Annotated in this window: 120 protein-coding genes and 1 riboswitch (2 of these 121 running past the window's edge); of the genes, 30 read left to right on the top strand and 90 right to left on the bottom strand. The window is 35.4% G+C overall.

Annotation, left to right across the window (positions count from 1 at the left end):
* Positions 1-742, top strand: the 3' portion of a protein-coding gene (gene gltS, locus MHH88_RS09905; protein WP_339262733.1) for a sodium/glutamate symporter. It extends 443 nt beyond the left edge of the window; 742 of the gene's 1,185 nt are visible here — the last part of the coding sequence; its start codon lies off the left edge, out of view; it ends in the stop codon at positions 740-742.
* A gap of 77 nt (positions 743-819) precedes the next feature.
* Here gltS and MHH88_RS09900 read toward each other — a convergent pair whose 3' ends face one another.
* The 6 genes from MHH88_RS09900 to MHH88_RS09875 all read right to left on the bottom strand — a co-directional run bounded on the left by MHH88_RS09900 (position 820) and on the right by MHH88_RS09875 (position 7,463).
* A complete protein-coding gene (locus tag MHH88_RS09900) occupies positions 820-2,079 on the bottom strand; it encodes a polysaccharide deacetylase family protein (RefSeq protein WP_339262732.1) in 1,260 nt (419 codons plus the stop codon).
* Between the two features lie 412 nt (positions 2,080-2,491).
* On the bottom strand, positions 2,492-3,328 hold the full coding sequence (locus MHH88_RS09895) for a serine hydrolase (protein ID WP_103976727.1): 837 nt from the start codon (positions 3,326-3,328) through the stop codon (positions 2,492-2,494).
* Between the two features lie 121 nt (positions 3,329-3,449).
* A complete protein-coding gene (locus MHH88_RS09890; protein WP_339262730.1) occupies positions 3,450-4,061 on the bottom strand; it encodes a histidine phosphatase family protein in 612 nt (203 codons plus the stop codon).
* A 57-nt stretch (positions 4,062-4,118) separates the two neighbouring features.
* Complete coding sequence (locus MHH88_RS09885; RefSeq protein WP_339262728.1) at positions 4,119-4,538, bottom strand: DUF3995 domain-containing protein; 420 nt, start codon at positions 4,536-4,538, stop codon at positions 4,119-4,121.
* Positions 4,539-4,649: 111 nt separating this feature from the next.
* Positions 4,650-5,162, bottom strand: coding sequence for a TetR/AcrR family transcriptional regulator (locus MHH88_RS09880; protein ID WP_339263037.1), 513 nt, complete (start codon positions 5,160-5,162; stop codon positions 4,650-4,652).
* Positions 5,163-5,774: 612 nt separating this feature from the next.
* Entirely contained in the window at positions 5,775-7,463 is a 1,689-nt protein-coding gene (locus tag MHH88_RS09875; RefSeq protein ID WP_339262726.1) for an AAA family ATPase, read from the bottom strand.
* Between the two features lie 93 nt (positions 7,464-7,556).
* Here MHH88_RS09875 and MHH88_RS09870 point away from each other — a divergent pair, with 93 nt between their 5' ends.
* Complete coding sequence (locus MHH88_RS09870; protein ID WP_339262725.1) at positions 7,557-7,985, top strand: hypothetical protein; 429 nt, start codon at positions 7,557-7,559, stop codon at positions 7,983-7,985.
* Between the two features lie 331 nt (positions 7,986-8,316).
* Here MHH88_RS09870 and MHH88_RS09865 read toward each other — a convergent pair whose 3' ends face one another.
* Both MHH88_RS09865 and MHH88_RS09860 read right to left on the bottom strand, forming a co-directional pair.
* Positions 8,317-8,502, bottom strand: coding sequence for a transmembrane Fragile-X-F protein (locus MHH88_RS09865; RefSeq protein WP_339262724.1), 186 nt, complete (start codon positions 8,500-8,502; stop codon positions 8,317-8,319).
* Between the two features lie 239 nt (positions 8,503-8,741).
* Positions 8,742-8,900 (bottom strand): hypothetical protein, encoded by a 159-nt coding sequence (locus MHH88_RS09860; RefSeq protein ID WP_339262722.1) that lies wholly within the window; start codon positions 8,898-8,900, stop codon positions 8,742-8,744.
* Positions 8,901-9,007: 107 nt separating this feature from the next.
* Here MHH88_RS09860 and MHH88_RS09855 point away from each other — a divergent pair, with 107 nt between their 5' ends.
* Positions 9,008-9,385: a VOC family protein gene (locus MHH88_RS09855; RefSeq protein WP_339262720.1), complete on the top strand. Its 378-nt coding sequence runs from the start codon at positions 9,008-9,010 to the stop codon at positions 9,383-9,385.
* Between the two features lie 236 nt (positions 9,386-9,621).
* On the opposite strand, the gene MHH88_RS09850 is transcribed toward MHH88_RS09855, so the two are convergent.
* Entirely contained in the window at positions 9,622-10,308 is a 687-nt protein-coding gene (locus tag MHH88_RS09850; RefSeq protein WP_339262719.1) for a DUF1963 domain-containing protein, read from the bottom strand.
* 310 nt (positions 10,309-10,618) lie between these two features.
* Here MHH88_RS09850 and MHH88_RS09845 point away from each other — a divergent pair, with 310 nt between their 5' ends.
* The 4 genes from MHH88_RS09845 to MHH88_RS09830 all read left to right on the top strand — a co-directional run bounded on the left by MHH88_RS09845 (position 10,619) and on the right by MHH88_RS09830 (position 14,666).
* Positions 10,619-11,401 carry a hypothetical protein gene (locus MHH88_RS09845; RefSeq protein WP_024361905.1) on the top strand — a complete coding sequence of 261 codons (783 nt, stop codon included), beginning with the start codon at positions 10,619-10,621 and terminating at the stop codon, positions 11,399-11,401.
* Positions 11,402-11,543: 142 nt separating this feature from the next.
* Complete coding sequence (locus tag MHH88_RS09840) at positions 11,544-11,774, top strand: hypothetical protein (protein ID WP_069512763.1); 231 nt, start codon at positions 11,544-11,546, stop codon at positions 11,772-11,774.
* 654 nt (positions 11,775-12,428) lie between these two features.
* Positions 12,429-13,301 carry a DMT family transporter gene (locus MHH88_RS09835; protein WP_339262717.1) on the top strand — a complete coding sequence of 291 codons (873 nt, stop codon included), beginning with the start codon at positions 12,429-12,431 and terminating at the stop codon, positions 13,299-13,301.
* 36 nt (positions 13,302-13,337) lie between these two features.
* Positions 13,338-14,666 (top strand): ATP phosphoribosyltransferase regulatory subunit, encoded by a 1,329-nt coding sequence (locus MHH88_RS09830; protein WP_103976729.1) that lies wholly within the window; start codon positions 13,338-13,340, stop codon positions 14,664-14,666.
* A 238-nt stretch (positions 14,667-14,904) separates the two neighbouring features.
* Here MHH88_RS09830 and MHH88_RS09825 read toward each other — a convergent pair whose 3' ends face one another.
* Positions 14,905-15,840 (bottom strand): PD-(D/E)XK nuclease family protein, encoded by a 936-nt coding sequence (locus MHH88_RS09825; protein WP_339262714.1) that lies wholly within the window; start codon positions 15,838-15,840, stop codon positions 14,905-14,907.
* Positions 15,841-15,851: 11 nt separating this feature from the next.
* Complete coding sequence (locus MHH88_RS09820) at positions 15,852-16,592, bottom strand: TSUP family transporter (protein ID WP_024361912.1); 741 nt, start codon at positions 16,590-16,592, stop codon at positions 15,852-15,854.
* A 92-nt stretch (positions 16,593-16,684) separates the two neighbouring features.
* Here MHH88_RS09820 and MHH88_RS09815 point away from each other — a divergent pair, with 92 nt between their 5' ends.
* The 3 genes from MHH88_RS09815 (at position 16,685) to MHH88_RS09805 (ending at position 18,316) form a co-directional block, all read left to right on the top strand.
* Positions 16,685-17,188, top strand: coding sequence for a DUF1648 domain-containing protein (locus MHH88_RS09815; RefSeq protein ID WP_339262712.1), 504 nt, complete (start codon positions 16,685-16,687; stop codon positions 17,186-17,188).
* A 187-nt stretch (positions 17,189-17,375) separates the two neighbouring features.
* Positions 17,376-17,684, top strand: a complete 309-nt coding sequence (locus MHH88_RS09810; protein ID WP_339262710.1) for a hypothetical protein — start codon at positions 17,376-17,378, stop codon at positions 17,682-17,684.
* The gene (locus MHH88_RS09805; protein WP_339262709.1) at positions 17,672-18,316 is read left to right on the top strand and encodes a hypothetical protein; all 645 of its coding nucleotides are present in this window, start codon (positions 17,672-17,674) and stop codon (positions 18,314-18,316) included. The genes MHH88_RS09810 and MHH88_RS09805 overlap by 13 nt, the downstream gene beginning before the upstream one ends.
* 902 nt (positions 18,317-19,218) lie before the next feature.
* Here the strand turns inward: MHH88_RS09805 and MHH88_RS09800 are convergent.
* Complete coding sequence (locus MHH88_RS09800) at positions 19,219-19,467, bottom strand: hypothetical protein (protein WP_339262708.1); 249 nt, start codon at positions 19,465-19,467, stop codon at positions 19,219-19,221.
* 247 nt (positions 19,468-19,714) lie between these two features.
* On the opposite strand from MHH88_RS09800, the gene MHH88_RS09795 reads away from it, so the two are divergent.
* Positions 19,715-19,909 (top strand): hypothetical protein, encoded by a 195-nt coding sequence (locus tag MHH88_RS09795; RefSeq protein WP_024361916.1) that lies wholly within the window; start codon positions 19,715-19,717, stop codon positions 19,907-19,909.
* A gap of 103 nt (positions 19,910-20,012) precedes the next feature.
* Here the strand turns inward: MHH88_RS09795 and MHH88_RS09790 are convergent, their stop codons facing one another.
* The 3 genes from MHH88_RS09790 to MHH88_RS09780 form a co-directional block, all read right to left on the bottom strand.
* Positions 20,013-20,954: an Rpn family recombination-promoting nuclease/putative transposase gene (locus MHH88_RS09790; protein ID WP_339262706.1), complete on the bottom strand. Its 942-nt coding sequence runs from the start codon at positions 20,952-20,954 to the stop codon at positions 20,013-20,015.
* A gap of 74 nt (positions 20,955-21,028) precedes the next feature.
* Entirely contained in the window at positions 21,029-21,196 is a 168-nt protein-coding gene (locus MHH88_RS09785) for a hypothetical protein (RefSeq protein ID WP_339262705.1), read from the bottom strand.
* Between the two features lie 88 nt (positions 21,197-21,284).
* The gene (locus MHH88_RS09780; RefSeq protein WP_339262704.1) at positions 21,285-21,902 is read right to left on the bottom strand and encodes a hypothetical protein; all 618 of its coding nucleotides are present in this window, start codon (positions 21,900-21,902) and stop codon (positions 21,285-21,287) included.
* A gap of 205 nt (positions 21,903-22,107) precedes the next feature.
* On the opposite strand from MHH88_RS09780, the gene MHH88_RS09775 reads away from it, so the two are divergent.
* Positions 22,108-22,596 carry a hypothetical protein gene (locus MHH88_RS09775; RefSeq protein WP_337983701.1) on the top strand — a complete coding sequence of 163 codons (489 nt, stop codon included), beginning with the start codon at positions 22,108-22,110 and terminating at the stop codon, positions 22,594-22,596.
* 376 nt (positions 22,597-22,972) lie between these two features.
* Here the strand turns inward: MHH88_RS09775 and MHH88_RS09770 are convergent, their stop codons facing one another.
* The 28 genes from MHH88_RS09770 to MHH88_RS09635 form a co-directional block, all read right to left on the bottom strand.
* Positions 22,973-23,830, bottom strand: a complete 858-nt coding sequence (locus tag MHH88_RS09770; RefSeq protein WP_339262702.1) for a hypothetical protein — start codon at positions 23,828-23,830, stop codon at positions 22,973-22,975.
* A gap of 487 nt (positions 23,831-24,317) precedes the next feature.
* Positions 24,318-24,953 carry a response regulator transcription factor gene (locus MHH88_RS09765; RefSeq protein ID WP_339262701.1) on the bottom strand — a complete coding sequence of 212 codons (636 nt, stop codon included), beginning with the start codon at positions 24,951-24,953 and terminating at the stop codon, positions 24,318-24,320.
* A 550-nt stretch (positions 24,954-25,503) separates the two neighbouring features.
* Complete coding sequence (locus MHH88_RS09760; RefSeq protein ID WP_167331266.1) at positions 25,504-25,671, bottom strand: hypothetical protein; 168 nt, start codon at positions 25,669-25,671, stop codon at positions 25,504-25,506.
* Positions 25,672-25,675: 4 nt separating this feature from the next.
* The gene (locus tag MHH88_RS09755) at positions 25,676-25,849 is read right to left on the bottom strand and encodes a hypothetical protein (protein ID WP_176723170.1); all 174 of its coding nucleotides are present in this window, start codon (positions 25,847-25,849) and stop codon (positions 25,676-25,678) included.
* A 149-nt stretch (positions 25,850-25,998) separates the two neighbouring features.
* Complete coding sequence (locus MHH88_RS09750; protein WP_339262698.1) at positions 25,999-26,847, bottom strand: helix-turn-helix transcriptional regulator; 849 nt, start codon at positions 26,845-26,847, stop codon at positions 25,999-26,001.
* Positions 26,848-27,197: 350 nt separating this feature from the next.
* Positions 27,198-28,421, bottom strand: a complete 1,224-nt coding sequence (locus tag MHH88_RS09745) for an MFS transporter (RefSeq protein ID WP_339262696.1) — start codon at positions 28,419-28,421, stop codon at positions 27,198-27,200.
* 548 nt (positions 28,422-28,969) lie between these two features.
* Complete coding sequence (locus MHH88_RS09740; RefSeq protein WP_339262694.1) at positions 28,970-29,971, bottom strand: hypothetical protein; 1,002 nt, start codon at positions 29,969-29,971, stop codon at positions 28,970-28,972.
* A 97-nt stretch (positions 29,972-30,068) separates the two neighbouring features.
* Entirely contained in the window at positions 30,069-30,437 is a 369-nt protein-coding gene (locus tag MHH88_RS09735; protein ID WP_339262692.1) for a hypothetical protein, read from the bottom strand.
* A gap of 696 nt (positions 30,438-31,133) precedes the next feature.
* Complete coding sequence (locus MHH88_RS09730; protein ID WP_339262691.1) at positions 31,134-31,526, bottom strand: hypothetical protein; 393 nt, start codon at positions 31,524-31,526, stop codon at positions 31,134-31,136.
* A gap of 501 nt (positions 31,527-32,027) precedes the next feature.
* A complete protein-coding gene (locus MHH88_RS09725) occupies positions 32,028-32,447 on the bottom strand; it encodes a hypothetical protein (protein ID WP_339262690.1) in 420 nt (139 codons plus the stop codon).
* 489 nt (positions 32,448-32,936) lie between these two features.
* Complete coding sequence (locus MHH88_RS09720) at positions 32,937-34,133, bottom strand: serine hydrolase domain-containing protein (protein ID WP_339262689.1); 1,197 nt, start codon at positions 34,131-34,133, stop codon at positions 32,937-32,939.
* A gap of 54 nt (positions 34,134-34,187) precedes the next feature.
* A complete protein-coding gene (locus MHH88_RS09715) occupies positions 34,188-34,625 on the bottom strand; it encodes a MarR family transcriptional regulator (RefSeq protein ID WP_069512173.1) in 438 nt (145 codons plus the stop codon).
* 315 nt (positions 34,626-34,940) lie between these two features.
* Positions 34,941-35,480, bottom strand: a complete 540-nt coding sequence (locus MHH88_RS09710; protein ID WP_339262688.1) for a hypothetical protein — start codon at positions 35,478-35,480, stop codon at positions 34,941-34,943.
* A gap of 220 nt (positions 35,481-35,700) precedes the next feature.
* Positions 35,701-36,048, bottom strand: a complete 348-nt coding sequence (locus MHH88_RS09705; protein WP_339262687.1) for a hypothetical protein — start codon at positions 36,046-36,048, stop codon at positions 35,701-35,703.
* Positions 36,049-36,161: 113 nt separating this feature from the next.
* Positions 36,162-36,524, bottom strand: coding sequence for a hypothetical protein (locus MHH88_RS09700; RefSeq protein WP_339262685.1), 363 nt, complete (start codon positions 36,522-36,524; stop codon positions 36,162-36,164).
* A 46-nt stretch (positions 36,525-36,570) separates the two neighbouring features.
* Positions 36,571-37,185, bottom strand: a complete 615-nt coding sequence (locus tag MHH88_RS09695; RefSeq protein ID WP_339262683.1) for a DUF1629 domain-containing protein — start codon at positions 37,183-37,185, stop codon at positions 36,571-36,573.
* Between the two features lie 422 nt (positions 37,186-37,607).
* Positions 37,608-38,075 carry a hypothetical protein gene (locus MHH88_RS09690; RefSeq protein WP_339262681.1) on the bottom strand — a complete coding sequence of 156 codons (468 nt, stop codon included), beginning with the start codon at positions 38,073-38,075 and terminating at the stop codon, positions 37,608-37,610.
* Between the two features lie 193 nt (positions 38,076-38,268).
* Complete coding sequence (locus MHH88_RS09685) at positions 38,269-38,661, bottom strand: immunity 22 family protein (protein ID WP_339262679.1); 393 nt, start codon at positions 38,659-38,661, stop codon at positions 38,269-38,271.
* 190 nt (positions 38,662-38,851) lie between these two features.
* Positions 38,852-39,397 (bottom strand): DUF1629 domain-containing protein, encoded by a 546-nt coding sequence (locus MHH88_RS09680; protein ID WP_339262677.1) that lies wholly within the window; start codon positions 39,395-39,397, stop codon positions 38,852-38,854.
* Positions 39,398-39,571: 174 nt separating this feature from the next.
* Positions 39,572-40,108 (bottom strand): hypothetical protein, encoded by a 537-nt coding sequence (locus MHH88_RS09675; protein WP_339262675.1) that lies wholly within the window; start codon positions 40,106-40,108, stop codon positions 39,572-39,574.
* 95 nt (positions 40,109-40,203) lie between these two features.
* The gene (locus MHH88_RS09670) at positions 40,204-40,719 is read right to left on the bottom strand and encodes an imm68 putative immunity domain-containing protein (RefSeq protein ID WP_339262674.1); all 516 of its coding nucleotides are present in this window, start codon (positions 40,717-40,719) and stop codon (positions 40,204-40,206) included.
* A gap of 150 nt (positions 40,720-40,869) precedes the next feature.
* Entirely contained in the window at positions 40,870-41,517 is a 648-nt protein-coding gene (locus tag MHH88_RS09665) for a hypothetical protein (RefSeq protein WP_339262673.1), read from the bottom strand.
* A 7-nt stretch (positions 41,518-41,524) separates the two neighbouring features.
* A complete protein-coding gene (locus tag MHH88_RS09660; protein ID WP_339262671.1) occupies positions 41,525-41,710 on the bottom strand; it encodes a hypothetical protein in 186 nt (61 codons plus the stop codon).
* 160 nt (positions 41,711-41,870) lie between these two features.
* Positions 41,871-42,542, bottom strand: coding sequence for a hypothetical protein (locus tag MHH88_RS09655; RefSeq protein ID WP_339262670.1), 672 nt, complete (start codon positions 42,540-42,542; stop codon positions 41,871-41,873).
* A 70-nt stretch (positions 42,543-42,612) separates the two neighbouring features.
* Positions 42,613-43,227, bottom strand: coding sequence for an Imm43 family immunity protein (locus MHH88_RS09650; protein WP_339262669.1), 615 nt, complete (start codon positions 43,225-43,227; stop codon positions 42,613-42,615).
* Between the two features lie 975 nt (positions 43,228-44,202).
* Positions 44,203-44,538 carry an SMI1/KNR4 family protein gene (locus tag MHH88_RS09645; protein ID WP_339262668.1) on the bottom strand — a complete coding sequence of 112 codons (336 nt, stop codon included), beginning with the start codon at positions 44,536-44,538 and terminating at the stop codon, positions 44,203-44,205.
* 43 nt (positions 44,539-44,581) lie between these two features.
* The gene (locus MHH88_RS09640) at positions 44,582-45,049 is read right to left on the bottom strand and encodes a hypothetical protein (protein WP_339262667.1); all 468 of its coding nucleotides are present in this window, start codon (positions 45,047-45,049) and stop codon (positions 44,582-44,584) included.
* 63 nt (positions 45,050-45,112) lie between these two features.
* Positions 45,113-45,646, bottom strand: a complete 534-nt coding sequence (locus tag MHH88_RS09635) for a hypothetical protein (protein WP_339262666.1) — start codon at positions 45,644-45,646, stop codon at positions 45,113-45,115.
* A gap of 307 nt (positions 45,647-45,953) precedes the next feature.
* On the opposite strand from MHH88_RS09635, the gene MHH88_RS09630 reads away from it, so the two are divergent.
* Positions 45,954-47,357 (top strand): PLP-dependent aminotransferase family protein, encoded by a 1,404-nt coding sequence (locus tag MHH88_RS09630; RefSeq protein WP_339262665.1) that lies wholly within the window; start codon positions 45,954-45,956, stop codon positions 47,355-47,357.
* A gap of 37 nt (positions 47,358-47,394) precedes the next feature.
* On the opposite strand, the gene MHH88_RS09625 is transcribed toward MHH88_RS09630, so the two are convergent.
* The 5 genes from MHH88_RS09625 to MHH88_RS09605 all read right to left on the bottom strand — a co-directional run bounded on the left by MHH88_RS09625 (position 47,395) and on the right by MHH88_RS09605 (position 51,855).
* Positions 47,395-47,709 carry a TIGR04104 family putative zinc finger protein gene (locus tag MHH88_RS09625; protein WP_181020921.1) on the bottom strand — a complete coding sequence of 105 codons (315 nt, stop codon included), beginning with the start codon at positions 47,707-47,709 and terminating at the stop codon, positions 47,395-47,397.
* Positions 47,710-47,813: 104 nt separating this feature from the next.
* Complete coding sequence (locus tag MHH88_RS09620; RefSeq protein ID WP_069508467.1) at positions 47,814-49,037, bottom strand: GNAT family N-acetyltransferase; 1,224 nt, start codon at positions 49,035-49,037, stop codon at positions 47,814-47,816.
* A complete protein-coding gene (locus MHH88_RS09615) occupies positions 49,034-49,762 on the bottom strand; it encodes an AAA family ATPase (RefSeq protein ID WP_339262663.1) in 729 nt (242 codons plus the stop codon). Before MHH88_RS09615 ends, MHH88_RS09620 begins: the two co-directional genes overlap by 4 nt.
* A gap of 722 nt (positions 49,763-50,484) precedes the next feature.
* The gene (locus tag MHH88_RS09610; protein WP_339262662.1) at positions 50,485-51,033 is read right to left on the bottom strand and encodes a pyridoxamine 5'-phosphate oxidase family protein; all 549 of its coding nucleotides are present in this window, start codon (positions 51,031-51,033) and stop codon (positions 50,485-50,487) included.
* A 135-nt stretch (positions 51,034-51,168) separates the two neighbouring features.
* On the bottom strand, positions 51,169-51,855 hold the full coding sequence (locus MHH88_RS09605) for a DUF421 domain-containing protein (protein ID WP_069508457.1): 687 nt from the start codon (positions 51,853-51,855) through the stop codon (positions 51,169-51,171).
* Positions 51,856-52,148: 293 nt separating this feature from the next.
* Between MHH88_RS09605 and MHH88_RS09600 the strand changes: the two genes are divergently transcribed.
* The 3 genes from MHH88_RS09600 to fumC all read left to right on the top strand — a co-directional run bounded on the left by MHH88_RS09600 (position 52,149) and on the right by fumC (position 55,841).
* Entirely contained in the window at positions 52,149-53,768 is a 1,620-nt protein-coding gene (locus MHH88_RS09600; protein WP_339262660.1) for an AarF/UbiB family protein, read from the top strand.
* A gap of 156 nt (positions 53,769-53,924) precedes the next feature.
* Complete coding sequence (locus MHH88_RS09595; RefSeq protein WP_339262659.1) at positions 53,925-54,143, top strand: hypothetical protein; 219 nt, start codon at positions 53,925-53,927, stop codon at positions 54,141-54,143.
* Positions 54,144-54,452: 309 nt separating this feature from the next.
* The gene (gene fumC / locus MHH88_RS09590; RefSeq protein ID WP_069508453.1) at positions 54,453-55,841 is read left to right on the top strand and encodes a class II fumarate hydratase; all 1,389 of its coding nucleotides are present in this window, start codon (positions 54,453-54,455) and stop codon (positions 55,839-55,841) included.
* A gap of 284 nt (positions 55,842-56,125) precedes the next feature.
* Here the strand turns inward: fumC and MHH88_RS09585 are convergent, their stop codons facing one another.
* Both MHH88_RS09585 and MHH88_RS09580 read right to left on the bottom strand, forming a co-directional pair.
* Positions 56,126-57,064, bottom strand: a complete 939-nt coding sequence (locus tag MHH88_RS09585; protein WP_339262656.1) for a stalk domain-containing protein — start codon at positions 57,062-57,064, stop codon at positions 56,126-56,128.
* Between the two features lie 124 nt (positions 57,065-57,188).
* Entirely contained in the window at positions 57,189-58,958 is a 1,770-nt protein-coding gene (locus MHH88_RS09580; RefSeq protein WP_339262655.1) for a glycerophosphodiester phosphodiesterase, read from the bottom strand.
* A 308-nt stretch (positions 58,959-59,266) separates the two neighbouring features.
* Between MHH88_RS09580 and MHH88_RS09575 the strand changes: the two genes are divergently transcribed.
* Positions 59,267-59,452 carry a hypothetical protein gene (locus tag MHH88_RS09575; protein ID WP_069508450.1) on the top strand — a complete coding sequence of 62 codons (186 nt, stop codon included), beginning with the start codon at positions 59,267-59,269 and terminating at the stop codon, positions 59,450-59,452.
* A 16-nt stretch (positions 59,453-59,468) separates the two neighbouring features.
* On the opposite strand, the gene MHH88_RS09570 is transcribed toward MHH88_RS09575, so the two are convergent.
* The 11 genes from MHH88_RS09570 to MHH88_RS09520 all read right to left on the bottom strand — a co-directional run bounded on the left by MHH88_RS09570 (position 59,469) and on the right by MHH88_RS09520 (position 70,266).
* A complete protein-coding gene (locus MHH88_RS09570) occupies positions 59,469-61,052 on the bottom strand; it encodes an amidohydrolase (protein WP_339262653.1) in 1,584 nt (527 codons plus the stop codon).
* An 11-nt stretch (positions 61,053-61,063) separates the two neighbouring features.
* The gene (locus tag MHH88_RS09565) at positions 61,064-61,615 is read right to left on the bottom strand and encodes a biotin transporter BioY (protein WP_069508446.1); all 552 of its coding nucleotides are present in this window, start codon (positions 61,613-61,615) and stop codon (positions 61,064-61,066) included.
* Positions 61,616-61,754: 139 nt separating this feature from the next.
* Positions 61,755-62,423, bottom strand: a complete 669-nt coding sequence (locus tag MHH88_RS09560; protein WP_339262651.1) for a TIGR04104 family putative zinc finger protein — start codon at positions 62,421-62,423, stop codon at positions 61,755-61,757.
* Entirely contained in the window at positions 62,410-62,925 is a 516-nt protein-coding gene (locus MHH88_RS09555) for a sigma-70 family RNA polymerase sigma factor (RefSeq protein WP_339262649.1), read from the bottom strand. Before MHH88_RS09555 ends, MHH88_RS09560 begins: the two co-directional genes overlap by 14 nt.
* Positions 62,926-63,263: 338 nt before the next feature.
* The gene (locus MHH88_RS09550; RefSeq protein ID WP_339262648.1) at positions 63,264-64,712 is read right to left on the bottom strand and encodes a tetratricopeptide repeat-containing diguanylate cyclase; all 1,449 of its coding nucleotides are present in this window, start codon (positions 64,710-64,712) and stop codon (positions 63,264-63,266) included.
* 306 nt (positions 64,713-65,018) lie between these two features.
* A complete protein-coding gene (locus tag MHH88_RS09545) occupies positions 65,019-65,261 on the bottom strand; it encodes a hypothetical protein (RefSeq protein WP_227665434.1) in 243 nt (80 codons plus the stop codon).
* A complete protein-coding gene (locus MHH88_RS09540; RefSeq protein ID WP_103976789.1) occupies positions 65,251-66,315 on the bottom strand; it encodes a DUF2092 domain-containing protein in 1,065 nt (354 codons plus the stop codon). Before MHH88_RS09540 ends, MHH88_RS09545 begins: the two co-directional genes overlap by 11 nt.
* A complete protein-coding gene (locus MHH88_RS09535; protein ID WP_339262646.1) occupies positions 66,312-67,760 on the bottom strand; it encodes a HAMP domain-containing sensor histidine kinase in 1,449 nt (482 codons plus the stop codon). Before MHH88_RS09535 ends, MHH88_RS09540 begins: the two co-directional genes overlap by 4 nt.
* Positions 67,757-68,455: a response regulator transcription factor gene (locus MHH88_RS09530; RefSeq protein ID WP_069508432.1), complete on the bottom strand. Its 699-nt coding sequence runs from the start codon at positions 68,453-68,455 to the stop codon at positions 67,757-67,759. Before MHH88_RS09530 ends, MHH88_RS09535 begins: the two co-directional genes overlap by 4 nt.
* Positions 68,456-68,613: 158 nt before the next feature.
* Positions 68,614-69,630: an inorganic phosphate transporter gene (locus tag MHH88_RS09525; RefSeq protein ID WP_107894274.1), complete on the bottom strand. Its 1,017-nt coding sequence runs from the start codon at positions 69,628-69,630 to the stop codon at positions 68,614-68,616.
* Positions 69,631-69,645: 15 nt separating this feature from the next.
* The gene (locus MHH88_RS09520) at positions 69,646-70,266 is read right to left on the bottom strand and encodes a DUF47 domain-containing protein (RefSeq protein ID WP_025219331.1); all 621 of its coding nucleotides are present in this window, start codon (positions 70,264-70,266) and stop codon (positions 69,646-69,648) included.
* A gap of 384 nt (positions 70,267-70,650) precedes the next feature.
* Here MHH88_RS09520 and MHH88_RS09515 point away from each other — a divergent pair, with 384 nt between their 5' ends.
* From MHH88_RS09515 to MHH88_RS09505, 3 genes are all read left to right on the top strand, one after another.
* A complete protein-coding gene (locus MHH88_RS09515; RefSeq protein WP_339262641.1) occupies positions 70,651-71,418 on the top strand; it encodes a TSUP family transporter in 768 nt (255 codons plus the stop codon).
* Between the two features lie 148 nt (positions 71,419-71,566).
* Positions 71,567-72,943: a Na+/H+ antiporter NhaC gene (gene nhaC / locus MHH88_RS09510; protein WP_339262639.1), complete on the top strand. Its 1,377-nt coding sequence runs from the start codon at positions 71,567-71,569 to the stop codon at positions 72,941-72,943.
* Positions 72,944-73,106: 163 nt separating this feature from the next.
* On the top strand, positions 73,107-73,865 hold the full coding sequence (locus MHH88_RS09505; protein WP_339262637.1) for a methyltransferase domain-containing protein: 759 nt from the start codon (positions 73,107-73,109) through the stop codon (positions 73,863-73,865).
* A 439-nt stretch (positions 73,866-74,304) separates the two neighbouring features.
* Here MHH88_RS09505 and MHH88_RS09500 read toward each other — a convergent pair whose 3' ends face one another.
* The 4 genes from MHH88_RS09500 to MHH88_RS09485 all read right to left on the bottom strand — a co-directional run bounded on the left by MHH88_RS09500 (position 74,305) and on the right by MHH88_RS09485 (position 77,372).
* Positions 74,305-74,628, bottom strand: coding sequence for a YnfA family protein (locus MHH88_RS09500; protein ID WP_024363619.1), 324 nt, complete (start codon positions 74,626-74,628; stop codon positions 74,305-74,307).
* Between the two features lie 100 nt (positions 74,629-74,728).
* Positions 74,729-75,469: a sulfite exporter TauE/SafE family protein gene (locus MHH88_RS09495; protein ID WP_339262634.1), complete on the bottom strand. Its 741-nt coding sequence runs from the start codon at positions 75,467-75,469 to the stop codon at positions 74,729-74,731.
* 19 nt (positions 75,470-75,488) lie between these two features.
* Positions 75,489-76,361: a LysR family transcriptional regulator gene (locus MHH88_RS09490; RefSeq protein WP_339262633.1), complete on the bottom strand. Its 873-nt coding sequence runs from the start codon at positions 76,359-76,361 to the stop codon at positions 75,489-75,491.
* Positions 76,362-76,514: 153 nt separating this feature from the next.
* A complete protein-coding gene (locus tag MHH88_RS09485) occupies positions 76,515-77,372 on the bottom strand; it encodes a patatin family protein (RefSeq protein ID WP_339262631.1) in 858 nt (285 codons plus the stop codon).
* A 157-nt stretch (positions 77,373-77,529) separates the two neighbouring features.
* On the opposite strand from MHH88_RS09485, the gene MHH88_RS09480 reads away from it, so the two are divergent.
* A complete protein-coding gene (locus MHH88_RS09480) occupies positions 77,530-78,399 on the top strand; it encodes a pentapeptide repeat-containing protein (protein WP_339262629.1) in 870 nt (289 codons plus the stop codon).
* Between the two features lie 50 nt (positions 78,400-78,449).
* On the opposite strand, the gene MHH88_RS09475 is transcribed toward MHH88_RS09480, so the two are convergent.
* The 5 genes from MHH88_RS09475 to MHH88_RS09455 form a co-directional block, all read right to left on the bottom strand.
* Positions 78,450-80,168 (bottom strand): FTR1 family protein, encoded by a 1,719-nt coding sequence (locus MHH88_RS09475; RefSeq protein WP_339262627.1) that lies wholly within the window; start codon positions 80,166-80,168, stop codon positions 78,450-78,452.
* Entirely contained in the window at positions 80,143-81,402 is a 1,260-nt protein-coding gene (efeB, locus tag MHH88_RS09470; RefSeq protein WP_339262625.1) for an iron uptake transporter deferrochelatase/peroxidase subunit, read from the bottom strand. The genes MHH88_RS09475 and efeB overlap by 26 nt, the downstream gene beginning before the upstream one ends.
* A 6-nt stretch (positions 81,403-81,408) precedes the next feature.
* Positions 81,409-82,275 (bottom strand): iron uptake system protein EfeO, encoded by an 867-nt coding sequence (gene efeO, locus MHH88_RS09465; RefSeq protein ID WP_339262623.1) that lies wholly within the window; start codon positions 82,273-82,275, stop codon positions 81,409-81,411.
* A gap of 166 nt (positions 82,276-82,441) precedes the next feature.
* A complete protein-coding gene (locus MHH88_RS09460; RefSeq protein WP_339262621.1) occupies positions 82,442-83,638 on the bottom strand; it encodes an MFS transporter in 1,197 nt (398 codons plus the stop codon).
* A gap of 16 nt (positions 83,639-83,654) precedes the next feature.
* Positions 83,655-84,074, bottom strand: a complete 420-nt coding sequence (locus tag MHH88_RS09455; protein WP_069508405.1) for a MarR family transcriptional regulator — start codon at positions 84,072-84,074, stop codon at positions 83,655-83,657.
* Positions 84,075-84,339: 265 nt separating this feature from the next.
* Between MHH88_RS09455 and MHH88_RS09450 the strand changes: the two genes are divergently transcribed.
* Positions 84,340-85,383, top strand: a complete 1,044-nt coding sequence (locus MHH88_RS09450; RefSeq protein ID WP_339262619.1) for an NAD(P)/FAD-dependent oxidoreductase — start codon at positions 84,340-84,342, stop codon at positions 85,381-85,383.
* 288 nt (positions 85,384-85,671) lie between these two features.
* Here MHH88_RS09450 and pyrF read toward each other — a convergent pair whose 3' ends face one another.
* Both pyrF and MHH88_RS09440 read right to left on the bottom strand, forming a co-directional pair.
* Positions 85,672-86,619: an orotidine-5'-phosphate decarboxylase gene (pyrF, locus tag MHH88_RS09445; RefSeq protein ID WP_339262617.1), complete on the bottom strand. Its 948-nt coding sequence runs from the start codon at positions 86,617-86,619 to the stop codon at positions 85,672-85,674.
* A gap of 274 nt (positions 86,620-86,893) precedes the next feature.
* Positions 86,894-87,160 (bottom strand): hypothetical protein, encoded by a 267-nt coding sequence (locus MHH88_RS09440; protein WP_069508403.1) that lies wholly within the window; start codon positions 87,158-87,160, stop codon positions 86,894-86,896.
* A gap of 236 nt (positions 87,161-87,396) precedes the next feature.
* Between MHH88_RS09440 and MHH88_RS09435 the strand changes: the two genes are divergently transcribed.
* Positions 87,397-88,104, top strand: a complete 708-nt coding sequence (locus tag MHH88_RS09435; protein WP_339262615.1) for a methyltransferase domain-containing protein — start codon at positions 87,397-87,399, stop codon at positions 88,102-88,104.
* Positions 88,105-88,243: 139 nt separating this feature from the next.
* Here MHH88_RS09435 and MHH88_RS09430 read toward each other — a convergent pair whose 3' ends face one another.
* The 6 genes from MHH88_RS09430 to MHH88_RS09405 all read right to left on the bottom strand — a co-directional run bounded on the left by MHH88_RS09430 (position 88,244) and on the right by MHH88_RS09405 (position 94,378).
* Entirely contained in the window at positions 88,244-88,861 is a 618-nt protein-coding gene (locus MHH88_RS09430; protein ID WP_339262613.1) for a CoA pyrophosphatase, read from the bottom strand.
* A gap of 147 nt (positions 88,862-89,008) precedes the next feature.
* The gene (locus MHH88_RS09425; protein ID WP_339262612.1) at positions 89,009-89,974 is read right to left on the bottom strand and encodes a quinone oxidoreductase; all 966 of its coding nucleotides are present in this window, start codon (positions 89,972-89,974) and stop codon (positions 89,009-89,011) included.
* 121 nt (positions 89,975-90,095) lie between these two features.
* Positions 90,096-91,184 (bottom strand): hypothetical protein, encoded by a 1,089-nt coding sequence (locus MHH88_RS09420; RefSeq protein ID WP_339262611.1) that lies wholly within the window; start codon positions 91,182-91,184, stop codon positions 90,096-90,098.
* A 191-nt stretch (positions 91,185-91,375) separates the two neighbouring features.
* Positions 91,376-92,731 (bottom strand): PepSY domain-containing protein, encoded by a 1,356-nt coding sequence (locus MHH88_RS09415; RefSeq protein WP_339262609.1) that lies wholly within the window; start codon positions 92,729-92,731, stop codon positions 91,376-91,378.
* A gap of 151 nt (positions 92,732-92,882) precedes the next feature.
* Complete coding sequence (locus MHH88_RS09410; protein ID WP_024363603.1) at positions 92,883-93,065, bottom strand: hypothetical protein; 183 nt, start codon at positions 93,063-93,065, stop codon at positions 92,883-92,885.
* Positions 93,066-93,278: 213 nt separating this feature from the next.
* Positions 93,279-93,470, bottom strand: a riboswitch (cobalamin riboswitch).
* Positions 93,471-93,667: 197 nt separating this feature from the next.
* Positions 93,668-94,378 (bottom strand): hypothetical protein, encoded by a 711-nt coding sequence (locus MHH88_RS09405; protein WP_339262607.1) that lies wholly within the window; start codon positions 94,376-94,378, stop codon positions 93,668-93,670.
* Positions 94,379-94,783: 405 nt separating this feature from the next.
* On the opposite strand from MHH88_RS09405, the gene MHH88_RS09400 reads away from it, so the two are divergent.
* From MHH88_RS09400 to MHH88_RS09390, 3 genes are read left to right on the top strand one after another with little or no spacing between them, the layout of a single operon-like run.
* Positions 94,784-95,224 (top strand): LytTR family DNA-binding domain-containing protein, encoded by a 441-nt coding sequence (locus MHH88_RS09400; protein ID WP_231786095.1) that lies wholly within the window; start codon positions 94,784-94,786, stop codon positions 95,222-95,224.
* Positions 95,221-95,652 carry a hypothetical protein gene (locus tag MHH88_RS09395; RefSeq protein ID WP_103976834.1) on the top strand — a complete coding sequence of 144 codons (432 nt, stop codon included), beginning with the start codon at positions 95,221-95,223 and terminating at the stop codon, positions 95,650-95,652. Before MHH88_RS09400 ends, MHH88_RS09395 begins: the two co-directional genes overlap by 4 nt.
* Positions 95,649-96,209 (top strand): hypothetical protein, encoded by a 561-nt coding sequence (locus tag MHH88_RS09390; RefSeq protein WP_339262603.1) that lies wholly within the window; start codon positions 95,649-95,651, stop codon positions 96,207-96,209. Before MHH88_RS09395 ends, MHH88_RS09390 begins: the two co-directional genes overlap by 4 nt.
* A 477-nt stretch (positions 96,210-96,686) precedes the next feature.
* Here the strand turns inward: MHH88_RS09390 and MHH88_RS09385 are convergent, their stop codons facing one another.
* Positions 96,687-96,836 (bottom strand): hypothetical protein, encoded by a 150-nt coding sequence (locus MHH88_RS09385; protein WP_103976839.1) that lies wholly within the window; start codon positions 96,834-96,836, stop codon positions 96,687-96,689.
* Between the two features lie 385 nt (positions 96,837-97,221).
* Between MHH88_RS09385 and MHH88_RS09380 the strand changes: the two genes are divergently transcribed.
* Positions 97,222-97,584 carry a VOC family protein gene (locus MHH88_RS09380; RefSeq protein WP_339263035.1) on the top strand — a complete coding sequence of 121 codons (363 nt, stop codon included), beginning with the start codon at positions 97,222-97,224 and terminating at the stop codon, positions 97,582-97,584.
* 43 nt (positions 97,585-97,627) lie between these two features.
* Here MHH88_RS09380 and MHH88_RS09375 read toward each other — a convergent pair whose 3' ends face one another.
* Positions 97,628-99,322, bottom strand: coding sequence for a methyl-accepting chemotaxis protein (locus MHH88_RS09375; RefSeq protein WP_069508383.1), 1,695 nt, complete (start codon positions 99,320-99,322; stop codon positions 97,628-97,630).
* A 587-nt stretch (positions 99,323-99,909) separates the two neighbouring features.
* On the opposite strand from MHH88_RS09375, the gene MHH88_RS09370 reads away from it, so the two are divergent.
* Positions 99,910-100,842, top strand: a complete 933-nt coding sequence (locus MHH88_RS09370; RefSeq protein ID WP_081327838.1) for an NlpC/P60 family protein — start codon at positions 99,910-99,912, stop codon at positions 100,840-100,842.
* Between the two features lie 192 nt (positions 100,843-101,034).
* Here MHH88_RS09370 and murF (MHH88_RS09365) read toward each other — a convergent pair whose 3' ends face one another.
* Both murF (MHH88_RS09365) and murF (MHH88_RS09360) read right to left on the bottom strand, forming a co-directional pair.
* On the bottom strand, positions 101,035-102,420 hold the full coding sequence (gene murF / locus MHH88_RS09365; protein ID WP_339262600.1) for a UDP-N-acetylmuramoyl-tripeptide--D-alanyl-D-alanine ligase: 1,386 nt from the start codon (positions 102,418-102,420) through the stop codon (positions 101,035-101,037).
* Positions 102,421-102,626: 206 nt separating this feature from the next.
* The gene (gene murF, locus MHH88_RS09360) at positions 102,627-104,036 is read right to left on the bottom strand and encodes a UDP-N-acetylmuramoyl-tripeptide--D-alanyl-D-alanine ligase (RefSeq protein WP_339262598.1); all 1,410 of its coding nucleotides are present in this window, start codon (positions 104,034-104,036) and stop codon (positions 102,627-102,629) included.
* A 151-nt stretch (positions 104,037-104,187) separates the two neighbouring features.
* On the opposite strand from murF (MHH88_RS09360), the gene MHH88_RS09355 reads away from it, so the two are divergent.
* Positions 104,188-105,393, top strand: coding sequence for an ATP-grasp domain-containing protein (locus tag MHH88_RS09355; RefSeq protein WP_339263033.1), 1,206 nt, complete (start codon positions 104,188-104,190; stop codon positions 105,391-105,393).
* Between the two features lie 189 nt (positions 105,394-105,582).
* On the opposite strand, the gene MHH88_RS09350 is transcribed toward MHH88_RS09355, so the two are convergent.
* The 4 genes from MHH88_RS09350 to MHH88_RS09335 form a co-directional block, all read right to left on the bottom strand.
* Positions 105,583-107,817: a YheC/YheD family protein gene (locus tag MHH88_RS09350; protein WP_339262596.1), complete on the bottom strand. Its 2,235-nt coding sequence runs from the start codon at positions 107,815-107,817 to the stop codon at positions 105,583-105,585.
* Between the two features lie 117 nt (positions 107,818-107,934).
* Positions 107,935-108,366: a hypothetical protein gene (locus tag MHH88_RS09345; protein WP_339262595.1), complete on the bottom strand. Its 432-nt coding sequence runs from the start codon at positions 108,364-108,366 to the stop codon at positions 107,935-107,937.
* Positions 108,367-108,639: 273 nt separating this feature from the next.
* A complete protein-coding gene (gene opuFB / locus MHH88_RS09340) occupies positions 108,640-110,154 on the bottom strand; it encodes an osmoprotectant update ABC transporter permease/substrate-binding subunit OpuFB (RefSeq protein WP_339262593.1) in 1,515 nt (504 codons plus the stop codon).
* The gene (locus MHH88_RS09335) at positions 110,147-111,115 is read right to left on the bottom strand and encodes an ABC transporter ATP-binding protein (RefSeq protein WP_103976849.1); all 969 of its coding nucleotides are present in this window, start codon (positions 111,113-111,115) and stop codon (positions 110,147-110,149) included. The genes opuFB and MHH88_RS09335 overlap by 8 nt, the downstream gene beginning before the upstream one ends.
* Positions 111,116-111,398: 283 nt before the next feature.
* On the opposite strand from MHH88_RS09335, the gene MHH88_RS09330 reads away from it, so the two are divergent.
* Positions 111,399-112,157, top strand: a complete 759-nt coding sequence (locus MHH88_RS09330) for a glucosaminidase domain-containing protein (protein WP_069508372.1) — start codon at positions 111,399-111,401, stop codon at positions 112,155-112,157.
* A gap of 86 nt (positions 112,158-112,243) precedes the next feature.
* On the opposite strand, the gene MHH88_RS09325 is transcribed toward MHH88_RS09330, so the two are convergent.
* The 4 genes in view from MHH88_RS09325 to MHH88_RS09310 are tightly spaced (at most 4 nt apart) and all read right to left on the bottom strand, a layout consistent with a single transcriptional unit that may run on beyond the window.
* Entirely contained in the window at positions 112,244-113,059 is an 816-nt protein-coding gene (locus MHH88_RS09325) for an SH3 domain-containing C40 family peptidase (RefSeq protein WP_339262592.1), read from the bottom strand.
* Positions 113,056-113,844 (bottom strand): serine hydrolase, encoded by a 789-nt coding sequence (locus MHH88_RS09320; protein WP_339262591.1) that lies wholly within the window; start codon positions 113,842-113,844, stop codon positions 113,056-113,058. The genes MHH88_RS09325 and MHH88_RS09320 overlap by 4 nt, the downstream gene beginning before the upstream one ends.
* 4 nt (positions 113,845-113,848) lie before the next feature.
* Positions 113,849-114,781, bottom strand: a complete 933-nt coding sequence (locus MHH88_RS09315; RefSeq protein WP_339262589.1) for an LD-carboxypeptidase — start codon at positions 114,779-114,781, stop codon at positions 113,849-113,851.
* Positions 114,778-115,343, bottom strand: partial view of an ATP-binding cassette domain-containing protein gene (locus tag MHH88_RS09310; protein ID WP_339262587.1) — the 3' portion only. The gene runs 382 nt beyond the window's last position; only the last 566 of its 948 coding nucleotides appear in the window; its start codon lies off the right edge, out of view; it ends in the stop codon at positions 114,778-114,780. Before MHH88_RS09310 ends, MHH88_RS09315 begins: the two co-directional genes overlap by 4 nt.

Raw genomic sequence — 115,343 nt, 5'->3', positions numbered from 1 at the left:
AGAAGATTTAGGAATTTCATCAGCTATGACAATCGGTGCGGCGGCGGCTACATGTGGCTTAGTGGCTGGAGGTCTAATTGGTGGGCCGATTGTCAAATATTTAGTTGGGAAATACAATTTAACACCAGATGAACAAGAAGCAGAAGCCGTTGAGTATGAAAATAAACATGAACAAATTACATCGGATTCATTCTTTACACAAGTGGTAATCATCACATTTTGTATGGCTGTCGGAACGTATGTTGGAACTCTATTCTCTGAAGCTACAGGTTTCGTATTACCAGGTTACGTAGGTGCCATGTTTGTCGCTGTATTCGTCCGTAATATTTTAGATAAAGTGAAACCAAATGCCATTAACATGAAAAGTATTTCTTTAATCGGTGACGTCACATTAGGTGTTTTCCTATCTATGGCGTTAATGAGCATTAAACTATGGGAAATTGCCGATTTAGCTTTACCTCTATTTGTCATTGTTTTTGTACAAGTACTATTCATCGTTCTATTCTGTATTTTTGTATTATTTAAATTACTCGGCAAAAACTACGATGCAGCAGTTATGGTGGCGGGCTTTGCAGGACATGGCTTGGGTGCAACACCGAATGCAATGGCGAATATGTCAGCAGTTGTTCAGCGCTTCGGTCCTTCTACAAAGGCATTCCTCGTTGTGCCAATTGTAGGTGCATTTTTAATTGATGTCTTTGGTATACCTATTATTATTACAACTATTAACTTATTTAAATAACTTAAAAAAGCCGTGCATAGTCTTTATAAGACTGTTGCACGGCTTCTTCCATTATAGAAAGAACTTCATAGAATGCATTATTGTAATATGTCACTTACCGTTACACATTCATAACCTTGTTTCTGTAAATAAAGAATAACATTTTCTAGCCCGTTGGCTGTCGTTTGATGAATATCATGCATTAAAATAATACTGCCATCTTTGACAGATGCTTTGACATACGTTAATATTTTATCGGCATTGCGATGCTTCCAATCGAGTGTATCAATCGACCATAAAATAGAAGGCATTGTAATAACAGAGCGCACTTGGTCATTTGTCGCTCCATATGGTGGGCGAAAAACAGTTGGATATTGACCAATAGCTGCGTAAATGGCATTGCTTGTCCGATCCACTTCTTCTTTAACGCTTGTTTTCGCTAAATTAGTTAGCTTCGGATGATTCCACGTATGATTGCCAATTTCATGACCATCCATATACACTTGCTCTACAATTTTTGCATTGCTAGAGGCATTTTTCCCAACCATAAAAAATGTTGCCTTTACATTGTATTTCTTTAAAATGGCTAATATTTGTGGCGTAACTTTCGCATTCGGCCCATCGTCAAATGTTAAAGCTACCCGCTTTTTCGCTCCTTTTGCTACTGGTACTCCTTGATTGTAAACTTTATTATTTACGGTTAAGTCCGTTAGCTCTGAAGCCTTTATGTACCCTTTTTGATCGTCAGCTTCCACATACGCCCAGCCTGCTACTATTGTATATTGCTGCACAATCGTTTTATGCGCTAGCGTGCCTAGCACTTCACCGCTTGGGCTCGCAGTTAAATGAATAATAGCCCCTTTAGGTGCATTTACCTGCTTTTTTATCGCAGTTGGTTTTTTCAGCGCATTTGTCGCGACATAGCCAAATTCATGTCCATATTGCACATATGACCAACCACCAGGTGCTTTGCCATACACCATTAACATACTATTTTCATATAGCTGTCCAACTTTTTGTGCACTTGGACTTGGATAGGACATTAAGTTTAGGCCGCCTTTTTTCGCCACTACAGCTTTTTCCGGCGTTAGCTCTGCTAATGTTGAGGCTTCCACATACCCCTCTAACTGTGCCATTTGGATATGTATCCATTCCTCATTGAAAGCTGAGGCTTGCACAAAATTGCCTTGTTTAATATAGCCATTCACTTTGCTTTCTGTGGAAGCCTCTTCATACACCGTCGCATCCTTTAGAACTTGTTGGATGGCAGGCATACTAGCTTGAGCCGAAACATGATGCCCAATAGCCATACTACATAAAAATGCCCATAATAACGCAAAAGGTAATAATTTTTTCATTATTCTACACCGCCTTTTTACAATCACTGATGTCGTCTCCTGTGTAAAATATATTAAAAACATAGGATTGAAATCTGATAATGTTATTATACCAGAAAATAGTAAGAATCAACTAGATTTGCTAATTTACAACTTCTGTAAGAATGATTTTTGATAATCCATATCGGCGGCATACTGCTGAATTGTTTCTTCATGCTTTTATTTTTCTTTATCAAAAAAGACATTTCCTTAAGATAATGTATTCTTATCTATTCAGACATCTAAATTTCACTGTATCTCTATGCATAAAGACGTTAATCGCTATTTTGCTAACCTTTATCACATCCCCAACATTATGTGCCAATCAACGGCTGCCAAGTGGTTTGCTCTACTTCTGGTGCATAAGCCGTTCAGCTTGCTATGCCTTATCCTCCTATAGTGCTTGATATGCAGCCATTGCATCTTCAACATGTAGAGGCGGCGTCCAAACATGCCCTTCCGCATTTGTCGTAACAAAAATATACAATTCGCCATTTTTTTCAATTAGAGAAGCTAAGCAAAGCCCTGCTTCAGGTGTATAACCAGTTTTACCACCAAGAATGGCACCTTCCACCCCATCCATTTTTGAAAATAAAGTGCTAGCAATCGTTAACTCATTTGGCACTTGCGTTGTATAGCTTTTTGTCGTCATAATCTGATAAAAAGTAGGATTTTCAATCGCATATTGAAAGAGCTTGCTAATATCACGAACACTCGATATATGTGCTGGATCATGAAGCCCACTAACATTTTCGTAATGAGTATCATTTAACCCTAGTTCAAGTGCTTTATCGTTCATCAGTTCCACAAAGGCTTTCTCACTCCCTGCAATGGCCGTTGCTAGCGTGGCTGTTGCATCAGCACCTGATGCAAGTAAAGTACCGTATAGTAAATCCTCAATCGTTACAAAATCACCTGCCTGAAAGCCCGCCATCGAAGCATTTTGCGCAGTATATGTGGCAATTGTTTGTGGTGTAACCATCGTTTGCATTTGAAGATCTTTACTCGCCTCAATCGCTACAATGGCAGTCATAATTTTTGTTAATGATGCTGGATAGATAATAGCATCCGCATTTTTTTCATATAACACCTCTCCGCTATCATTTACCAATAAAGCATTTTTACTATGTAACGAAGGTAGCTCAATATCCACTACTTGTTCTTTGGACTTATTTGTATAGAGAAAAAATGCGATGACACCAATGCAACAAATTAATACAAACTTTTTCATAAAAAAACGCCTCCCACACATTATAATAGGAGGCAATTATGAATATTCCTGTAGGATATTTATGAAGAAATTCTTAAGGATTGCGGAATATTACGCGTTACATAATAAAAGCCACTGTATATCAGTAAAAATCATCGAACGCTAGAGAAATGTTATGGATTTTCTTATCGGATAATTTAAAAAATACATCCTGTGATACATCTAACTTGAGTGCATGGTCCTTGGCTAATCCAGCATAAATGCCCCGTAAAATCCGCCCAGTTAGACCATGGGATATGACAATCACGTTTTGTTCATCTTTGACACTATCGAACCAATCAGTCAACCTAGCAGCAACCGAGTCGTAACTTTCTCCATTCGGTGCATTGAAATACCAATTATAATGGTCTGTGTTTTCTAAAAAACTTGGCCAAGACTTTTCAATTTCTTTTATTGTAAGCCCAGCCCAATCTCCAACAGCCACTTCAGCTAGTCGATGGTCCTTTGCTACATCATTAAAATCATAGCCTATCGTTTCGCAAATAATTTCTGCGCTCTGTAATGCTCTTCCTAAAGAACTTGAAATAATTTTCCAATCTTGAGGATTGCCTAGTAAGCTTTTTAACATAACTGCATTTTGTTGAACTTGTTCGATGCCAATATCGGTTAAGGGTGAATCCAACTGGCCTTGGTATCGTCCTTGCGTATTAAAAACCGTTTCTCCATGACGAAGCAAATAAATAATTTGACTCAATCCCGTTCCTCCTCTATCTCTCTATTACCAATTGCTAGTCAGATTGTACAAGCAAAGTTAAAAAAGTACAAATAAATACACTAAAGAAATGAGGAGACAAAGTGGGCTATACAACCATGTATCATTTCTTGCAAACTGTGAATGTTTTATTTTTTTAAAAAATCCTACATATTTAAAGTCGCCTATTGCTCGTATCAAGAATACAACTGCACAAACCGTACAACCAAGTGTAAAAAAGTTAAATTCTTGCACATTCCGTAAGTAAATCCCTTTTATTAATAGTAGGAAAGCTGCTACCACAAGAAGGAATGCTACTAATAACGTTCCTATTTTACGAGGAACGAAAGCCGGTTCTTGGCTCCCTTTCTTTATAGGGAGTGCCACCATCGCACCCCAACGACCACCAAATGCCCAATAGACGTGTATTATGCTTATCAGAAACAGAACACATACAACGAGTAGTAATAAACTGATCATTACCTATTCCCCTCCCACTTTGTATACTACATACCAAAACATACGATAACGTATGTTTTGGTCATTTATTTGTCCCTTATAGTTACTCAACTGCAAGGGACATGTTTCTTTTTATATCTTTAGTAATAGTTCAAGCATTTTTCCTATTGTAAAATTAGGATTTTCTGTAAACCTAGTCATCCATCCTATATACGTTAAATAAGCCAGTCTTGCTCGTTCGATTGCTTCTAATTCGTCACTTCCTTTTTTTTGATATAAATGAGCAATACAACGAATTCGCTGTTCCTCGATGTCGACTAACCGCTTTGCAACAACTTGGTTATATTTAGCCCAAGTATAAATGCCTATTTCAATTTTTTTATCACTACTAAAACTGATTGTAAATAGCTCTTCTAATGAAGAATCTTCCTGCTCCATACTATGAATAATGCGCTTTGTAGCAACCATTTCCCAATAATTGAACATAGCATCTAACAGTTCTTGATGGTCACGAAAATGATGATAAAAACTACCTTTACTTATGTTCAGTATACGTGCAAGCGTTTCGATACGAACTTTATGTATACCTGCATCTGCTAATTGATGTAAACCAGCCTTTATCCAGTCTTCTCTTGTTAATTGCATCATTTCACCCTCCAACATACGCTATCGTATGTTTTCAATAGAATATAACATATTGTAAATTTTGTCAAACAACATTGGTACAAAATTTAAAATGAGGTTGGGACATAACTAAAAAAATTTAAGGAACAGAGGAAAGGTGGTTCGTAAATTTTTGCTATTATGGGAACCTGACTATTTGCAAAAAAATAGAAGTGTTCACTAGTTGTTGGTAGCGAAGGCGGTGACTCCTGCTCAGAACGCATACAACCGTAAGACGCTGGTATTCTGCGCGTTAGCGAGGGTTGCGGCTTACTGTGCTGAGCGGAAAACAACGGCGCAGCAAAAAAGTGTTAGATTGACTGCCATCAATCTAACACTTTTTCTCTTTTGTCCCAGCCTCATCGCATTCATATAAATAGCTAATCTTCCTTTATACTACCCTTGTTGACATTGATGTTGTTATGAAAGGTGATTGTAATGTGTAAAAATGTTGGTAAAACACACCCAAGTAACAATAGTAACGGCACTATTTTTTCATCAAATTCTCCCTGCTATATAAAAATCATCTATTCACTATATGAATCGTTCATAGTGAATATGATGAATGCTTATAGGTCGTCAACTTCCTAGTTATTAAAACGTACTATCAAAAAGATTTTCCGCAATCGCTTGTTCAATATCTGAAGCCGTAAATTCCATCAGTTCATTTCTTGTAATAGTAGGCTGTTGAATTAAACGATTCGACTGGATCGTCACCAGCTTTTCAAAGACATTTCGAATATAACGTCCATTTGAAAAGTTCGGGATGGATTCAACAGGAATTTGAGTTAATTGAGCTTTCATATGGTGGGTAAAGGTTTCACCATAACGATAATCGTTATTTTTACAGAGCATCGCAAAAATTTCATAAAGCTCATCCGTAGTAAAATTATCAAACTGCACAAAATGATTGAAACGCGATTTAAAACCTGGATTGGCTTGTAAAAACGCCTCCATCAGCTCGGTATAACCAGCTACAATAATGACTAAATCATCCCGTAAATCCTCCATCGCCTTTAATAAGCTGTCAATGGCCTCTTTACCAAATGCATCTTGTTTATCATGAATTAGTGAATAAGCCTCGTCGATAAATAATACACCACCGGTCGCTTTTTTCACTACTTCCTGTACCTTTAAGGCGGTTTGACCAACATAACCTGCTACTAATCCCGCTCGATCGGTTTCAACAAAATGCCCACTAGACAATACACCAAGATGTTTGTATATTTGCCCAATAATGCGGGCAACAGTCGTTTTGCCTGTTCCAGGGTTACCGGAGAAGACTAGATGATACGTAATTGGAAAACTCGTTAAGCCATGATCGACACGTAAACTTTGAATTTTAATGAAGTTAATTAAATTATGTAATTCCTTCTTGGCATTCGGCAGCCCGACAAGGCCATCTAATTGCGCCTGTAGCTTGTTAATCTCTCTCTCTACTTCAGGCGTAATACGTAAACGTTCTCCGTGGATAAACTCTCCGCTATAGATAATTTTACCAGCCTCATTATAATAATCCCCACGACCATGCTTTTCCCCATTTACAAGGTCGCCAATATAAGATGCTTGTCCATTGCCATAATAAAGAGTGCCTTTTCCTGTCATCGCATCCTCTTTAAATTGACCTTCTGCTTCTAGCACACCCTGTCTTGAATACACTTTTCCTTTACCATGCTTCATATCTTCAAAAAAATACCCTTCATAGTAAAGGGGTGTTAAAGCAGATTCAATTTCCGCTAGGCTTGGTGTTTCGGGGGCATAGTACAGCTTCCCTGCCCCTTGCATATGGTTCCACATAAAATCACCTTCATATTGTAAAAAACCACTTGGATAATATTGTCTACCTTTCCCTTTTTTCATGCCATGTACAAAATCACCTTCATAGTGTGGTCGATTTAAATATGGATATTGCGCCCGTATTTCTTTAAAAGGTGCAATGACAGTCTCTTCAAAATACAAAATACCATAGCCATCCATTAAATCATTACGAAAATGGCCCTCGTAATAAATCTTTCCATCTTTATATAAAATACCATTGCCTTGTTTTTTATTTTGAATAAATTCGCCTTGATAAATCATTTGTCCCTTTAAATACATGATGCCGTTACCTTGCTTCATATGGTTAACAAATTCACCTTCAAATAATCGTTCACCTTCTTGATCAAAAATCGTCCCCTTGCCATCGTATATATCATGACCAAAATCATTTTTTTTAACACCACCACGGTACATTAATGTTCCATCTGGGTAAAAAAGCTCTTTTTCTTGATGATTATCGTTCATTTTATTGCCATCCTTTATCATTTCAGTATATGCTCAATTATAGCGTGGAACAGAATACATATGTGCGAATTTTTAGAATTTAAGGAGAACAACATGAAAAAAAGATATAAAATACTTTTCACGATTCTATTACCCCTTATCATCCTATATGTGGCGACAACATTACTTACTCGAGATTCTACTTTTAATAAGGAAGTAATTGAACAACTCGATATTGAACAGATTAAGGAAATTGAAATTATCCGAGCATCTGATGAAAAAACAATTACAATAACAGATAGAGCGAAAATTGATGAAATGATGCATTTGTTCGAAGATAAAGCGATTCGCAAAGTGCTTTTTGCCAAGTCTGACGTAAAAGAGGCATACTGGTTAACATTCCAAATTAATGATAATCGTGAAATCGGCATACGGATTGATGATTCAACCCATCTTTTTGTATATTTATATGAAGAAAATTATATGAAAGACTATAAGCTGTTAGATAAATTGGACACGACATATATTGAAAAATTATTTTAATATGAAATAAAAATTAGCAAGATTAACAGGAACAGCATATGTAGTAAGACGCAAACTGCGCCATCCAAAATATTGCGTCTTACACTGTACCTTATCTTTTTCATGACGTTATTAAACTAACTGTTTAACCATCGTGAAATAGCTACTTCCAGGAAGATAATCTTTTATTTCCCCCACAACTAGATAGCCTCTTGCTTAAAACGTTCGAACTTAAAAATTATAGGTAGTTAACAATGCCTTTTGGGCGCCCATTTGGATTGCAGTGGCTTCTGCTTATAAAAGAAATTTCACCCCTACTTTAAAAAATAGTGGCGTATAGCGGTAACACCTATCATTCTTTACGTTTCTTCATTGCCACGACCGTGACCATAATGACGCCCAATTTTACTATTAAAATAAGTACGTAGATACTAAAAGAAATAATCGCTGGCAACAGCACCAACCACCACGACCATGTGATAACCTCTGTTAGCTTTAGCACAATAAAAATTACCGTTAATACTTCTGCTATCCCCATGTTGTCACCACCATTGCTACTTATTATAGTAAAAAGTATAACCGATTCCCTTTGTATTTTGGCATTGTATGGAACATAGCTTGCCAAAAAAATCGTTTGCATTCTATAGATAGGAGGTACTGTATGGAAGTAAATTCAAATCTAGCATCCATGGTGCTATTCATTTGCACACTCCTTTTATTTTTTATCATCAGTTCATCTGCCACATATTTTAATTTTTTTATCTCCTATTTTCGTTTTCACCCTTTAAGCGCTATATTGCTTATGACAATCACTTGTTTTTTTCTAGCGCTGATTGGTTTGAAAGATGTCAAAAATATACTGTCATTATTATTAAGCTTTATACTAATCACATTAACCCTGATTTTTGCAGGAATCATCTCTTTTACATTATTCATTGGTCACATGTTCAGCTAATAGCCCCCGTTGTTTTAAAAATGCTAGTTTTAGTCTCCCTTCTATTCATTTACAATATAAGCGAAATAGACAAAAAAGGAGCTTGCAAATGAAAATTACACAGCTAGATCATTTAGTTTTAACTGTAAAAAATATTGAAGAAACATGTACTTTTTATCAACAAATATTAGGAATGGAAATCGCGACATTCGGAGAAGGAAGAAAGGCACTTCACTTTGGCCAACAAAAAATAAACTTACATGAAGTAGGTAAAGAATTCGAACCTAAAGCCATTAGACCTACATCAGGCAGTGCTGATTTATGTTTCATTACGGATGTACCTTTACCCGCTGTCATAAAACATTTACATCAATTTGCTATTCGAATAGAAGAAGGACCAATTAATAGAACAGGAGCTCTTGGCCCCATTACTTCTGTCTATATTCGTGATCCTGACAACAATTTAATCGAAATTGCTAATTATTAATTTGAGGAGACAAACAACGAGGTATTTATGATACACAGAGTACCTCGGAAGATAATTGCTATACAATTTCCAGCTAACAATGGCTTTAAAAAGCGCAGGAAAATTGAGCTTGGAAATGATTCTCCAAGCTCATTTTTTAACAAAGGACAGGGCAAGTTGTTCTCTTTTTCTACGTTTAATCTAAGGAACTTTTGATACACCTGACACTTGATAGTTTAATAATTTCTACAATGACATTAATAAAAGTCACAGTACACAATCCAATCCCTTTTCTCTTGATTGTAGAAAAAATAAAAACTACCACTATCTATAATATTGAAGCGAGCCTTTTCATCAGAACTTATTTGAAATACAAATGGGTAATCTTCCCCGAAGGAAACTCCACTTTGAGTAAAAGAAGGATACCCGCCAATTTTATGCGTGGCATATATTTTTTCAACAATCTCATCGTAATATTCAATATCCTCCTCAAATTCAAGCCGTAATATTTCATTTTCAATGGCTGGGGCAATACTATCAGAATCTTCCCAAGCAGGTGCATCATTATTAATGAATACAGGGGTTAAAGGAAAAGGCTTTATTTTCTTAGATTGTTTATTTACCTTTTGTAATTCATCCAGTTCCGTATAACAATTTATCTTAAAAAATGAAACTAAATTATCTCTATCTAGATTATTGAATACATCGAAGTCCATATATAGAGTTAATAATTGATAGCTTGTTAATTCCTTTGGTACATAAGGTAAATTATATAAAAACATTGTACAAATAGGATCGAAATTAGATGGAATAGTTTCTCCTTCTTTTTCCCATACAACTTTGCCAATCCAACTTTCTCCTAATTCCTCTGTTGGTCGGTATCCTCCTGTTTGAAAGATAGTAGCTTTTTTAAATAGTGCATGTTTAATTTGTGCAATATTCAATAATTTCTCCTCCTAGTATGTTTGTTATCTATTATATTAAATATCCTAAAAATTCAAAAAGCCTTTTTACTGTTGTCTAACTATCCCGCTTCTGTAGAGACATGAAAAAATTTAATCTAAATGTTAATAACCTAAATATTAACATTTATCAGTATTGCATTTCCATTTACTGTTTTACAGTGATAAAGAGGTACTTATTAAATACTAAGTATCAATAAATAAAGTAGTAAAGGAGGGTTCTTGGTCGAAAGCACTCAATTTATCATCGAAGTAACTCGCACAAAGTACGTATATACTAGGAGGAAGATACATGACAACTCAACTAATTCGAGAAAAATTTTCGTTTGCAGATTTACCAGCAGTGAATTCAAGTTATGACAAAGTGAGAGAAGCATTCAAGGAAAAATTCAAAGTCAACCCTGATGGAATCGCCGTCAATAGTGAAACGTATTTTAAGGGGGTTAAGCCTGCAATCACTGAACAATATGGTCACCCATGTTTCAAAACACTTGGTGATTTTTCTTATACAAAAGGAGATGGGGCACCACCTAAGTCAATCATTGTTGGGAGCAATATTGCCGTAAATCATGGAGATGAAGCAGCTACGATGACTTTAGAAGTTCAAGGTAGCTGGCAAAGTCAACAAACATGGTCTTCTGAAAGTACAACTGGGTTAAATTTTTCCTCCAAATTTACGATTGAAGGAATTTTTGAATCAGGCATGGAGTTCTCTTTTAGTACGACTACAGGAGAATCAAAGAGTGAAACAGAATCTAAAACAGCCACTGCCAAAATTGAGGTGACAGTACCCCCAAGAAGTAAGAAGAAAATTGTAATTGTTGGTACATTAAAAAAAGAGACGATGCATTTCCGTGCACCTATTTTTGTCAACGGCATGTTTGGCGCAAATTTCCCAAAGAAAGTACAAGATCATTACTTTTGGTTCCTTAATGCAGCAAGTGTCCTAAAAAATACTTCCGGTGAAATAACTGGAACAATTCGAAACTCGGCTGTCTTTGATGTGCATACGGAGATTGGTCAAACAGAACCATTAACAGTTGAAGAATTAAACGAATTCATGGCATTAAACTAAATAGCTGGAAACTTTATCGGTGGGATCCTTCATCCCACCGATTTTCCTCTAGTAGCTACTATCACCTTAGCCTCTTAGTTTACGATAATCGCCTTGTTATGCTATTATTTTTTTGTATTTTTAAGCATAAGGAGGAGAGATTATGTCAAAAAACACAATGATATGGACCATTATTACTGCTGTTCTGACTGCTATGGTATATATAGATGGCTATTACTTGTGGGGTATCTTTTTTGTCACTATTCCTTTAGCGGTTGTATCAGCCATCATTTCAATGGTTGTTACATATAAAGAACAACGACCTGTCTATATGCTTGTAAATGTACTATTCAATTTTATTGCGATTATTGGTTTTTTTGTTTTACAAAAATAACTTTACACAGCAATAGCTATCTTAGCGCGGACACCCACTCGTAAAATTTAACTACTGCAGTTGATTTCCGCTACGTGCGGACACATCTCATTCAACAGAGCGTTAACCGCAACCCTCTGCTTGGGTTGGTTGAGGCTAACGCTCTGTGCATTTTCCCTACTCTCCGCTAAAATTTCATCACATTTTTGAGAAGAAAGTTAACCCTCTATGTTCTTTGTCTACAAATCTCATTTACTCCCCTATTTCAACCGTTCCAAATGAATCCTCATCAGCGCCATTAATTTGCCATATTCTATCAATTTTGCCCTGTCTATTAAACGTTTGTAAAACTGTTAGCTAGCAGCTTAATAATGCCTTCAATGTATTCAAAAGCGCCTCAATACCGGCGTTTAATTGATAAATTTTATCGTTCATTATTCACTTTTTCATAAATGTTTACGGTGTCCGCACAAATTTTGACGGTCTCCGAAAGCAAAAATTTCGGAATCCCACCATTGTAATGTCGGAATTTGTAATGATAGGATTAAATTAACTCGAGGGTATATCTATTGCTGTTGCAGCAAACTTATGAAATATATAGATTCTAGCGATAAGTAAAAATTTATATTGCTATTATTTTTTCATCTTTCCATAAATTCGTGAAGGAAGGTTCGTGTGAGAGATTTAAAAAAGGGCACTATTTACGCAATTATTTCCGCTTTATGCTTTGGCATAATGCCTATTTTCGCAATAAAAGCATATAGCTTTGGTATGTCCGTTTATACATTACTCGTTTTAAGATTTTCAATAAGCTCTTTATTATTCTTTATATTTCTAATATGGAAAAAAACAACGTTTAAAATAGGCAAAAAGGATTGCAAGTTACTTTTTCTATTAGGTGGTGTGTTATTTACACTGCTTTCAGTCTTGCATTTTGAATCATTAAAATATCTAACATCATCAATGGCCGTCTTATTATTATTTTCATTTCCTATATTTGTATCAATTTTTTCTTTTTTTATCTACAAAGAAAAGTTAAAGATACAATCAATCATCGCTTTATTATTCACCTTTATTAGCATGATTTTTTTATTAGGGGTTTCTTTTCAAGATATAAATATGAAAGGTGTATTTTTAGCGTTATTAGCAGCTATAGTCTACGCACTTTATATGATTCTTGGAAAAAAAGTCACTAATACTAACTCCCCAGTCGTAACAAGTACGTATGTTACCTTATTTGCTGCACTAGGTGTAATTTTAATAGGCCTAATTAGAAATGAACTACATTGGAATTTTTCTTCAAATGCATGGATTTATGTATTCTGCATTGTTGTTATTTCAACCATTATTGGCGAAATAACGTTATTTAAATCTTTACAGATTCTTAATTCAACAAATGTTTCTATGATAAGTATGGTCGAACCGATATTTACTTCTATTTTCGGCTTACTATTTTTGCAGGAAGTTATGCAACCGCTTCAATTATTAGGAGGCTTATTTATCTTAATCGGATTAACTTTTTTAATATATTTTCAAAACAAAATTTAGTTCAATTCAATTACTCATCGAAAGGAAGATTCTAAGATGATTTTAAATCTAAGTGAACAGAAACTATCCATTCCTGAAGGAACCGAAGATGTTTTAGGGCTTGATATGAGATATCGAGAACACATCATCAATATTATTAAAGAAGTATATGAAAACTATGGTTTTAATCCACATAAAACACCTATTTTAGAATACTTAGAGACATTTAACGGACACCATGGAGAAGGAGAAAAGTTATTTTTCCATATAAAAGATAAAAACGATAAGGATTTAATTGCTCGCTATGATTTAACTGTTCCACTGGCTAGAGTAGCAAGTATGTATCCTGATTTACCAAGACCTTATAAAAGATATCAAATTGGTCCCTCTTTTAGAGATGACGAGCCTGGAAAAAGTCATTTTAGAGAATTTACTCAATGCGATGCTGATATAATTGGCGCAGACAGTTTATTAGCTGAAATCGACATTACGGTAATGGCACATGAACTACTTACTATATTAGGCATAAAAAACTTTGTTTTAAAAATTAACCACCGACTACTTATACAAGCTTTAGCACTGAAAGTCGGTTTGCAGAGCAAAGAAGAGCACCTCGGATTACAAAGAGCTCTAGACTATGCTGATAAAGTGTCTAAAGATGGATTACAAGGTGTTAAAAACAAACTAATAGAAAATAATATTCCTTTAAATATCGCAAATCAAATATTAATGGAAATTGAGTGTTTTACTAACCTTTTAACTCCATTTGATGATTTACAAAATCAAATCAATCAAATTGAAAAGTTCTTTGATAACTGTCCCTCCGCAGCACAGGCGGCAGCCGATTTGAAATTTATCATTTCTTATTTGCCAAAAAATGTTCAATCCAATATAAAAATAGATTTAACATTAGCAAGAGGAGCAGATTATTATACAGGTTATATATTAGAAGGCGTTGCAATCGACACTGAAATCGGCGCAATTTTAGGCGGTGGACGATACAATCAGTTAGTTTCTGCCGTGGGTAATGCAAATGAAGCAGGCGTTGGCTTAGCCTTCGGTTTAGAAAGACTATTATCCGTTTTGAAAAGCTTAGATTATATTGATAAAAATATCGAGCTACCTTCCAAAATATTGTTAGCTGATACCAACGTAGAGTTCCATCCTAAACTATTTGTGATTGCTCGTGAATTAAGAAAATACTATGATGTGGATATTTATTATAATCAATCTCCATTTGGTGACATCGTCCATTTCGCTCAACAAAATAAGCATCAAATGATTATAGAACTTATTGGGAAGCGACCATTAGTTCACGCTGTCATAGAGAATGAGACCATGCAGTCGAAAGTGACTGATATTTTAAATAATTTAGACTGTATCTAATGATACGTACAAGATTTTAGGAACGCGATTGTTAAACAACTTTTCTTGAACGCCAATTACTAAACATCCCCCCATGGAAATATTGATACGAGGATTGTTACGTTAACTTTTGCAAGACGTAGCAATCCTATTTATATGTCGTAAATACCAGTTCATAACCGAAACTTCACAAGGCATAATAAAGCTAGCCATGATTATGAATTATCCACTTTCGCCGTCACTCGCTCCATAATTCCACTCATCTGGTATAACATAATTCTTTAAAATTACAGCCCTTACAGCGCCATTCATCCGTCGTTTGCTGAAAATCTTCAATATCCACTGGCTCGTTTGTCAGAATATCTGCTTGAAACTTTTTCATTTCCAGTACACTACGTCGAAATGTATGTAAAATAGTGTCCATATCAAATGATGTAAATGTATATTGTTTTCGCTGCCCCGTTAGTAAATATTCATTGTATACCTCAATTTTCTCTAACGTTACCCCGTATTTTTGTTGGATGTAATAGGCATAGAGCGCTAATTGCTGACGATCATCATCGGATTTTCCTCCGGTCTTCCAATCGATAATAATCCATTTATCAGCCATATCATCGTAATAATGAAAGTCCATCACCACAAAAACCTGTGTATCTTCAATTTTCATTGAGCGAAACTGTTCGGGTTCACCAATCCGTAATGAACCTGTTTGCGCAGTTATTTGCATAAACGTCTCACTTAGAAGAAAGTTTGTAAATACTGCTTCCAACCTACTTTTATAATCTGTTATCAACTCAGCATTTAGTTGACCATCATAGTAAATTTCCTGCATCATGTAATACTTATTAGGCTGATGTCGCCACAAGTCTCCATGGCGGGTCGAATCAATAAAGGCGGCATTTAATTGACCACGAGCACGGTTAACAAGCTCCACCACTGATGGCACTGCCCTCGTTTGCAAATAATCAATAATGGTTTGTTCGATGAGCCGGTGAACAATTTGTCCAAATAAAATAGGCATCGCTTGCAGCTTTTTTAAGCGATACACATGCTGATGAAAAGGTTCAACCTGATAGCTCAACCAGCCATTATGAGCAAAATAATATTCATATCCATATTTTCTGGCGCAGCTCGTTAACGTTTTATGGCGTGAAAGTGACCAAGAAAAAGCTGGGAATGGTGATATATCAAACATGAAAGCCCTCCTTATAACTGGTGGAAGAAATCATAACAAAGTTGCAAAATCAACACAATAGTGACAACGCGTAACAGAATTTTTACTTGATTTGCTTTTACCTTAGTAGCTAGGATAATGCCTATTTGTGCACCAATAATGGAACCTATCATTAAGACAATTGTTAGCGGCCATTCAATTTTTCCCGTTGCAATATACGTAATAGCTGCCCCAGCACACATGGCAAAAACGCCTACACGAGACAAACCTACTGCTTTTATATAGGAAAGTTTTTCATGGGCATAAGTATACAACGCTAACGTACTACTACCCGGACCAAATAACCCATCATAAAATCCTACCCCAAGCAAAATAGGACCTGTTTTTCGATTCATTTTAAAGCTGTCCACTTCACCAAAATCAGCCCCACCGATAAAGGACATGATTAGTGCAAAGCCTAATAAAATAATAGCAATTAGTGTTAACGTCTGACCATTCAGAAAGGAAGCAAAAAGCCCACCTAATGTTCCCCCAATTAAAGATACAAGCAAAACGGAACGCATTTCCGCCCAGGACAATTCCTTTCTTCTATAAATCGTATAAAAGCTAGAAAAAGCACTGACCATATTGGAAACTTTATTTGCCCCAATCGCTGAGTGAACCGGCACGCCCATCAGCATCATCGTTGGCAATGTGATTAAACCACCACCGCCCACTAATGTACCAATTAGGTTTCCTGCAATACCGATTACTAAAAATAAAACGTATTCCATCTAATCCTTCTTTCTGCATCCAAATGATGTTAATCTTATGTTACAGTATAACAGAATCCTATTTTGAAAGATGAACATATTGAGGTGATCTAATGCATGCACAACAAAAAACACCTATGCCGAGGCTTTGTAAACAACTAACGGTAGTTGTAGCAACCATTTTTACTGCTGGCATTACTGCAACGTTAATTCAATATCGTAAGCTCCCCTCATCCATTCCTGTTTTACAAAGCTTTACGACTGACCATGCACAGTTTGGCCCTAAAATCGCCATTTTTTATTTACCCTTTGTAGCGTTAATGCTCTTTTTACTTTTACACTACTTAGAAATAAAGGCTGCTTATCCAGTAGTACGAAAACACAAGCCATCCCTTTCTCATCTGGAGCGACAAAATGGTATGATTACTTTTTGTCTTATTAAAAACAGTATTTTGCTATATTTTACATATTCACTTTTTAATGATTTAACAGTGGCAATGGGACATAATCGTATTTTACAACAATGGCATGCATATGCATTTCTTGCTTTGTTATTCGTTATCTTTATCGCCGGCATTATTCGCGGGCTATTACTTCAACATAAAGCAAAAAGCTAGCTGCACAATCACCTTTGTGCACTAGCTTTTTCTTATAATAACACAGTGTCTAATTACTGATTTTAGCGCCCCTTTTTCCTTATCAACTATTAGCAAAAAAATAATAAAATTTCCCCATAAAACCATTGACCGAGAATGATTCTCAATGATAAAATTCCCGTAAATAAACGACAAAGGAGGACGACTTATGTCGAGTTGGGGATCAAGTATTGTAAATGCTGCTAAAAAAACGGCTAAAGATCAAATTTGGCCAGTTACAACTATCGGTAGTGCGGTGGGTGGTGGTCTTCATGGTGTAAGTATTGCTAGAGAAACAGCCAATCAAAACAAAGCAAATGTACACGTTAAAAATGTTGCTAATGTACACTTACCCATTAAAAATGTAGCTAAAACTGTTGTATCCACAGCAGTTAAATCATCTGTTGTTGGCTTAGGCGTAACACTTGGCGTAAACTTTGGCTATCGTTTAGGGCAAGAAAGAGGATGGTGGAAATAATCGCTACTTTCACACTTAATTTTTCAGAAAATATAAAATATTTGGATATTTGGTATATAAGACATGATGAGTTATTGACTCAACAATGCTTTTATAATGAAGTAAAAGAATACTGGGAAGTAAAGATTGAAAACTTTCCTAACAATACATTATATTACTTTCAAACAAAGGATAACTACTTCTTAGATCCGAGCAATCCAATAATTCACCAAGATGGGCAAATGATTTATTCTGTTTATACAGAAAAGCAAAAAACACAACAAGTTAATATGACAGCAAGTGTTACTATAAACAATCAAAAAATAGATGGTGTCAATATTACACCTACAGTATTTGTAAATGATGTTTTTATTTCATTGTCAATCACATTGCATTTCAATAAAATGGCGCAAACAACAGCGCATATTATCACAATTGAATGGATTAGTCCTGAAGAAACGTACTATACAATGGACAACCTTTTACGATTCGAAAAGGGCGCAACTAAAGTTCAGGCAAATCCTCATTTACGAATTGACCCTTCTACTATGAAACTAGGTATTTGGCATGTAAGAATTTTAATTAGTAACATTCTCGTGCAAAAAGTACAATTCAAGTTATCAACCATTTCGTACTTCAAGGAAAGTTGGTGAAGTATTATGTGGTATTATCAATCACTCGCTTATTTTTTATATTTTACTTTAATAATATTTATACCTTCATTTGTAAGGGGTTCGCCTTACAAAGAGACCCCGAAGTCTTCTTATACAAGAAGGTTACTAGCCTCTATGGTAGTGGCTCTTATCATGACATGTATTGTTACTCTTTTAGATATAAGATTTCCTTTTGGATTTGATTAACTCACTCAATTACTACTCGATAATGCTAGGTATCTATTAAGGAAAGATTGTTATGCCAGCTTCTTGTGCAAAAAGTACAATTTAAGTTATCAACTATTTCATACTTCAAGGAAAGTTGGTGAAGTATTATGTGGTATTATCAATCACTCGCTTATTTTTTGTATTTTACGCTAATTATTTTCGTATCTTTATTTGTAACAGGTTCGCCTTACAAAGAAACACCAAAATCCTCCTATACAAGAAGGTTATTCACGACTATGGTATGGGCTCTTTTCTTAACATGCATAGTTACACTATTAGATATAAGATTTCCTTTTGGATTTGACTAGTACTGCCCTTACTATGATGATAGTTTAAATACATTGCTATTGCATGCCTCTTCTTCAAACAATCAGGAGGTGTTTCCAATTAGGAATACGTCAAAAAAAGATAAAGTAATAATTGCATCAGGCTTTTTCTTTCTTGTTTTTTTCGTAAAGTTAGTGAAGGAAATGGATGATTTAAGTTTACTGGATTTACTAGCATCTTTTCTTTTAGCAGTAATAGGTACTGGGATATTTTTCATTCTTAAATATCCATTTAACAGTGACTAATCTCATTTTATAAGAGCGTATTGAATCTTTATAGCAATAATCAATTGTTTAATTAAAAAGTCGATTGCATCCTAAAATTTTGGACCAATCGACTTTTACAATTTATATTACATCATTCATTTTCTTTTTATTGTGGGAGAAGATACTTTCAAAATATAAATTCATTAATATCAGCCCTAATGCAAAAGCAATAAGACCTCCACTAATAAATGCAAGTAACAGTTTATAAAATAATCCAAAGTCAGCTGTATATTGATAATAATCTAATATTAGAAAAATGCCTATTGTGCCAATAATCGAAGTAAAACTAGAAATACAATATGCCCATATAAATTGTTTTCTACTGTACAAAATATTCCCACATCCTTTCAATGTGCTTGTATATATTAGAATGAGAAAAATAAAGCAAAAATATGCATTTTATAAACATTTATTTGAAAATAACAAGGGGTTGTTTTTATTCTAGAAATAGAAAGAAGCAGTACTTAACACTCCCCCAACAAATTTTCCGTTTTTTGTACTGGGTTTCACAAATTACGGAAAATAGATTATACTGGAACTAACTATTAACAATCTTATTCAAAAAGGGGAATCTCCTATGACAGAAAATAATCAGACGGAAGCACCAAAAAAGAAAATGAGTCTGCAAGAAGCAGTAAAACAACAACTAGAAAATAAAAAGAACAAAAATGCTGCGACTAAAGGGAAAATGAATGGTGATACTTCTACAAAAAAAATGAAAAGTCAGCAAACTAAAAAAGCAAGTAATACGCGTAGAAAAATGGGCGTTTAGTGGACATAGCACGCTAGATCAACAATCATTGATAATTCCAAATCCACTATAAAAGAAAAAGCATTCAAGGAACGGCTATGTTCCCTGAATGCTTTTTCTCTTATTAAATCTCTTGGCGTAAAGATTGAACTTCTTCAAGTGATAAGTTTGTTAACTCGATTATCTCTTCATTGCTGTTACCTTTTATAATCATCTTTCTTGCAATGCCTTCTATACCTTGTTTCATTCCTTTTTTCATGCCTTTTTCTATGCCTTCCTGTTCTGCATGATATTTTGCATCTTCGATATTAGCAGCTTCATCTAGCATATATTTGACCCTTGATTGATAAGCAAGAATGGTTTCGGGATCTTGACTAATTTCTTGCCATGCTTGAAACGCTTTACGTATGTTTTCATCTGTCATTGCGATGTCCTCCAATGCATTGTATATATCTTGACGAACTATCTTTTTACTGTCATCTACCATACCTAGCAACAGTAACCACCTGTCTAATTTATTAGAAGGATGTTGTTCCCTTGCCCATGCCTTCAAAAACTTATCCATTTCAATAAAATGAATTTCTAACACATTATCTTGTATACGTTGTAAAGAAATATCGTCATATAAATGATAGGTACTATGATAATGGGTTGCATCTGGAAAAAAAGTAAAATCACAAATATTAATTGTAATGGTCGGGTTCAATGTATGGTATCCCTTTCCCTTTTGTAACTGTAGGTTGTACAATCTTGACCAATAAAATAAAGTACGTTTAAACATGTCTTTTTTATTGGCTAATTGGATTTCGATATTTATGAACTCTCCATATTGTGTTTTGACAACAATATCTAAACGGCATTGTTTATCCTCTTTATATTCGCCACTGACTTCTTGAGTGATAAAAGTTACTTCATTTATAGGCACTCTGCCAGTACGTTGTAAAATAGCATTTAACAATGCGATTGTTAATTGCTTATTTCGTTCACTACCGAAAAGTTGCTTAAAAGCAAAATCTATCTTTAAATCCAATAATTTTAGAAGCGGAACTTGACTAAGTATATTCAAATTATCATTCACCTCTGTATCGTTTGCTCTCAATGTTCTCGATTACTAGCTTGAACAGTTAAGACAAAGACGTTTTACTGAACTGAACGAATATTTTTATTAATCATAATTCGTAATAATATCGTCGAACAAATTATTACTCCCGCGTACGGGTAAAACAACGGTACATGAATAATACCCATTAAAGTCAAAGCAATGATGACGCCACAAAGCACTAAAATTAAGGAAAGAATGTTTTTCATTATTGATTGTCCCCTTTCTGTTTTGCTTGCACCCACTCAGTATTTTAAATAAAATCGATTTACCGCAACCATTAAACCTTTACAGTGATTATCTTGTTAATGAGTGGCTATAAAATTCGTCTTTTATTCTGTCCAGATATAAATTACTATCTTCCCCATCTTCTTGAGGGTAACGCGCCATTAAAACAGGCATTAGCTTATCCCATAATGTGTCCATCACATAAAAATCTCGATCAAAGCTATAATCTAATTCATAAAGAGATATCCCCAGTGCCTTTGCGTAACGTTCTTTTTCGGGCAATACGATATCCGCAACATTTGTAGCAATATATTGATTCACTTCCTCTTGGGAAATACTTACACCATAAATCTCTTTCGCTATTCGTAACGCATCTATATACCTTTCTGTTTCCTCTACAGCGGCTTTTTCCAAGTAAGCATTGTCATGTTTCAAATGACTCATTTCATTATGAACTTTTAATCTAAACTCTGCTTTTCTTTTATCCAATGATTCTTCTACTAAAGCTAAACCACTTTCTTTAGTAGTTTCTTGAAGTTTATGGGCTATATCAGGCATTTCGTCTAATACTTTAGCTACAGCATATTCATGCTCAATCCTCTCCCTACTTACAGCATTTTGTTCTTTACCAAATACAATTTGGCTACTAATGCCGATTGTTAACAGAAGTGCATAGACAGCAATCATAATTCTTTTCTTAGGGCATACAATTTCCTCCTTTCGATAAGCTGTTAAATTAATTTTATCTTGCCCATAACCGACATTTCAACCGACAATATTTTTGTCGGTTACAGTCAATATATCTACTAATCGCTATTCATTTTAAAACTGTCAGTAAAATAAGAAACTATTAATGACATCTATCGTCTAGTTCTTTAAGGGGGAAAATAATATGAATAAGAAATTACTGATTATGCTAATAATTTTTAGTTTATTATCGTTAACCGCTTGTACTTCAGACGAAACGATTAACAAGATAACACTACCGGAAGACATGCCTAATTTCGTTAAAGCAAGTGATTTTGAAAAGATTGATTGGGAGCAAAAAGCGGTGCCACTCCATAACAATATTATCGGAAATGAAAACAAGTCAGGAGTGATTGGTGCAGATGCCCCAAGCTTAAATGGTCAAAAGTGGATGTGGCATCTTTGGGGTATTGACAATCCTACAGAGTTAACAGTTGTAGGTTATCATAAAGAAACAAGAACAATTCATCCCATATTAACGACTGGTTGGACAATTGGACTTGGAGGAGCAAATAATGGCGCAGATGCCCACGCCCCATCGAGCGTTCAAATATCAGAGAAAGGCCAATGGGCAATACTGCTCTATACGAACGAAAAGTTATTTGATATCTTGATTTATGACATTAATGAATAAGGGGATTTTTTATTTTTTTTATTTAAAAAAGCAAATGGTTCATCTAATTCTTAACAAACAGATAGATTTCTACTTTTCATGCCTACTTAAATAATATCGAGCATTTGCAAAAAAGATTGTTCCAAAAAAGAACATCATACCAATGATCCAACTAGCAATTGCAGAATATCGACCATCTAAAATAAATTCACTGATGAAATTAACAAATACGATAAGTACCATAATTAAATATAAACCTATTAAAAATTTCATTTATCCACCTCAATCTATGAAATATTATCTAAAAATAGATAGATATATTGTTAATTTCAAGATATACATATTAAGGTATTTGATAATTAATTACCTATAAAATCAAATACCTTAATACCTCATTCTAGTAAGGGCATGTATTCCAACAATTTATTACTGTATTAACCCCTAATATCCCTGCAGAATTTGCACAAGCATAACAAGCACCACCAGCTAATCCTGCAGAAGCTGCAAGTGCTGCCGGATTACATACTAATCCACAAACAGCGAGCATAGCTCCAAACACCAATAAGTTAACTCCTTTTGAAGCAACACAGGATTGAGTACATTTCCACCGATCAGCTAATCCTGAAACACTAAAATTTTTTTTAATAAGAGACTTATTTTTTTCTATTTTTTGCTTTTCAGCTATTTCATCACCAATTGCATCAGCATTTTCATTTTTTATAATAGTCTCAATATTAGTATTTAAAGTACCAATTAATTTAGTGTCAACCCATAATTTAGAGTGAACATTATTATCTTCATCTAAAATGCCTTTCAATTCATAAACATTTATTAGCTTATATTCTTCTGTAAATATAAAATTCAATAATTCTACGTTATTAACTATTCCTTTATCATTAAGGGAAATAGAGTTTACACTTAAAGAATATTGAATTTCACCATCTGGCAGGGTTCTACCTAAAATAGTGTAATCTGATACATTATACCTTTCTGAAATTTCAACATTATACTTCCTATTTTTTTTCTTCAATTCTTTGTCCAGTTCCAAAATTAGTCTTTGTTTAGATTTATCATCCACACTTATAAGATTTTCTTCTACAATTTTTGAATGGTTAATCAAATTTTCTACTTGCACAATTGTATCATTTATGGTATTATAAATCATTTTAGTTTCAGCTCTAGCAGTTCCACTATATAAAATGTTAATGATTAACAAAAGTATAAACATAAAATATATACTAAGTTTATTATTCATAAAATTCCCTCCTGAAAATTATGTTAAAATCTCAATATATGAATCTAGTATTAATTAATTCCCAGTTTCGTGATTTATATACCACTTAACACAGTACAAACAACATTGTTTATATAATTAAAGTTTCCACATACTAGGTATTTGTTATCATTACTTACAATCAAAGTATTTCCTCTATAAAAACTTCATCCTGATGCTAAAAAAACTAAAAAATTCCCTCCTAAAAAATATTTATTAAAAGTTGCAACTTTCTAACTTTCACTCGAGTTAACTTTAACTTACCATTACAATAACCGACATTTCAACCGACAATATTTTTGTCGGTACCGTCATAATTTCTGTCGGTCACGATTAAATTTCCTTTCTTAACAGTCTTCTAAATACCCCAAGTTCGAGCTTTTTCGCTTCTAGTAATTGCTAATGGCAAGTGATGACGTGCAATTGAAAAAACTAAAAAAGTGCCGATTTCCCTCGACACTTTTTATCATCAATTATCTTTCATTTCATTAAGCAATTGTTTCTCTTTTGCAACCTCAACCGCTTCTAATCGTGTAGACACACCTAATAGGCTAAAAAGCTGTGTTAAATGGCGTTCTACTGTACGTACAGAAACATTGCATATTGCTGCGATTTTCTTATTTGGGTAGCCCTTCATTAACATCTGCAACAATTTTAGTTCTCGATGCGTTAACTTTAAGTTAGCATATCGATCATTTATTTTCTCATTTACATAATCTAAAAAATCGATTGGAATCACAATCTTCTCTTGAAAGCTTAAACGAATTGTTGAGATGATTTGATCAATCGGAGCGGTTTTCACAAGAATGCCCTCCACTTTTTTCTCCACTAATAGGGGATAATACGAACAAACACCATCAGTCGTATATAAAATAATAATTGCTTGTTCCTGTTTTGCTTTAATTTCTGTCGTAAGTTCTAGATTGTTATTGGTGGCAATACAAGCATCAATTAAATATACATGGAATTCTTTCTCTTGCATTCTATCAAGAACCTTATGAGGATTCTTCTCAACTTCAAAATTAAGATCTTCTATCTCCAGTGACAACGTTTTTAACCCTTTTAAAAAAATTGAATGATCATCCACAACTAAAACTGAAATCAATCGTATCCCTTCTTTCGAAAAGTTTCCATTTAAAGTTGCGACACATTTACAGTATCAACCACATTTTTTATGTACTATTTCTATTATTATTTACTTACCATTCTTACTTAAATAGTATCTAGCATTAGCAAAAAAGTTCGTTCCAAAAAAGAACAACAAACAAATAATCCAACTAGCAATGGCTGAATAACGACCACCTAACATAAATTCCCTGATCATTTACAAAACAATAAGCAACATCATTACATATAAAGCGATTAAATATTTTATTTTATCCACCTCTAGCTAAATTCATCGTAAGTCTAGTACATAACTTCCCTACAAATTTTTTAAAACCCATATCATGTGAGCTTAGAAAACACGAAACGAATAAAAAAACAGTCAATTAAAGGGCTTTTACCTTCTCAATCGACTGTTTTCTTGTTTTCACACGCCATCTTACAATGTTAAGACATGGGATAAATTACGTTTCCAGCCTATTGATTGAATTGAAATTGTGAATACAAAACATACCTATGTACTTGCCTCAACCTCTTTATAAGAATTAAACCTACTGTAACTTCTTGCGCATCCTTCTTGAGTATATAAAGCCTGCCCCAATAAAGAAAACGAGCATCATTCCTTTTATAATTGGAAACATAAATAGCTTACTTACAATAAAAATAACAAGGATATAATAGACGACCATGGCTATTAAAAATAATGTGAGTTTATTCAATCCATTACCTACTTTCTTTTAATGCCGCTTCTATTGCTGCGAGTGCTTTTGGGCCTATTCCATGTAGATTTTTTAATGTCGCTAAGTCGACCTCTTTTAATTGTCGCAATTGTGTATAGCCAGCAGCATTTAATGCTCGAATAGCTGGCTTAGCGACGCCTTTGGGCCATTCCGTCATAGAAGTACCACCCTTTCTTTTTCTGATGAGTCAGCTGTATTTAAGTATGACTACCATAGCCATATCTTAATCAAGAGTTTAAACATTGACAGTCTTTCTTAAGACTTATTATGCAAGTGGTCCTAATGAAATGCAATGATGTACTTAGTTTAGTATTGCTTTATTTCCTGTTCTACTAACTGTAATAACATGAATTGTTCAAGCGCCATCAAAATATTTTTCCCCTTTAGTATCCATTTTCCACCTGCTTGTCCGAGGTGATTCAGACAGATTCCCTTTCTGACATAACAAATACCCAATAAAATGAAATCATTTTCTGTTTTGCATAAAGATATCGCGTTTGAAATTTCTTTTTGTGCTTTTGAATATTTTTTATCTTGTATTAATAGCAAAGTAATATTCATCGAAATATTAATTTTCAAACGTGAAACATGACGAAAGTTTTTATACAAAGCAATATGCCGTAAAGCAAATTGTTTGATTTGAAGAACTGTTGGTAAAGGGAATAAAAATAAAATGGCATTTAACATATATAAATCCGCTACAAAAAGTTGGTTATATTTAGATAAGTCTTGCCAAACTGGTTCAACAATAGCCCTCGCTTGCTCCAAATCACCTGCTTTAGCTAGAATGATTAATCCATCTAAAATAGTAGAAATATGAATAATCTGTTGATCTTCCCTAGCTTCTTTTAAATAAAGTCTACATTTTTCCTTCAGTCTATAAAGTACTATTTCATTGTTATAGGGTAAACGAAAAAATTGGATGATTATATCATCCCGTTTACTATATTGATAGCCATTTTGAATATAAAAAAATTCCTCAAATGTAATACCTAGTTGATTTACTATCCCATGCATCGAGGCAAAGGTGATGTCCGTATTGTTATTCTCAAACTTTGAATACGCACCCTGTGTTAAAAAATGAGCTGCCACATGTTTTTGCGTATACCCTTTGCTAATCCTTATTTGTTTTGTAATCTCACCATAACCTTTCACGTTACCATTCACTCCTTACAAAATATTCTTTTATGAATATTTTTCTAAAATGATTGAAATGTATGCAATGATGTAGTTAACAAGGGGGTATTTAAATTGATCAATGAGGTCAAGATGGAAATAACAACTTCAACACTTTGGTTAATCGGTACTGGGAGAGGAAGCTAATTTGAAGAAAATCAAACTATTCTTAAAACCACTCTCCCCTGTTTCAAAATCGAGTAACGTACCAAATCTACCTTTATTGTACAATTAGCGTTTTTTTGTTGTCCATTAATAAAAGCCTTGCAAACCTCTTGAAAGAAAGGGGCTTGCAAAGCGTATTAATGGAAGTCAGAGCTTTCGCTCCATCATTTCGAATATTCGATTTTTTTCTTTTGTTCACGACCTAATATTTTTATTGAGACTAATGCAGTAACGACAGTTAGCAAGCCTAATATCCCCATAACAAGGTTTGGATTAATAGAATCTAATAACACACCCGTAAAAACTTGTCCGACTGGAATGGATATTAATAAGGCAGCACTTAAAAACCCAAAAAATCTCCCTTGCTTTTCGACAGGAATTTTTCTTCTATACATTATGCCAAAATAAGTATTCCCCATACCAAATGCTATTCCAGATAAAAAGTAAAAAATCGTTAGCACGAGTGGCGTATTAGCTAGACTCATCAAAATATTAAAAAACCCCATGACCGCACAACATATAAAACCGTAAATAAATATGCTGGATTGTACTTTCCATTTCATTGACATAAAAGCCCCAATGATTACCCCAACAGGTGAGCCAACAAAAATAAGGCTCCACCTTAATGAGCTTACTTCCATATTAATAACGATTACTCGTAGTGTTAACATAATTGCTGCACCTAAAATATTGATAATAGCCGCGCTAAAAAGAAAGGTTTTTAATATCTTATCTTGGAAAAGAATAGACACGCCTTCCTTTAAGTCTACTAGAAAAGATTGTTTCGCTTTAGCTTTATGCTGTTCTGTAATATTTGAAGTTAACAATATAAGAAGAGAAAGAACGAAGCACAACCCATTAATAAGAAAGAAGTTTCCTGGACTAAACACGCTAAATAACAGACCACCTAACGTTGGCGCTAAAACGCTCTCTAGCTGATTCGATGTTTGTCTTATAGCTACAGCCTCCTGTAGCTCATCATCATTGACAATAATTGTGAGCGCAACATTGGCTGCTGGGGAATGTAACGTACTACCAAATGAATAAACAATAAAAATAAGGAGTATATATAAAAAATCAAAATAGCCCAAAATTGTAATAACGGCAAGTAAAATCAATAACAAACAGCGTATACTGTTTGCGACAAGCATTAAATTTTTTTTATATAATCTATCGACAAAAGTCCCCATAAACGGAGAAAGAATCACGATAGCAATTGTACTGCAAGCACTTAAAATGGAAACGAAGATGGATGATCTTGTTACTTCTAAAATCCAAAGTGGTAAAATAAAAAGGATAATTTTATCTGCAAGACCTGATAGAAATTGTGCATAAAAAATTTGTGTGAATTGTTTATTAATAAAATAGACTTTCGGAATGAATTTCATACTTACTCACTCCTCGATTTTCTCTACTTCATTTATATTTCAAAAAACTTCTACTACATTATGCCTAACCTCCCTTCCCCCATCATCCTGTACTAAATCTATCATGTTAAGTTTCTTTATTTATACAAATATACAAAATTTTTATCCCATATAATCAAAATATTCCTAAAAGAATACTAGAAAATAATATTCCATCTCTTCTTTCCTCCCACTATAAAATCGTAGGAACTTATCTTTAAATATTCTTTTGCGAATATTTCGAAATATCTAATCAATCATCACTTATTATAAAAATATCAAAATGAGGATAGTTCGTTAAATTCAAATTCAATCGGTAATTCTAAAATCTCCATTATCTTTTTCCCCCATACTGTCCGCTTCTATAAGAATCAATAGCATAATTTATACATTTATAATGCATTGGATTTTTGCAAAGACAACTTGCATAAAGAAATGTACATTATTTTTTATTACCTTTCGCTAGATATAGTACCATTTGTCATCGTCTCCTTGAACTCATAAAAAAAGAGAGCCATTATAGCCCTCTTTTAGTTTCTTTTAAAAATTTTTACTTGCTCATATTTATGAACATAATCTTCTTGTAAAGGAAGTCTTCCGTTTTCATCCATTTTATACTCTTTCCCTTGAATTAAAAAAACTGTATTTTCGTCGTGACCATATTTGCGCCAATCTTGTTCGCGCATTCCTTTACTTTCTAAATCAACATTGTGCAAAATGCCGCTCGGACTAATTCGATATCGTTTAGACCCATTATTTATGGTAAAGGGTTCCTCAGTCGTAATGCCAAAACTTTCAAAGCCCTGTAAAATCTCACTATTATCTCTTGCAGTGTGTAACCATGAAGAACTACCTGTATGAATAAAAGTTTGGATGTCCTGTAACAATTGCCGTTTTCGCTCTAAATGAACACGTTTGTGATCGGATATTTGATTATCATAATGTAATAACTTTACATATCTAGATGACCCATCATCAATAAACTGATAATTAATAATCCCATAATCAGTTGGAATACCATAAACTTGATTGTTTTTGATAGTCAAATTAAAATTTGAATCGACATGGAGAACCTTCGCTTGGTATTGATTGTGAAAATTACTTTCTCTTGATGGAGATTCTATTATATTTGAGTTTAATTTAGTCTGTTTTTTTTGAATATGTAACTCCATTTTTTTCAAAGCTGAAGCTACACTTCCTAAACTTTGAAACCCCTTTAAAACCTTATTCTTATCTCTTACACTATTTAGATAAGCAGGATTACCGGTATGAATATAATTTTGTATGCTCGCTAACATTTGGCTTTTTCCCTCTAAGGAGAAGCGTTTATAATTATTTGGATTACCTACAACTGGATGTTTCTCGATGGTCAAACGATTATCCCGCTTATGGTGATGTACTTCCCGTAATTGTGAGCCTAATTGATTTGAGTTTAAAGGAGCCTGTTGTTCTTTACGAGAAAACACCATTTTTGGATAAGATGGAGAGTTAAAAGTTTGTCTTTGAGAAATTGAACGTAATGAGTGCAACATGTTTAAATCCTCCTATTATTTCATTTCCCGTTTATAGCTTATTAAAACAAAGGGTTGTAAAGTATAAGTTCCTGGTAAATCGAAAGATGCAGAGTATTTAAATGCATAAGATATAATATTCACCAACAATACTTGTTTCAAATTCTACTTGTTTATTACCCTCGTCCCCTAATCCCGTTTCTTGAACGATTCTATCACCATTTGGATCTGTAATAGTTACATCAAATGTTTTTCTAGTTACCAAGGTTAATTTCTCGCTTCTGTTCATACCAAGGGCAACTTTATAAATTTTACTATCCCCATCTCCCATGATTGATGTTAAATCGCTTTTTTCAGGAATAGAAAAGTCGGTTCTATCATTACGCTGAAGTTCTATGGCCTCTTCAGAAAGATCATTTGCGTTAGTGACCAAGGGCATAAATACAAACAAAGATAAAATAAACAACAGAGAGAAAAATTTCTTCATTTCTAATCATCCCATCCTTCTATTCTTTTTTATTGAAAATAACTATACAATATTTTTGGTTAAATCATTTAAAATATTCCTAATTGAATATTAAGAGAATGTAAACCATATAGTAGCGTCGATTTCAACACTTATAGATTGTTCCAAGCAACTCTTTTGGTTTTATCTTTATAACCACTCAATATTTAAACATGCAAAAAAAGCGCTTATCCCCTGTTGTAGGCAATCAAGTGCTTTTAATTTATATCTTCTCTTATGTAATAACAATCATGATTTTTAAAATGCTCATAGTATTGACCATATGAATCTTTTATACCACATGTTAATTATGCTTAAACCATTCAACTTACATAAACTGGTTGTTTGTTTCTTGTGCAAATCAATCTCTTATATGAAAAAATAAACCTTATCCTGTTCTTGCTCTTATTGCTTTATTGTAAAAATAGCACTTCTCAATCGTGTAGGCTAAATGAGTCAAATACAAAGGGCTTATAGCGCACTCAATATCAATTAGTACAATGGTAATTTTCCAATCTTACAAATAGTCATAACTTTTACTATAGTGTCTTTTAACACAATATAAATTTGTTCAAATAGGGCTTATGACTTAATTGTATTGCAACATTATATGGTAATCTTGCTTTTTTAGCAATTCATCTTATTTTTCACTTAAATTTTTCCAAATCATAATAAGGATTAGCCAATATTCTCGCCAACTTCATTTATTGTTTTCTGAATTTCATCTAGGGTTGATTTATCTATAGTATTATAATGCCCCAGTGATTCTTTTATTTTCTTAAAACAAATTTCTAGCCCCAAATTTACTACAATAGAAAGAATAGTATCTACTTCATCATATGTATCTGTCTTCCATAATCTAGAGAGAGTTCTATCAATATCATTTCTTATATCACTTCTTAATAACTCGTATGTCATAGTTTGCCTGTCTGTTAGTTGACTAAGGGTTAATAAAAAATTATCTTTTGTAATTTCATTATTTTCAAATTGATTTAATGCATTTTGAAACATCGATATAAGTGTTTCAGTTGGTACTCTATCAGGTAGATTCTTAATTTCATTTATATCCATTATTTCTCCTTCTCCAGAAGTATTTGAGAAAACTAGAAGACATACTCTCTTCTCAATAATTCAATAGGATACTTTAAGCAGTATGTTTGTCCTCATAAATCGATTTAAATAACAATTACCTTCTAAACTTATGAAAGTGATACATGAAAAGCACTTGCTTCCTGCTAGTGACAAACAAGTGCTTCTTTTAAAACTTAGAAAACTTTTACAAACTAAATTCACTTCACACTTGAATCTTCTATTCAGGAACAACCCCCTATTAAATCACTTCAAAATTAAACATTTTTATTTCTTCTTTAATCTTCACAGCGGGGTGCTCCTACCACGTCCCATTTCAGTAACGTTCAGAAAATCGCTCATCTAATTCATTACAACAAATTTTTTTGCCTAAAATAATGCCTGCTCATTCCATGCGGGGAGAACTTGGGCACCAGCATATTTCTCGTTTACTTTGCAAAATGTATGTTGGTAATAAGTGATGTAACTCTTTCTTTATCATATTTAACCTAAGCTTTTTAACCACCTATAATAATATTTAAGCTGGTCTTCAATTTTAACAAACTTCAAATCATCTTCACACTCAAATATATCAACTATATCTTCTGATATAGCGGGTTTTCCAAATTTTAATTTATATGCCAAACGTCCACTCCCCATCGAAAGTTGCATTTGAGATGGATAGATATTTAGCGCAGCTCCATTACACATAATCTGTATTTTTTTCTCTTCTAAATTTTGACGCAAACTTTGAAGCGCTTGAAAAAAGTTCTCATGTTGATAACTTATTGTGTGCCCCAAAATAGATAACACTATTAAAACCATCTCTTCATCATCTGGAGATTCCTTAAATAATGCTAAAAATCCATCAAAAATTTTTCCATCATTCATATATAGTTTTATATTTTTATTTTCACAATTCAAAATAGCACCTTCCAAATATAGTATTAAGAATAGATTTACAATTCTGGTATCACATCCATTTTTACATGTGCAACAGTTCCATTTTAACTGAATCTATGAATATTTTAATGTGTATAGAATTCTCAATAAATCTTCTATAAAGCGTCGAAAGTAAAGGGACAACTTGATTTGTTTATCTAAACAGCCTTCCATTTAAAGGATAAATAAAAACCTTCTTTAACTTCTATATAGAAATACTAACGCTAACTCTTTATGGATAACACTCCAAATCAAGCGATTGCCTCCTTGACTCCAATGATACCTTGAAACAGACATTCTTCCATCCATTTATCATCCAATTCCTTATCTAACGGACATATTAATCCATTATTTCAGCTAAAAAATAAAGTTAATTTTCTACAGTATTTGCGGCAATGAGTCTTAAATTAATTCCTTTATCATGTACATACTGCTTTTGGGCTTTTCATACATGTAACTTTTCTGACTATATCAATTAACTTTTTGATAAGGTACTTCAACACCTTCATCAATAAATAATTGATTCTCGATATTTACATAACTCATCGTATTACGTATCCAATAATACGACTCATCTATTTTATAAAGCGGCACAGGCAACTGATGTTCAAATGAAATCATAAATTGTCTTTCTTTTATAATCGTAAATCTTGTGCCAAGTTCATCCCCTAATTCATATCGACCCGTAATATCATCATTTTTAGAGAGCGATAAAATGTCGATATGTTTTGGTGCTTCTACAGAAGATTGTATTCCCATTAAGTAATTCATAATTTCTTGTTCATATTGAGGAAACACTTCTTGATTCGTTGCTAAAACGATCAATTCCGATGTGGCTGTGTTAATAAAAGCTTGTGCTGAACAACCAAGCCATCCTCCTGTATGACCAACCCAACCATCTTGAACAATAAAACCATAGCCATAATTATCAGCTAATTCTGTTGGTGTTAACATCAATTGGACATGCTTTTTGCTAATGTACTGACCTTGCAAAAATGCCTTTAAAAACTTCGCCACCTCTGCCACTGTTGCATAAATACCACCGTCACCATATGCATCATTATATTTTTCAATTTCATGAAAATACGGGTCATCCGAAACGTTTCTATATCGTTGCTCCTCATAATTATACGTTTGACCATGCGCTTCCCATTGTTTGGCTGGTTGAGTTGTTGTAAATGTAAGATTTAATGGTTCTGCAATATATTGTCGTAAATATGTTTCATATGATAAATTGCTAACTTTCTCAATTATTTTCGCAAGCAAAACATAATTCGTATTACTGTAAGACCAGTACTCTTTTGGCGCAAATTGTGGTAGCCCTACTTCAATAAATGTTTCAACACTTATTGTTGTATCTTCTGCTATGTACTCTGGAATACCGGATGTATGTGTTAGTAATTGCGCTACTGTTACTTCTGTAAAATGAGGTGCATTAAACCAATTTGAAATTTTATCTTCTAACTGTAACCGTCCTTTTTCAATTAGCTGGAACGCCATTACGGCAGTAAACATTTTACTTAATGATGCTAAATTAAATTGTGTATTTTGGTTAATATTATGCTTCTTTTCGAGTTCTTGATAACCATCATAATAGTGCATAATTTGTCCGTTTTTTTCATAATATACTGCACCTTTAAAAGCAATATTTTTAAGTATACTCTCCATTTGTTAACCCCCTAAATAAATTAGATATCTAACATATTAGGTATGAAGAAAGTTTTATAATAACTCCTTCATCGAAATCTCCTTTAATTTTACAACAATCCGTTCTAATTCATCTAACTCATCTGATGAAAGTTTGCAATAAATTTTATCAGCAATTTGCTGTTCTACATAATCTTGCTTCGAAAAATACTCAAAGCCATTTTCAGCTAATGTTATAAATACTTCACGCCTATTTTGTAGATTAATTTCTCGCTTAATATAATTATTCTTTTCCAACTTCGCTATTAATTGGCTAACTGCACTAGAGCTAATATTCATTTCAATCGCAATTTCACCGACCGTAATACGTTTAGATAAGTATACAATATCCAATACAACCGCTTGTTGCGTTGTAATACCGCTATTTAAATATTGCTTATAATGTTTATAAATCAAACGGTTTATCGTATATTCTGCTTCATTAATGCGCTTAACCTGTTCGTATAAAGACAAAAAACCACCCACTAATATGTTAGATATCTAATATATTAGCAAGCATTTTGTCAAACGTCAATTTTATATAGAAATGTCTTACTGTTAGGGCATACAGGAGGTAAAAGGCTGCTGTGAACGGCTTAGATAATGAAAAGCAGTTTGCAATATTAAAACTAACTAACTGTATTTGTGAGCTAGGAGAATTAGCTTTTGAATCTGGACACTTCAGATACATTCATAAAAGGTAACCATTATACTGACTATGAAGAGAAATAATTCTCTTCATAGCATATTAGATAATATATATAAGTAACCTTCATCCTATTCTAATTTTCACTTAGCTGTTCCTATTTCCTCAAAGCACAATCCATTAATTTTGTTTTCTTCAATAAAGTCTATAAACTTTTGAGTACAATAGTAGCTTGAATTAATTTTAGTGTCTCTAAATATAATTTCATTTTCCAAACTTTCTAATTTAAATCTGATGTTCTCGCTCCGCATCATTTCAAGGGATTCCTGCAAATTTAGACCATCAAAATTAATTGCTGTGACCACATTTGTTACATTTATATAAATATAATCTTCTGCAATACCTTTGATTTTTATCGGGAAAATTTCTATAATGTCAGAAAATTTTTCAATAAAAAGATTTTTAAATTTCGCTTTTATTATTAATGTATCTCCATAACAGCGTGAATCAAAATCTAACAATTTTCCTCTTGTATGTTTATCTTCAGAGATTCCAAAAATCTCTTCTTTCCAATCCAGAGTAATTTTTTGTCCCGTAAAGCTAGAAAAGAGACTAATATCCTCCTTTATCAAAAAAGTTAGGTCTTTAAAACTAAAATTATTCTCTATTTTAAATATTTTCATTATAAAATCCCTCTTCTCCAAATTTTAACTCTAAATAATAAATCATTACTAGGGAGTTTGGTATATAATTTACAGAAAATACTCTTTGCTAAAACAAAATTAATAGAAAAAATAGACTCATGATGACCTGAAAAGTCATGGCAAGTCTATTTTCTATTTGTACATGGGCTTCGTTTTTACTTTTCTAAATGACATCTTCTTTTTTGAGAATGCCCAGTTCTTACCGCCATCTTCGGCTTGAATATTGCTCGTAAAAATTATCAATATCTTTTTGACTTAGTATTTTCATATCATTAAAAAGACTATCAAAAATATCTTCAGCAATCACTACGTCTTCTACACAACCTGTATTCTTTGCCAGAAGTTCTACCGCTACTTTTAGTATATCCCCTTTATCTGCTTCAGATAGAGTACTATCATTATAAACTTGAATTATTAATTTTTTTATTTGTTCTTTAGTCTTTTTGTTTTCAATGTAATCTTCCTCTTCACTTTTGAATTGCTCATTGTAGTAGCTCTTTAAAGAATCGCTAATTTTGTCGATTTCACTTCGATAATCTATTTTCATAATTTAAAGACACCCCCCTTTTTATCTATGTTTTTTCAAAGATTGGAGAACTTACGAATTGATGCTGATAAAACACAAGAAGAATTTATACATAAAGGGTAACATTCGTTTACTTAGTTTTTTTCATTTAAAAAAAGTTCCAAAGCTTTTTCTTGTAATTCTATTCCAATGTCCTCCAGTTGCTCTAATAAATCATCTTCAAAGTAACTAGATTGAAATGAGAAAGCACCATTTATATCAACCATAGCTAAAGCAAGTTTTTTAGGAACTATTTCTTTATCTTTGTAGAAGTGTATCAATATGTCTAATGCTACTCTAACCTTATTAAGTAACTCAGTGTCTAATTCTTTGTTCAATCTTAATTTTACTGGAACCGAATTGTCAGAAACTAGTCCATTATATACAGTATCAATTGCTTGCTGTATATCCATAACCTCACGACCTCTTTTTTGCAAAATCAAAATAGTTAAAATCATTTCCTATGGAAAATATCATATAAATTTCCACCTTGTATTTTTACCGTTATGGTTTATACACACCTGCTTCATTTGAAGGAACAAAAGTAATCCCTTTCAAATTTAGTTTCTCAGCTTCCTTTTTAAATTTTTCTGAACACATTAATATACTTAAAAGCTTCGTATTATTTAGTTGAAAAACATCAGGGAGTACATTTGCTTGTTTTAGTTGTAAGTCCCATATTTTCTTCATCAGTCCATTTTGCTTATAAAATTCAATATTCGACTTTTCCATATCAATTTCATCTTCTAACCTATTGTAAAATCGCACATAGTAATATTCCTTTGAAGAGATGCTTTCTTTGTGCTTGTTAACCATATGCAATTTTGTATATTGAAAATTATTGATTCCAAATCTCACCAATAGATTCAGAAAGTCGGAAGATAAGAAAAAACCGTCACTATCCCATCTTAAATCGAACGTATATTTTATATCTTTGGAAACAAACCATAATTCTTCAGGTAAATCTGTCATAATATTTTTTGGTGTTCTCCAATCCCCAGCATCCGAATCTCTTGCGTCAAACGGACTCTTATCAAAGAACTCTGTATGCAATATCCCCTCTAGTAAAGTCGGACAAAATATGCCCTCCTTTTTAAAAATCGCAAACGTAGTTTCCATTTATCAAACCCCATTCCATCTTTTAAGAACCTTTTCCTTAAGGTAGCTGCTATTCTTTTTAATAAATAAAATGTCTTTTACGTATACCCTATTACATCTAAACGTTTTCTCTTCTATTATACATTAACAAAATAACCATTTATATGTAAATATTACCATTTATAACATAAGAAAAGAGTAGAACAACCGCCTCTTTTCAATGGTTTAACTACTCTAAAATCGTTAAAAAATTTATCCAATTATCTACTTGGATATAAAGCTTCCTTAAGCATAGATAGTATTGTTAGTATAGTTCTTTCGTAATGTCGACTATTGGTGGTACTGTATGATTTTCTTTAATTTCGCCCATCCAGTCAAGGTTATCGTATTACGTTTACGACACTTTGAAAGTTATAGAAAACTAATTTTATCGCATTCATCTCTTAACTAATAAAATTATATAACCCATTAGCCTTCTCTTTATGAATTACTTCCAGCATGTTAAATAGTAATTTAACATTGTTACTTTTATCTATATGAGTCAAAATGGTATAGATATAGTTATGAACTGGACAACAAAACTTATTGTCCTCAGAGACTACACAATAGCCTTTATTATCGTTTTTCTCTACATGCATCCATTTCCAACCATATTCTTTTTCTATAATAGTTCCATATAAAGAACCAATTTCAAATGCTATTTCGACAACTTCATCGTCTTTTATTTCATTATCTCTATAATTACCCAACGCTAATTTAATCGTGTCGAGGGACTTTAAATTATCATCACTATCTGTTAGATTTAATTTTTCCTTACTTAACTCAGATAGTTGTTTTATTTCATCCATCTCATCCTTTTTTAATTCACGTACCTTAAGATTATCTTGGTAAACTACCCATTTTTCTTGCATGATTCTTTCCTCCTTAGGTATTTATTCTCTATGATTTATACACATCTGCTTTATTTGATGGAACAATAGAATCCCCCATCAATTTTAGTTTCTCAGCTTATTTTTTAAATAATTTTGAACACAGAATACAAGATTGGAGTAGAAAAGCCGCCTATTATTTATATTTTGACTCTTTTTCAATATGGATACTACATTAAAAATCTGTATCAAATAGTCCTATATAATGAAGACCGTTGTAGAGCTTGTTAACATCAGTAACCACTATTTCTGAATCGTGATAATAAAACATTGTGTTCACTTTGTTTAATCCTTTATGAATACATATGTTTTTAATTTCAACCATCGTCTTATCATCTACTGATAGTTCTACAATAAATTTATCCACATCTGTCAATTTATCCTCCCAATAAACGCCAATCCAATCCTCGTCATAAAATTTTTCATTAATATCCTTACAAAATTCACAAATCTTATAGTTTGGATCATCAATATCCATGTCTGGATTACTATAGTCTATTTCAAAATATTCATTAAAGGTATCGTTATCTACGTTGCTTATTCCCATCCAAACATGAACTTTACTCATGATCGCCATAATTTATCTGTTACTCCCTTTCATATATTATCTATAATCTTTTTCCTTGCTTCCTTAAGAATTCTCCTTGTAAGCACTTTTTACATATATCAGAAATAACCCTATAAACTTATAAACTATCTTGGGAACCATTATGTAACTATTGAAAAAGATAATAGTATGTTTAAAATATGCTATTCATTTATAATTTAAGCCCTGTCCCTACTTTCATAAAACGCAATCCATTAATGCTATTTTTTTCAATAAAATCTTTAAAATTTTGTGTACAGAAATAAAAGTTATTAATTCTAATATCTCTAAATATTGTTTCATTTTCTATTTTTTCTAAATTAAATCTGATATTTTCACCTCTTAACATTGCAAGAGATTCTTGCAAATCTAAACCATCAAAATTAATTGCTGTTACAACATTTGTTACATTTATATAAATATACTCCTCTTGAATACCTTTAATTTTAATCGGGAAGATTTCTATAAGTTCAGAGAATGCATCAATAAAAAGCTTTGCAAATTTCTTTTTCACTATAAATGTAGCTCCATAACAGCGTGAATCAAAATCTATCAGTTTTCCTCTATTCAGTTTATCTTTTGAAATACCGAATACTTCTTCAGACCAATCTAGAGAAATCTTTTGTCCAGTAAAAGTTGAAAACTGACGAACATAATCTTTATCTAAAAAGGTTAAATCTTTAAAATCATTATCAGTTACAAATCTATATACATTCATTAAATAATAAATCATACCTTCCTAACTTTTATTGATTACACCTACATTTCAACAGTTTTAATTTTTTGGGTATTTCCCTCTTTGACATAAATCTTTAGTACTTTACATGCCTATAGAGAATCCTAATAACAGTACAATTGGAAAACCCGCATAATTTGTTCAACTTCATCCATTCTAATCCTTTAAATTCTCAAAGATTACGGCCCAGCCGTCCATTGGGCTGCCATATCCCCATAGAGGCCCCGTCATTTTATCCAATTGATGAATCTTTTCCTGATATTGTTTCACCATCGCTTGACGCTCTTCTTGTGTGTACACATTCAAACGTTCTTCACTTACTTTATGTCGCATATTATGCAAGAAGTTAATCATGTCACAATAAAGTGAATTATCCTCAAATGTTATGAAATCTGGAAAAATCGCATAAACTTCGTCAAAAGCATGCTGCAAATGATGCAAGCCAAATTTCGCCAAAACTTCTGCAATATGCGGTACGAGTTCAGACTGATACGCAAAGATATAGTCCCAACCATCCGACTGCCAGTTGCCAATCGTATTGATGGCAATGTGAAGTTGAAATAACTCTGGCGAAACCTTCTCTTTAATCGTGTCCAGTCCGCCAATTTCCCATATCTTATCAGATAGCTCCGCTAAAGCCATTTCATCTGCTGGGATTTCCCCATCCCATATCTCTTTCAAGCCAATACTCATCGTAACACCACTCCTGAAATTATAATTTTACTAGTTCGCACAGTGCTATTTTCATAGCCCTCATAAATTCTTATCCTTGCTTCTTCAATTGCTGTTTACATGTTCAGTTCTGCTATAATTTCCTTACAGTGTTTTGCAATTTCTCTCATATCATCTTCAGAACAAAACTCAGCCAAATCATAATGTAAAGGGTGATGAACAAAATCCTCTAATATTTTCCTTAGCAGTGCCAGCTCTTCTTTTTCTACTTTTAAAGAAATAACAGCATTTTTGTCCAAGCTACCTCCATCCAAATCCACAAGACGAACCTTTTCATTTTTTTGACATTCAACAATAATAGCCGTAACATCCATTATAAAGTTGATTGCACAACCTATATCCTGGCGATGGCCGTTATCGTCACTAAAGTAAATGTCCTTCGTTTGACGAAAGTCTTTTATTTCCTGAGCATTAGTCAGCTGGAAGTCTTGCAACATATTTTTAACGTTAACCTCTACGGGAATATCTATCTCAAATTCTCTGTTAACCAAATAATCAAATAAAGTGCAAGTATCATCTGTTCCGCCAATATATTCTCCCCACCATCGTTGAATGTACATCATCGCTTCCATTCTGATTCCCTCCAAAGCCTTGTTATTCAAAGTAGTTCTACAAATAGCCTATTTTATCTGATGAAACTGTCCTCTATTACCTTTGCTTTGCATGCAGATGCTACAACCATTGCATCTTAAGGGGAAGATACCCCTCTACCATTTGATTTATTAACCATATAAGTAATCAATAAAATTATCAGCGTATTCCTCTTTTTTCAAAATACTAATCAAAGAAGACTTTAATATTTCAACAAAATCATCATAGATTTCAAAAGTTTCTTCATCCATTATTTCTCCTTTGAATTTTTCATGTATTATTTCTAATGTCACCGCAAGAGCATCTAGAAAGACAGAAAAAGAATCCGCGATTGGAAATAAGGCACTCGTTTCATAACTTGCAAAAACAGGTGAATTTTCTTGGTTTGTGACAACTACAATTGGATCATCATCCTTGTCTGCAACTACAAGCCAATTTGGATTCCAATTTGGATTTTCCCTTTTTTCGGTTCCAACCCAACGAAATCCTTCTTGTCTACGCACCAATTTATCTGCGGCATACAGAAAAAGGAGGCTATTCCCTAAGTCAATATCTGTACAATCTAATTGATGGCCATCAGGACGTATATTACAAATTATTTCACACTGTTGATAAAATAATATTAATTCAGGAGAAAGATAAATTTTTTCATCTACATCAAGTTTTGCCAATTTTGACCTATAACGGACTCCTCCGTTTTTTTCAACGGGGGATTCTTCTTTCGGATATTCATTCATCGCCTGTATAAATTTTAATATTGATTTTTCTAGTTGTTTCATAAAAAGCCTATCCTCTCGTTTCTATTTGATGTATTGCTACATCATTTTTTAACATATTTATTTGTAAAATCTCTTCTGTCCAATCTAGAGTAATTTTCTGCCCCTTAAAAGTTGAAAAAAGCCGAACATCTTCCATATTCAAATAAGTTAAATCTTTCAAATCATGGTCATTTCCAAGTCGATATATATGCAAGAGCAACACACCTTTTTTGTAAATAAAAAACATATGTAATGAAAGCGTTATTTAGCGTTTTCTTTACATATGTTCGAAATATCCTTATTTTACCACAACATTTTAAATATCTCTATTTGTACAGTGATGTCTTTATTTCTTTGTAGTTGCGCTATATTAACTAATTTTTCTCTGGGCTAATTATAATAACATTCTTTGAATTACGAACCTCTATACAATTGTATTTTTGATTTAAAATCTCAATTGTTTTGATATACTTCATAATTGTGATATCTTGGATAACCAAAAAAGGTAAACTATTCAGTTTTTCTTTTATATCGTTAATAGAAAGTTTCAAATTAAAAAATTTTCTTATTTCCATTATAAATTTATTTGCTTCATTTGGTTTTCTGACTACATAAACTTTTACCTCATCTATCAAATCAGGTTCATCTAAAGTAAAATCATCTTCTTCTATTACAGGATCATTTTCTAGCCATCTAAATAAATCGGTATCTAAAGTATAAAAAGGCAACGACAATGCACCGAAATCTTGATAGAACACGTTAAGTTCGCTATTCTTTTTTAAAAACAATCCTTGTCCTCCTCCATCATCTCCTATCAAAATATATTCTGGTGCATAAGTACTTACTTCGTACAAACCGTTTCTTTCGATTGCTATATCAAAACCATAAATATTGATTCCGTTTTCAAATGAAACTTCATTATAAGATTTCCAAAATTCAATTAGTCTCGAAGGTATATAAGTTTGAAAATGAGTATTGATTTCAGGCGCATCAATGTTTCTTGTTGTTTTAGTGATTAAAGGTGTAGACTTAAAATTTAAATTCATTTATTTCCTCCAAATAACAATGACCTAGTCTTTTTTATTATTGTAAGTTTTTGGTAACTAAGGAACTTGATTATCGATTATAGAAAGAAAAATATTGAGGTACATCTGCCAATTCTATAAATTGAATTCCTTTCATTTGCTTTTCTTCACAAAGTTGCTTAAACCTTTCTGAACAAAATAGATATCTTGCTAATTTTAAGTCATTCAAGCAAAACACGTCTCTGTCATTTTCTTGTAGAACAATTTTCTGATATTTTTCAACAATATAATGTAAGTCAACAACTTTATTTTCTTGAACACTTCTTTTTGTATATTCCGACTTCTCGTAATCAACGAAATCTTCCCTATTATAGTACTTAATAAAATAATAGGGTTTCTTTACTTTAGATTTTCCCTTTGAACTAACAACTTGTAGATTTGATGTAACATACTTTTGTAAAGTATTTACTTGATTCATCAAAGTAAAAAAATCACTACTCATAATATGACCATTAAAACCCTCATAATAGTCAAATTCAATTTTATTATTAGTAATTAACCATAAATCTTTTGGCATTTTTTGTTTTTGAAAAAAGATTTTATTCCATTCGTATCCCATTCCCTCATTATATTTAGTTTCATCAAATGATTCATGAATAACACCATTCAAAAAAATAGGTGCCTTTCCATTATCCTTAACAATCATATAGTATCTCATACTATCCCCTTAATCTTTAATATACTTAGAATATTTCCTTGATTACACAGTACCTAAGTTTTGTATTCCTAGTGGTTTTCCAAAATAAATAAATCAAAGCTGTTGAACAAGCCTAAAGTTAAAAACGTAATGTTTTATCACTTTTTCTGTAAGCAATGAGAAAATTGCAAACAGTGGAAAAATCAAAAACATAGAAGTTAATCCTTCAATTTTCAACACCCAAAGGTTTATACACCCTACTATCGCCACACCTATGATATTGAATAAAATAAAGTACCGTATTTTATTGTTGATTTTACTCAATAAATAAAGTTTAATAGGCACTGTAATGATTAGCGTAAATAGATAAATACCTAAAAAAATCAAAACAAATAGCATGAGATTTTCATACATCGTAAAGTGGAGTAATTCTAATTTGGTTGCCCGCGACAACTTGACTAACCAAGGTAGTAACAAATGCCACTAACAAAGGCAAAAACAGTAGCTTAATTGTTTTGATTTTTTTCATGTAGTTACCTCACATCATTGTTGTGAAAAGCATCGCTAGACACATATCATCTCTTAATTATCAGGAAGATGGGAAGATTTTAATCTTCTGACCCTCCCTATGTATAAAAAGTATTCCGTAAACAAGAACCATCTTATTAATATTGCGATATTGCGATGCATATTTTAATCCCATCTTTGCATAAATATTGACTCATAAAAATCGTCCATATTTTCCTGACTTAGTATTTTCATATTATAAAAAAGACTGTCATGAATATATTCAGCAATCTCTAAGTCTTCTGCACAACCTGTATTTTTTGCCAGAAGTTCTACCCCCCATTTTTATTTCACCTTAATATATACGTTCTTCTTCCTCATCTTCTAGTATCTGATGAAAAAAGTCAGAAAAATCTTCCCATACATCTGGCTTGGAAATAAAGTTTTGCTGTTCTAATTTATTTGTTTCTACAGAATCTAGCCAAATGATTGATGGTGTTTTTCAGTATCCATAACAATAATACTTTCAGCTTGTTCAGCAATAACAACGAATCTATTCGGTAAACCAACAGCTTCTCTTATTCTTATAGTTTCGCGTATAAAATTAGTTGGCTCAGAAAATTGAAAAGAATGGATATCTATTCCACCAACAATACCTCCACTGTAAAAGCCAGATATTTCACGAAAATCATTGGGTAGCTTTATTTGGAGTTCATGTTCAATTTTATCTAAAGACTCTTTAGTAACTCCATCAAAATCATATAAAGCCTGGTATTTATTTTGTAATTCATTCATATCATTCATATCATTCATATTTTATTTACCTCCAAAATTCTATTTATCGGAAAAATAGAATCTAGTTTGTTTCTTCTAAATACTTCTGTTTTGTATCTTTGAATATTTTTTTAATCCAATTTATTATTACTTTTTTTATCTTTTCAATGTTATTATTGTTCAATGTACAAACTATTACTAACTCGTTCGGGCTGCTATTTTCATTAATCCAATAAGAAAATACATCATCATTATTAGAGCTTTCTTGGATAATTTTTATTATTTTATTCTCTTTTTTTGATTTTGCCGAAAATATCGGATTTCCATCCATCATTTTTTTTCCATTACTGAAGGTAGTGTTGTAATAAGGACATATCCAATCACTTCCCCCAATATTCTCTTGATGCAACCACATAAAAAACATATCCATCCAATATTTTTCTAAAGAAGAATACACATCTTTATCATCTAAATAGTTAACAAAATCATGAAGCCCATTGCTATTTTCCACGACATTTCTCTCTCCAGCATTATCAAGTAAGTAAGTCATGCACAAACGGATTTGAATAAATTTCCAGCAGGTGCGCATTTTACACGTTTATAGCATGTTTGTTCAAGAGTATTGCCAGAAACCAGCAATAACCTCTCCTGTTTCATTATGCTTATATAGATATAATGCACCGTACATAAATACATAATCCATATTATTACTATAGCCTTCTTCGTCTATTTGTAGAAAAAAGGAGTAATTATCATTTTTCAACTCTTTATCATTATAACTTTTCGGTTGAATAAGACGTGGTTCTCCTAAAACTTTAATAAACAAAAAATTATTCGCTTGTTTTTGCGAATAATCGCTTATGGAGTTCATACCTAAATCTAAAATACGCTTATCCGTATTGCTTCCAATTTCGGAGTAGTTATGCTCTATTACCTTTACTTCAATTGAAGGATATATATTTTTTTCCAATAAAGTATCAAAATCGTTATGAATAATAATCGAAAGCATAACATCCTCCTTTTCTGGATGAATTAGAGTTGCATAAAACCTGTAATCATCAGGTATTTGTTCTTCAATCAATTTGGGAGGATTACCACCTATTCTACCCCTCACATTATCATTAAAAGGAATACATTGAGCAAACAATTAAAATCCTCCCTTCCATCTGCTATTAGTACCATAGACATAATCTTTTTTGTTTTGGTGCTGGTAGATTGCTGATATCATCGACGCTACGAAATACTGACCTATGTATTCCAACGCTTCAAAATACACCATTTATTCCCACTGTACTTTTTCATTATTTTACCATTATTTAAAATTACAAACTAGTATATATCAAATGCATATTGGCATTCCCTTTCTACAAAGATTGCTGTACGCTAATAAATAAGTAATTGACATCTTAAAAGTGAGGTTTTTGTATTTTTTTAGATGTCATGGAGGTTTTGATATGGACGATTTTATTTTTCCTATACGCAATAATGAGGCGAAGTATAAGCAGATTTATCAGCAATTAAAGACTTTAATTGAGCAAGGAATCTTACAGTCGAATGATTGCCTTCCTTCTATTCGACGATTGGCACAGACGTTACAGGTCAGTCGTAATACAACATTAACTGCTTATGAGCAGTTGGTAGCGGAAGGCTACATACGTGGTGAAGGTCGTAAAGGCTATTTCGTTAATGTATTGGAACAAGTGTTTTTACAGGAAGAGGAACAAACAAGAAGGACAGAAAAAATACAGCAGGTGTTGCCAGCTATACAAATTGATTTTCGGGCTGGTGCTGTTGATCAATCCCATTTTCCGCTAAAAACTTGGCGACAATTTGCTAATCGAGCACTCCAGTTAGCAGATAGTTTTGTGTATGGCAATCCTTTTGGTGAGCCTTTATTAAGAGAGCAGCTTGTTCACTATTTACTCCAAGCACGTGGGGTAAAATGTGAGGCGGACGATATTATTGTTGGTAGCAGTACACAGCAACTGTTATTGTATCTTGGTTTTATTTTGAAGCAGGATTTTGCAAGTGTAATTGTGGAAAACCCAGGTTATGTCGGCGCACGTCAATCATTTACATTAAATGGTTTTGAACTGGAAGCACTACCTGTTTTGGCGCATGGCGCTGAACTTCAGCTATTAACGCAAATGCAATCACGGCTTTTGTATGTGACGCCCTCCCACCATTTTCCTTACGGTGTTTCAATGTCTATTCAACAACGCCAATTGATGATTCAATGGGCAAAGAGAGTACGTGGCTACATTATCGAAGACGATTATGACAGTGAATTTCGTTATTCGCAGCAGCCATTTCCGGCACTTGCCTCTATCGACCATTCGCGCGTTATATATATGGGAACTTTTTCAAAATCTTTTTTACCAGGTATTCGATTAAGCTATATGGTACTGCCTAAGTCACTTATCCTTCGTTACAAAGAACAATTTGATCATTTTGAACATAATGCCTCTTCTCTCCATCAATTAACGATGGCGGCATTTATGGAAAAAGGTGAGTGGACACGTCATATTAAAAGAATGCGTGTTATTTATAAACATAAAATGAACTGTCTTGTAGAAGAACTTAAAAAGTACTTCGGGCACAATATGACGATATTAGGGGAGCATTCAGGTCTTTATGTATTGATTAAGTTGCATGTACAACAAACCGAAGAACAGCTACTCCAAGCTGCTGAGCATTGCGGTGTAAAAGTGTACCCAACTAGCCCGTATTATCTGCAAAAGACAAACACGGAACCAATATTACAGCTAGGATTTAGTATGTTGTCAATCGAGGACATCAAACAAGGCGTTCAATTATTATCACAAGCATGGCCGTTGCTACGTTCCAAGCAACATTAAAACGCGGGCTTTCAAAAACCCGCGTTTTTACTATGTATCATTTTTGAGCGTATTTTTGTAAATGCTTTGGTATTTCTCGTAAATCCATTAACAACGGCATCATCATCAGTAATGTCAATAAATAAATAGCAATTCCTATTGCCACAGCCGAACTTTTCACTTCATCCTCAATAACATAGGGCATTGTAATATAAGGTACAAAGACCAAAAGTAAAATAGAAATACGAGTCATTGAAGTGAGCATTTGTTTTTTTGCGCAATAAGGGCAACTGATGAATCGTGAAAATGTTACAATCGAACGCATCGACTGCTTCCAAGTCCATTTCTCCTTACATTCAATACATTTTGGCATATAATGTATCCCCTCCATTCACTAATTATGCCATATTCTTTCACAAAGAAGCACTCCATTAAAGCAAAAAAGAATTTGCGCAGGTTTTCCCTGCACAAATTCTATTAAAAATAATCTATAAATGTCGGGATACCTACAGGTAGTACAGCTTCTAAAAGTGCCAATTCAATTGCTTCACCTTGTAAGCGTTCGATTTTTTCTAAATAGCTAGGTCGTTTATAGCCCAATAGCATCGTTGCTAACGTCTGTACGGTTAGTTGTACAGCATTTTCGGATAATTGTTCGCTCACCTTCTCAACAGATACTTCTCCGTTTTCTACTGTTACAACAAAGGTACCATTATTCCAAGCGACAATCCGGTCAGTTACTGCAAAACGTAGCTGGAAGTCATTCCCTATAAATGGATAACGCAATAGAAATTCCTTCACATCCACAATACGTGCCATAAAGTAAGGGGATACCTTTTGGATAATTTCACTATCTTCTAGTAAAAAAGCGACTGCTTCATTGCCCGTTGTTTTCCCATATACGTTGTAAACCATTGAGCTATGGGCAGAGACAAAATTCCATAACCCTTTACGAGCTTCTTCCTGCATATAAACAATCTCATCAATATAAAAATTTTCTTCCATTATACGATAGAACATATAACCCTGCGGCACATCTTCATCATCGTAATAGATTGCTGCTTGTAGTTTGACATCACTGTCTATAAACTTTTCTTCCCAAAAGTCTTCTTGAAATTTTTCATTCCACGCAATGCTATTACGCACCATAACACCATGTGTTTTTTTGGCATAGCGTGCATAAATAGCGACTACATCCTCATCTTTAGGATCGACTCGGCGAATTTTACCGTTTAGCCCACCATAATGCGGGAGTTGTGTATCTTTTACTTGAAACTCCACAATATCGCTCATAATTTCCCAGCCCTTTTTACGATAATACGGAATCGAATAAGGAAATAAATAAGAAATATAGCGACCTTCCTCACGCATTTGTTCAAGGCATTTCAAAATAAGGCTTTCCATCAAGCCGTGTCTAGAATATTCTGGATACGTACCAACAGCCGTAATACCACCCATTTCGTAAAATTTTCCATGTACATTTACTTGAAAAGGTAAATTTAATATTTGTGATACAAGTTGGGAGCCATCAAACCATCCAAATGCATGTCCTTCATCAAACTGTTTACTTTTGGCATTGACGAAACGACGATCCTTATGGATGGACATAGACATTTGAAATACATAATTTAGTAAATCAATCGACTGTGCCATCTCATCAAGTCGTATTTCTCGCATTACTAAACCTTTTCGTTGATTCATGATTCTCTCTCCTCATCAAATAGCTCTGCAAAAATAGTGTCTGGTGCATTTAAAAATCGCTTCGTTACAATATAATGTATAGTGTCTTCGTATCGAATCGATTCAATTCCCCCATCATCAAAACTGTAAATGGTCGCATTCGGATAACCAAGTAAAATGGGCGAATGGGTAGCAATAATAAACTGAGCTTCATGCTCTAAATCTTTCATGATTTTAAGAAGACTAAGTTGTCTCGTAGGTGATAATGCCGCTTCAGGCTCGTCCAATAAATAAATCGCCTTGCCTTTAAAACGGTTCATAAATAGCGATAAAAAGGACTCGCCATGTGATTGATGGTGTAGAGATTTGCTACCAAATGCTGCATACTTATTCGGATGTTCTAACAAATCAATATGACTTGCAAATTGATAAAACGTCTCCGATCTTAGAAAAAAGCCATTCGTCACTTTGGGCCACCAAGATAAGCGAATATAATCCCCTAATGCCGATTCCGCCTTATGTACTTCATAGGTATTTTGACGTCCCCCACCTGCTGTATTAAAATCACAGCAATCCGCAATAGCTTCTAGTAACGTCGATTTTCCAGAACCATTTTCCCCAACGAAAAACGTCACATTCGTTGGAAACGTTAGCTCTTGTAAATCCTGCAAACTAGGTATATTAAAAGGATATAGGTGTTTTGCCTCTATGTTGTCCTGTAAAACTTTGCATGCTTTTAAATACATCCTTTTTTCCCTCCCTATTCCTATTATAACTCCCAATAGCTACTGTGAAACGGTCTTCTTTTCCAAATACAACTAAAAAATACCTGCTAGCCGTAACAGCATAATGCCAAGTAGGGAAATAGATGACCAGACTAGCCTTAAATAGAAATAAAAATTAGAATATTGAAACAAATCATAAACTCATCATTCCTATTAAAACCGAACAATACCGAATGCCTATTGGTAATAAATACACGGAAAGCACGACACTACTTGCTTTTACAGTAACTATCCACCCAATATTTCCCGAGAAATATTTCAGTCATCCAGCACAAATTACTAAAAAAGATAATAAAATTATGTCATTATAACGATTTAAATAAGAAAAGGCTACTTCCTATATTTGCTTGGCATTCAACACTTGGCTTATGGCGGTTAAGAGCGTAGAAACTACAAGTGCTAGCAGTTCTATCATTGATACGTTATTGTTTGTTATGATGTCCATATAGCCTCCCCTACTTTTCATTATTTCTTATATTAAAAAACTTCATCTCCCAAAAATAGAGAGACGAAGTTATCTGCGGTACTACTTTGATTACATAAAGGCTTCCTTTAACAATATTGGTAGGCTGACTATAGCTATCTTATTCAGTACAAGGACGCTTGAACGAGTTCTCGAATTGTTTACCAGCAGCCACCGTGTTAAACATTCCCCACTATTATTTCCAAGTCAAGTTGCTATTTTAAATATCCTGTTGAATGGATCTGCCAGGATAAAACTTCATTTGTCCATTATCTTGATGTGCTTTAGCAGTCATTGTTATTGGTTTCAATTTTAGAACAATCGTTTTACTGCCTAAAGAAGATTGGTATTTTTCAACATGTGCTTTTGATAAGGGCGCTTGATAGTAAGCTGGGACATATTTATCTAGCATTGCTTGCATGGCTGCCGTTGCTTCGTCTAAATTTGTTACCACTTCGATGATCCCATTTGCGATAACGCTCATATAAGCAGTATCTGTATTAGCAGGAATCGGATCGGCAATTGTTCCGTAATGTTCACTTATGGTTATACAGGCATTTGAATTCGTGTGTAAGATGGTGATTTTTCTTCCTTCATTTGCCCCGTGAATATAAAAAATCCCATCTTTGAATACAAAATTAAGCGGAATGACATATGGCATGCTATGATCAACCAAACCAAGAAAAGCTGTTTGGGCTTCTTGTAAAAAGTTATTAATTTGCCCTTCATTTGTACACGTTCGTTCTGCCTTACGAATTTTAGTTTCCATCCATATCACTTCTCCTTACCGATGATATTGGAAGTTTATAATAGAACCATGTGATTAAGAAGGGACAGTTCTGGGAATTTCCATGGGTACAGAAACCGTTAAAAAGCCAGAACGTATTTTAATTAACGTGCTGGCCTAATATTTTTGGATAAATAACTGCCCATTTGATTGAATTTCAGCATAGAATACTTCTTCAATATTTTCGATAGACAGCTTTTTCAGTTCATCTTTTAACCATTGTCGATTTTTTCCTACTTCCAATAAATTTCTTTTTAATAATTTTCCATCGGATATTATTTCAATTGGCAAAAAAGGTGGATTTTCAGGTGAGATATTTATATCTATTTTTTGGGTACCTTGAAATGGCGGTTTCTTAAGAATACTAAGCGTACCATTCGGTTCTAGAATGGCAAAATCTATTTCATCAATTGAAAAAACTTGGTATTGTCTAATCATCATCGTTAAGTCATCAATATTGACACCTGTTCGCTTCAATGCTTTTCGATCGATTTTGCCATGTTTTATAACAATTGTAGGCTGACCGTCAAGCAACATTCTTATTTTCCCTGATTTCAGACTAATATAGCCGATTAGTGTCGTCAACGAACACCAAATAATTAAGCTTACTAAATCTTTCATGTAATCTTTAGTACTTAAAACAATCATATTGGCGGCAATCGAGCCAATTGTGATTCCTGTTACATAATTGAAAAAAGTAAGTTGACTTAATTGTTTTTTCCCTAAAAAACGTGTGAGGGCAAGAAGTACGAAAAAAGTAACGACTGTTTCTATTGCAATTTGTAAGTAGCTTACATCTTTCATGTTACCACTCCTATCTATACAATAGAATGCGTTATGCAGTCCATAACATACACTCAATCCTCCGTTTTCATCAGTAGCTTTTTTCTAGGAAGCTTTTTAAGACATAAATGACCCTATTTTAGAAACAGGATAACTTTAGTATTATCTGTTTTTTTATTAGATTTATAGATAAAATACAGCTAAAAAATCCAATTAGATTGGCAATTGGTGTATGATTTAGTTATTCAATTTGTAGGAAATATTTACATAAAATTTGTCTTTTTACTCAAATAAAAAAATCGGAGGTATGTCGCATGAAAAAAAGGAAAAGTTGGTATCGTATGTGGAAAATACTTTCTTTCGCTTTTTCCATGTTGCTGCAAGTTTATTGGTTTCGCATTCGAAAAAAATCGGAAACACAATGGGAATTGCTCTGGGAAAAGCTTGGTCGACAATTTCGTCAAACGCTATTTGAACTCGAAGGTGTGTTAATTAAAGTCGGGCAACTTTTAAGTATTCGCGAGGATTTACTACCAAAAAGTTTTATTAGGCAAATACAGGATTTAGTAGATCAAGTCCCACCCTCTCCTTGGGAAGACATTCAACTTGTTTTGGAAAAAGAATGGGGAAGTCCTGTTGACCATGTACTTCTTTCAATCGAGACAAAAGCTGTCGCTTCCGCATCCATTGGTGAGGTTTATCGCGGAAAGTTAAAAGATGGTACGAATGTAGCAATTAAAGTTCAACGTCCTACTATACCAACTATTATGCGAACAGATTTTCGTTCATTAGCTATTATTATGTGGTTTGCACAATATTTTGCTCCAGTACCTAAAGGCTTTATTAATTTTAAATTGCTTTTTAATGAAGTCAAATATGTAATCAGTAGAGAGTTAGATTTCCATAAAGAACTAGAAACCATGACACATTTTCGCGAACGCTTTGAATCGATTGATGAACTTAAGATTCCTACTGCCTATCCCGAACTTAGCACCTCTCAAGTATTAGTCATGGAGTGGATAGATGGTGCAAGAATCACAGATAACGCGTTTTTAACGTCCCATCAAATTGATAAAGAAGCATTATCCGAGCGCTTACTGCGCATTTTCTTACCACAATGGCTAGAGGCTGGGATATTTCATGCTGATCCGCACGCTGGCAATGTGTTAGTAAAGGAAGATGGTACGATTGTCCTTCTTGATTATGGTATGGTTGGCGAAATATCAAGAAAAGATGCAGCCAATTTTCAAATTTTAATGCAGGCCATTTTATTAAAAAATTATGCTCAAGCGGCTGAAACATTAAAAAATTTAGGATTTTTACTACCAGGAGCGGATTTAAAAGTCATTGAAAATCTTCTAAGAGAAGTACTACAATTAGATTTAAACAAAGTAAAGGAAATGGATGTATTTGCTGTCAAAAAAGAAATGAATGACATGATAAAATTACTTCCAATACAAGTTCCTACACGATTTATTTTTTTAGGGCGCTCGTTTGTGACAATTGAAGGTATGTTGCTGTCCATTACTCCAGAGAAAGAAATTTTAGACATTATTAAACCTGTATTTTCAGATTGGATCAAGCAAGGAAGCTCAACTAATTGGAAAACTGTTTTACAATGGCTTAATGCGTTCCCAATTTTTAAAGTATTCCATTCTCTGCAAGACCTTGTGGAGACACCCCAGCGAATGTTAATTCAAAAAGATGCCTTGCAGCAAAGGGATTTTGTCTTTGCAATCTATGAAAATCAAAAAAAGCATGCCTTTATCATCAGTGTACTAGCATTAGGCGCAGTTTTCTTTGGCATGTATTTACAATATGCCCTCCTTATAAAAGCATCGAGTGGCTTATTAGCGCTTTCTAGTCTTTTTTATATCGTAAGTAGTTGGAAACAAAAAAGATGGTTACAACGGCTCTCCAAAAAAACGCTATAGATAACACCATTAGCCTCCTAATGTTAACGTTTAGGAGGCCTTACTTTATGCTTTCCAATGGGATTTTCATGCTGTTCGCCCTGTTATACCAGCTGTTCTATAATCAGCCAGTTACTCATAAATTGACTAAAATACAAAATAAGGAGAACTGCGAAAATGCATGTTGTTCATTTTTATGAAAATAAGACTTCCGTTTTGAATCAGCTATTAATTCACATACCAACTGTTGATGAAAACATCCAAATTAAAGGTCGAAAAGCAAAAGTAGTGGACGTTATTCAAATGAATGAGCGCCAGTTTCATGTCAATGTGCTTTTTGAAAAAATAGCAAAAAAACAACCTTTAACAAAAGATCTTGGGAAGAAGAAAAGATAGTTCTTCCCTTTTTTATGTTTATCAACATACATGGTGTGGGTATACAAAACAACATAACGGTTATCGCAATAACAATTGAATTTTTGAACAAAATGCGAACTATTCTCATTAACAGTATTTTTATTAAGTAGAAAGATTGACTTTTTAATTGATAACAATTATCATTATCATATAGATTATTTCTTCTCTAAACTGTTTATTTCAGAATCCCCCCTTATTTTTTGAAATAAACATGCATTAAACGGATATTCTTACATCAGACTAAGAATATCCGTTTTTTAGTTACATAAATTGAAGGAGCTGTTCTAAATGGATTATCGTATTGAAAAAGACACTATGGGTGAGATTAAAGTACCTGCCAGTAAAATTTGGGGTGCGCAAACCCAACGTAGTAAAGAGAATTTTCAAATTGGCACAGAACACATGCCGATTGAACTGATTCAAGCAATGGCGATTTTAAAGAAAAGTGCAGCAATCGCTAATAATAAATTAGGAAAGCTTTCGGCTATTAAATCGAATGCAATTGTGCAAGCAGCAGATGAAATTTTAAATGGTCAATGGGATGATCAATTCCCACTTGTTGTCTGGCAAACTGGTAGTGGCACCCAATCGAATATGAATGTCAACGAGGTGATTGCGCATCGTGCAAACCAAATTTTACAAGATGCTGGTGAAGCTGACCGCATTCATCCAAATGACGATGTCAATAAATCTCAAAGCTCGAACGATACGTTTCCGACTGCGTTGCATATTGCAGCCGTGTTAAAAGTGGAAGACTATCTACTGCCTCGCCTTCGTTTATTAAAGGCAACGTTGGATGAAAAAGCTGAGCAATTTAAAGATATTATTAAAATCGGACGTACCCATTTACAAGATGCTACTCCGCTGACATTGGGACAAGAAATTAGTGGCTGGTCTGCTATGTTAGGTAAATCCGAGCAAATGATTAAACATAATGTGGACTATATGAAAGAACTTGCAATTGGCGGTACGGCTGTCGGAACAGGTATCAATGCACATCCTGAATTTGGTGATCGTGTAGCAGCTGAAATTAGCGAACTAACGGGCAAACAGTTTACTTCCGCAGCAAATAAATTCCATGCTTTAACAAGTCATGATGAAGTGGTTGTAGCACATGGTGCATTAAAAGCACTTGCTGCTGATTTAATGAAGATTGCCAATGACGTACGTTGGCTAGCAAGTGGTCCACGCTCTGGTATTGGTGAAATTACTATCCCAGAAAATGAACCAGGCTCATCCATTATGCCAGGTAAAGTGAATCCAACGCAAAGTGAAGCGATGACAATGGTCGTGACGCAAGTAGTTGGGAACGATGCAACAATTGCCTTTGCCGCTTCGCAAGGGAATTTTGAACTAAATGTCTTTAAACCTGTTATTATTTACAATTTCCTGCAATCCACGCGCCTGCTAGCAGATACGATGAAATCATTTAATGATCACTGCGCTATCGGCATCGAACCAAACAAAGAGGTACTGGATCATAACTTGCAAAACTCTCTAATGCTTGTAACAGCCTTAAACCCTTATATTGGCTATGAAAATGCGGCAAAAATTGCGAAGAAAGCACATAAAGAAGGCACTACTTTAAAAGAAGCTGCCATCGCTTCTGGCTTATTAACAGAAGAACAGTTCAACGAATATGTTGACCCTGCTACGATGATTTATCCGAATGCATAAATACAAAAGGCACCAAGAAGTTTTTGAACTCTTGGTGCCTTTTATGTTTTTGATGGTCGCGGTAGCCAGCAAATACTGCCGTGAACATGAATTCCAACCCTATTAGCAGTTCGTGGTATTTTACCCGCGATTACTTTGAGTTACTCCGCAATTTATCCTGTTTTATCAGCGATTTAATTCCCCTTTTCAAATCTTTATGTGCCAGGCACCAAAACTATTTAGAATATTTAGTTTATTCTAAAATAAAAACCCCTCCTTTGTACTTTGGAGGGGTTTGGGACATGTTATTGCATTAGTTCTTCAAAAAATTCAACAGGTACATATGTTTTCGTTGGTTCTAACAGTGCAGGTGCTACTTCAAAGTAACGAAGTGCTTTATTGTAGCCGTATGCTTTTTCACCACGTGTAATTGTGTAGGATAGCGCCCCTTTTGAAACAATAGCGCCAGTACCTGTTGATTCTACTTTAAAGCCTAGTTCTTCTGCAATTAAACGTAGAGGCACCATTGTTGTACCATCCACTTCATAAAAATCTGTTTTAATAATTTCTTGTACTGCTGCATTCGCTGAAGCTTCCTCAGTTTCTTCACCGTGTTCTTTCACTGTAGCATCTAATACAATGACTTTTGTTGGCGGTGTTTGTGCAGGAATACTTCTTGTTGTAATTGTATAGAACACAAGTAAATGTTGTTCGGCTAAATCTTTAGCTGAGACTTCTTTAGCTGATTGGCTTTGGATCACCGTTTCTTTACCAACATTTAATTTTAAACTGTTATCCGTATTGACTAAATCCTTATTGAAAAAGTCAACAGTGACACTACCCATTTCCTTTGTTTCCACGATAATAACTTCTGGATTATACTGTGGTGGATATATCATTAGCATTGGCTTATTTGCATACGTATATGCTGTTACTTTATCACCTTTTTGTAGCTTTACTTCTTTCCCCGTATTATCAAAAATAAGTGTGTCCTTATTTACAACAAAGACGTTCGTATTTTCGCCATCTTTCGTTGTGTAATACGTTGCATTATTACGTTCTTCCACGCTTTCAATTGTACCAGCTACTTTAATAAAAACCGGCTGCACTTGTGGCGTTTGTTCATCCTGTTGGGCATTTGTGACAACTGCTTCTCCTTCATTTGCTGATGCAGTTGGAGCGATTGCAACGCCCCCTAATAATAATGCTGTCATTGCAAATGGTACGACCTTTGTCATTTTCATAAAAAATACATCTCCTTCATTTCACGAGTTCATTGAAGTAGTCGATTGTAAAAGAAAATGGTTACATTATTACCATATTATTTTCAAAAACTTTTCAAAAGAGATTAATTGCAACTTACTAAAGCTAAAAAATGAATGATAATCGATTTAGGACGCGCTGTAAAAAGTATTGCTGTTCATTTTGTTTTGCTCTTATCTCTAACGCTATATCCGGATGATCTGTAATTACGCCCGAAACGTTTTTCTCAATAAATTCCTGTAAAGAACGGTCCTTATTTAAAGTCCAGATAAACAAATCTAAATGTTGAGCATTGAGTTCTGCGATTAAGCTCTCGTCCACCCACGATGCTTCTAATGCAATGAAATCAACTGTTAAATGATCCAACGGTCCAATATTAAGCGCATAAACAATTCCTACACGCAAATGAGGTGTTATATTTTTAAGTTGTGTCATCAATTGCGCATCTGAGGACTGTACATAATACGTATCGAGCACTTTATAGGCACGTAACTTTTCTACTAATCGAGGCAATAGGTCTTCTCTTTCTTTCCCATGTACTTTTAATTCAATGAGTAATGTAACATCTAGCGCCTTTGCAATTTCGATAAAATCATCCAATGAAGAAATTTTATCGCTCATCCCATTCTCATAAATCGTAATTGTTTTTAATTCACTTAGCGTCATATTGGCAATAACACCATTTTTCCCTGCTAGACGCCTTAATGTACGGTCATGAAAGACAACAAATTCTCCATCTACCGTTTGCTGAATATCTAGTTCAATTAAGTCTGCACCTGCATTCGCCGCACTAACAAGCCCGCTTATTGTATTTTCCACGTTGCCTGCTGTATAACCACGATGTGCAATAATTTTAGTATCTGGTGCGTATAAACTTTTCTCTAACGAAAAAATATTGATCATGCTTAAAATTGAAAAAATAACACAAAGCACTAGTGGCAAAGGGAAATAGCGTTTGTTTTTAAAAGCTTTTTTTGTCGGCGCAAATACACGAACATCATACGTCATCGCAACCATGACTTGTGAAAATATAGCTTGCAACAAACAAAATAGTACAACAAAGGCCATTTCAAGAAATGCCAAAGTAAATCCTGCTGTTAACAGCGCTGCGCTTGGCATAAATCGTTCCAAGAAAAATAGTGGTAGTATACCAACTACTGTTACAACGATTAAAAGTAATAAATGAACCGTTAAAATCATTGCCAATAATACAAGTAGTTTAAACAAGCCCCTTCTTGAAAAACGCCAACTTTGGAGAAATGATTGCCTTATTGATATTTTCGGCTGTATTGTAAAAATAGGTAATGTCAACATACTCCTTATTCCAACCATCACTAAGATACTAGCAACAGCAGCATACAGTATTCTACCTGTAGTTGTACTCATTATTTCATTTGTCATAAAGTGTGGAATAGCTATCCCTTGTGTTAACGAAAGAGGGAATAAAAATGAAGCTAAGGGCAATAAAAGAGCTATATAGACGATTAAATAAAGAACTTGTAAGCTATAAAAATAAGGAAGTTTACGATTTAGTTGTTGCCACATTGTCAAAAACCGATAACGAGTACCCCTTTGCTGATTAAAAGCCATTATAAACAGAAAACCCATCTCATAGTAAATAAAGAGCAATACGACCATTACTAAAAGGAGCATCATCGCTATGACAAAGGGGTGCATTAAAAAACTTTGTATATTTTGTTCCGTTATATGCGTGTAGCCCGTTACATTTAGCATTACATTGAAAACGAGTGTTGACACCGGTATTACTAGTGAAAACTGACATACACGAATCATAACGAAAACCCGTATATAGTCGATGCGATACGTATAAATGTTATAGATGGCTTGTCGCATAATTTGACGTGCTTTTTGCATTCCCTCACCCCAGTTTCGTACTATCCCATTTCCTGTTTGACAATTTGCATCCGTTTTTAAGCTATTTCTTCTTATAACGTATGATAAATATTGTAATTCAATTTCCTTTCAACATAGAAAATGTTATCAATTACGGCTGCCAAAGACTTTTCTTGTGACTGGTAAGCATTCAAACATCTGTGGCATTCATTTACGCCCTTACTTGAGGCAATTGTCATATTTGTATGCCATGCTCGATAAAAAATTGAAACTTTTTACTTGCCCATCCAGTAAATAAAGATAGCAAATAAATTAGGAGGGAAATCTAGTTGCAACTATATATTGGTGACATCATTAGTACTATTTTTATTCTTCTCATTTTTATTGCTATGTTTTTCGTTATGATAAAAATGATTAAAAATGTAAAGTCTACAGCCGTCCTTCCATCTCGAGACAAACTACAACAACAAGTGGATGAGCTGACAACACGTGTCCAAGATTTGGAGAAACACTAAAAAAATCGTTGTGTGGCTATGCCTCACAACGATTTTTTGTCTGTTTATAAACGATACGACCATCGACAACTGTATATGCCACTTGAATATGTGGGATTTGTTCAATATCAACTGTAAAAATATCATCGTCGAACACCGTAAAATCAGCACTAAAGCCTTCTTTTATCTTACCTCGCTTATGCTCCTGACCGATGATTTCAGCAGACCCTACTGTATACAAACGTACTGCTTCAAAGCGCGAAATTTTCTCCTGAGGACCAAAGCCTTCATGACTCTCTCCAAAATTACGTCTTGCCACGGCAGCATAAATTCCGTATAACGGATTCGGCACTTCAATGGGTGCATCACTACCACCTGCTACAATCAGCCCTCTATCTAAAAGAGATTTTAGTGGATGTAAACCTTGCGAACGTTTCTCACCTAATTTTACTATTTCAGCTAAATATTCGCCTTGCACAAATTGTGGTTGCATATCTACAGCTACCGGTAATGTTGCCAACTTGTCTAAAATGGCTTCATCAACTAGGCTACAATGAATTAAACGATCTAATTGTCCCTCAAGTGGTGGATATGCCGCAAAAACATCTAGTATTGTCTCAATGGCTAAATCCCCGATTGCGTGCACAGCTACTGTTTGTCCATAGCGCCGTGCAAGTTGCACATATTGCTCTAATTGCGCGCTTGAATGAACAAGTATGCCATAATTGTCTGGATCATCACAATAAGGCTCACGTAGCGCAGCAGTATGACCACCGAAAGCACCATCGACGAATATTTTCATGGCACCAAATTCCACATAAGGCGTTGATTGTTCGCTTAACAAAGCAACTTCCTCAAAAACGGAATGGTGCTGTAATAAATGCACTTTAAACGATTTTTGGGCATCCACAATTTTACGAAAAGCATGAATTGGTTGACTCGGTGGTCCGAAGTAGCTTAAATCTTCTGAATGCCCTCCAACTAAACCATAGGATTGAAGAGATGCAATGGCCTTTTGAAGCGCTTCCTCTATATATGCAGGTGTATAATAAGGCATGTGGTTAACAATCATGTACAACGCTGCATCTTTTAAAACACCTGTTAATTGACCGTGTTTTTTTTCAATAATGCCACCTTCTGGAGAAGGGGATTCATTGGTAATCCCTGCAAATGCAAGTGCTTTAGAATTAGCTAAAATTAAATGATGGCAGCTTCGTTTAATAATCACATGAGCTTCACCAAGTGCATCAAGCTCCGACAAAGTTGGAAAAATGGGCTCTGTATATGCTGTTTCATTCATACCAATGGCAACGACCCATTGCTCTGCCGAAACACCTTCCATACGTGCACCAATGATTTGGAGCAGCTCATCCTTACTAGTTACGTTTGAAACATCTATATGCATTAACTTCTCTCCATAGCCAATAATATGTAAATGGCTATCGACAAACCCTGGGTACATAATGTTCCCTTGCAAATGCTGGACAGCTGTTGCTTGTGGTAATAGCGTATCCACCGTTCCTACTGCGACAATTTTGCCGTCTTTTTCAAGAATAGCTTCAACTGTTTCACCAGCTCGTTCCATCGTATAAATTGTTCCACCTGTCCAAAGCGTTGCCATCCTTTAACCCCCTATGCTACTGCTTCAATTAAATGTGCACTTACTAAGCGTCGACGTACAACAACACCAAGCCATGCAGCAAGTACTGCTTTTAGAATACCTACAATGATAAATGGTGCGGCTCCTCCCATAAAGGCTGCAGTCCATGTTAAATCTCCAACAATTTTCAACCACACTGTACCGAATGCCAATGTTACTACCATGCCGATAATGTTGGCAATAATAGCTTGTACATAAGTAATACCAAATTTATCTAAGTATATCCCCATTAAAACAGCCGCTGCAAGGAAGCCTACAATATATCCGCCAGTTGGTCCTATGATAATACCATATCCTCCTGACATACCACTAAAGACAGGTATTCCTGCTGTGCCAAGTAAAATATATACCAGTACGGATAGTGTACCAAGCTTTGTACCTAATATTGTGACAACTAAGCCTACTGCTAAAGTTTGTCCTGTAATTGGAATCAATGGTAGCGGAATCGTTACCTGTGCAAGAACTGCGATAATAGCCGCTCCGAATGCCGCTAACACATAATTGTAAGTACTACTCTTCTTCAAACGAAAATCCCCCTTTTAGTTAACCTATTTTCAAAATAAGTTAACCAAAAGATAAAGCAAATAAAAACAGTTGTCAATCGTTTTTGACAAATTCATATAAAAAGAGACTTTTTATATGTCGTATCGTCCTCATAGAAACTTACCACAGTGGTTCATTGCTAGGGTCATCTTCCTGTAATTTCATGACAACAGGAATTAAAATATAAAGATAAATGGCTACACTTACGATATAAAAACTAATACCCATTAAAGGATTACTAAAGAAATAATTTATAAAAACCATAAATAGTATAGGCAAATTGAGGACTCCATTTAATTGTACTGACTTTTTTGTGCGATAATGTACTTTTTGACAATGTGGGCAAGACATTTGCCCATTTTTCCAATAATATTTTCGGACTTGCTTAGCAGTCCATTCTTCGCCACACGCCATACATACTGGCAAGCCATATCCTTTTTTCAGCAATATACGCTTGATCCACAATGCTATAGTGACAAAGAGACTTAAAAGCACTAAACCTTTTATCCAATCATGCTCTAAAAGCATCCATAAGCTCCATCTATTTGTTTCTTGCTGTAAAGTCGCTCCTTGCATTGTCCTTGTTGGATGTTCCGTTTTTAGTGTGACAAGGACGCTAAAACCAATGGCTAACAATGTAAATGTCGCTAACACAATACGATACTGCCGCTGGTTATTCTGTTTTTGTCTATTTCTACTCCTAGCTTTTTGTGCAATCTGTTGCTTTTTTTCAGCGGACAGCTTTACATGCTGTAGCTCATTTAACACGTTTTTTTTAAATTGATTCATAACGTAACACCTCCCAATCATCGTCACCAATTATTGATGCTAGTTGTTTTCTTGCCCGCTGCAATCTTGTTCGAATCGTTGCTTCTGGGCAACGAACTAGCTTGGCAATATCTACAGTGGTCATTTCCTCAAAATAATAGAGAATTAGTACTTCTCTGTATGGCACTGATAAAGTGAATAAAGCTGCTACTAGCTCCTGTTTTGTCGATTTAGCGAGCAATTCTTTTTCCGGCGTAATGGTCGTTGTTCGTCCTGTTATTTTCTCAAATAATGACAGCCGTTTACTTTTCCAACTGCGTAAATAATCGTGACTGCGATTGACTGTCATTTTAACTAAATATGTACGTAAAGATGATTCTTGTCGAAACTGCTGTTGCTTTTGATAAAAGGCAATAAACACATCTTGAACTATGTCCTCTGCAGTTGCTTCATTCTTCACATATAGATAGGCAACCTTCAGTAGATAATCCCCGTGCTCTGCAATTATTTGTTCAATCTCCATTGCTGCCTCACCTTCTTTCTACACTACTGACGTTTACCAAATACCTTCCGATTCATTATTGATAAAAAAATTTTTCCTCTTGCTACTGACATTAACTCTTGATTACTTACTGCTTAATTGTTTTGCAAGCGAATAGTAGAATCACGTGCAACACAAGGAAGTAAAGCACACTGTACTACACTCAACTTTAGTTTTTATGTCAACAAAAAATCCGCTCGCTTTTTATGGACTGTACAATACCTTACACATCTACTAGTAAGTTATTACATTGTTTTGTCCTTGGAAAGGTCACGGATGTTTAGCAACGATTGTAAGTAAGGACTAGTAAACATTTCCCTTTATTTACTATTTCCCGCATCGTTATATTGGTTATAGAGTGTTATTTGGTTACGTCCATTCCGTTTTGATGTATAAAGTGCACTATCAGCATGATGGATTAATTGTTCGAGTTGCGTAATATAACCATGTTCATTCGTGCTTACACCTATACTAAATTCTAATTGCACGACATCATCATTCACTGTCAATACAAGTGAAGTTAATGAATCGTATAAGTTTTGAGCTATTATGGAGATTGATTGCTCTTCTTTTAAATGAAGGAGAACAATAAATTCATCACCACCAAAGCGTGCGACAATGGCTTCGTACGGTTGAAAAAACTGCTGCAATGTGGTGGCTGTAATGGATAATGCATCGTCTCCAAATAAATGACCATTTGAATCATTAATTGATTTAAAATGATCTAAATCAATCATCAAGAGAGCTAGTAGCTTTTGATTGCTCGCTGCATTTTTCACCATTTCTTTCGCCTGTTCATCAAAAAAACGTCGGTTATAAATATTTGTAAGCGGATCTATATAGGAAGTTCGTTCAAAATGTTTTTTCTGATCGTTATACTCCATTTCGAATAGTACTTGCGTATAATTCTCCCTTTGTATTTCTAATAAAATATTAATATATTCCTTTTGTACAGCGCTTAAAATAATTTTATTCCCTTGTTCTTCAATAAGCTTAACTAATGAATTGTAAATTGTCTGTAACAAAGATAAATCATTATTTTGCAATGCATAATGCTTTGATTTTTGGTACATATCAATTGCTTCACCAATACGACCCTGTTTTTCATATAGTAGTGCTTGCGCATTAAATACTTCTAATTGCGCCTTATTATATGGAGGATCTTCTATTGTCGACAGTAATTCCTGTAAGAGCATATTCGCTTCTTCAAATTCCTCTAACCAAATATGGGCAATAGCTAAATTGGTCTTGGCATGTATAATACCCTTATAGGGGGAATCGTGCTTCAAATCAAATTCATTCGTATAGAATAAGCTTTTTAAGGCAAGTCGCTTTGCCTTTTCATATTTACCGAGTTCAATTTCTAATCCACTTAAATTGTTATAAATTTTGCCCATACTTTCAATATGTTGAATACGCTCTGCAATTTCTAGCCCTTTCATTAATAGCTCTTCGGATTTTTTTTGTTGTCCGAACGTACCCCAATAGATAGAGGCAAGTGAATAATATTGAATGACGTCAATATCATTCCCATATAAAAAAGTCAGTTCGCGGTATTTTTCTAATAAATTGATGGAAATTTGTAGATCTCCCACTTGATAATAGCTCATACAGCTATAGCGCAATAAGTGCATTGCTTTATCATACAACGCCAGTGCATTGGCACTTTCAATAGCGGGACTGCTTAACTCGATATATTCTAAATAGCGATTTGCACTATATAATTCATTTAGCGTAATCCATAGTTCTTCAAATTCTTGTAAATCCATACCGCATCCTCCTTTTTCTTTTCCTACTCCCTTAATACTACATTCGCTTCTAAAATATTACAATTCTTTATCCTTATTTATTTTCCAGCATATGAGTAATTTAACCTAATTCAGACTTTTAAAAAACAAGCCCCTTTAAAAGAGACTTGTTTTAATTTGTATATTTTTAACATTTCTCTATTTTTAGCTCTTTCTTCACTTAGTTAAATTTCATCGGACTCCTGCGTTTGAAACTAAAGTGAACGCCCCTAACCATCCCATAAAAAAAAGAAAATCCACTTCAAATAGTAGTGGATTTTCTCTTTTTTATATAAATCGTTTAACGATGGTCTCATATATAGCCACTATGAGTATGCCACCAAGTAACGGAATAAGTGAACTGAAGCTAAAATAAAAACCTTCATTATTATATTCACCTAAAAATTGAAATTGTAGCCACGGAACGCTATACGTTTCACCAACACCGTATAAAAACCCAGTAGCAAATAAAAATAATGCTATGCACTTTATAAAATTCGCCTTTTGCACACCGTTCACCTCACTGAACATTGGTCATTTCCTCGGCATATGCTAAAATTTCTTCTTTAGTAAATTCAGGATTTTCACTTATAATGTTATATTGGTAGCCATCTTCAGACCAAGATATAACAAAAAGTTCTCCTAAATCCATACATGTGCCCTTTTTGCCTCGTACTTGTATTTCTTGCTCATTCCCAAGATTACCAAATTCCTCATTACTAGCTTCTTTAAGAACTGAAACTGAAAATGCAGGTTGGTCATCTTTTTCAAATTCAAAAGAAAATTCTGGACGCTCTTTCACTTTCATATCAACGATTGTGGATATGGACAAGCCATTTACCTCAGGTATCATTAAAAAGTTACCCAGTTGTTCTTTCACCTCTTCGATTGTTGCCGTTGTTGTTTGATTTTGGGGGTCTATTCTTTCTACCGTTGCATCTTTTGGGACATCAAAAGTAAATAACTTATCCTCCATTTTCTTATTAACATCAAGCTTAGAGTATTCTTGCGTCGTCACATTGCCTGCGTTCGTCGTAATTGTTTTTAACGTCAACCATGTTTTTTTATCAATCCATATTTCAATATCACCTAATAACGTATTCTTTTTTTGTGCTTTCGCTTTAATATGATAAGTATCTCGACCAGCAATTGATTCTTCTCCAGCAATGGTTATATCGTGAGAATCCTTCACTAAGTTTAGTAATACTTGAGCACTGTCTTTTGCGGATTGCCCCATAATTTCATCTAATTCTCCATTTTTAAATGAAATAATTGTTGCCTTGTTTTCTTTTTTACTAAAGGAAGTAATTTGTTTACCGTCATTAACCGCAATAACATGATCGCCATCAACAGTCATCTCAATCCGACGTTTGCCACCCTTCATCCATTCTTTTACGTTAGCGACCCCAGATTCATCTATATCCAACGTATATTCTCCATAATAACTTTCCAACTCTTGTGTTTCTTGTAATGCTTGGTCTATAATCTCTTGCGGGGAATAAGATGTCTCTGAATTACAACCAGCTAAACTCAACGTCATCAACGTTATAAGTCCCCCAACCCGTATGGTTTGTTTCCAGTTCATTTGTCATTTTCTCCTTTGTAAGGCGGTAACCAACACAGTACTGCTGTGCCAACTCCATGCTTAGATACCATATTTATTGTTCCACCATGTTTTTCAATAATTTGTTTCGCTATGCTAAGACCTAGCCCTGTGCCTCGTTGTCCTGTCTTTGTTCTAGCATGATCTGATTGGTACAATGGTTCAAATAATTGTCCGATTTCTTGTTCACCTACACCTGCCCCACTATTTTGAACAACTAAATACATGCCGCTTTTTTTCGTAAGCGCCTCGTTCACAAACTCAAAAGCCCAATCGAGTTTTTGATTGCTGATAGCTGCTAAATAAATGGTCGTGCCTAAAGTGCCAAAATGAGTTGCATTACTCATCAGATTGTCAATCACACGTTGGATTTGTGAGGGGTGAACAGCAAAGGTACCTTCTACATCACAAAACGTTTGCAGTGATAGCCCTTTACTTTGACAAAGTGGTTCATAATCCGAAATTGCCATATCAAAAAATTCCTGTCCTTCTACTGGGACCAGTGTAACATCATAGTTTGTGGATTGAAGCAACGTATACATAAGTAAATCTTCTAGCATTTGCTTCATATCCATTGCCTTTGTTAAAATCACTGCCCGATATTCCTCCTGCATATGCGCAGTGAGGGAGGCGTTTTGTAGACTTTCGGCATACGCTTGAATTGCTGTTAAAGGTGTCTTTAAATCATGTGAAATACTGGCAATCATCAGTTCCTTCTGCTTTTGCTCATTTTTTAAATGGGCACGTGCGACCTCTATTTCCGTCTGCATACTTAGAAAAGTGTTTGTAAGCTCTCCGATTTCATCTTTTCTTGTAGTCATTACAGCGTCAACATGTTGCCCCTTCCCAAATGCATCCATTTGTTGCATTAATGCTTGCAAAGGTCGATGTAATTTACGGTTAAGCAATAAAATGACTGCTGTATAAATGGCTAGAAATAACGTAATCGCGCTCGCTATCACCAGCCATGAACGCCTCTCCACACCTTGAACCCAGTCCTTTCTGATAAGTTGAATTTCGTAAATGCCAACTAAATCGCCTTGTTGATAAACTGGTTCCTTATATGTAAACGCATTGTATTTTTGCTGTAATACATATAAGTTTTTTAACGTTTTTTCTCTTGAAACGAAGCCAGAGGTTAACGGATTAGATGAATAATAAACAAAGCCAGATTTTGCATATAGCGTTATAGCTAGTTGATCACTCGTAAGTGCTTTTACTTGTTGCAAATCTGCATTTTTGGCATACAATGTTGGATTGTTAAGAACAGACTTGACATCGTTTAGTGTCGTCCATTTCTCAATATATTCTGCAAAGCTTTTATCATGGTAATAGGCATTAATCCATATATATAAGCCATACGCCCCGCCAATTGGCACAATCATCACAATAAAAAACATCATCAGTAGCCAAGATTTTATTTTCATAACGGTTCTCCTATGAAGCGATAGCCCTTGCCCCAAACTGTTTGAATATAATGTGGTGTTTTAACCGGATCCTGTAATTTTTCTCGTAATGCTTTAATATGCACAGTGACTGTATGTGTCTCATCTACACTTGCTTGTTGCCAAATATGCTGATATAACTCTTCCTTTGTAAATAATTGGCCTGGATTTTTAGCCAATAGCTTTAACAGGGCAAATTCCTTTGTTGTTAAGGCTAGTTCTTTATTTTCCAGTGTCGCTAGTTCTTTATGCCAGTCAATCGCTAAGCCAAATGCAAATGTAGCGATATGTTCTGTCACTTCTATTTTCTTATAGCGTTGCCATCGACGTAAATGGGAGGCAACACGCGCCTTTAATTCCGCTAAGCTAAAAGGCTTTGCTAAATAATCATCCGCACCTTGTAAGCCTTCCACTTTATCCGCCTCGTCTTTACGGGCGCTCATCATTACAATGGGCACATCACTTTCCCAACGAATATTTTGACAAACAGTAAGGCCATCCATTTCAGGTAGCATCCAATCGACTAATACTAAATCAAATGGCTGCGCTTGAAAATCTGCTAGCCCTTCTAAACCTGTAGTTGCCCATGTGACCAAGTATCCCTCTTGCTCTAGTGTATCTTTGACGATACGACCTATTGCGTGATCATCCTCTATTAGTAATAGCTTTTCATTCATCGTTTTCCTCCTGTTATCACCTTACTATGGATTGATGTATTTCTTCTGAACTTTATACTTTCTTTATAATTACCATAGATGGACTTTCTTTTATTAACAAGGACAAATTCAAAGCAAAGAAAAAAGAATGCACATTAGTTGTGCATTCCTTCACTATTTTAGAAAAATAAGCTTAAAATAAAGTAAATTGTAGCAGCCATTACAGCAGAGATTGGCATTGTAATTACCCAAGTCGTAACAATTTTACGTGCCATACCCCATTTTACACCTTTGACGCGGTGTGCAGTACCTACCCCCATAATAGAAGAAGATATTACGTGTGTTGTCGATACAGGTAAATGAATTAACGTCGCACCAAAGATGATCGAAGCAGATGCTAAGTCCGCTGCTACACCATTCACTGGGCGTATTTTCATAATTTTACCACCGACTGTTTTAATAATTTTGTAACCACCAACTGATGTTCCAAGACCCATCGCGCAGGCAGCTGCAAAACGAACCCAAAACGGAATATCGTCGCCTTGGTGTAAACCACCTGCAATTAATGCAAGCGTGATAATCCCCATCGCCTTTTGCGCATCGTTCGTACCGTGTGTAAATGATTGCAATGCCGCTGTACCGATTTGCATCGTTCGGAAGCCTTTATTTGTTCGATATAAATTCATATCTTTAAAGATTACTTTAAACAGTGACATCATGAAAAAACCAGCTACAAACGCAAGTAATGGAGAGAAAATAAGCGCCTGAATAATTTTAATAAAGCCTGTGTAATTTAGAATATCAAATCCTGCCGCAGCAATTGCCGCCCCTGCAACCGAACCGATTAAAGTATGGGAGGAACTAGACGGTATTCCAAAATACCACGTTAATAGATTCCATGTAATAGCTGACAGTAAAGCTGCCAAAATAACAACTGACCCTGTAATATCACCGTCATACGTATTTAGTGTAAACGGGTCAACAATATCCTTCGTTAATGCTTTCGCAACACCAACAAATGTAATAGCTCCGATAAAGTTCATTACCGCGGCCATGTACACAGCAGTACGTGGCTTTAGGGCACGCGTTGATACAGATGTAGCAATGGCATTCGCTGTATCATGGAAGCCGTTAATAAAGTCGAACACAAGTGCGAATATAACGACTAATATTGTTATCAGTAATATTGTATCCATTTAGTACACTCCATCTTACGCATTTCGCATAATTATTGTTTCGATTGTATTCGCTACTGTTTGACAACAATCTGCAATATCTTCAAATTGTTCGTAAATATCTTTGAATACGATAATGCGCATTGGATCTTTTTCTTGAATAAATAATTGCTTCATAGAAGAACGGAATATCTCATCACATTCACGCTCATAGTCTTTAATTTGAATGGCATGTTTACGCATTTCTACAAGCTTTTTACTATTTAGCAGCTCCATTGCTTGTACCATTTCATCGGTACTTTTAGCAATGTACGTCAGGAATTGACGCATCGGCTCTGTTACTTCTGTTAAGTTGTACATATTAAAATGGGCAATACAGCCTTCCATGCCGTCTATTACATCATCTAATTTATTTGCTAGTGCTAATATATCTTCTCGTTCAATAGGTGTCATAAATGATTTATTAAGCATAACAATTAGTTCATGAATTAGCTTATCACCGCTTGTTTCATATTGTTTCATTGTATCGGCAATCTCTTTTAATGCATCGATATCATGAATACGCGCGTTATGAGCGAAGTAAATACCTTCTTTCACATTTTGAGAAATTTTTAATAAAGCCTGAAAAAATGGATCTTGCTTACTTGAGTTGAACATTATGTTCCTCCTGTTGAATAAATATTGTCGATTTCTGCAACTATCATAACAAAATCTTTACATAATTCTACATAACTTTAAAGATAAATAAATTGAATTTACAATAATGTAATATTAAAATTGCCATATTTCATTCAAACATACTTAAACAAGTTACAAACGTTGGAAATGTTCTAATAAAAAGACGTTTTTTGCTGTTAAATGTAACGTTTTTTCTTTAATTTTTATAAAAATACTTGAAAAAAATTTTTTCTTATAATTTTTCAATGTAAAGGAATTGTAAATTTCAAATCCGCAAAATATACAAACGCCATTGTTATTTTTAGCCATAAGCAGTACGCTTACAAGAAAACATTGTATGATGAAAAAGGATGGGTTGTTTTCATGGATATTCATTTACTTTCACTTGGTACATTATTAGTGTTTGGCTTTATCGCATCCTTTTTAAATGCCATTGTTGGTGGCGGAGGCTTGATTTCTTTACCAGCATTAATGGCGGTAGGATTACCCCCAAGTACAGCCATTGCAACGAATAAACTAGCAAATACCATCAGTAATGGCACAAGCATGCTGACATTTTTGCAGGCCGGCAAAGTTGATTTTAAAAGGATTGGAAAAATCTTACCTTTTATTTTTTTAGGCTCTTTAATTGGCGCATACACTGTACATCTTGTATCACCTTCGATTTTAAAGCCACTTATGCTTGTTATGCTCGTACTAGTCACAACTTATACCGTTATAAAAAAAGATTGGGGACAACAACCTAAGCAACGTATGTTAAGTATAGGAAAGAAAATAGCCTTTCTTTGTGCGTTTGCGGCGGTCGGCTTTTACGATGGCTTTTTTGGCCCCGGGACAGGTTCTTTTTTTATTTTCATTCTATTAATGATGGGAAATGATTTTTTGCAAGCCGCTGGGAATGCAAAAGCATTTAATTTCACATCGAATTTAGCTGCACTTTTAATGTTTTTAGTATTAGGACAGGTCAATTTTTTATATGGCTTGCCAATGGGCTTCGTTATGATATTTGGTGCTATTTTGGGGTCTAAATTTGCATTAACACGTGGTACGAACATGATGCGTCTTATTTTTATTGTGATGACGTGTATCTTAATTATAAAAAATGCATGGGATTATGTTGGCGCATTTTAACGAGCAGATAGCGAGGTAATATCGCTATCTTTTTTAGTGGTATTTTATAGACAGAATTTTCAATCAATTGACAATATTTATAAGCGTGCTATAATACTTTTGGGCTTCACCGCATTGAAGCGCAGAAGTAATTGTTAGGAGGATTCGTATGTTTCGCATTGAAGCAAAAAGTAACCCTCGATTTCTTGAGGCTTGCTTCATAACACTTTTAATTATTGCCACAATGGCCATTAGTATTGGCTATTTAAAAGCAACGCCACATATTCCCATTATTCTAGTAATCTCACTTTTAATTGCCTATGGACTATTGAAAAAAGTACCTTTCCGTGAGCTTGAATCTGGGATGGTTGCTGGTGCCAGTGCTGGTTTAGGTGCTGTCTTTATTTTCTTCTTTATCGGTATTTTAATTTCGAGTTGGATTATGGGCGGCACCATTCCAACGCTGATATATTACGGTTTTTTAACTGTTTCACCTAGCTTTTTCTTTGCCATTGTTTTTCTTATTTGCAGCATTGTCGGGATTTCCGTTGGTAGCTCTTTAACAACAGTTGCGACAGTCGGCGTGGCCTTTATGGGAATCGCCGGTGCAATGGATATTTCATTAGCCATCACGGCTGGTGCAATCGTTTCTGGCGCCTTTTTTGGCGATAAAATGTCACCACTTTCTGATACAACTAATTTAGCATCTGGTACAGTAGGTGTTGATTTATTTGAGCATATTAAAAATATGGGTTGGACAACCATTCCTGCCTTTGTGATCTCGTTTGCTTTGTATGCCGTGCTATCACCGTCTGGTGCCAGTACTTCTTTTGAAACGGTTGAACAATTTAAAATAGGATTACTTTCGACAGGTCTTATTCATTGGTACACATTACTACCAATCGTTGTACTGGTTATCATGACCTTATATAAAGCACCTGCTCTTATTACACTTGCAGTTGTTTCAATCGTTGGTGTTGGACTTGCCTATATACAAGAACCACTCGCCCTTTCCCACGTATTTGACATGCTGTTTAATGGCTATGTATCCGATACAGGAATTAAAGACGTAGATGCACTGCTTACTCGTGGCGGATTGAATAGTATGCTATTTACAATCGCTTTAGTATTACTTGCACTTACAATGGGCGGATTATTATTTACACTTGGTATTATTCAAAGTATATTAGCAAATATTGAAAGCTTATTTACAAGTGCTGGCTCCGTTATTACGGGTGCTGCGCTAACAGGAATTGGCGTCAACACATTAATCGGTGAACAATATTTGTCCATTTTGCTTACTGGAGAGGCATTTAAAGCGCAATTTGCAAAGGTTGGACTTGCACCGAAAAATTTATCGCGTGTTATGGAAGATGCAGGTACTGTTGTGAACCCGCTTGTGCCATGGAGCGTGTGCGGAATTTTTATCGCTAGTGTACTTGATATCCCAACAACTACTTATTTACCATTCACCTTTTTCTGCTTGCTAGGTCCAGTTTTAACAATACTATTTGGCTGGAGCGGCAAAACGCTGACAAAGCTATAATAATTAGTTTAAAAGAATCTGCCCGTTTCTACGAATTGCCCGTAGAGCGAGCGGATTCTTTTCTCTTGCAATCATTCCAAATTGGAATCAAAACAACCTGTTTTTCGAATTTCCTCTCCACACCTCTCTTTGTTATGCTAAAAAACAAAGGAGATGGTAGACAATGACAACAAAATGGAATGCAACTCTTTACGATCAAAAGCATGACTTTGTTTCAAAATTCGGAGAAAGTTTAGTCAACTTACTTGCACCACAAAAACAAGAATATATTTTAGATGTTGGTTGTGGCACAGGAGATTTAGCCAACGAAATAGCGCAATGTGGGGCAGTTGTACATGGCATTGATGCTTCACATGATATGATTTTAAGCGCTCAGCATAAATATCCAACGCTTACGTTTGACACACAGGATGCGGCTACAATGGACTACACACATCAATTTGATGCAGTCTTTTCCAATGCTGCGCTTCATTGGATGAAACAACAAGATAAGGTGATTGACAATATCTATCGTGCACTAAAACAACAAGGACGTTTTGTTGCCGAAATGGGCGGTCAAGGGAATATCGCTTCTATTGTCGGGGCACTTAGAACAAGTATGGATGCGCTTGGGCTTCCATATGAAGAGCAGTATTTTCCATGGTATTTTCCAGCAGCTGACGAATATCAATCGATGCTAGAAAAAGCGGGCTTTACTGTACAAATGATTACTTTATATGAACGTCCGACACCGCTTCAAGGTGACGATGGCTTACGGAATTGGCTTGTTATGTTTAGCAACAACATTCTCCAGCGTTTAAGTCAGCATGAAAAAGAACGCGTTTATGCAAAATGTGAAGAGCTGTTGCGACCAACCAATTATCGAGATAAACAATGGATTGCTGATTATTGGCGTTTACGTTTTGTTGCAACGAAGTGCTAAAAAAATGATTAGCGCCACTACAGGGGCATGAATCGCCACAAAAATAAAGGTTAGCGCCACTAAATCTTTAAGAAGCGCCACCCAAATAGACAACATCGGTTCACAGTAAAAAAGAGGCTGGGACATAAGAGAAAAAGTGTTAGATTGACTGCCATCAATCTAACACTTTTTTGCTATGCCGTTGTTGTCCGCTACGGCGGTGCTTTCCGCTCAGCACAGTAAGCCGCAACCCTCGCTAACGCGCGGAATGCCAGCGTCTAACATTATGTGCTGTTCTGAGCTGGAGTCACCGCCTTCGCTACCAACAACTAGTGAACACTTCTAATTTTTTTAATTGCAAAAGCAAGAATAGCTAAGGTCTCCATATAGCAAAAAATTATGAACACCTTTCGTCTGTTTCTTAAATTTTTTTAGTTATGTCCCAGCCTCTTTCTCTCTATTATGAACGCGGCATTAACATAACCATGACTCCGATAATACAAATACCAGCGCCAACTAAATCTAACATATCTGGCTTTTGCTTATCTATGCCCCAGCCCCACAAGATGGACAGCACAATAAAAACTCCTCCATACGCTGCATAGACTCGACCAAAAGTCGGAAATGATTGAAAAGTTGCCACCACGCCATATAAAGCTAATGCAATCCCTCCAAAAATGCCCCAATAAAATGGTTTGCCTTCCCTTAACCAAAGCCAAATTAAATAGCCACCTCCGATTTCACCAATACCTGCTAATAGAAATAATGCGATTGCGTAAATCATATGTACCCTCTTTCTTTTATTTTTTACAAATAAAAATAAGAGACTGTCCTTACAGCAACAGCCTCCAATTTGTTCCACTCAAGCTCAACGTACTTCTTTTTTATATCGTTATACCCCAATATGTAATGGTATCCATTACGCCAATAATGATTAAAATGATACCTGCTGCGATTTGTATCACTCTTCCCATCCTTATACTTGTTTTCATAACGGCGCGTTTTGTATCAAATATTTGAATCAGTATCAACATTAAAATAAGTGGCATGGAAGTCGCAAAACCAAAAACCGCTGGTAAAACCAATCCGTAGGAAGTAGTAACAACTGTAGGCATCAGCCAAACGAAAAATAGCACAAACATCGTCGGGCAAAAGGCAATAGCAAAGCATGCCCCCATTAGAAATGAACCTGCCTTCCCTTCTTTCAATACAAACGGGATATGGGACGATAGTTGATGGAGCCATTTTAATTTTAAAATACCGATTAGGACAAGACCTGTTAACAACATAATGGGTCCTATCGTCTTACGAAATATTGGAAAATAGGCAGTTATTGATGTTTCAAATGATTGTCCAAATAGCCAAGCTAATAAACCGATTAAACTAAAGACAGCAATCTTCCCGATCATAAAGGCCATAACTTCGCCCCAATTATTTTTCATTTGAATGGTACGATGACCGTAGAATGTTATGGCGCTCAAGTTGCCGGTTAATTGACAAGGTGCTAGTGCACCAACTAGCCCCAGAAGTAACGCGATAACAAGTGGAGAATGTTCGTAGGAATTTAAAAATAACGTGATGGGTCCACTAACGACTCGACTTATTTCTGACATTATATTATACATGCCAATATCACCCTCTCTTCTAGTATGAGCTCTTTCTGTTCTGATAGACGACATCACAAACCGTAAAAAAAGCTTCAATATCTGCCGTTATGTACTTCGATAAAAAATAAGTGTTGGACACAATATGCGAGAATTCCTTGACCGAATAACTATGGAGCGATTGCTCATCATAAGCGGCTTCCATAACACTTTTCGGTAAAAAGGCAATGCCTAGTCCTTGCTTGACAAAGTTTTTTATAACTTCTGTTTGATTTACCTGCATGCTTTTATAACTTGGCAATTGCTGAAGTACCTGTTGTACTTCTTGCCAATAAGACGCGTATTCATGTGTTAAAATCGTTTCTTGTTGTAAAAGCGTCATTGGATCAGTCCATTTTTTCCCTATCGGTACGATAAGTTGGAGTGGCTCCTGGGCAAGCATTTTCGTGTGCACCGCACGGGTGGAGGTTAATTTTGAAATCCCTATATCTATAGCTCCCGCATAAACCGCTTCCCCAATTTCATTAGATTTTAACAGTTCAATAGAAAGATGAATGGTAGGGTTTTGTTGCTGAAAACAATCGATAATAGCTGGTAATGTGGAATTCGCTATTTGAGGTGCTACGCCTATTGTTAATTTGGAAGTAAAACCACTGACCATCAATTGTGTACTATGTACTGCCTCATCAACGATTTCTACCACTTTTTCAGCTTGTCGTAAAAAATGTGCACCAATTCGATTGAGTTTGACATGCTTTGTTTGACGTTCAAAAAGCGTAGTCTGTAACTCCTTTTCTAAATGCTGAATATGTTTTGATACAGTTGATTGCGTGATAAAGCGTCTTTCCGCCGTCTCACGAAAATTTTCCGTTTTCGCCGCAACGATAAACGTACGTAACCATTCTGTTTCCATAGACACGCCTCTTCTAGTTTTCCATTTATTATATCGAAATGTGATGAGACATGAAATCTTTTCTACATTTTTTACATAAGGAACATTGCTACCTAAACGCTATGAAAAAGAAAAAAGAGAGCCCCAAATGCACATTGGCCCTCCCCTTACCATTCATGTTAAAAATTGCTTTAATGCATCTATTTGTTGCATAGCTTGCTGATAGCCCATATCATAATTTTTACGCATTTGCACTGTATCTTTCTCAAAGCTATTCAGTGCTTGTGTTGGGCGGAATATAAATGCCTTTCCTTGTGCCTCTAATTTTTCACAATAATCAAGTGAAGCGTTATAATGGTCTGCACGTTTTTGCATGCTTTTTACTAAATTTGGATAACGTTTAGCTAGTAGTTTCATCGCCCATTTACTTTGACGATCTAGCTGTTTACGGTAGCCTTTAGGTCGGGTTAACACCAGTACATGCTTGTTAAAACCCGTTTCAACACCATGCATGATTGGAATTGGCTCTGCTAAGCCACCATCGAAATATGGTGTATTATTTAGTTTGATTTCTGGAAATAAGATTGGAATAGCACAAGTTGCACGTAACATCATACAGTGGCGATCCATTTCTTTTGCATCCATATACTCAACTTGTCCTGTGGCTGCATTTGTTACGCCAAAAAGCAATTTTCCATCATACTGCTTGTACGTATCCCAATCAAAAATATCTAGCTCATTCGGAATCACATTATACGCAAAATCCAAGCCAAATAAACTTTTTTCTTTAAGGAAATTTTTCAAGCCCATGTAGCGCTTATCATGACGATAATCCATTAATACACGTAAAGACCGTTCCTTTTGCTGTGATACATACGAGCATGCATTAATAGCACCTGCTGAAATAGCGACAACATAAGGCATCATAATGTCATGCTCTAAAAAAGCATCCAAGACACCAGATGTAAACAATGTACGAAACGTCCCACCCTCTAATATTAAACTTGAATCCTCCACATTTACCTGTAGCATGCCATCACTCTTTCACTCTATATTCTCTTTAGTTTACAGCAAACTTAAATAAGTTTCTTGATTTTTTACAGTATAAAAAATATTGATAATAATATCCATTAAAAGTTATTTAATGTTAATATTATAGTAAGTTAGTAGAGACGCGAGGAGAATAATCATGTCGGAAGTGATGAACAAAAGAACTACATTCAGTAAAGAAGTACGTAAAAGCATGCAAGCAGATTGTCAAAACTGCTTTGGCTTATGCTGTACAGCACTAACTATTACAGCATCTAGTGATTTTGCTATGAATAAGCCCGCTGGCAGACCATGCACCCATTTGCAATCTAACTTTCACTGTCAAATACATCGTGACCTTAGAAGCAAAGGTTGTAAGGGGTGTACCGTCTATGATTGTTTAGGGGCGGGACAAATGGTTGCTCAAACGACATTCAATGGACAGAATTGGCGAGATAACGCTGAAGTGGCTGAAAAAATGTTTCAAGTTTTTCCGATTATGGAGCAGTTATATGAAATGATCGCCTATGTTGCAGAGGCAATGGCATATCGAATATCACCTAAATTATACGACAAATTGCATGAACAATTAGAGACATTACAAACCCTTACTAAATTAGAGGCAACAGCATTAGTTGCTCTAGATATTCTTCCAATCCGACAACCTGTAAACAACCTACTATTAGAAACTAGTGCACAAATTCGCAATAAGCTTGCAGTCACCACTTTAGGTAAAAAAAATGCGCCGAACCATAGAGGGGCCAATTGGATTGGAAAAAATGTAAAGGGGAAAGATTTAACAGCAACAGACTTGCGCGGTGCCTATTTAATTGCGGCAAACCTACAAAATGCTAATTTAAAAGGCGTGGACTTTATCGGTGCCGATTTACGTGATGCTAACTTGTGCGGAGCGAATCTTTCCACTGCGATGTTTTTAACGCAAATGCAAATCAATTCGGCAATCGGTAATCACCAAACAAAACTACCATTTTATTTGCGTATGCCTTCACATTGGCATACTGCACCATAAAAAAAGGGACAAATCAAAAGAATCTCTCTTTGATTTGTCCCCATTTTTCGCTATTTTGCTTGTTTCTTTTTATAGATAATGGTTGCTACTACTAGCACAAGTAAAATCCCTTGCCCTATCATTGTTTCGAGTGTTGGATAGAAGCCGATTAAGTTAATGACTGGCAGACCATCCACCATTGTTGTGGATACACTATCTCTAAGTTGTAATGTATGCAAGCTGACACCAATAATTTTAAATGCCAAAACATAAATTAACACAGTTGCCACCGCAAAAAGCTTATGAATGGCAATTTTACCACTCGCTTTGAATAAGACGATTGCGATAACAGCTAAGATAACAAGTGCCAAGACAATACCAAGTATAAATTGCGATGTCGCCATTTTCGGTGCAATTCCCGCATAGAACACAAGAGTTTCTGCTCCTTCTCGGAACACCGATAAAAAGCTGACAGAAGCCATAGCAAATACAGAACCACTTGAAATTGCATTGCCCATTTGTTTGGAAATATAACGATTCCAGCTCGCAACATTGGATTTACTATGAAGCCATATACCGACACCTATCATCATTGCAGCTGCAACAAGACCGACATAACCTTCCATTATTTCTCGGTTTGTATCGACCGTTGCTGAATGAAAGATAGTTGACATCAGCACTGCAGCTACAGCTGATAATAATACCCCAGCTAAAGCCCCAATATAAATCCATTTACGTAACGATTTTTGTCCTGATTTATTTAAAAATGACACTAACGCAAGAATAATCAATAATGCCTCTAAGCCCTCACGCAGTAAAATAAGTGCTGAATCCCAAATGGAATAATCTGAATTACCTTGGATTAATTCAATTTCGGTACGGAACTGATTAAGTTTACTTTTAATGGCCTTTTCATCGACCTGCGTCTTTAATAAATCACTTACTATAATCGGCATATCACTTTCTATTTTCGTATAAAGATTACCATTGCGTGTTGAAATTTCAATCTCTACACTTGGCCAAATCGTAATAAATTCACGTATTGTATCAGATGCTGCCTTGTAGTCACCATCGTCTATCAAATCATTGGCTTCATCTATATACGCAATTAAAGACGCTAAAGAATACTCACCTGCTACAATTTGTGCTGTATCGTTACCTGCTACAAAATCTTCAATCGTTTTCTTTAGTTCTGCAAATTGTGATTGCATTAATGTTACATCAGGCTGTTCTGAAGAAATTGAAATACGTAAAAAAGCCATTTGTGTTTCAATTTGACCGTACATTGCAATACTTTGTTCACGTACTGGTCGTTCATTTTTATTCCATTTCATATTAAACTCTTTGTACGCAGCGTCAATCGTTGTCATATCACCACTTGCTAACGCTTGCTCAAAGGCAGTCATAATCGGTTTCATTTTTAGACCAAAGTCAGCTCGTTGCTCCGCTTCATCTACTGGATTTTCGAGCTTTTCTAATGCACGTAATGCATTCGATAGAGCCGACAATGCAGTTAAACGCTCTTCTTTTGAAGAAGCCTTTACAGCTTGCTCAAGTATTTGATCTACCTTTTCTTTTGCTTCAGTTTGTTGTGAATTTACTGATGCCCAGTCCGTTGCAAATTGTTCAAGTGCACGCGTCGCTTCAGCTTGCTTATCTTGCTTCGTATTCATCAGGGCGTCACTAATGGAAATGTATAAGTGACTATAAGATTGTGCTGCTTGTACTGGAACCGCAAGTGCCAATAATAAGCATACAATCATGCTACAGCGCGTTAAAAAGTGCTTCACCTAAATAACTCCCTTTTTGTACTCCAGGGAAGCAAGCAAAAACGGCACTGCCTCGATGAGTAATATATTCATTCATTTTATCCATTCGTCCTAGACTGTTTTGTACTGTTGTAAATTGCGCTGGATCCTTTTGAAAAGAGACAAATAGTAGTCCTGCATCATGCGCCCCTGTATTCGACATGACGCCTGATGCGTAAGAATAACTGCGACGTAGTATGCGAGCACCTGATTTACGTGCTAAATGGACATGCGATGTATCGGGCATAATATACTCGCCCTTGCTATCTTTTGCTTCTACATCAAAATCATCAAATTCCTTCGTTTTACCAAATGGCGCACCACTATCGCGATAACGCCCAAACGTTGCTTCTTGATCCTTTAAAGATGTACGATCCCATGTTTCAAGATGCATTTGGATTTTTCGAGCTACTAAATAGGAGCCACCTTTAAGCCAACCTTTATCGACCCATACTACTTTATTTAAGTCTTGTTCATCTTTAATAGAAGGGTTGACCGTACCGTCCTTGAAGGCAAATAAATTTCGAGGTGTTCCCCCTTCAGCTGGGAATGAGTTAAAGCCCGCTTGTGACCATTTAATTTCCACTTTGCCGGAAGCAGCACGTACTAAATTGCGGACAGCATGGAACGCCACTTGAGGATCGTCCGCACATGCTTGAATGCAAAGATCTCCACCTGTATATTCCTTTTGTAGCTGATCTTTCGGAAAATGTGGTAAGTCCGCTAATTCGCCTGGTTTCAAATGCGCCATGCCAAGCTTATCGAACAATGAAGGACCTACACCAATCGTTATGGATAGATTCGAAGCATTTAAGCCTTCTGCCTCTCCGGTATCCCCAGTCGGAACTCTTGTATTTGTTGTTAAATCTACCATTAATTCACCATTCATTAAACGAACAACAAGAGGTGTCCATTTCTTGAACAACTCTTGTAGCTCCTCTTTCGATGTCACTAAGACCGTTAAAGAAGCAAAATATATATGTTTTTGAACAGGTGTAATAATGCCAGACTGATGTTTACCATAGAAATTAACTTTATTTTTTGCTGTTGTGCTATCTGCGACAGGCTCGAACATATCGTAACCCATCGCTTTCATTACACCACCAAAGCCGGAAGCACCTATCGCAATGCCAGCCACACCCATGCCTGTTAGCTTTAACATGTCACGGCGAGATATTTTTTTATTTATCCATTTTTCATCATTAGACGTTGTCATTCTTTATCACTCCAAAATAATGCCCATTTGACTTAATGGCTCACCTAGTTGGTTTACTGCTGCTGCTAATGCTTTTGTATTTTCTTCTGTTAAATCTTCGTAAGAAATATAACCGCCATCAGCTGTTGCATGTAGTGCTAATAAGTCATCCACTGCTTTAAATTTTTCATCTAACGCTGCAACTAACTCTTTGTCTTTTGCTTCTAATTTTGGTCGAAGAATTTCAAAGATTTTTTCTGCACCTTCAATATTCGCTTTAAAATCATAGAGGTCTGTATGTGAGTAAATTTCTTCTTCACCTGTAATTTTTGAAGTAGATACTTCATTCAATAAATCAACTGCACCTGTAATCATTAAATCTGGTGTTACTTCTACTGTTTGAACAAGTGCATGTAATTCTTTTGCGTCTGCTAGTAGCTGATCTGCCACTGCCTCATAGCCCTTTGTTGTGTTTTCTACCCAAAGTGCATATTCAAGCTTATGGTAGCCAGTCCATTCTTCTTTCCCTTTACCTTCTTCTTCAATATCGGCTAAACGACCATCAATACGTGGATCAAGGTCACCAAAGCTTTCTGCAATTGGTTCAGAACGCTCAAAGTACATACGTGCCGGTGCATACGCTGCTTTTGCACCTTCTATATCACCCGCTTTAAACAGGTTGACGAACTTTTCTGTATCTAGTAAGAACTGATCCATCTGTTCTAATGCAAATTGTTGATAGGCTGATAGTTCAGTAGTCAAATCTACCGTTGCCGTTTGTTCTGCTTGCTCCGTTGCTGGTTTCTCTTCTTTTTTTGTGTCTTCTGTATTGCCACAGCCCGCCATAATTATGCCACCTGCTACTAACACTGATAATAATGATTTGTTTTTCATGCTAAATACCTGCTTCCCGAATTAGTCTCTATCGTGAATGATAATCATTATCATATTTGATTGCAAGAAGTATTTTTAATTTAAGAAAAAAACGTCATTTTGCAGTTGAATTTTATTTTCAACAAGCAAAAAGACGTTTGTTCTACAATATAATGATTATAATCTACTAAATATTGACTTGTTTTACTTTTTCATATTTTCCATATAAGAAATAATAGAGCACGATCGAAACAAAAATTACCACTACCATCGATAAAAATATAGCGCTATAGCCCATCGTCGGTGCAAAAAGCCCTAAGAAATAAGGCCCTACACCTAATCCTAAATCGTACAAAATAAAATACGTTGAAGTGGCGAGCCCTAAACGCTCATGTGGTGTAACCTTAATAGCTATTGCTTGGGCTACTGAGTTAAAATTACCATAACCAATACCAATAAAAGCCGCAGCTATTAAAAATACAACAGTGCTTGTCGCTGTACTAAATGCATACATGCCCATCGCAAACAAAATCAGACACGGATAAATAATAATATTCGCCCCTCTTGCATCTAGTAATTTCCCTGTAAATGGACGAGTTGCTAAAATAACGAGTGCATAAACGATAAAGAAGTAACTGCCTGCTGTTACCAAATGAAGCTCTTTTGCGTAAAATGTCATAAACGACATCACACCTGAATAAGCAAAGCCAATAACAAGAGCTACAAAGGCAATCGGCAGTGCACGCAGTTCAATAAAGCTGGATAACTTGAAGCCCAATTTCTCCGCCATTCTCTTTGTATTTTTTGGCGCATCTGGCACGGTCACCATAAAATACATCATAAAGCAAACAACTGCTAAAACCGAATCGACCGCGAAAATCATGCGATAATCTTCAAACAACTGCGTTAATAAAATACCGATAAACGGACCTATTGCAGTTGCTAAAATCGCACTTAAGCTGTAATAGCCAATCCCTTCACCGCGTCGCTCTGGTGGTAAAATTTGTGCAATAATCGTACCTGTAGCTGTACTTGCTACCCCCAGCGCAATCCCCTGCATCAAACGATTCATCATCAGTAACGGAAGATTTAAAGCAATAAAATAAGACATGGTCGATAGCATAAATAATAATAAGCCAATGAATAATGTTTTTTTACTGCCCAAATCACCGATAACTCGTCCTGTGCCAAGTCGTCCAAAAAGTGTCCCGATAATAAAAATACTCGACACTAGGCCAGCCGTACTTGTGGAAGCGTCAAATTGCTCCACTGCATAGCCCGCTATTGTCACCATTAATAAATAAAAAATTAACGTAATCGTAAAATTAATTAAAGAAACAACTAAAAAGTTTTTTGTCCATAATTTATGTTTTGTTGATTCCACTTGTTTTTCTCTCCTACTACTGATGAATATTCATACATATGTTCGCTAAAACCCGAGAAGCCGTTTCAATATCCTGTTTCGGCACACCTGCTAGTGCTTTTTCTAAAAATGGTTTTAAGTGCTCCTGCACTTCTTGCACGATGTTTTCTCCAAATGGCGTTAATTGTACCACTTTCTCTCGCTTATCTTTGCCTGCCACTGTCTCCACATAGCCAAGTTCTACAAGCTTTTGTACAAGCCTCGTTACGCTCGGCTTTTCAATTGACATAAAGCTCGCAATTTCTACAAGTGAATGTGGCCCTTTATCAATTAAAAAACGCAACACTGCCCACTGTGAACTATAAAGTTGAAAGTGTTCCAGTTGCATATTGAGTTGGTTAGTAAACGGTCGGTACATTAAACGATATTCATTAAAAAACTGTTGTTCAATCGTCATACTATTCCTCCTTATATAGTTAGCCTAGCTAACTATATAGTAAATTGTTCTCTTTGTCTAGATTGAAGCTTTGATACGAAAGAGATCCCCGAGCTTTACTAACATAGTTGGATTCAATTGGAAAAGCAGCTCTTTCTTTTTACTTATACACATGTTATGATAGCAGCGAAGTGATATTGATAATCATTATCATTTTAATGATTTAGCTATCCAATAAGTATATACAATACTTTTCCAATAAATTTTTAAGGATGTGGCGATACAAGTGCAAAATTTATATGATGTAACCATTATTGGCGGTGGACCTGCAGGTTTATATAGCGCCTTTTATAGCGGATTAAGAGGACTGAAAACAAAATTAATCGAAAGCCAAGAACAGCTAGGTGGTAAGGTGCTACTTTATCCTGAAAAGTTAATATGGGATATAGGTGGTCACCCGCCCATTTTAGGCGAACAATTTGTCAAACAATTAATTGCGCAAGCCAAAACATTTGAACCAACAATGCTAACAGGCACAAAGGTTGACTTTATCGAACGCCAAGGAGATTTATTTGTAATACATACAGCACAGGGAGACAAACATTATTCGAAAACCGTTTTGTTAGCTGTTGGTGGTGGTATTATTAATCCGCAAAAACTGACGCTAGAAGGTGCGGAAAAATATGAAATGTCCAATTTACACTATACAGTGCAGTCTTATAAACGCTTTGTAGATAAAGATATTATTATTTCAGGAGGCGGAAATGCAGCACTCGACTGGGCAGTAGAACTTAGCCCTTTAGCAAAAAACGTAACCGTTGTCTACCGTAAGGACACGCTTTCAGCACACGAAGCAACCATACAAGAGGCGCTAGATGCTGGTGTACAAATCGAATGTAATACAACCATTACAAAACTATCTGCCAATACAGATAAAACAGCGATTCAATTCGTTACATGTGAAAATTCTCGGACCAACCAAAGCTATACACGCCAAATTGATGAAGTCATTGTAAGTCACGGTTATAATCGCGAAGCCTCGCTTTCATTTGATGAAGCCATTGCCATTCCTAAAAAAGATGACTATTATTTTGAAGGAAAAGCAACTGGCGAAACAGCACAACCAGGAATTTTTGCAGCCGGTGATATTTTATCGTTTGAAGGGAAAATTCATCTTCTACTTGGCACATTTCAAGATGCAGCAAACGCCGTTAACTCCATTAAAACGTACTTAGAACCAACGGCTCATCGACATGCAGTAGTATCCTCTCATAACGAAGTATTTAAAGAAAAAAATCGCTCAATTATCGAAAACAGCTTGACGAGATAAAGTAGTTAAACAATTAAAAGTGTTAGATTGACAGTAGGCAATCTAACACTTTTTTGATACAAACATTGGTGCCCGTTTTTGGAGCGTATTCTTAGGGTTTACTGGCGATACTTAGGCTTTTAATGGCGATTTCTATTCATTAATTGGCGATTCTAGGGGCTAATCATTTAACCCCTTATCATCAAGAATTTACTGCGTATATTTTTCAATCCTAGAGACACGTGTTATGGCTTGCTTATCTTGCGAAAAATAATAAATGTATGCTCTTTGCCGTCCAGTTAACTTTTATTACCAATTTAATTTTCCTACATTTTTTAGAGCTGTATTAATATCCATGTTCATTTCTTGTATGGCAATTCGTGTTGTCTCTTGAATTGCTTGTTTTGACTGCGCATTTGCTTTTTCATAGGCAAAAATAATACTTCTTGATGCACTAATTAATGCACCGAAGCCATCAGCATTAAAAGCATTCGTAATATCTTTACCTTTGCCACCTTGTGTACCGTAACCTGGTACTAAAAATAGTGATTGTGGCATTTTTTTACGATAAATAGCCTGTGCTTCTGGATATGTTGCACCAACTACAGCACCAACAGATGAATAACCGTATGTACCTATGTCACGTTGTCCATATTTCTGTACTAATGTAGCCACATTTTCGGCAATCGTTCCGTTTTCAGTTAATAATTCTTGTAACTCACCTGAAGAGGGATTGCTCGTTTTGACTAAAATGAACAAACCTGTATGCTTCTCAATGGCTTGCTGAACGAATGGCTCTAAACTATCGCTTCCTAAATACGGATTGATTGTTAACGAATCTACTTTCTTAGGTGTTTTCCATTCATTCTTTAAATTACCAAAAAAAGATGTTGCATATGCTGTTGCAGTTGTATCTATATCCCCTCTCTTTGCATCTGCAATGACGATAAGTCCTTTTTGTTGACAGTATTCAACTGTTCTCCAGAAAGCGTCTATACCTGGTGCACCATACTCTTCATAATAGGCAAGCTGAGGTTTCACAATGGCTACATCCTCAGATATAGCATCAACTATTAATTTATTAAATTCTAACAATGCATAGGCCGCACCATTCTCATTTTTACCATATTTCTCTTCGGCCTCATCTAAAATTATTGTTGGAATACGTGTAATCACTGGATCTAACCCTACTACTGCATGTGATTTTTTTTGTTTTATAGCAGCACAAATACGGTCTGCAAATTGAATATTATTCATTAATACCTCCAAAATTTAGAAATTTTCCTTTTTATTATAACTAAAATATAAAAGACAAATACAATTAAAATATTCTCCTTTTATATTTTTAAGTATTTTGGGCAAAAACTAGAGGATAAATGTTCATTTTTCAAACATTTTATCCTCTATTTAATTAAGGGCGATCTACTATTTATTTTTAGTAATTTCTCATTTGATTCAAACAACATTCATTTATAATCAAAACTATCGCTCTACACACTTTACTATATTAGTACTGTAAATTCTTCATTTATCATCTAAATAGACTTAATAAAGATCCCATTTGCCTTAGCATATTAACCCCATTCGTTATTGTTCCTGCATGACCCATCATTGCCTGTAAATTATTTGATAAATTTCCAAATCGAGAAGTTTGGGGTTGTTGATTGTTGAACATAAAAGGTTGTTGACTATTAAAATTGAAGGGTTGTACGCGTCTACCTTGATTCATAGGATCAAAACTTTGTCTATATCTTCTTGGGACAGCTCTCCTTCTAGGATTTTGCGAATAATATTGCATCAATTCACCTCCTATACATAAAACGTTTATATAGTATACGTTTCAGATTTTTTTATGTTTAGACTTTTGAAGAACCTACATCAAATTAAATAGTATAGAAGCGTTCGATGGAAACCTATTGAAAACTTATAATCAGACATTTCGTTTTGCTTTTTATCCTATCGTTCGTTTCATTCCTCCACTAGGAACCATACTATTTTTCTTTTCATATCATACAAACAACAAGAAAAAAGAAGGTGATTGTTATTCAAAAATCCAAATATCTCGATTTTTTATCTAAATTTGGTGTTGGCGGGGCACATCCTGGGGGCATGGCGCTAACAAAGCAACTTTTGAAAAATGAGAACATTACCAAACACTCTCAAATATTAGACGTAGGCTGTGGTACAGGCCAAACCGCCGCCTACTTAGCCTCTCATTATAAAGCAAATGTTACGGGCATCGATAACAATGCCATTATGGTTGAGAAGGCTCAAAGCAGAATGGCAAAACTCTCCCTACCAGTTCAAATTATTACAGGTTCCGTTGAACATCTACCTTTACCTAAACAACAATTCGATTTCATAATTGCGGAATCTGTTCTGTCCTTTGTCAACAAACACAAAGCGCTCAATGAAATTTATCGTTTATTGAAATTTGGTGGTCGGCTAATTGCGATTGAATTTACGATCCAACAAGAACTTGACAACGTGAGTGCAAAGGAAATCAAACAATTTTATGGCTTTGATACATTGTCCACGAAAAAAGATTGGGTAGCACTATTTAAACAGGCTGGTTTTCAAACGATTCACATTCGCAAAAATACATCTTTTTCTTCAGCGCCTGAATTTCACTACTCACAACAGATTGAGCCTGAATTGTATCAAGTCATGGAGCAAAACATTGAGATAAATGTAAAATATGATGGGATTTTGGATTATCGAATTTATTATTGTACGAAGTAAGTTAAGGCGCGTATACTTTTCTGCTAACTAAAGAAAAGCATACGCGCCTTTTAAATAATTATGGAGATATGCCCCTTATGTAGCACATAGCTATTTTGAATATGTGTGAGGAACAAAGCTATTGAATGTAGCTATTCTGCTATTTCATCAGTTCTATAAAGTGTTTTAAAATTCGAGCGGTTAAACCCCAAATCGTGTATTGTTCATAATCAAAAAACCATTCTTCCATTGATCGCGTTCGCCATTTATACTGCGCACCATTGACAATTTTATCATATGGAAAATCGATTGAAGGCATTGGTTCGACCGATACTAAATGCATATAAGGCTCATAGTTTAATAGCCAATCAATTGGTACGGTCAAAACTTTTTCCACTTCGTCTTTGTTGTATTCAGGAATAATTTGATTGGTATCAATAATCGCTACAAATGGATACGTTACAAAAGAAGAAGATGCAACATATGGACTTAATGGTCCTACAACCTGTACCGTTGTTGGATCGATGCCTAACTCTTCATGCGTTTCTCGTAACGCAGCAGCTAATGGAGATGCATCGGTGGCATCAATTCGTCCACCAGGAAAACTAATATCTCCTGGCTGCTTTCTCATCGTCAATGACCGTACTTCAAAAAGAATATGCCACTTGTCATCCACTTGAACTAATGGAATTAAAACGGCCGAACGAAAAGCAGTCTCTTCCCCAATAAATAGCGATTGATTTTGCTGTAACTGATGCTTCAATTTATCTAGAAACATGAGATTGTGCTCACCTCAATAGTTCATATTGTATTTTATCGTATCATGAATTGGTAGTTGGATAAACACTATCATATTCCAACTTTCAAATATGATAGTGTTACAATATCAAAGTAAAGGAGACAAGCGATCCTCCATCTTCATTGTTTAAGGTTGTAATAATATTTTACCGATACTTTTGCGACTTTCCAGGAAAGTATGTGCCTGAGCGCCGTCTTCAAGGGCAAAAATAGTCGGCTCAGAAATTTTTATCTTACCATCTATCATCCATTCGAACAGTTGTTGTGAACGTATTTTTCTTTCCTCAAAGGAAGTCAGTACATTCCAAAGGTCTCCCCCCGTTAACGTTTTCGAAGTATCCATTAACAGACGAGGATCCACCGCCACAGGATCTCCCCCTGACATGCCAAAAAACACAACCGTTCCACCGATTTTTGTTGCCTCTAAACTATCTTGTAGTGTAGAGCCTACAGATTCGTACACAACATGAACCCCTTGACCATCAGTAGTATCCTTCACATGTTGCACCCATTGCTCTTTATATAAAAAGACATTGTCCGCTCCGATGGCATATGCTACTTGTGCTTTTTCTGTTGAAGATGTGAGACCAATGACGTTAGCCCCTTTTAACTTAGCCATTTGGACTAAGTTTTGACCAACACCACCTGCCGCTGCGTGAATTAAAACCGTATCACCTGGTTGAATCGCATAACTATCTGTCACTAAATATTGTGCCGTTAACCCTTGTAATAATATTGCAGCCGCCGTTTCAAAAGATATTTCAGCTGGTATTAACATTACTTTATCAAGTGGCACTGCCACTAATTCAGCATTCGCAAAGGGTACATCCGCAAATGCAATGCGGTCGCCTACTTGGATATTGTGTATATTTGCACCGACCTTTTCAACGACACCAGCGCCTTCATAGCCTAAAATAAATGGCGGTTGACCTGCTAAATGATAATTACCTTTCCGTCGATAAATATCAGCAAAATTTAATCCAACGGCTTTTGTTCGCACTAGAACTTCGTTATCTGTCAGGATAGGATCAGCTACTTCTTGATATTGTAATACTTCTGGTCCACCAAATGTTTCAAAAACTAATGCTTTCATTTTCTAACCCCTTGTTAAATGTATGTAGCACTATATTACGCTAAAGAAAAAGGTCAATACAACTCTTTGAGCTTAAAAAAAAGCCAGTAGTGAAAGCATTCACTACTGACTTCTTGCCTTATTACTTTGCTGTTAACGTGACATTATCAGCAGTTGCCCAATTGTTAATTGGTAGTACTTTATATGTGCCACCAGCCTTTAAAGTTTGGTCCTTTACATCAAATATCCCGACAGCCCCTTGACGAGATGAATAGCGATATTGTGCTTGTAAAATCGAGCCATCTTCAGCCTGTAATTCGACACTGCGACCTGCAAATAACTCCATACCAGGATCATGATCGAGTGTCACTTGGAATGATGTAGCATCAAGTGGTTCAACTGACTTAATCGTTAAAGGCGCTATATCCGTTGCTGTAAAGGTTGGATTTTTAATAGTTGCCCAGTCAGCTGACACAGTATAGTTTGTCCCCACCTTTAACGCTTTTCCTTCTGGCAAGCGGAATTTTGGTGCTTGTCTGCCATCTGCAGCTTGCGTAAACAACACATAATCAGCTTGTAACTTTTCACCATTTTCTGCAGTCACTGTTACGACACGATCCCGTAAAGAGGAAATGACCTGATACTGCTTACCTTTTTCGTCCTTATTGTCATCATTCAATTGGAACGACAAGTCACCTCTCGCCTCTTTATAGGCTTCAATAATATTCGAATAATCAGTTACACCTTCATCTTTAAATGATTCAATTTCAAAAGTATCATTTGTCACTTGTTTCGTTTGGCTGAGTGTTATTTTTTCATCGATGCCATCAAAGGCCTTTGTTTCGCCATCTTTGTATCTTAGTGTGTAGTTTGTTCCTGCCTTTTGCATAGTGACTGGCACAATATACGTACTTGTAGCACCAATTTTCAAGCGTGGCACATTGACAATACTTAAATCATGATTGAATGAAAAGACTTTTTTTATTGTTTCTAAATTTTCTACTTTCACACCTTCTTCGGACAATGGTTCAGAAAAAGTGACTTGTAATGTCATGATGTTTATTGGCTTTATTTCTGTGATTTGCACTGCTTCTTTTGCTATTTCGTTTTTTGTTTCTTGTTGTGCTTGCCCTTGCTTGGATGTCTCCTGTTTATTCAGAAAATTACAACCTGTTAGCGTTAGCAACCCTGTTAAAAGAATGGGTATCATAATGCTTTTTCTTATAGTCAATTAGCTAACCCCTTTCAAATTTTTTACACACGAATCCTTCAACATCGCAACTAGTTGGTCTACCTCCGTTACCATTCTTGCCCACTCCGTAAGATTGTTATACGTAGGGGTTTGTTACTCATTGCAAAGATTTTAAGTCAAAAAAACTAGTATGCTAGGAGAAATTCCCAGCATACTAGTTTCAAAGGTTTTTAGTTCATTTCATTTGTCGGTTTATTTTTATTCATTACTTTCATCACGAATTCTACTAATACGACAAGGATTAACGAAAGGCCAAATAATGGCATCATAACACCTAATAGAACGATTATCACGATAAAAGGAATCGAGATTTTCTGTGATAATTGAGGGGGTGCTGATAGTAGGCCTTTTTTCTTGCGCAATAACCATGTACGGAATCCCCAGAAAATAACACCTAAAAAGGCTACGCAAACGAGTAAGTTAATTAGCTTATTTGGCCAACCAAATAAGTGACCTTCATGCAACGGAATTCCCCATGTGAACCATTTTGCCAAAATGCCATAGTCGCTATAGCTTACCTTAGAAATAAAGTCACCACTATATTGGTCAAAGTACATTGTCGCTTCGTCATAAGGGCTTACGTCGAGTCCTGTTACCCCTGTATTACTTGATTTGGCTACGGTAAAAACACCGTCATCACTTGTCGGATAAATAATGGCATATGGCTTTGTAATACCATTCGCCTTAATTTGTTGTTGTAAACTTGCCACTTCTAACTGATGTTCGTTTCGGCTCGTACTTGCAGCACCCATACCATGGTGTGCATGTTTAGACGAAGAAGGTGCTTCTTCCTGACGTGTTGCCCACGGAATTTCACTCATATCAGATTTCGGCGGTTGTTGTTGTAATAACGGAATACCAAAGGACGGATTCTCTTGTGCTGCTGTATATATAAAGTTCCCCATAAATGCAGACCAAGGTAATCCTGTAAAAATGATAATAACCATTGGAATCGTAATAATCGTTCCTAGTAGGGCGTGCCATTTTCTATTTTTTTGTCGTTTATTTGCTTGTTTTACTTTCTTTAATACTTTTCCTTTAAAGGTCATGTATAGACCTGATAGCAATAAAAAGATTGCCCAACATGCCGCTAATTCTACTAAATAATTGACAACTGTTCCACCAATAAATAAAGAGCTATGTAAGCTTCTTAACACATTTGAAAATGTGTATGTAGGGTCTTGATGACCAACAATTTGATTTTTATCATCTAAAAACACATAGCGTTGATCGCCTTCACTATTTGTCAGTGTTAATCGTGTATTGTAAGGCTCATCTAATTCAATAATTTTGGTTGTTGTATATCCCGCAAATGCCGCTTCCGCTTGTTGAACCCCTTCGTCTATTGTCAATGCTTCTGTTTTGTTACTATTGCCAAAGAAGTAGTCATCATATAAACGATCTTCTACATCTGTATAAAACAAGTACCCAATGCCACTTAATGTCAGTGTGATTAGAAGTGGTGTAATAAATAATGCCGCATAAAAATGCATTCGCCAAAAGCTTGAATAAGTTGCATTTTTCATCTCTAGTTCTCCAATCGATTTTATATTAAAAGCAAATTTATTATATAAAATAAAAGTGAAATAAGAATGAAGTCCTAGAAAAAAATTAATAAAACAAAAAGACTACTCTCGCATCCCTTTAATGGGCTGCCGAAAGTAGCCTAACGCTATTTTAGCCGATTATTTCTTTTCTGACATTGCAATAAGCTGTATAAATGTCTGAATGATGCGCTTCATCTTGCCCGAAAAATTGTTCAACAAGCTCATTTAACGTTTTTCTAGCCCCATCAAACTGCTTTTGCATAATTTCATATTTAAAAAGATTTTCATAATACTCGATAACATGTGGATTCATGTGATACACTCCTTCATTTTTAGCATAAAAAAACATCTTTCCTTCTTTAGAAAGATGCCTACTATGACAAATACACGACATAATACGTCAATGGCCATGACAGAAAAAGCATTCTATTATGCATAGAAGCTACCCTTTTGACAATCGTCGTACTATGAGCATGCAGAAGAAATTCTCTAGTCACACTCAACACCCCCTATCCTCGTAGGTTTTTTGGTTGTACTAGATAAAGGCAGGTCTCCTGGCTTATGTTCATCACACGTTTCACCTTCCCATTACACAAACGTAACAGTGGTTTTTTGAAATGTGCTCCCATTTACAGTTGCGGGACAGCGTCGGCTTTTCACCGAACTTCCCTTTTAAACAAATCAAATTTCGATTTGTACCTCTATCTTATTATTCCGTTTTTATTATTATACCATAAAGAATTATGTACGTTGACATGTGTATATTATTTCGTGAACATGATACTTATCATGTATCAAATCTGATTGTAAAGTTGGTACTACTTAAAGCCAAATCTCATAAGGCCCTCCTTCACGAGTGTTCTTCATTGGAAAAGTTTTAGCGGATTGTTCAAACCCTTAGTTTTTCTTTTTGAATTAAATGACCTCTTTAAAGCCTATTCGATGAATAATCAGACGATAGTCAGCGTATCCTTCTTCGGATAGATACTGCTCATATTCGCCATAGACAATTATAGGCATATTGTTTTTGTATGCGTGCTTCAAATTGCTGAGAAGTTTTTCGTTCACGTCAGCATTAGCGCCCTTATAGTGACAATTTACAAGCACAGAGTATTTACTTAGATAAAAAGATTTGGTCCCATCACTATGCTCTTCGAGTCCATCTGAAAGAATACCGGCTGTCCACAATAGAGGAAAATGTGTTGCATAATAACTACCATGCATGCCTAGTTCTTTCAGCAACACATTTGTATATTTATCTTGATCCTCAAAAGTAGAGTCCAGCTCTAACGTATCAAGCCGTATTTCGCCTACGTTGTCATACTTTTCAAAACTAGAATCTTCTCCGTCTAAAATGTCCGACTCTTTAAGTTCTACTACCGTTGCTTGATTTTCTCCGATAGCAGTATGCTCAGGTGGTACTATATAATCTGCGCCGCCCCGTTCCTCTATTCGTTCTTTCGCTGCCTCCAGACTATCTTCACTGAACATAGACTCTACCTGTTCTTGCGTATAAATTTCCTTTTCCACTTCGCCCATAGATGCTTCTTCTGGCTGCGAACTACATCCTGCAATAATTAAAAGTAAAGGTGCGAAAATTGTTATAACTAAGCTTTTTATTTTCATATTACATACTCCTCTCTCTCGTTCAATTTAATTCGAACTCTTTTATAATACCTCAAATCAAGTATATTTGGATAACTCTTTCCATTTATCATAAAAAAAGCCAATTCTTCAAAGGAGGTCTATTTTATTTTGTGAAAGACTATCCCTTTTAATAGCACATTATAATATTTCAATTTAGGCTGTCTCTGTCATCATAAAGAATTGTATACATTGACACTATCCATATAGATTACTAATATCTATTATAGCAACCCCTATTTTCCATTTAATACATATTAATGCAATATTTCGTTGTATAGCTTACTGAATCGAGTTGCAACAAAGTCTATTTTTTTTGCAACAAATCGAAAATTCATGGTAAGAACAAAGCGGTGTTGCTACGATTAAAACAGAAAGGAGAACAACATGAAATTCAATTTTATTTGGAAAAACAAACAATCGTCATCTGAAATTGACATTATTAGTAATCCATCAAATAAAGCATTACTTTCTACATTGGAACAGCATTTTTTACAATCTATACCATTAAGTGCAACAGATTTTAAAACAAATCGGCAGGTATTGATTGAGCTCCATACTATCGAAGCCATTGAAGCAGCTGGTCATTTTACTAAAATCTTTTTAATAGATGGTACTGAACTATTACTGAATAAGATTTTAAAAGAACTAGCTTACTTAGAATCCTTTAGATTAGTACGCATTAACAATTCAATGATTTTAAATTTGAATCAAATTCAGTCGTTTGCTTCAGGAAGCCACGCAAGACTGGAAGTTATAACAAAACAACAAAATAAGTATATGGTCAGTAGACATTATGCAAAATCTATTAAGGAGAGATTGATATGATCAAAGACTTAAAAAACAGCTTTTTGTCCATTTCATTTTTGGGATTGATTTGGATTGTGTTCTTAATGACACTATTTAATTTACATAATGAAATGGTCAACTTTCTTTATATTTGGAATTTAATTAGTATTAGCGTACTGCTTGGAATCGTTTTTGGTATCGCCTACCCGTACTTGTGGAACTACTCTACATTAAAAAGTACATCCAAAATTATCATTAGTACATTTTTAAATTTTTTCTGTGGCGTAGGCATGGTCTACCTTGTTTCAGTGCAAATGTTAGCATTTATTCAACCGTATTTGTTGCTGATTTTCGCCATAACGTTGATCGGTCATATCATCGGATTTTACTTTTTCTCAAAATATGAAAATAAAAAACTAGCAGCTAGTTTGAATAAATCGCTAGTACATGAAGGAGACAGAAAATGAACATTAATACTAGCTTACACGTCCTATTAAATGATATTGCGCAAAAACAAAAGAAGGGGCTCCCTTTTATCATGGCTTCCCTCTTTATTTGGGGAGTGATTACAACTATCGCGTTCCTTCCTATAGATTTAATGATTAAAAACATTGGCATTTTATCTTGTGGTGCTTTACTGTTTCCCGTTTCCATTGTTTGTGCCAAAATATTAAATGTCGATTTATTTTATAAAGAAAATCCATTGATTAATGGTCTACTGATTGCGACAAACAATCAAATTTTATACTTAATCATTTGTATTCTTCTATTAATTAAAGCACCGATGTTGGTCTTACCTGCATATGCAGTTATTTACGGTGCCCATTTATTACCTTATGCATTTTTTTATCAATCCAAAAACTATCAATATAGCTCTATCTTTATTTGTATAGCCATTTTGGTCAGTATGCTATTCTTCCATTTAAATAGTATGTATATCCCGATAATCGTAGAGGTTGGTGTACTTTTCTTATTTTTAATGTTAAAGAAGGAAATAAAAAATGAACTGGGGGCTGGGACATAACTAAAAAAATTTAAGAAACAGACGAAAGGTGTTCATAATTTTTTGCTATATGGAGACCTTAGCTATTCTTGCTTTTGCAATTAAAAAAATTAGAAGTGTTCACTAGTTGTTGGTAGCGAAGGCGGTGACTCCAGCTCAGAACAGCACATAATGTTAGACGCTGGCATTCCGCGCGTTAGCGAGGGTTGCGGCTTACTGTGCTGAGCGGAAAGCACCGCCGTAGCGGACAACAACGGCATAGCAAAAAAGTGTTAGATTGATGGCAGTCAATCTAACACTTTTTCTCTTATGTCCCAGCCTCGTTTTTTTATGGCAAAAGTAAATGCTGAACAACGTATTCTATTACAATCACAAACGAATGAAGGCAAAAGTAAAAGACCTAAGCCCGGTGGAATACCGAACTCAGGTCTAGAAGTCTCTTAACTAAATATGTCTAACTTTTTTGGGTCAGATCATAGTCTTCCTATGTTTTTCAAATTATTTATCTGTTTGTTCTTGCTTCTTTTTCAAATACTCCGCACGTATTTTTTCAAGTTGCTGCTTTTTATCAAATTTGGCAGGTTTGTTTTTTTCATGATACTTTGCCACAGCTACCTTACCTTTGGTATCCAATTGATATTTCCCCACGCTTGTTCACCTACTTTACTCGTCGTTAACAAAATCTACTCAACACATATACTATACCTTATTTTACTGAAGTAAACCTTATTCGGGTACTGCTAGCCCTGCATAAATCCATAAAAACAGAATAATTTACTTAAAATTATCTTAAATTTGTATTCGCACTATCAGGGATGCTGATTGTGCAACTGTCCTCCCTATTTTTGTTTCTATTTTCATTAATCTACCAGCCAAATTAAATGTTACTTTGTATCATGGCCATTATGGGCATATGCAAATATTCTTCTAACAGGCTTTATAAAGCTTCCTTTCATTCGTAAGAAGGTATTCTAAGCAATAAAGCGAAGTAAATAGTTATACGTAAATATAAAGGAATTAAAGGAGGATTATGATGATTGTCGGTTTACATCACGTACAGCTTACCATTCCAAAAGGTTGTGAGGAACAGGGCAAAGCATTTTATTGCCATGTACTAGGGCTAAAAGAAATAGAGAAACCCACCTCCCTTCAAGGACGTGGGGGATTTTGGTTACAAGTAGGAAATCAAGAAGTACATGTTGGGACAGAGGACGGATTTGATAGATATACAACGAAAGCGCATATTGCCTATCAAGTTGACAACGTAGCGCATTGGAAGAACGTCTTATCCGAACACCATATCGAAATACTTGCTTGCGTTCCAATTCCACATTTCGAACGCTTTGAATTTCGTGACCCTTTCGGTAATCGCGTAGAGATGATTCAGCCCATCTAAATGAAAAAAGCAGCCAATAGTGCGAAATGGCTGCTTTTATTGTTTATAATTTAAAATGCTGTACTTCTTTGTTTAAACGTTCAGCCATCGAAGCGAGATCATCTGTATTTTTTGAAATTTCATCCATCGTTACGACTGTCTCGTCGATTGTTGCAGTCGTTTGCTCTACTCCCGCTGCGGATTGTTCGGAAATAGCAGCAATTTCATCAATAGAACGATTGATGTGCTCTGTTGTTGTTGAAATACCTTGTAGGTTTTCTGTTATACCTTGAATATTACTAAACATACTATTAACCGCAGAGGCTATTTGTTCAAAGGTTGTATTGGTATTTGTTATTTGCTCTGTCCCTCTTTTTACTTCTTCATACCCCGTTTGAAGGGAGGCTGTTACACCAACTGTTTCGTTTTGAATGCGCCCCACAATGGCTGATATATCTGTGACTGAATAAGATACTTGTTCAGCCAGTTTACGCACTTCTGCAGCTACAACTGCAAAGCCTTTCCCCTGCTCTCCAGCACGTGCCGCCTCAATTGCAGCATTTAACGCTAATAGGTTTGTTTGATTGGCAATATCGTCAATAACTGATACTAATTTAGAAATTTCTTGCGATTGTCTATTTAAGCCTTCCACTTTTGCTACAGCCTCTTGCACAATTGTATCAATGGCAAACATTTGCTGTGTAGATGTGTTCATTAATTGTTGACCGCTTGTCGTAAGTTGTAATACTTCACTTGAATAGCCTTGTAAATCAATACCTTGAGCATTTGCTTGTTGGACATTTACTTTAAATGTATCAATTATTTGTGCTAAGTCACTTGCATTATGTGCTTGGGATTCCGAACCACCCGCTAACTCAAGCATCGTCAATGCTATTTGTTCTGCACCTGTTTTTACATCTAGGGAAGATTGTGCAAGCTGCTCACTGTTTGCAGCTACATTGCCCGAAACAACATGAATTGATCCAATAATTTCATGAAGCTTTTGATTCAACGTGTTTGTCGATTGCACAAGCAAGCCAATTTCATCTTTCATTCTTTCTGGCAAAGGAGGCTGACTTATATCGCCATCCGCCATTTGCGATATTTTTTCAATTACCGCTTTTATCGGATTAGCAATCATATGCGCCGAAATGTAAGCGGTTACAATCGCGATTAACGTTATCATCACGCCTATTGCTAACCCTACATTCAGTGACTCTTTCGATTGGGCAATCATGGCCTGTCCTAGATCATTAATAGAAGCTTCTCTTGCCTGTGCAAGCCCCTCATAACCTTTTCTAACCTCTGTAGCAAGCGAGTCAATAGAATTTAAGTTTTGGATAGCCAATTCTACATTTCCTTTATCATATTCATCAAACACTTTCGTTTGCACAAAACCTCGCCATTCCCTTGCTTTTTCGACAGTTTTCGATAGATTTGTATCAGTTGATAATTCCGTTAATAGTTTATTATTTTCTTCAGCAATTTTTACGTATGCTTCAAATTCTTTTTTGTATTTTTGATCACCAGTCAGAACATAGCTTTTTGCAGCAGTTGTTCGAACACTGATTGTAGATGCTAACTTTTCATTTGCTGTTAACAACTGTAATTCTTTATAAACAATTTCTTCGCCAGCAGAAATGACACGCTTATTGGCAAAGTAGCTATAAGTGTTAAAACAAGCAATAAAAAATACAACAATGAAAAATGCACTCAAAATTTTTGCTCGAATTGTTTTGAACCTCAGTTTCTGTAACATACCATTTTCCCCTTTCGTTAGTGAAATTATATAAATTACTTCCACGAAACAACATTTTTCGCTAGCTTTTGAGGATTGAAATTTCTTTATTTTCCCCCTAAATATAACATATTACCCCTTTAACTCCCATGACTCGAACTATGTATTTCAAAACAAAAGATAACTAGAAATAAGGTTGTAAAGCGTGCTTATATAAGCATTATTCGAGCAAAAAAGTTATTTTTCTATCATAAAATATTCTTATTTTGATTTATAAAATTCGTATGGCAGTACGCTCTATTGCCACATTGCTTATCATTTTTTAAGTATTCTGACTTCCCTTTAAATTCTATTGTAATGTTATTTAAAATAGAAAAAGAACCGCTTGTTTATGACACAATACCCCTTCATTCATCACAAACTGAAACATTTGTAATGAAACTGTAAATTCAAGCGCTAAAGCCTTTATTATCAAGGTTTTCGGGTAGGGTGACGTGCCCTGTGGAAACATTTACCTAGCAGAACCCCGTGTTTTTCATGCTACGATTATTGCAATGGCAAGCAAACAGAAAAATTTAACTGCTCGCTTACAGGAGGTAAAAAACAGCATGAAAAAACATTTTTTAACAACTACATTAGCATTGTCGATTGGGTTTAGCTCATTCGGAATCGTTCAAGGTACATTTGAACCGATAAAAGTGGAGGCAGCGACGACAAATACGCAAAATAATGATAAGGCCGTTGCAGCAAAGGCCGATCAACTGATTCAAACAGGGAAAAGCTTAATTGGTAAGGCCACATACAGTAATACCGTGTACAAGTCTACATATCCTTACAAATTTTCTTGTGCTTCATTCCTTATGTATATTTTTGAAAAGAATGGTGTAGATCTTGGTACGTATAATGAAAATTACATGATACAACAAGGAACATATGTTGCAAGAAACCAATTGCAAAAAGGCGATCTAGTATTCTTTAAAAGTAAAAAAACAGGCACAGATCCTGATCATGTAGGCATGTACATTGGTAATAACAAAATTATTCATATGGCGGATTCCAAGCAAAATATTGTCATTTCGGATATGAATAGTAAGCCATATTATAAAGACAATTACGTATCTGCTCGCAGAGTATTACCAACATTATTATCAGCCAACCCTGCAACAAAGGGCGATAAAATCGTAGAAAATGCGATTACTTATAAAAATAAAGCAACAATTAGTTCCACAATAAATGAGCAAAGTTTACGTTTTACAGCACCTGGTTTCGTTGAATATGTCTACCGTAAAAGTGGCGTAAAACTTGGTACTACCAACTTAAAAGAACTCATGGCGAAAGGAACTACGGTGTCACGTGCCAATTTGAAAAAGGGTGACTTAGTATTCTTTAATGGCGTGAAAGGTTCAAAAAACCCTTCGCTTGTAGCTATCTACGCTGGCGATCAACGTCTCATCATCCCAACTTCAAGTGGTGTTACGACAAGAGTACTATTTGTTGATTATTATAAGGAACATTATTTAACAGCAAAACGCGTATTTTAAAAGATTAACACAATCCATCGAATGATTGTTAGATAATATATAACTATACTAAAATTTAAATAAACATAGCATACAAAGCAGTGTCATTGACACGTTTGTATGCTATGTTTTCGCTTTAAATGGTTGAATGGAGCTTTACATTGTTCAAGTCTTGCTTGTTATTGCAACCATAAAGATTGCCCTGCTATGCAGTTATATTTCCTTTAGATGATTGGCAAATTCAATCATGGATCTACTAGACATTGGGCCTTTTATCAGCACAATCGTATCTTGATCAAGTTTTGGTTTAAGTAATTCTAAAACTCCTGCAACATCTTTAAAAACATGAACTTCCGCAGCGGTGCCATCTTTTTTTGCTTGTTCTGCTATATGTTCGGCTCTTTTTCCAATGGTAATCAGCATCTGAATATTTCGCTCGGCCACCATAGAGCCAATCTCACGATGATACTTTTCTTCGAAAAGACCCAATCGCTTTATATCACCTAATATAAGGATTATTTTTTTATCTTTTCCTATCGTATCTAAAACTTTCAAGGCTGCTTCAACCGATGTAGGATTATTCGTCCATGTATCATCTACGATCGTACTTCCTTTAAGACCGGTTGACATTTCTAGATGCCTTGCCATCGGTTTAAATGTTTTTAAACGTGAGATTGCATGCTGAATGGACATGCCCATTTCTTTTACAGCAACGATGGCCGCTACCGCATTATACACTTGGTGTTCTCCGTAGCCAGGTACAAATACTGAATATTTTTCCTTAGCTACTTGGAGCGTAAATTTCATACCGTTATTGATAAATTGCATGTTCGAAGCTTTATAATCTGCTTTGCTATGAACACCAATTGTAATAATTTTCCCTTTAAACGTATGCAGGGGAATTTTTTTTGTATTGTCATCATCTGCATTGATGATTAACGTGCCATCTTCAGCTATTCCTTCTAAAATTTCTGACTTAGCTTTGATATAGCCTTCAAGATTTTTACAGCCATCTAAATGATGCACACCGATATTTGTAATAATACCAATCGTCGGCCGATAAATCATACATTGATGCTTAATATTCCCCGTATTCCCTAGCCCTAACTCAAAGACAGCTGCTTTCGTAGTTTCATCGATGCCTATTAAATAAGGTAAAGATTGGCGAGGTTCATTTTTGCTACTAATAGATGCCTGCACATTCCAGTCTTTGCTCGCAATATGTTTAATCATTTCTTTTGTAGTTGTTTTTCCACATGTCCCCGTTAATGCGACTACTGGTATGTCAAATAGCCCTCTATAATACTCAATAAACTTCCAGTATGCCTGCAACGTACTTTTCACGCGAATAACTGTTGTATTCGGTAGTGCTTTTTTTAATTCTTCTAAAGGTTTATCTGAAATAACGAGGGATGGTCCCTTTTTATCGATTTCTTCCCAATTAATGGTCTCACTTCTATTGACAAACATGAGTGTATTCTTTTGCGTCAAATCATGGCGATTATAATAGATGGCATGTTTGATAAGCCATTGCTCAGAACCGCTTACTAAATCCCCTTGTAGTAACTTTCTAACCACAGTCACGCGAATATTTTGCACGTGAACTCCTCCCCCCTCTCTGTATAGTATGAAATATAATCACTAGAAGTGTGGGTAATGAAGAACCATTCTACTCTAGTAACAACTAGTATTTGATGACGTCTTTTATTCTTTATTTAAAGTGCTCCTTTCTAGAAGATTACTATACAATATTATGACATGACTTTATGCGACACAGTATTTAACCAGCTTTCATATCAAGTACATTATTGCCTAGAATCATTTTCTTTTGGCAACGTTTTTTTAACTTTTAAATCAGCGGCCAGTTGGGAAATTTGCTTACTATACATATCTCCTTTAATTAGAATAATTGTATTCTCATCTACTATTTCATGTAATAACTTATAAACGAGAATATTATTATTAAATATATATACGGGCTTACTGAAGCCTAATTTTAGTGCACGATCAGCCATAATTCGGGCGTGCTCTCCAATGGTAATAAGCACATCTACACCAATTTTATGGATTAATTCTCCTGCTTGCTCATGGATAATATACCCCCAGGACCCTAAATCCGTAATCGTTCCGATAATGGCAATTTTTTTCTTGCCATCTCCTAATGAATTTAAGACCTTTAAAGCAGCTTCTAAGGACGTTGTGGTTAAGCTCCACGTATCGTCGATCAATATAGAACCATTGATTCCTTCAAAAAGTTGTAGTTGCTTATTCACTTTCTTGAATGTCGCTAATTGTTTAATCGCTACGGAAATCGGTACACGTAATTCATGAATGGCCGCAATCGCTCCCAATGCATTATAGACTTGATGTTCTCCAAATCCAGGAACGAAAACGTCATATTTTTTCTTTTTATGATGCAACGTAAACTGCATACCATTTTCTACATAGCGAATAGAACTCGCTCTATAATGGCATGATGCTTGCTGTCCGATGTAAATAATACGTCCTTTAAATTTCGATAAATCAATTTTTCGTATATTGGCATCTTCTGCATTGAGAATTAATGCACCATCCGAATTCACTATTTCTGCCATTTCACCTTTCGCCTGTATATAGCCATCCAAAGTTTTACAGTAGTTTAAATGGTGCGCTCCGATATTGGTAATAATACCGATTGTCGGCTTAAAATACTTCCCTGCTTTCCTTACATCTCCTGGTGATCCAACAGCTGTTTCAAAAACTGCAACTTCTGTTTCCTCTTCAATACTAAGTAAATACTGCAATGAAGCGGTTCTAGAATTACTACTTAATGTCGTAGCGGTTACTTCTTTTTCAGCAGAAAGAATATGTTTTATCATCTCTTTTGTTGTAGTTTTACCTGATGTTCCGGTAATTGCAATAACAGGGATTTCAAATTGACTACGATAATAATGTACAAACTTCCAGTAGGCCTCATCTGTATTTTCTACTTGAATAATTATTACGTGTTGAGGAATTTCATGCTGACTATACACCCACTCTGTAACAAGCACTAGAGGAGCAAGCGATTCAAGACTTTTCCAGTTTACTATGCGTTTGTCTGTAAATAGAGCTGTGTACGGTTTTTTCACTTGTTTTAGCCGATATGCGCCATACTGGATCAGCACCTCATCCGACCCTTGCAATAATTTACCTGCAGTAATCGCTGTTAAATTCTTCACCGATAGAGGCTTCATATCATTTCACACTCCTTTCTTCTCTATTATATGAAGCACTTTAAAAGTTGCTTGGATGTAAACATGATACATAACTAGAAGAAAACTATTTCACAGCATATATATAAGGTGTATATTAATAATCCAAGTGCCAATTGAAGGAGTGATTTCACTGAAGGCAATTATATTTATCGGTACAAACAAATCTGGGTCTAGTCGTGAAGCGATAAAAGCAGCAGAAAAATTGGGCTACTTGACAATACTGTTCACAAGCAATGAAAAACAATTACAACAGAGAAAAGCCTATCCAGACATTCATAAAATGATTTTTATCGATACTTCCAATATAGAAGATATGATAGAAGAAATTCATGATTTGCTTGATACCGGTTTAGAGATAAAGTCCATTGTTAGTTTTGTAGATCCATTTGTTCATATTGCCTCTATTTTATGTGATGAATTTTGCCAAAACTATACTTCATCAGCAGCAATTGAAATGATGGAAGATAAAGAGAAAACAAGAAATCTATTAAAGGATCAGCCGTATTCCCCCAAATTTTTCCTAAAAAAACCGCATGAATCATTTTCAAATAACATGGTATTTCCATTGATTGTTAAATCTCCTAAATCAACGGGTTCAAAAGACGTACTACTTGCGACAGATAAAAACCAACTCGATTCACATCTTACATTTCTCCAAAATAAAAACCCTGGTGAAACCATCATGATTGAGGAATATATTGATGGACCCCAATACTTAGTGGAAGCAATGGTCTATAAGCGACAAGTTCACACAATCGGTATTATTGAACAAGAGATTACACAAGGAAAACGATTCATTATTACAGGCTATGGTATACTCGCGGAAGTACCTTCTGATATTCAAAAAGGGATTGAAGAAGTGCTCCATTCTATCGTCAAAGTATTTGATATTGAAAATGGAACATTGCATCTAGAGCTTCGTTTAACGGAACATGGATGGAAGCTCATTGAAATTAACCCTCGAATTTCAGGTGGCGCTATGAATAATATGCTACATGCGGCTTTTGGATTTAGTTTAGTGGAAGAAACACTTAAATTATTTTTAGGGGAACAACCAAATGTCCAACCTAGGCATAAAAAATTCATCTTTACAAAATATGTCATAGTAGAGAGCAAAGGTGTGTTAGAAAGAGTAATCGGTAAAACAAGGGCAACAAAAGCACCTGGTGTTGTCGATGTATATGTAAAACCGCGAAAAGGAACATTGTTAACCCCACCGTTGTCGATGGGTCATCGCTATGCCTATGTTATTGCCGAGGGGAAAACTTTAGCTCAAGCGAAAAACAATGCTATAACCGCCGCCATGGAAATCAAATTTCTATTAAAAGCGCTATAATGTTGGGCGGGCATTGCTTACCGTAAGCTAAATATGCTGTAGTTGCGGATGTGGCCTTAGCTTCATCCGCTTTACTATGAGCAATTTAGGCAATAGCGCGCTGGATACATCGTTTTACTTTGTTTGCATTCACAACAATCAACCCGAGTAATTGCCCTATCCAATGGGCAACTACTCGGGTTTTCCTCGTTATGCTTTAAATGTTTGGTCTAAAAATTTAACGGTTTCAAACATATTCGTTTTACTAGCACCTTTGACAAGAATCGTGTCATGAGGTTCGATTATTTTCTCTAACAGCGCATGCAATTGATCTTTATTCGTAAAATGATAAATCTTGTTTGAATCCATGCCTTTTGCTATGGCCGCTGCTCCTATTTCTTCTGTCCTAAAGCCATAGGTAATTAAAAGATCAATGCCTTGTTCAACAATAAATTCGCCTAATTTGCGATATTCTTCTTCTCTTAAATCACCTAGCTCACGCATCTGCCCAATTATTGCCACACGCCGTTTGTTGCTAACATTTGTTAGCACATTTAGGGCTGCCCTTACGCCTTGAGGATGGGAGTGAACAGTATCATCGATGACCGTTATATGATCGCGGCAGTTATACACTGTCAACCTTCTTGGCGGCTTTTTAAAATGCAAACCTGCTTTTATTTCCTGTGGCGTAAACCCTAAATAATCTGCAACCGCAACCGCATTAAGCGCATTATAAACGTGATGTTCTCCTAAAATTGGGATAAATAATTGGATTTCCTGACCTTGCAGCTCCATCTTAAATGCCATGCCACTCTCTTTATATTGTATATCGTATGCTCGATAGTCCGCTTCTGTGTGAATACCAGTAGTCAGGATTTTCCCTTTAAATTGATCGGTCAATAAATAGTTTGAATTGTCATCATCTTTATTTAAAATAAGTAAACCTTGTTGGTCCATACCTTGAATTAATTCTGATTTAGCTTTCGCTACTTTTCGAACATCCCCATCAAAATTCCCAACATGCGCAAGTCCAATATTCGTAACGATACTTATATTTGGTTGAATAATGCTACAGTGGTTTGTAATAATACCTGGATAAGCCATTCCATATTCAAGCACAACGGCTTGGTGCGAATCATTGATTTCTTCTGCATGCTTTTTAGTATGTTCAGTCGTATTCCAGTAATCCTTCGACTCAAATACATTCCATTTTTTAGACAATATGGACCCTAAAAATGCCTTAGATGTGGTCTTTCCTGCACTACCAGTAATCGCAATTATCGGTTTATCGAATTTTGCATGGTTTGATGTAGCTTTTACTTCGACTTGCTTTGGTTTTGAATCTGCGGGTTTTGGTACTACTGTTTTTGTGTTAGAAACTGTAGGCTTTGGTTTGGATTTTTTTATCGGTTGTTGATTTTCTGCTAAGTACTTTGCATATCGAATGGAATGGATAACAACATCTAATTCTAAGTAAAACGCTGGTGGACAGCCAGGACGCCAGTTTACCTCGTAGATCCAAATTTTTTGTTGCGCATCAAGCCCGACATCGATTCCAATCTCATCAATGACCTCTCCGAACTTCGTCATCTGAATGTCATCTAAATGGCGTGCCAAAGATAATGAGAAATGTTCCAACATCCGACGAATATTAAAGGCTTCTTCTTGAAACTCTTGCTCTAAAAATGGGTCCAAATAATTTGTATAACCGCCATTGTTGATATTTGGAATAATTGAGCCATGTGGTGCAATACGTGGATAAACTGTTGTCACCACCCATTTACCTTCACCGTTTTTTTGAACATGTAGGCGAAAATCATAAACTTGACCGGATTTCATTTTCGATTGAATATACGGTTGCATAATAAACGTACCCGTTGTAAGAAGTTCATGAATTAATGCATTTAACTGTTGCTTTGAGTACATACGATTCTCGCTATTTTGCCGTACCTCAAAATGGTCTCCTATTTTAATAATAAAATAGATTCCTTTTCCTTTCCGACCGTCAATTGGCTTAAATACGATTTTTTTATGGTGGGCTATATAGCTATGAAAGACATCTGTGTTTTTTACTATTTCTGTTGGGATAATGTATTGATCAAATTCTTTCGCCTCTTTAAGTCGCTCCATAACATTCCATTTATTACCGATAGAATGTGTAGTAAACGGGATCTCCTTTTTCAATCTCTCTATTATTTTTTTTGACACCGCTAATTTTTCTGGACTTCCAGCATTATAAATTACATCTGGAAAGGGCATCACTCTTTCATGCCATTGCCCATCTTCTAATACCTGCCCATTGATTGTACGATTGTCAAAGTTTACCTTTTTAGGTGTAAAGTAAAAAAATTCTACTCCTTCTGCTTTTGCAACTGCTGCATATGCATATGACTTGATAACAGTTTTAGGATCTAGACGATGATGCAACATTCCTATAATTGTCATGCGTTAATCTTCCTTTCTATAGACTCTTTCTATTAAATTCAGATTACGCAGCTTGCATATGGACAGATGCTCTAGTTTTGCAATTATTTTAGTAGTTTTATAGGTAAATCAACTATTTTACCATTTAGGCTCAATGATAAATTTCTTTTTTAATAAGTCTGGATTTAATAGCTGAATAGCTGATATACTCCCTAACTCAATTGATTTTTCGGTCGATGTTCTTTCTAATCTCACAACATCAGCAATTGCATTTGTTTCATTGCCTTCATAATCATAGGCTCGTAACAGCGAAATAGTGCCTCGACAACGATCTATATCAATCGCTTCTATACGAAAAAACTCTGTTTCAAATTGTTTAACTGTATCTATTAATCGTAAATGTGCTCCATTATGCGTTATTAAAAAAAAGGGAATGGTATCACTACCAACTATTTTTACAAGAAGCTGACCATAATATTTTGAATGAAAATCTGTTATGATATCTTGCAATGCTTTTATATCGTATAGCGCTTCACAGACAAAGTGCTTTCTTCCTTTTTCAATACCCAACGTTTCCCAGCCCCTTCCTATTCCGTTTTAGCAATAGTTCCTTACTCGAACGATAGCAAAATCGTTATTTGACCTATCTCGTTATAATATGTCCGTTTTTAAATTATGACGACATGTTTTGTAAGGGGCGCTCTAAAAAATAACAACTTTTTACATAAAGTACGCTTTACCCGCGGAAAAGCGTACTTTACCAGCGAAGTATCGCACTTTACCCGCGCTTCATTGTGCTTTACCCGCGAATTAACCCATTTTACCCGCGATTCATACAAACGTTTATAATAAACCAGCATTTTTCAAAAATGCCCTTGCTACATCCTCAATATTTTTTCCCTCCACGTTAACTTGATAATTCATTTCACGCATTTGGTCATCTGTTATTTGATTGGCCAGTTTCCCTAGCACCTTTTCAAGCTCTGGATACTTTTCAAGTGTTTCCTTTCTTAACATTGGCGCGCCTTGATACGGTGGAAATAACTGTTGATCATCCACTAAAACAGTCAACTCATATTGATGTAACTCACTGTCAGTTGAATAAGCATCCAATAAATTGATATTACCTGATTGAATGGCTTGATACCTTAGCTTTGGTTCCATTGTTGTAACAGAGGGAATATCAATCCCATAACGCTTCTGAATGCCTACATAGCCATCCTCACGATCATTGAACTCCAACGTAAATCCCGCTTTAATCGACTCTTGCACCGCCTTAATATCAGAAATCGTCTGTAATTGATAAGCTTCCGCCAGTTGTTTTGAAACGGCCAAAGCATATGTGTTGTTATACTGCATTGGACTAAGCATAACCATATCAAATTTTTCCAGCATGCCTTCCTTTGCCTGTCGATATACTGCTACTTGATCGTTACTTACTGCTTGCTCTTTTAAAAACTCTGCGATTGCCGTACCAGTAAATTCTGGATATATATCAATGCTCCCTGATTTTAGGGCATTAAAAACAAAGGACGTCTTACCGAGTCCTGGTTTTAATTCGACATCTAAATCTGTATCATTTTCAATCAATAATTTATACATATTAATTAGAATTTCCGGCTCTGAACCAAGTTTACCTGCAATGACGATATCCGCTTTGTTATTAATGTTTAGAAAAGGCAGTGCAATCACAATCATTGCCGCGACACTAATCGCAAGTAATGCCGAAACTGTTCGTTTAAAGGACAGTGATTCTAGCTTTTTCAATAGATAATCGAACACTAATGCTAAAATAGCTGCCGGAATTGCACCTAATAGGATGAGCGAAGTATTATTACGATCAATACCAAGCAAGATAATATCGCCTAATCCTCCAGCGCCTATCAATGCAGCTAGTGTAGCTGTTCCAACTATTAAAACCATGGCTGTGCGAATACCTGCCATTATAACGGGCATTGCGAGTGGCAGTTCCACCTTCACTAATCTTTTTACCGTATTCATACCCATTGCCATGGCCGCTTCCTTTAAAGACGGATCGACTTCGTTTATGCCTGTAAATGTATTACGTAAAATAGGCAGGAGCGCATAGACCACAAGGGCGATTATAGCAGGCGTTTTCCCAATGCCAAGTAACGGAATTAACAAACCTAACAACGCTAATGAAGGGATCGTTTGTAAGGCTGCGCTAATGCCAATTATACTTTCCGCTATTTTCTTTTGATGCGTTAAGTAAATGCCAAGTGGAATGGCAATGGCTACTGCAAAAAATAAAGCAATAAATGATATTTGCATATGCTCTATTAACGATGCAAAGAGTTGACCTTTGCGTTCATCCAACACATTTAAAAAATCAGTCATTTGCCTCACCCCGTTCCGCCGCGGAATGACTGGCTAAAAACTGCAACATTGATTGCCTTGTAATAACCCCAATAATTTCTTCATCGCTTTTCACTGCCAGACACTCATGGTGCGCCAATTGTTGCAAAATGACTTGTAAAGTAGCCTGCTCATCAACACTATGTATCACATAACTTTGATGTTTCGCCTCTACAAACGGTTCAATCACTTGTTGAATGGTAAACACATTAAATGCATCTTCCTTGACCCCTATAAATTTTCGGACAAAGTCATTGGCGGGATTTTGTATAATTTCCTTAGGTGTACCGATTTGTACTATTTCTCCATCTTTCATCACACAGATGCGATCTCCTAGTTTTAACGCTTCTTGCATATCGTGCGAAACAAAAACAATTGTTTTATTTATAGCGCGTTGTAGCTCAAGCAGGTCATTTTGTAATTTTGTTCGACTGATTGGATCCAGTGCACTGAATGGCTCATCCATTAATATAATTTCGGGATCTGCTGCCAATGCGCGGACAACCCCAACCCGTTGTTGTTCCCCACCCGAAAGTTCATTTGGTTTTCGTTCACTATATTGAGCTGGTTCTAGCCCTACCATTTCTAATAATTCACGAACTCGCTGTTGAATTTTTGTCGTTTCCCATTTTTTCATTTCAGGAACAATGGCGATGTTTTCTGCTATTGTCATATGAGGGAAAAGTGCAATTTGTTGGAGCACATAGCCAATATTCCAGCGTAGCTCATGAATATTATAATCACTAATTCTTTTACCGTTAATTCGGATTGTGCCTTCAGTCAGTTGAATTAATCGGTTAATCATTTTTAGTAATGTCGTCTTGCCACAACCACTAGGCCCTATAATGACAAAAAACTCTCCTTTCTGTATTTCAAAATTAATGGCATTCACTGCAATTTGGTTATTAGCGTACTTTTTTGTAACATTCTCAAATGCAATCATTGACTAAGCTCCTTATAAATTTGATAGATTAAATGTCAGTATTCTACCCACCAGTATATCTTTCCACATATTCAAGCGGTTAAACTAACAATCCTACAACATGTCCATCCTAGACGCGCTAGATGAAACTTTTTCGTATGAAAGTTCGTTCTATTAATTATGAATTCTAGTGAAAAACGATGCTTTTTTTTATCTAGTTGTTTTACAATATGAAAAGAGGAAGCGATTTTTTAAGAGAAAAGAAAGGAGGAAGGTGTTGCACAGATTCAACATCTATAACTACATGAGATTATTCAAAAAACTATTACTCGGAATGATTGTCATAGCGTCTGTTATCAGTATTTCCACTTATTTTTTGATTCAGTTTTTGAGACCAACCGACACTGCCGTTCAAAAATATGTAGATGAAGGTCCAAGTGTGGAAGAATTTATCGGCTCTATTGCAGAAACAGCTCGACAACTAGGTGCTGAAAATGACTTATATGCATCTGTCATGATTGCACAAGCCATTTTAGAAAGTAAGCATGGGCAAAGTGGTCTTAGTTCAGCTCCTAATAACAATTTATTTGGGATGAAAGGCAAATTTCAAAATGATTCCGTGACACTTGAAACAGTTGAAGATGATGGCTCTGGTAATCTGACAACAGTGATGGCTGAATTCCGCAAATATCCTTCCTACGAAGAATCCATGAAGGATTATGTCCAATTACTCCGCAATGGTGTATCTTGGAACAAAAATTTTTATACAGGTGTCTTTAAAAGCAACACAACATCCTATGCAGATGCGACCAAATTTTTAACAGGCTCTTACGCAACGGATTCAACTTACAATGAAAAGTTAAATAGTCTAATTGCAAAGTACGACTTACAACAATACGACAGCCCTGTAAAAAATAAAAAAACCATTACAGTCGCGGATGGTGACTCGCTGATGCACATCGCACAGACACATAATGTGAAAGTAACATCCATTAAACAATGGAATCAATTGCGTTCAGATAATATTGAAGCTGGACAACAGTTAAATATTTATCAATATTAGCGTAAATTTACTCAAGGCGAGGTATTCGACGATGTAACTACCGTCAAATACCTCGTTTTTTGCATCCATTTTCCAGCAAGCACTATTTAAAACAAGCTTCCGATTGCGGTAATAGTCGTTGCTAAATCTTCGCGGTATAACGGGTGTTGTTCATCTAGGCTATTGACATTAACCTCATTGCCACCAAGTGAAGCATGAACATAAAGAGACTGCCCTATATACAATGCTACATGCCCTGGGAAAAACAATAAATCCCCTTTTTGCATGCGATCAATAGTTATCTCCTTAATTGGAAAACCTTCTACAATTCTAGCATCTCGGAAGATTATCACGCCATTGAGCATATAAGCCATCGAACATAAGCCCGAACAATCAATGCCTAGCGGTGACTTACCTCCCCAACGATACGGTGTAGCTAAATAGCTTAGTGCGGTTTGTACAACATTTTCTCGAAACGCATGCTCTTCAAAAGTATGTTCAGCAATTTTAGGATGCAACCATTGTGAACGCAAATAACCTATTTCGCCCGTCGCCAATTGAACGGCAGCCCATGGCGTGTTTGATGTCGTGTCGGAATCTACATTGTATAAAATAGAGCCTTTTACCAATGTGATGATTTTGGTGCTTTGTATTTTCGGTTCTTGTAAAATATCTGCGAAACACTGCCCGATAACATGTTGCGCCTTTTGAATCCATGCATTTGTAATCGCATCATCGAAAAGGACATGCTTTCGCTGACAATACCCTTCATAGCGATAGGCGGTGCGAACATACAGCCAATCATTTTCTAATTCTTCTTTAATTTGAACAGGCATACCGTATAGTATTTCATCAATAAGTTCAGCATGACAATCTGGTTCAGCATAAAGATTTGCCACCATAGCAATGACAACCGCATTCATGTTGCCTCTCCTTTCACTACTATCATATTGTCATAGACTACCTTTGAAAGACGACCGATTAGTTGTCGGGCGACATCATTTTGCTTGACCTCTGTGATAAAAACACCAATAGCATATTCTTGTCCGTGACTATAAACAATGCCAACATCATGGTCAACGCTATCAAGACCACCCGTTTTATGGGCGATTGTCACATCATCGACGATATAGCGCCGCAAGTTTTCATGAAAACGCTGACGACACAATATATCAATAGCAAGCTGACTTAACACTGGAGATAGCAGATTTTGCCTATAAATTCGGCTAAATAAATGTGCCATATCACGCGCTGTTGTTATATTATCTATGCCTTTTGCAAGTCGCTCAAAGTCCATCATTTTTCGTTGAAGTTGTGTTTGAGTGAGTCCGATTTTATGAAAGTACTGATTTAGCACATCCATACCAATTAAATCAATTAACACATTTGTCGCAGTATTATCACTTGTCGTAATCATCCAAACGCACAACTCATAGATCGTGCAGGATGTTACTCTCTGTTCACTAATCACACTAAAATCAACCCAATCGCTAGGGGTAACGGTTATTACTTGATTGATAGGTATATTGCATACATCTATATAATCAAAAACTGCAATCAGGATAGGGACTTTAATTAAGCTGGCACTGGAAAAAGCATCATCTAGACGCTCATGTATAACAAAGTCATTTGTCTTAAAATCTTTTACAAACATATGCACTTTATAGGGAGCTTCCTGTATCAAACGTTGAATCGTCTGCTGCATCATACACCTACCCTACCACTGTAATGTTTTGCGTTTCTGCGTCTACGGTTATGATACGACCTAAAGGCAGAGACATCGTTGGTAGACAGTGACCACAAGCAAGTTTTGATAAAATAGGTTTCTTCAAAGGTGTTAAAATCTCCTTAAAAATCGTGTTTAAGGATAAACTCCGTTCTGGATGCTTCGGGTTTTCAGGCCCGCAATTTGTCCATGCCCCTAATAATAAACCTGCTGCATCATCAAGCTTCCCCGCTAATTTTAACTGTGTCAGCATGCGATCTATACGTTGCTCACTCTCATCTATATCTTCCAAAAATAAAATTTTCCCTTTTGTATCAATTTCATATGGCGTGCCAAGTGACGCTGTAATCAATGTTAAATTTCCCCCAATAAGTTGACCTGTTGCAGTCCCTGTTAGGAGTGTGGTCATTGGTTGCTGTGGAGGATTTTCGAACAGAAACGGCTTGGTATCTGTTGCCATCACACAATTCAAAAATGAATCCCATGTATAATGATCCATATTTTGTTGAATAAATTCTGTTGAAGGCATTGGTGTATGATACGTCACTAAATTACATTTTTGATTAAAGGCGATATGTAGTGCAGTCACATCGCTATAGCCTGCAAATACTTTAGGATTTGCTTGTATCATCTCATAATCTAGTTTTGGTAAAATTTTCGTTGCCCCGTACCCTCCACGAATACAAAAAATGCCATCCACATGTGGATTGCGGAACATTTCATTGACATCATATGCGCGCAGTTCGTCTGAACCAGCTAAATATCCATGTCTTGCACGACATGTTTCTCCTACAATGACGTTAAAACCAAGTTTCTCTATACTAGCAATGGCGGGAGCTAGCTTTTCTGATGGTGTAGCGCCAGACGCACTAAGTAAACCAATCGTATCCCCTTTTGTCAAAGCTCTAGGTACAATCATTCGCTCACCTCTACTTTTCGTAATGTACGGTAATTTGCTAGTTCCTCCTCGTTGGCTAATACATAATGCCCTTCCTCTATTTCTATAAATGAGGGGGGAGCTAGCTCATATTGATGCTGTAACGGGTTGTAAATTTCCACGACCTTTTCTCGCTCCTTATACGGATTAGGCTCTGGCACTGCTGATAACAATGCTCTTGTGTACGGGTGGATTGGATTAGAAAAAAGTTTTTCGGTCTCTGCTAACTCCACAATTTTCCCTTTATAAATGACTGCCGTACGGTCTGTAATAAATCGAACAATTGATAAATCATGGGCAATAAATAAATAGGTTAAGTTGTTTTGTTGTTGAATCGTTGATAATAAATTGAGCACTTGCGCTCGTATCGATACGTCGAGGGCTGAAATTGGTTCATCCGCAATTATAAACTCTGGCTCCATTACTAATGCACGTGCAATGCCAATCCGTTGACGCTGACCGCCAGAAAATTCATGCGGAAAGCGACTGGCGAACTCAGGTAATAGACCAACATTTAAAAGTGCATTTTGTACTTTTTGCTGAC

Origin of the sequence: Lysinibacillus sp. FSL K6-3209, from assembly GCF_037976175.1 — a bacterium.
Classification (GTDB): Bacteria; Bacillota; Bacilli; order Bacillales_A; family Planococcaceae; genus Lysinibacillus; species Lysinibacillus sphaericus_D.
This window is presented reverse-complemented; position numbering and strand designations above follow the sequence as displayed.

Bases quoted from the DNA above. Each gene is read 5' to 3' on its own strand.
- MHH88_RS09610 (WP_339262662.1), bottom strand. From the start codon at position 51,033: ATGGAAACTAAAATTCGTAAGGCAGAACGAACGTGTACAAATGAAGGG.
- MHH88_RS09675 (WP_339262675.1), bottom strand. From the start codon at position 40,108: ATGAGTATTGGCTTGAAAGAGATATGGGATGGGGAAATCCCAGCAGAT.
- MHH88_RS09525 (WP_107894274.1), bottom strand. From the start codon at position 69,630: ATGGATACAATATTACTGATAACAATATTAGTCGTTATATTCGCACTT.
- MHH88_RS09885 (WP_339262728.1), bottom strand. From the start codon at position 4,538: ATGATCAGTTTATTACTACTCGTTGTATGTGTTCTGTTTCTGATAAGC.
- MHH88_RS09620 (WP_069508467.1), bottom strand. From the start codon at position 49,037: ATGAATCAACGAAAAGGTTTAGTAATGCGAGAAATACGACTTGATGAG.
- efeO (WP_339262623.1), bottom strand. From the start codon at position 82,275: ATGAAAAACAAATCATTATTATCAGTGTTAGTAGCAGGTGGCATAATT.
- MHH88_RS09665 (WP_339262673.1), bottom strand. From the start codon at position 41,517: ATGAAACAACTAGAAAAATCAATATTAAAATTTATACAGGCGATGAAT.
- MHH88_RS09810 (WP_339262710.1), top strand. From the start codon at position 17,376: ATGTCGAGTTGGGGATCAAGTATTGTAAATGCTGCTAAAAAAACGGCT.
- MHH88_RS09865 (WP_339262724.1), bottom strand. From the start codon at position 8,502: ATGGGGATAGCAGAAGTATTAACGGTAATTTTTATTGTGCTAAAGCTA.
- MHH88_RS09670 (WP_339262674.1), bottom strand. From the start codon at position 40,719: ATGGAAGCGATGATGTACATTCAACGATGGTGGGGAGAATATATTGGC.
- MHH88_RS09560 (WP_339262651.1), bottom strand. From the start codon at position 62,423: ATGAATCAATTTAAAAAAAACGTGTTAAATGAGCTACAGCATGTAAAG.
- MHH88_RS09730 (WP_339262691.1), bottom strand. From the start codon at position 31,526: ATGGATATAAATGAAATTAAGAATCTACCTGATAGAGTACCAACTGAA.
- MHH88_RS09530 (WP_069508432.1), bottom strand. From the start codon at position 68,455: ATGAATGAAAAGCTATTACTAATAGAGGATGATCACGCAATAGGTCGT.
- MHH88_RS09425 (WP_339262612.1), bottom strand. From the start codon at position 89,974: ATGAAAGCATTAGTTTTTGAAACATTTGGTGGACCAGAAGTATTACAA.
- MHH88_RS09410 (WP_024363603.1), bottom strand. From the start codon at position 93,065: ATGAATCCACATGTTATCGAGTATTATGAAAATCTTTTTAAATATGAA.
- MHH88_RS09705 (WP_339262687.1), bottom strand. From the start codon at position 36,048: ATGAAAATAGATTATCGAAGTGAAATCGACAAAATTAGCGATTCTTTA.
- MHH88_RS09395 (WP_103976834.1), top strand. From the start codon at position 95,221: ATGATCAAAGACTTAAAAAACAGCTTTTTGTCCATTTCATTTTTGGGA.
- MHH88_RS09455 (WP_069508405.1), bottom strand. From the start codon at position 84,074: ATGACGATTGAACAACAGTTTTTTAATGAATATCGTTTAATGTACCGA.
- MHH88_RS09520 (WP_025219331.1), bottom strand. From the start codon at position 70,266: ATGTTCAACTCAAGTAAGCAAGATCCATTTTTTCAGGCTTTATTAAAA.
- MHH88_RS09795 (WP_024361916.1), top strand. From the start codon at position 19,715: ATGACAGAAAATAATCAGACGGAAGCACCAAAAAAGAAAATGAGTCTG.
- MHH88_RS09690 (WP_339262681.1), bottom strand. From the start codon at position 38,075: ATGCAAGAAAAATGGGTAGTTTACCAAGATAATCTTAAGGTACGTGAA.
- MHH88_RS09695 (WP_339262683.1), bottom strand. From the start codon at position 37,185: ATGGAAACTACGTTTGCGATTTTTAAAAAGGAGGGCATATTTTGTCCG.
- MHH88_RS09630 (WP_339262665.1), top strand. From the start codon at position 45,954: ATGGACGATTTTATTTTTCCTATACGCAATAATGAGGCGAAGTATAAG.
- MHH88_RS09755 (WP_176723170.1), bottom strand. From the start codon at position 25,849: ATGACGGAATGGCCCAAAGGCGTCGCTAAGCCAGCTATTCGAGCATTA.
- MHH88_RS09680 (WP_339262677.1), bottom strand. From the start codon at position 39,397: ATGAATGTATATAGATTTGTAACTGATAATGATTTTAAAGATTTAACC.
- MHH88_RS09380 (WP_339263035.1), top strand. From the start codon at position 97,222: ATGATTGTCGGTTTACATCACGTACAGCTTACCATTCCAAAAGGTTGT.
- nhaC (WP_339262639.1), top strand. From the start codon at position 71,567: ATGTTTCGCATTGAAGCAAAAAGTAACCCTCGATTTCTTGAGGCTTGC.
- MHH88_RS09845 (WP_024361905.1), top strand. From the start codon at position 10,619: ATGACAACTCAACTAATTCGAGAAAAATTTTCGTTTGCAGATTTACCA.
- MHH88_RS09495 (WP_339262634.1), bottom strand. From the start codon at position 75,469: ATGTATAATATAATGTCAGAAATAAGTCGAGTCGTTAGTGGACCCATC.
- MHH88_RS09820 (WP_024361912.1), bottom strand. From the start codon at position 16,592: ATGGAATACGTTTTATTTTTAGTAATCGGTATTGCAGGAAACCTAATT.
- MHH88_RS09655 (WP_339262670.1), bottom strand. From the start codon at position 42,542: ATGAATTTAAATTTTAAGTCTACACCTTTAATCACTAAAACAACAAGA.
- MHH88_RS09430 (WP_339262613.1), bottom strand. From the start codon at position 88,861: ATGTTTCTAGATAAATTGAAGCATCAGTTACAGCAAAATCAATCGCTA.
- MHH88_RS09840 (WP_069512763.1), top strand. From the start codon at position 11,544: ATGTCAAAAAACACAATGATATGGACCATTATTACTGCTGTTCTGACT.
- MHH88_RS09745 (WP_339262696.1), bottom strand. From the start codon at position 28,421: ATGAAATTCATTCCGAAAGTCTATTTTATTAATAAACAATTCACACAA.
- MHH88_RS09490 (WP_339262633.1), bottom strand. From the start codon at position 76,361: ATGGAAACAGAATGGTTACGTACGTTTATCGTTGCGGCGAAAACGGAA.
- MHH88_RS09615 (WP_339262663.1), bottom strand. From the start codon at position 49,762: ATGTATTTAAAAGCATGCAAAGTTTTACAGGACAACATAGAGGCAAAA.
- MHH88_RS09860 (WP_339262722.1), bottom strand. From the start codon at position 8,900: ATGAATAATGTAAAAGAGATGATTCCTGCAAAAATCAGGGTTAATGTG.
- murF (WP_339262598.1), bottom strand. From the start codon at position 104,036: ATGAAGCCTCTATCGGTGAAGAATTTAACAGCGATTACTGCAGGTAAA.
- MHH88_RS09440 (WP_069508403.1), bottom strand. From the start codon at position 87,160: ATGCAATATTATTCGCAAAATCCTAGAAGGAGAGCTGTCCCAAGAAGA.
- MHH88_RS09775 (WP_337983701.1), top strand. From the start codon at position 22,108: ATGAATAAGAAATTACTGATTATGCTAATAATTTTTAGTTTATTATCG.
- MHH88_RS09325 (WP_339262592.1), bottom strand. From the start codon at position 113,059: ATGAATGCGGTTGTCATTGCTATGGTGGCAAATCTTTATGCTGAACCA.
- MHH88_RS09700 (WP_339262685.1), bottom strand. From the start codon at position 36,524: ATGATTTTAACTATTTTGATTTTGCAAAAAAGAGGTCGTGAGGTTATG.
- MHH88_RS09515 (WP_339262641.1), top strand. From the start codon at position 70,651: ATGGATATTCATTTACTTTCACTTGGTACATTATTAGTGTTTGGCTTT.
- MHH88_RS09900 (WP_339262732.1), bottom strand. From the start codon at position 2,079: ATGAAAAAATTATTACCTTTTGCGTTATTATGGGCATTTTTATGTAGT.
- MHH88_RS09330 (WP_069508372.1), top strand. From the start codon at position 111,399: ATGAGATTATTCAAAAAACTATTACTCGGAATGATTGTCATAGCGTCT.
- MHH88_RS09400 (WP_231786095.1), top strand. From the start codon at position 94,784: ATGAAATTCAATTTTATTTGGAAAAACAAACAATCGTCATCTGAAATT.
- MHH88_RS09485 (WP_339262631.1), bottom strand. From the start codon at position 77,372: ATGCTACAGGTAAATGTGGAGGATTCAAGTTTAATATTAGAGGGTGGG.
- MHH88_RS09875 (WP_339262726.1), bottom strand. From the start codon at position 7,463: ATGAACGATAATCATCAAGAAAAAGAGCTTTTTTACCCAGATGGAACA.
- MHH88_RS09645 (WP_339262668.1), bottom strand. From the start codon at position 44,538: ATGAATGATATGAATGATATGAATGAATTACAAAATAAATACCAGGCT.
- MHH88_RS09770 (WP_339262702.1), bottom strand. From the start codon at position 23,830: ATGAATAATAAACTTAGTATATATTTTATGTTTATACTTTTGTTAATC.
- MHH88_RS09870 (WP_339262725.1), top strand. From the start codon at position 7,557: ATGAAAAAAAGATATAAAATACTTTTCACGATTCTATTACCCCTTATC.
- MHH88_RS09595 (WP_339262659.1), top strand. From the start codon at position 53,925: ATGCATGTTGTTCATTTTTATGAAAATAAGACTTCCGTTTTGAATCAG.
- MHH88_RS09785 (WP_339262705.1), bottom strand. From the start codon at position 21,196: ATGAAAAACATTCTTTCCTTAATTTTAGTGCTTTGTGGCGTCATCATT.
- MHH88_RS09650 (WP_339262669.1), bottom strand. From the start codon at position 43,227: ATGATTGTTAAGGATAATGGAAAGGCACCTATTTTTTTGAATGGTGTT.
- MHH88_RS09825 (WP_339262714.1), bottom strand. From the start codon at position 15,840: ATGTTTGATATATCACCATTCCCAGCTTTTTCTTGGTCACTTTCACGC.
- MHH88_RS09390 (WP_339262603.1), top strand. From the start codon at position 95,649: ATGAACATTAATACTAGCTTACACGTCCTATTAAATGATATTGCGCAA.
- MHH88_RS09320 (WP_339262591.1), bottom strand. From the start codon at position 113,844: ATGATGCAGCAGACGATTCAACGTTTGATACAGGAAGCTCCCTATAAA.
- MHH88_RS09710 (WP_339262688.1), bottom strand. From the start codon at position 35,480: ATGAAAATATTTAAAATAGAGAATAATTTTAGTTTTAAAGACCTAACT.
- MHH88_RS09550 (WP_339262648.1), bottom strand. From the start codon at position 64,712: ATGGATTTACAAGAATTTGAAGAACTATGGATTACGCTAAATGAATTA.
- MHH88_RS09600 (WP_339262660.1), top strand. From the start codon at position 52,149: ATGAAAAAAAGGAAAAGTTGGTATCGTATGTGGAAAATACTTTCTTTC.
- MHH88_RS09740 (WP_339262694.1), bottom strand. From the start codon at position 29,971: ATGTTGCACTCATTACGTTCAATTTCTCAAAGACAAACTTTTAACTCT.
- MHH88_RS09545 (WP_227665434.1), bottom strand. From the start codon at position 65,261: ATGTTCAGTGAGGTGAACGGTGTGCAAAAGGCGAATTTTATAAAGTGC.
- MHH88_RS09555 (WP_339262649.1), bottom strand. From the start codon at position 62,925: ATGGAGATTGAACAAATAATTGCAGAGCACGGGGATTATCTACTGAAG.
- MHH88_RS09855 (WP_339262720.1), top strand. From the start codon at position 9,008: ATGAAAATTACACAGCTAGATCATTTAGTTTTAACTGTAAAAAATATT.
- MHH88_RS09625 (WP_181020921.1), bottom strand. From the start codon at position 47,709: ATGCCAAAATGTATTGAATGTAAGGAGAAATGGACTTGGAAGCAGTCG.
- MHH88_RS09585 (WP_339262656.1), bottom strand. From the start codon at position 57,064: ATGAAAATGACAAAGGTCGTACCATTTGCAATGACAGCATTATTATTA.
- MHH88_RS09370 (WP_081327838.1), top strand. From the start codon at position 99,910: ATGAAAAAACATTTTTTAACAACTACATTAGCATTGTCGATTGGGTTT.
- MHH88_RS09640 (WP_339262667.1), bottom strand. From the start codon at position 45,049: ATGACTTACTTACTTGATAATGCTGGAGAGAGAAATGTCGTGGAAAAT.
- MHH88_RS09315 (WP_339262589.1), bottom strand. From the start codon at position 114,781: ATGATTGTACCTAGAGCTTTGACAAAAGGGGATACGATTGGTTTACTT.
- MHH88_RS09350 (WP_339262596.1), bottom strand. From the start codon at position 107,817: ATGACAATTATAGGAATGTTGCATCATCGTCTAGATCCTAAAACTGTT.
- MHH88_RS09570 (WP_339262653.1), bottom strand. From the start codon at position 61,052: ATGGCAACGCTTTGGACAGGTGGAACAATTTATACGATGGAACGAGCT.
- MHH88_RS09685 (WP_339262679.1), bottom strand. From the start codon at position 38,661: ATGAGTAAAGTTCATGTTTGGATGGGAATAAGCAACGTAGATAACGAT.
- MHH88_RS09480 (WP_339262629.1), top strand. From the start codon at position 77,530: ATGTCGGAAGTGATGAACAAAAGAACTACATTCAGTAAAGAAGTACGT.
- MHH88_RS09405 (WP_339262607.1), bottom strand. From the start codon at position 94,378: ATGAAAATAAAAAGCTTAGTTATAACAATTTTCGCACCTTTACTTTTA.
- MHH88_RS09830 (WP_103976729.1), top strand. From the start codon at position 13,338: ATGATTTTAAATCTAAGTGAACAGAAACTATCCATTCCTGAAGGAACC.
- MHH88_RS09735 (WP_339262692.1), bottom strand. From the start codon at position 30,437: ATGAAGAAATTTTTCTCTCTGTTGTTTATTTTATCTTTGTTTGTATTT.
- pyrF (WP_339262617.1), bottom strand. From the start codon at position 86,619: ATGAATAATATTCAATTTGCAGACCGTATTTGTGCTGCTATAAAACAA.
- MHH88_RS09335 (WP_103976849.1), bottom strand. From the start codon at position 111,115: ATGATTGCATTTGAGAATGTTACAAAAAAGTACGCTAATAACCAAATT.
- MHH88_RS09720 (WP_339262689.1), bottom strand. From the start codon at position 34,133: ATGGAGAGTATACTTAAAAATATTGCTTTTAAAGGTGCAGTATATTAT.
- MHH88_RS09895 (WP_103976727.1), bottom strand. From the start codon at position 3,328: ATGAAAAAGTTTGTATTAATTTGTTGCATTGGTGTCATCGCATTTTTT.
- MHH88_RS09580 (WP_339262655.1), bottom strand. From the start codon at position 58,958: ATGCAAAAAGCACGTCAAATTATGCGACAAGCCATCTATAACATTTAT.
- MHH88_RS09375 (WP_069508383.1), bottom strand. From the start codon at position 99,322: ATGTTACAGAAACTGAGGTTCAAAACAATTCGAGCAAAAATTTTGAGT.
- MHH88_RS09805 (WP_339262709.1), top strand. From the start codon at position 17,672: ATGGTGGAAATAATCGCTACTTTCACACTTAATTTTTCAGAAAATATA.
- fumC (WP_069508453.1), top strand. From the start codon at position 54,453: ATGGATTATCGTATTGAAAAAGACACTATGGGTGAGATTAAAGTACCT.
- MHH88_RS09815 (WP_339262712.1), top strand. From the start codon at position 16,685: ATGCATGCACAACAAAAAACACCTATGCCGAGGCTTTGTAAACAACTA.
- opuFB (WP_339262593.1), bottom strand. From the start codon at position 110,154: ATGACTGATTTTTTAAATGTGTTGGATGAACGCAAAGGTCAACTCTTT.
- MHH88_RS09605 (WP_069508457.1), bottom strand. From the start codon at position 51,855: ATGAAAGATGTAAGCTACTTACAAATTGCAATAGAAACAGTCGTTACT.
- MHH88_RS09780 (WP_339262704.1), bottom strand. From the start codon at position 21,902: ATGATTGCTGTCTATGCACTTCTGTTAACAATCGGCATTAGTAGCCAA.
- MHH88_RS09415 (WP_339262609.1), bottom strand. From the start codon at position 92,731: ATGAAAAATGCAACTTATTCAAGCTTTTGGCGAATGCATTTTTATGCG.
- MHH88_RS09505 (WP_339262637.1), top strand. From the start codon at position 73,107: ATGACAACAAAATGGAATGCAACTCTTTACGATCAAAAGCATGACTTT.
- MHH88_RS09540 (WP_103976789.1), bottom strand. From the start codon at position 66,315: ATGAACTGGAAACAAACCATACGGGTTGGGGGACTTATAACGTTGATG.
- MHH88_RS09535 (WP_339262646.1), bottom strand. From the start codon at position 67,760: ATGAAAATAAAATCTTGGCTACTGATGATGTTTTTTATTGTGATGATT.
- efeB (WP_339262625.1), bottom strand. From the start codon at position 81,402: ATGACAACGTCTAATGATGAAAAATGGATAAATAAAAAAATATCTCGC.
- MHH88_RS09500 (WP_024363619.1), bottom strand. From the start codon at position 74,628: ATGATTTACGCAATCGCATTATTTCTATTAGCAGGTATTGGTGAAATC.
- MHH88_RS09880 (WP_339263037.1), bottom strand. From the start codon at position 5,162: ATGCAATTAACAAGAGAAGACTGGATAAAGGCTGGTTTACATCAATTA.